Origin of the sequence: Geodermatophilus amargosae (assembly GCF_041028265.1) — a bacterium.
Taxonomy (GTDB): domain Bacteria; phylum Actinomycetota; class Actinomycetes; order Mycobacteriales; family Geodermatophilaceae; genus Geodermatophilus; species Geodermatophilus amargosae_A.
On record NZ_JABGCW010000009.1, the window covers coordinates 113,605 to 228,947 of the forward strand.

The 115,343-nt window shown below is 74.3% G+C and carries 99 protein-coding genes, 1 tRNA gene and 1 pseudogene (2 of these 101 only partly in view); 37 read left to right on the forward strand and 64 right to left on the reverse strand.

The features are described from left to right. Positions 1-212: the end of a serine acetyltransferase gene (locus HLV61_RS11965; protein WP_369255619.1), read on the forward strand. Its footprint begins 346 nt before the window's first position; 212 of the gene's 558 nt are visible here — the last part of the coding sequence; the start codon falls outside the window, past its left edge; the stop codon is at positions 210-212. Between the two features lie 11 nt (positions 213-223). Here HLV61_RS11965 and HLV61_RS11970 read toward each other — a convergent pair whose 3' ends face one another. Further along, positions 224-1,216: an endonuclease/exonuclease/phosphatase family protein gene (locus HLV61_RS11970; RefSeq protein WP_369255621.1), complete on the reverse strand. Its 993-nt coding sequence runs from the start codon at positions 1,214-1,216 to the stop codon at positions 224-226. Between the two features lie 32 nt (positions 1,217-1,248). After that, a complete protein-coding gene (locus tag HLV61_RS11975; protein ID WP_369255623.1) occupies positions 1,249-2,016 on the reverse strand; it encodes a glycoside hydrolase family 16 protein in 768 nt (255 codons plus the stop codon). A gap of 607 nt (positions 2,017-2,623) precedes the next feature. Here HLV61_RS11975 and HLV61_RS11980 point away from each other — a divergent pair. Further along, on the forward strand, positions 2,624-3,460 hold the full coding sequence (locus HLV61_RS11980) for a glycoside hydrolase family 16 protein (protein ID WP_369255625.1): 837 nt from the start codon (positions 2,624-2,626) through the stop codon (positions 3,458-3,460). A 55-nt stretch (positions 3,461-3,515) separates the two neighbouring features. Here the strand turns inward: HLV61_RS11980 and HLV61_RS11985 are convergent, their stop codons facing one another. After that, positions 3,516-4,469, reverse strand: a complete 954-nt coding sequence (locus HLV61_RS11985) for a glycosyltransferase family 2 protein (RefSeq protein WP_369255627.1) — start codon at positions 4,467-4,469, stop codon at positions 3,516-3,518. A gap of 384 nt (positions 4,470-4,853) precedes the next feature. Beyond that, the gene (locus HLV61_RS11990) at positions 4,854-7,466 is read right to left on the reverse strand and encodes an alpha/beta fold hydrolase (RefSeq protein WP_369255629.1); all 2,613 of its coding nucleotides are present in this window, start codon (positions 7,464-7,466) and stop codon (positions 4,854-4,856) included. Between the two features lie 600 nt (positions 7,467-8,066). Between HLV61_RS11990 and HLV61_RS11995 the strand changes: the two genes are divergently transcribed. Further along, on the forward strand, positions 8,067-11,033 hold the full coding sequence (locus HLV61_RS11995) for an acetoacetate--CoA ligase (RefSeq protein WP_369255631.1): 2,967 nt from the start codon (positions 8,067-8,069) through the stop codon (positions 11,031-11,033). An 82-nt stretch (positions 11,034-11,115) separates the two neighbouring features. Here HLV61_RS11995 and HLV61_RS12000 read toward each other — a convergent pair whose 3' ends face one another. The 6 genes from HLV61_RS12000 to HLV61_RS12025 form a co-directional block, all read right to left on the reverse strand. Then, on the reverse strand, positions 11,116-11,334 hold the full coding sequence (locus HLV61_RS12000; protein ID WP_369255633.1) for a hypothetical protein: 219 nt from the start codon (positions 11,332-11,334) through the stop codon (positions 11,116-11,118). A 311-nt stretch (positions 11,335-11,645) separates the two neighbouring features. Then, a complete protein-coding gene (locus HLV61_RS12005; protein WP_369255635.1) occupies positions 11,646-12,530 on the reverse strand; it encodes a glycosyltransferase family 2 protein in 885 nt (294 codons plus the stop codon). A gap of 197 nt (positions 12,531-12,727) precedes the next feature. After that, positions 12,728-14,191 (reverse strand): hypothetical protein, encoded by a 1,464-nt coding sequence (locus HLV61_RS12010; protein ID WP_369255637.1) that lies wholly within the window; start codon positions 14,189-14,191, stop codon positions 12,728-12,730. A gap of 633 nt (positions 14,192-14,824) precedes the next feature. Further along, positions 14,825-15,871 (reverse strand): alpha-hydroxy acid oxidase, encoded by a 1,047-nt coding sequence (locus HLV61_RS12015; RefSeq protein WP_369255639.1) that lies wholly within the window; start codon positions 15,869-15,871, stop codon positions 14,825-14,827. Positions 15,872-15,964: 93 nt separating this feature from the next. Further along, positions 15,965-16,831 (reverse strand): hypothetical protein, encoded by an 867-nt coding sequence (locus HLV61_RS12020; RefSeq protein WP_369255641.1) that lies wholly within the window; start codon positions 16,829-16,831, stop codon positions 15,965-15,967. A gap of 138 nt (positions 16,832-16,969) precedes the next feature. Continuing rightward, positions 16,970-18,289: a UDP-glucose dehydrogenase family protein gene (locus HLV61_RS12025; protein ID WP_369255643.1), complete on the reverse strand. Its 1,320-nt coding sequence runs from the start codon at positions 18,287-18,289 to the stop codon at positions 16,970-16,972. Between the two features lie 114 nt (positions 18,290-18,403). On the opposite strand from HLV61_RS12025, the gene cysC reads away from it, so the two are divergent. After that, on the forward strand, positions 18,404-19,438 hold the full coding sequence (cysC, locus tag HLV61_RS12030) for an adenylyl-sulfate kinase (RefSeq protein WP_369255645.1): 1,035 nt from the start codon (positions 18,404-18,406) through the stop codon (positions 19,436-19,438). Here cysC and HLV61_RS12035 read toward each other — a convergent pair. Together HLV61_RS12035 and rfbB are read right to left on the reverse strand one after the other, a co-directional pair. Further along, a complete protein-coding gene (locus tag HLV61_RS12035; protein ID WP_369255647.1) occupies positions 19,422-20,264 on the reverse strand; it encodes an SDR family oxidoreductase in 843 nt (280 codons plus the stop codon). The genes cysC and HLV61_RS12035 overlap by 17 nt on opposite strands. Further along, positions 20,261-21,268 carry a dTDP-glucose 4,6-dehydratase gene (rfbB, locus tag HLV61_RS12040; RefSeq protein ID WP_369255649.1) on the reverse strand — a complete coding sequence of 336 codons (1,008 nt, stop codon included), beginning with the start codon at positions 21,266-21,268 and terminating at the stop codon, positions 20,261-20,263. Before rfbB ends, HLV61_RS12035 begins: the two co-directional genes overlap by 4 nt. 220 nt (positions 21,269-21,488) lie before the next feature. Here rfbB and HLV61_RS12045 point away from each other — a divergent pair, with 220 nt between their 5' ends. Next, a complete protein-coding gene (locus HLV61_RS12045; protein WP_369255651.1) occupies positions 21,489-21,683 on the forward strand; it encodes a hypothetical protein in 195 nt (64 codons plus the stop codon). 199 nt (positions 21,684-21,882) lie between these two features. After that, complete coding sequence (locus HLV61_RS12050; protein ID WP_369255653.1) at positions 21,883-22,935, forward strand: LCP family protein; 1,053 nt, start codon at positions 21,883-21,885, stop codon at positions 22,933-22,935. 141 nt (positions 22,936-23,076) lie between these two features. On the opposite strand, the gene HLV61_RS12055 is transcribed toward HLV61_RS12050, so the two are convergent. Both HLV61_RS12055 and HLV61_RS12060 read right to left on the reverse strand, forming a co-directional pair. After that, positions 23,077-23,436 (reverse strand): hypothetical protein, encoded by a 360-nt coding sequence (locus HLV61_RS12055; protein ID WP_369255655.1) that lies wholly within the window; start codon positions 23,434-23,436, stop codon positions 23,077-23,079. Beyond that, positions 23,417-23,590, reverse strand: a complete 174-nt coding sequence (locus HLV61_RS12060) for a sugar transferase (protein ID WP_369255656.1) — start codon at positions 23,588-23,590, stop codon at positions 23,417-23,419. The genes HLV61_RS12055 and HLV61_RS12060 overlap by 20 nt, the downstream gene beginning before the upstream one ends. Before the next feature lie 302 nt (positions 23,591-23,892). Between HLV61_RS12060 and HLV61_RS12065 the strand changes: the two genes are divergently transcribed. Then, a complete protein-coding gene (locus HLV61_RS12065; protein ID WP_369255658.1) occupies positions 23,893-25,407 on the forward strand; it encodes a sugar transferase in 1,515 nt (504 codons plus the stop codon). A 5-nt stretch (positions 25,408-25,412) separates the two neighbouring features. On the opposite strand, the gene HLV61_RS12070 is transcribed toward HLV61_RS12065, so the two are convergent. Then, positions 25,413-26,222: an SGNH/GDSL hydrolase family protein gene (locus HLV61_RS12070; protein ID WP_369255660.1), complete on the reverse strand. Its 810-nt coding sequence runs from the start codon at positions 26,220-26,222 to the stop codon at positions 25,413-25,415. A gap of 299 nt (positions 26,223-26,521) precedes the next feature. On the opposite strand from HLV61_RS12070, the gene HLV61_RS12075 reads away from it, so the two are divergent. Continuing rightward, positions 26,522-27,127, forward strand: a complete 606-nt coding sequence (locus HLV61_RS12075) for an arsenate reductase/protein-tyrosine-phosphatase family protein (protein ID WP_369255662.1) — start codon at positions 26,522-26,524, stop codon at positions 27,125-27,127. A 13-nt stretch (positions 27,128-27,140) separates the two neighbouring features. Here HLV61_RS12075 and HLV61_RS12080 read toward each other — a convergent pair whose 3' ends face one another. From HLV61_RS12080 to HLV61_RS12110, 7 genes are all read right to left on the reverse strand, one after another. Then, on the reverse strand, positions 27,141-27,773 hold the full coding sequence (locus tag HLV61_RS12080; RefSeq protein ID WP_369255664.1) for an arsenate reductase/protein-tyrosine-phosphatase family protein: 633 nt from the start codon (positions 27,771-27,773) through the stop codon (positions 27,141-27,143). A gap of 160 nt (positions 27,774-27,933) precedes the next feature. Continuing rightward, positions 27,934-29,145 carry a glycosyltransferase family 4 protein gene (locus HLV61_RS12085; RefSeq protein ID WP_369255666.1) on the reverse strand — a complete coding sequence of 404 codons (1,212 nt, stop codon included), beginning with the start codon at positions 29,143-29,145 and terminating at the stop codon, positions 27,934-27,936. Beyond that, positions 29,142-30,512 (reverse strand): polysaccharide biosynthesis tyrosine autokinase, encoded by a 1,371-nt coding sequence (locus HLV61_RS12090; protein WP_369255668.1) that lies wholly within the window; start codon positions 30,510-30,512, stop codon positions 29,142-29,144. The genes HLV61_RS12085 and HLV61_RS12090 overlap by 4 nt, the downstream gene beginning before the upstream one ends. A gap of 116 nt (positions 30,513-30,628) precedes the next feature. Then, on the reverse strand, positions 30,629-31,063 hold the full coding sequence (locus HLV61_RS12095) for an acyltransferase (RefSeq protein ID WP_369255670.1): 435 nt from the start codon (positions 31,061-31,063) through the stop codon (positions 30,629-30,631). A 65-nt stretch (positions 31,064-31,128) separates the two neighbouring features. Next, positions 31,129-32,631, reverse strand: coding sequence for a lipopolysaccharide biosynthesis protein (locus tag HLV61_RS12100; RefSeq protein ID WP_369255672.1), 1,503 nt, complete (start codon positions 32,629-32,631; stop codon positions 31,129-31,131). After that, positions 32,628-33,494, reverse strand: coding sequence for a glycosyltransferase (locus tag HLV61_RS12105; RefSeq protein ID WP_369255674.1), 867 nt, complete (start codon positions 33,492-33,494; stop codon positions 32,628-32,630). The genes HLV61_RS12100 and HLV61_RS12105 overlap by 4 nt, the downstream gene beginning before the upstream one ends. A 56-nt stretch (positions 33,495-33,550) precedes the next feature. Further along, complete coding sequence (locus HLV61_RS12110) at positions 33,551-34,537, reverse strand: glycosyltransferase (RefSeq protein ID WP_369255676.1); 987 nt, start codon at positions 34,535-34,537, stop codon at positions 33,551-33,553. Between the two features lie 20 nt (positions 34,538-34,557). Between HLV61_RS12110 and HLV61_RS12115 the strand changes: the two genes are divergently transcribed. Both HLV61_RS12115 and HLV61_RS12120 read left to right on the forward strand, forming a co-directional pair. After that, entirely contained in the window at positions 34,558-35,970 is a 1,413-nt protein-coding gene (locus HLV61_RS12115) for a glycoside hydrolase family 5 protein (protein WP_369255678.1), read from the forward strand. 126 nt (positions 35,971-36,096) lie between these two features. Then, positions 36,097-37,605 carry an O-antigen ligase family protein gene (locus tag HLV61_RS12120; RefSeq protein WP_369255680.1) on the forward strand — a complete coding sequence of 503 codons (1,509 nt, stop codon included), beginning with the start codon at positions 36,097-36,099 and terminating at the stop codon, positions 37,603-37,605. Between the two features lie 25 nt (positions 37,606-37,630). Here the strand turns inward: HLV61_RS12120 and HLV61_RS12125 are convergent, their stop codons facing one another. The 4 genes from HLV61_RS12125 to HLV61_RS12140 all read right to left on the reverse strand — a co-directional run bounded on the left by HLV61_RS12125 (position 37,631) and on the right by HLV61_RS12140 (position 42,180). Beyond that, the gene (locus tag HLV61_RS12125) at positions 37,631-38,737 is read right to left on the reverse strand and encodes a glycosyltransferase family 4 protein (RefSeq protein ID WP_369255682.1); all 1,107 of its coding nucleotides are present in this window, start codon (positions 38,735-38,737) and stop codon (positions 37,631-37,633) included. Positions 38,738-38,899: 162 nt separating this feature from the next. Further along, a complete protein-coding gene (locus tag HLV61_RS12130) occupies positions 38,900-39,958 on the reverse strand; it encodes an acyltransferase family protein (protein ID WP_369255684.1) in 1,059 nt (352 codons plus the stop codon). Between the two features lie 357 nt (positions 39,959-40,315). Next, positions 40,316-41,317: a UDP-glucose 4-epimerase GalE gene (gene galE / locus HLV61_RS12135; RefSeq protein WP_369255686.1), complete on the reverse strand. Its 1,002-nt coding sequence runs from the start codon at positions 41,315-41,317 to the stop codon at positions 40,316-40,318. 206 nt (positions 41,318-41,523) lie between these two features. Continuing rightward, positions 41,524-42,180, reverse strand: a complete 657-nt coding sequence (locus tag HLV61_RS12140) for a TVP38/TMEM64 family protein (RefSeq protein ID WP_369255687.1) — start codon at positions 42,178-42,180, stop codon at positions 41,524-41,526. A 93-nt stretch (positions 42,181-42,273) separates the two neighbouring features. Between HLV61_RS12140 and HLV61_RS12145 the strand changes: the two genes are divergently transcribed. From HLV61_RS12145 to HLV61_RS12160, 4 genes are all read left to right on the forward strand, one after another. Further along, the gene (locus HLV61_RS12145) at positions 42,274-43,488 is read left to right on the forward strand and encodes a glycoside hydrolase family 3 N-terminal domain-containing protein (RefSeq protein WP_369255689.1); all 1,215 of its coding nucleotides are present in this window, start codon (positions 42,274-42,276) and stop codon (positions 43,486-43,488) included. Positions 43,489-43,655: 167 nt separating this feature from the next. Further along, complete coding sequence (locus HLV61_RS12150) at positions 43,656-44,468, forward strand: hypothetical protein (protein WP_369255691.1); 813 nt, start codon at positions 43,656-43,658, stop codon at positions 44,466-44,468. 440 nt (positions 44,469-44,908) lie between these two features. Beyond that, complete coding sequence (locus tag HLV61_RS12155) at positions 44,909-46,963, forward strand: SpoIIE family protein phosphatase (protein ID WP_369255693.1); 2,055 nt, start codon at positions 44,909-44,911, stop codon at positions 46,961-46,963. Positions 46,964-46,995: 32 nt separating this feature from the next. After that, positions 46,996-47,820 carry an SDR family oxidoreductase gene (locus HLV61_RS12160; protein WP_369255695.1) on the forward strand — a complete coding sequence of 275 codons (825 nt, stop codon included), beginning with the start codon at positions 46,996-46,998 and terminating at the stop codon, positions 47,818-47,820. Positions 47,821-47,859: 39 nt separating this feature from the next. Here HLV61_RS12160 and HLV61_RS12165 read toward each other — a convergent pair whose 3' ends face one another. The 7 genes from HLV61_RS12165 to HLV61_RS12195 form a co-directional block, all read right to left on the reverse strand. Further along, the gene (locus HLV61_RS12165; RefSeq protein ID WP_369255697.1) at positions 47,860-49,164 is read right to left on the reverse strand and encodes a sugar transferase; all 1,305 of its coding nucleotides are present in this window, start codon (positions 49,162-49,164) and stop codon (positions 47,860-47,862) included. An 825-nt stretch (positions 49,165-49,989) separates the two neighbouring features. Beyond that, positions 49,990-51,327 (reverse strand): DUF4910 domain-containing protein, encoded by a 1,338-nt coding sequence (locus HLV61_RS12170; protein WP_369255699.1) that lies wholly within the window; start codon positions 51,325-51,327, stop codon positions 49,990-49,992. Between the two features lie 4 nt (positions 51,328-51,331). After that, the gene (locus HLV61_RS12175; RefSeq protein WP_369255701.1) at positions 51,332-52,342 is read right to left on the reverse strand and encodes an NAD-dependent epimerase/dehydratase family protein; all 1,011 of its coding nucleotides are present in this window, start codon (positions 52,340-52,342) and stop codon (positions 51,332-51,334) included. 56 nt (positions 52,343-52,398) lie between these two features. Further along, positions 52,399-53,766, reverse strand: a complete 1,368-nt coding sequence (locus HLV61_RS12180; protein WP_369255703.1) for a glutamate-1-semialdehyde 2,1-aminomutase — start codon at positions 53,764-53,766, stop codon at positions 52,399-52,401. Further along, positions 53,763-54,413 carry a PIG-L deacetylase family protein gene (locus HLV61_RS12185; protein ID WP_369255705.1) on the reverse strand — a complete coding sequence of 217 codons (651 nt, stop codon included), beginning with the start codon at positions 54,411-54,413 and terminating at the stop codon, positions 53,763-53,765. The genes HLV61_RS12180 and HLV61_RS12185 overlap by 4 nt, the downstream gene beginning before the upstream one ends. A 15-nt stretch (positions 54,414-54,428) precedes the next feature. Next, positions 54,429-55,274 carry a sugar phosphate nucleotidyltransferase gene (locus tag HLV61_RS12190; RefSeq protein ID WP_369255707.1) on the reverse strand — a complete coding sequence of 282 codons (846 nt, stop codon included), beginning with the start codon at positions 55,272-55,274 and terminating at the stop codon, positions 54,429-54,431. Positions 55,275-55,294: 20 nt separating this feature from the next. Further along, positions 55,295-56,524 (reverse strand): class I SAM-dependent methyltransferase, encoded by a 1,230-nt coding sequence (locus HLV61_RS12195; protein ID WP_369255709.1) that lies wholly within the window; start codon positions 56,522-56,524, stop codon positions 55,295-55,297. Between the two features lie 122 nt (positions 56,525-56,646). Here HLV61_RS12195 and HLV61_RS12200 point away from each other — a divergent pair, with 122 nt between their 5' ends. Continuing rightward, positions 56,647-57,234: a dTDP-4-dehydrorhamnose 3,5-epimerase family protein gene (locus HLV61_RS12200; RefSeq protein WP_369255711.1), complete on the forward strand. Its 588-nt coding sequence runs from the start codon at positions 56,647-56,649 to the stop codon at positions 57,232-57,234. Here HLV61_RS12200 and HLV61_RS12205 read toward each other — a convergent pair. Further along, the gene (locus tag HLV61_RS12205; RefSeq protein WP_369255713.1) at positions 57,184-58,254 is read right to left on the reverse strand and encodes a glycosyltransferase family 2 protein; all 1,071 of its coding nucleotides are present in this window, start codon (positions 58,252-58,254) and stop codon (positions 57,184-57,186) included. The genes HLV61_RS12200 and HLV61_RS12205 overlap by 51 nt on opposite strands. Before the next feature lie 752 nt (positions 58,255-59,006). Here HLV61_RS12205 and HLV61_RS12210 point away from each other — a divergent pair. Both HLV61_RS12210 and HLV61_RS12215 read left to right on the forward strand, forming a co-directional pair. Continuing rightward, positions 59,007-60,299 (forward strand): polysaccharide pyruvyl transferase family protein, encoded by a 1,293-nt coding sequence (locus HLV61_RS12210; protein WP_369255715.1) that lies wholly within the window; start codon positions 59,007-59,009, stop codon positions 60,297-60,299. After that, positions 60,296-61,402 carry a glycosyltransferase gene (locus tag HLV61_RS12215; protein ID WP_369255717.1) on the forward strand — a complete coding sequence of 369 codons (1,107 nt, stop codon included), beginning with the start codon at positions 60,296-60,298 and terminating at the stop codon, positions 61,400-61,402. Before HLV61_RS12210 ends, HLV61_RS12215 begins: the two co-directional genes overlap by 4 nt. Positions 61,403-61,417: 15 nt before the next feature. On the opposite strand, the gene HLV61_RS12220 is transcribed toward HLV61_RS12215, so the two are convergent. From HLV61_RS12220 to HLV61_RS12280, 13 genes and pseudogenes are all read right to left on the reverse strand, one after another. Next, a complete protein-coding gene (locus HLV61_RS12220; RefSeq protein ID WP_369255719.1) occupies positions 61,418-62,773 on the reverse strand; it encodes a glycosyl hydrolase family 28-related protein in 1,356 nt (451 codons plus the stop codon). A gap of 58 nt (positions 62,774-62,831) precedes the next feature. Further along, entirely contained in the window at positions 62,832-64,154 is a 1,323-nt protein-coding gene (locus HLV61_RS12225) for a Wzz/FepE/Etk N-terminal domain-containing protein (protein ID WP_369255721.1), read from the reverse strand. Then, positions 64,151-65,635, reverse strand: a complete 1,485-nt coding sequence (locus HLV61_RS12230; protein ID WP_369255723.1) for a hypothetical protein — start codon at positions 65,633-65,635, stop codon at positions 64,151-64,153. The genes HLV61_RS12225 and HLV61_RS12230 overlap by 4 nt, the downstream gene beginning before the upstream one ends. 51 nt (positions 65,636-65,686) lie before the next feature. Further along, entirely contained in the window at positions 65,687-66,691 is a 1,005-nt protein-coding gene (locus HLV61_RS12235; protein WP_369255724.1) for a CgeB family protein, read from the reverse strand. Continuing rightward, entirely contained in the window at positions 66,688-67,974 is a 1,287-nt protein-coding gene (locus HLV61_RS12240) for a lipopolysaccharide biosynthesis protein (protein ID WP_369255725.1), read from the reverse strand. Before HLV61_RS12240 ends, HLV61_RS12235 begins: the two co-directional genes overlap by 4 nt. Continuing rightward, positions 67,964-69,142 carry a glycosyltransferase gene (locus HLV61_RS12245; RefSeq protein ID WP_369255727.1) on the reverse strand — a complete coding sequence of 393 codons (1,179 nt, stop codon included), beginning with the start codon at positions 69,140-69,142 and terminating at the stop codon, positions 67,964-67,966. The genes HLV61_RS12240 and HLV61_RS12245 overlap by 11 nt, the downstream gene beginning before the upstream one ends. Continuing rightward, the gene (locus HLV61_RS12250; protein ID WP_369255729.1) at positions 69,139-70,191 is read right to left on the reverse strand and encodes a glycosyltransferase family 4 protein; all 1,053 of its coding nucleotides are present in this window, start codon (positions 70,189-70,191) and stop codon (positions 69,139-69,141) included. The genes HLV61_RS12245 and HLV61_RS12250 overlap by 4 nt, the downstream gene beginning before the upstream one ends. Before the next feature lie 158 nt (positions 70,192-70,349). Further along, positions 70,350-71,186 (reverse strand): glycosyltransferase family 2 protein, encoded by an 837-nt coding sequence (locus HLV61_RS12255; RefSeq protein WP_369255731.1) that lies wholly within the window; start codon positions 71,184-71,186, stop codon positions 70,350-70,352. 464 nt (positions 71,187-71,650) lie between these two features. Next, positions 71,651-72,706, reverse strand: a complete 1,056-nt coding sequence (nrfD, locus tag HLV61_RS12260) for an NrfD/PsrC family molybdoenzyme membrane anchor subunit (RefSeq protein ID WP_369255733.1) — start codon at positions 72,704-72,706, stop codon at positions 71,651-71,653. A 46-nt stretch (positions 72,707-72,752) separates the two neighbouring features. Beyond that, on the reverse strand, positions 72,753-73,820 hold the full coding sequence (locus HLV61_RS12265) for a 4Fe-4S dicluster domain-containing protein (protein ID WP_369255735.1): 1,068 nt from the start codon (positions 73,818-73,820) through the stop codon (positions 72,753-72,755). Between the two features lie 25 nt (positions 73,821-73,845). Continuing rightward, positions 73,846-77,136 (reverse strand): annotated as a pseudogene (gene fdh, locus HLV61_RS12270) (formate dehydrogenase). Between the two features lie 73 nt (positions 77,137-77,209). Then, positions 77,210-77,611 carry an MmcQ/YjbR family DNA-binding protein gene (locus tag HLV61_RS12275; protein ID WP_369255737.1) on the reverse strand — a complete coding sequence of 134 codons (402 nt, stop codon included), beginning with the start codon at positions 77,609-77,611 and terminating at the stop codon, positions 77,210-77,212. A 25-nt stretch (positions 77,612-77,636) separates the two neighbouring features. Then, the gene (locus HLV61_RS12280; RefSeq protein WP_369255739.1) at positions 77,637-77,900 is read right to left on the reverse strand and encodes a hypothetical protein; all 264 of its coding nucleotides are present in this window, start codon (positions 77,898-77,900) and stop codon (positions 77,637-77,639) included. A 116-nt stretch (positions 77,901-78,016) separates the two neighbouring features. On the opposite strand from HLV61_RS12280, the gene HLV61_RS12285 reads away from it, so the two are divergent. From HLV61_RS12285 to HLV61_RS12305, 5 genes are all read left to right on the forward strand, one after another. Further along, a complete protein-coding gene (locus HLV61_RS12285) occupies positions 78,017-78,826 on the forward strand; it encodes an MBL fold metallo-hydrolase (RefSeq protein ID WP_369255741.1) in 810 nt (269 codons plus the stop codon). Then, positions 78,823-79,473 carry a DedA family protein gene (locus tag HLV61_RS12290; protein ID WP_369255743.1) on the forward strand — a complete coding sequence of 217 codons (651 nt, stop codon included), beginning with the start codon at positions 78,823-78,825 and terminating at the stop codon, positions 79,471-79,473. Before HLV61_RS12285 ends, HLV61_RS12290 begins: the two co-directional genes overlap by 4 nt. After that, positions 79,470-81,635, forward strand: a complete 2,166-nt coding sequence (locus HLV61_RS12295) for a phage holin family protein (RefSeq protein WP_369255745.1) — start codon at positions 79,470-79,472, stop codon at positions 81,633-81,635. Before HLV61_RS12290 ends, HLV61_RS12295 begins: the two co-directional genes overlap by 4 nt. Before the next feature lie 246 nt (positions 81,636-81,881). After that, a complete protein-coding gene (locus HLV61_RS12300; protein WP_369255747.1) occupies positions 81,882-82,835 on the forward strand; it encodes a glucosyl-3-phosphoglycerate synthase in 954 nt (317 codons plus the stop codon). Then, positions 82,835-84,022: a glycosyltransferase gene (locus HLV61_RS12305; protein ID WP_369255749.1), complete on the forward strand. Its 1,188-nt coding sequence runs from the start codon at positions 82,835-82,837 to the stop codon at positions 84,020-84,022. The genes HLV61_RS12300 and HLV61_RS12305 overlap by 1 nt, the downstream gene beginning before the upstream one ends. 13 nt (positions 84,023-84,035) lie before the next feature. On the opposite strand, the gene HLV61_RS12310 is transcribed toward HLV61_RS12305, so the two are convergent. Genes HLV61_RS12310 through HLV61_RS12320 form a run of 3 tightly spaced genes read right to left on the reverse strand, consistent with a single transcriptional unit; the run spans position 84,036 to position 86,799 of the window. Further along, a complete protein-coding gene (locus HLV61_RS12310; protein WP_369255751.1) occupies positions 84,036-84,986 on the reverse strand; it encodes a Gfo/Idh/MocA family protein in 951 nt (316 codons plus the stop codon). Then, entirely contained in the window at positions 84,983-85,648 is a 666-nt protein-coding gene (locus tag HLV61_RS12315) for an HAD family hydrolase (RefSeq protein WP_369255753.1), read from the reverse strand. The genes HLV61_RS12310 and HLV61_RS12315 overlap by 4 nt, the downstream gene beginning before the upstream one ends. A gap of 38 nt (positions 85,649-85,686) precedes the next feature. Next, positions 85,687-86,799 (reverse strand): NDMA-dependent alcohol dehydrogenase, encoded by a 1,113-nt coding sequence (locus HLV61_RS12320; protein ID WP_369255755.1) that lies wholly within the window; start codon positions 86,797-86,799, stop codon positions 85,687-85,689. 184 nt (positions 86,800-86,983) lie between these two features. On the opposite strand from HLV61_RS12320, the gene HLV61_RS12325 reads away from it, so the two are divergent. Beyond that, positions 86,984-87,670 (forward strand): TetR/AcrR family transcriptional regulator, encoded by a 687-nt coding sequence (locus HLV61_RS12325; protein ID WP_369255757.1) that lies wholly within the window; start codon positions 86,984-86,986, stop codon positions 87,668-87,670. Positions 87,671-87,685: 15 nt separating this feature from the next. On the opposite strand, the gene HLV61_RS12330 is transcribed toward HLV61_RS12325, so the two are convergent. The 3 genes from HLV61_RS12330 to HLV61_RS12340 form a co-directional block, all read right to left on the reverse strand. Then, a complete protein-coding gene (locus tag HLV61_RS12330) occupies positions 87,686-88,282 on the reverse strand; it encodes a TetR-like C-terminal domain-containing protein (protein ID WP_369255759.1) in 597 nt (198 codons plus the stop codon). Between the two features lie 142 nt (positions 88,283-88,424). Then, positions 88,425-88,757, reverse strand: a complete 333-nt coding sequence (locus tag HLV61_RS12335) for a hypothetical protein (protein WP_369255761.1) — start codon at positions 88,755-88,757, stop codon at positions 88,425-88,427. Between the two features lie 81 nt (positions 88,758-88,838). Continuing rightward, the gene (locus HLV61_RS12340; RefSeq protein ID WP_369255763.1) at positions 88,839-89,726 is read right to left on the reverse strand and encodes a 1,4-dihydroxy-2-naphthoyl-CoA synthase; all 888 of its coding nucleotides are present in this window, start codon (positions 89,724-89,726) and stop codon (positions 88,839-88,841) included. A 108-nt stretch (positions 89,727-89,834) separates the two neighbouring features. Between HLV61_RS12340 and HLV61_RS12345 the strand changes: the two genes are divergently transcribed. Continuing rightward, positions 89,835-90,650, forward strand: a complete 816-nt coding sequence (locus tag HLV61_RS12345) for an endonuclease/exonuclease/phosphatase family protein (RefSeq protein ID WP_369255765.1) — start codon at positions 89,835-89,837, stop codon at positions 90,648-90,650. On the opposite strand, the gene HLV61_RS12350 is transcribed toward HLV61_RS12345, so the two are convergent. After that, positions 90,647-91,135, reverse strand: a complete 489-nt coding sequence (locus HLV61_RS12350; protein ID WP_369255767.1) for an NUDIX domain-containing protein — start codon at positions 91,133-91,135, stop codon at positions 90,647-90,649. The two genes, HLV61_RS12345 and HLV61_RS12350, sit on opposite strands and share 4 nt — an antisense overlap. 62 nt (positions 91,136-91,197) lie before the next feature. On the opposite strand from HLV61_RS12350, the gene HLV61_RS12355 reads away from it, so the two are divergent. Both HLV61_RS12355 and HLV61_RS12360 read left to right on the forward strand, forming a co-directional pair. Then, on the forward strand, positions 91,198-91,656 hold the full coding sequence (locus HLV61_RS12355; protein WP_369255769.1) for a MaoC family dehydratase: 459 nt from the start codon (positions 91,198-91,200) through the stop codon (positions 91,654-91,656). Positions 91,657-91,663: 7 nt separating this feature from the next. Then, the gene (locus HLV61_RS12360) at positions 91,664-92,242 is read left to right on the forward strand and encodes a TIGR00730 family Rossman fold protein (RefSeq protein WP_369255771.1); all 579 of its coding nucleotides are present in this window, start codon (positions 91,664-91,666) and stop codon (positions 92,240-92,242) included. Here HLV61_RS12360 and HLV61_RS12365 read toward each other — a convergent pair. Continuing rightward, complete coding sequence (locus HLV61_RS12365; RefSeq protein WP_369255773.1) at positions 92,239-92,787, reverse strand: mycothiol transferase; 549 nt, start codon at positions 92,785-92,787, stop codon at positions 92,239-92,241. The two genes, HLV61_RS12360 and HLV61_RS12365, sit on opposite strands and share 4 nt — an antisense overlap. Positions 92,788-92,882: 95 nt before the next feature. On the opposite strand from HLV61_RS12365, the gene HLV61_RS12370 reads away from it, so the two are divergent. Beyond that, a complete protein-coding gene (locus tag HLV61_RS12370; RefSeq protein ID WP_369256029.1) occupies positions 92,883-94,025 on the forward strand; it encodes an NAD(P)/FAD-dependent oxidoreductase in 1,143 nt (380 codons plus the stop codon). A 27-nt stretch (positions 94,026-94,052) separates the two neighbouring features. Here HLV61_RS12370 and HLV61_RS12375 read toward each other — a convergent pair whose 3' ends face one another. The 3 genes from HLV61_RS12375 to HLV61_RS12385 form a co-directional block, all read right to left on the reverse strand. Beyond that, positions 94,053-95,030, reverse strand: a complete 978-nt coding sequence (locus HLV61_RS12375) for a GGDEF domain-containing protein (RefSeq protein WP_369255775.1) — start codon at positions 95,028-95,030, stop codon at positions 94,053-94,055. Between the two features lie 257 nt (positions 95,031-95,287). Further along, the gene (locus HLV61_RS12380; RefSeq protein ID WP_369255777.1) at positions 95,288-95,725 is read right to left on the reverse strand and encodes a heavy metal-responsive transcriptional regulator; all 438 of its coding nucleotides are present in this window, start codon (positions 95,723-95,725) and stop codon (positions 95,288-95,290) included. Between the two features lie 34 nt (positions 95,726-95,759). Then, positions 95,760-96,137, reverse strand: a complete 378-nt coding sequence (locus HLV61_RS12385; RefSeq protein WP_369255779.1) for an ArsR/SmtB family transcription factor — start codon at positions 96,135-96,137, stop codon at positions 95,760-95,762. A 95-nt stretch (positions 96,138-96,232) separates the two neighbouring features. Here HLV61_RS12385 and HLV61_RS12390 point away from each other — a divergent pair, with 95 nt between their 5' ends. Continuing rightward, positions 96,233-97,627, forward strand: coding sequence for an FAD-dependent oxidoreductase (locus HLV61_RS12390; protein WP_369255781.1), 1,395 nt, complete (start codon positions 96,233-96,235; stop codon positions 97,625-97,627). After that, positions 97,617-98,837 carry an MFS transporter gene (locus tag HLV61_RS12395; protein WP_369255783.1) on the forward strand — a complete coding sequence of 407 codons (1,221 nt, stop codon included), beginning with the start codon at positions 97,617-97,619 and terminating at the stop codon, positions 98,835-98,837. The genes HLV61_RS12390 and HLV61_RS12395 overlap by 11 nt, the downstream gene beginning before the upstream one ends. Here the strand turns inward: HLV61_RS12395 and HLV61_RS12400 are convergent. Continuing rightward, positions 98,834-99,256 (reverse strand): arsenate reductase ArsC, encoded by a 423-nt coding sequence (locus tag HLV61_RS12400; protein ID WP_369255785.1) that lies wholly within the window; start codon positions 99,254-99,256, stop codon positions 98,834-98,836. The genes HLV61_RS12395 and HLV61_RS12400 overlap by 4 nt on opposite strands. Positions 99,257-99,372: 116 nt before the next feature. Between HLV61_RS12400 and HLV61_RS12405 the strand changes: the two genes are divergently transcribed. From HLV61_RS12405 to HLV61_RS12415, 3 genes are all read left to right on the forward strand, one after another. Further along, positions 99,373-99,729, forward strand: a complete 357-nt coding sequence (locus tag HLV61_RS12405; protein ID WP_369255787.1) for an ArsR/SmtB family transcription factor — start codon at positions 99,373-99,375, stop codon at positions 99,727-99,729. Between the two features lie 156 nt (positions 99,730-99,885). Next, complete coding sequence (locus tag HLV61_RS12410; RefSeq protein WP_369255790.1) at positions 99,886-100,869, forward strand: ATP-binding cassette domain-containing protein; 984 nt, start codon at positions 99,886-99,888, stop codon at positions 100,867-100,869. Further along, entirely contained in the window at positions 100,866-101,708 is an 843-nt protein-coding gene (locus HLV61_RS12415; RefSeq protein WP_369255792.1) for an ABC transporter permease, read from the forward strand. The genes HLV61_RS12410 and HLV61_RS12415 overlap by 4 nt, the downstream gene beginning before the upstream one ends. Positions 101,709-103,071: 1,363 nt before the next feature. Here HLV61_RS12415 and HLV61_RS12420 read toward each other — a convergent pair. Next, positions 103,072-104,295, reverse strand: a complete 1,224-nt coding sequence (locus HLV61_RS12420) for an eCIS core domain-containing protein (protein WP_369255794.1) — start codon at positions 104,293-104,295, stop codon at positions 103,072-103,074. A 1,316-nt stretch (positions 104,296-105,611) separates the two neighbouring features. Here HLV61_RS12420 and mobF point away from each other — a divergent pair. The 4 genes from mobF to HLV61_RS12440 all read left to right on the forward strand — a co-directional run bounded on the left by mobF (position 105,612) and on the right by HLV61_RS12440 (position 111,208). Next, positions 105,612-109,238: a MobF family relaxase gene (mobF, locus tag HLV61_RS12425; protein ID WP_369255796.1), complete on the forward strand. Its 3,627-nt coding sequence runs from the start codon at positions 105,612-105,614 to the stop codon at positions 109,236-109,238. A gap of 159 nt (positions 109,239-109,397) precedes the next feature. Beyond that, complete coding sequence (locus tag HLV61_RS12430) at positions 109,398-109,622, forward strand: helix-turn-helix domain-containing protein (RefSeq protein WP_369255798.1); 225 nt, start codon at positions 109,398-109,400, stop codon at positions 109,620-109,622. Between the two features lie 145 nt (positions 109,623-109,767). After that, positions 109,768-110,016 carry a helix-turn-helix domain-containing protein gene (locus tag HLV61_RS12435; RefSeq protein ID WP_369255800.1) on the forward strand — a complete coding sequence of 83 codons (249 nt, stop codon included), beginning with the start codon at positions 109,768-109,770 and terminating at the stop codon, positions 110,014-110,016. A 241-nt stretch (positions 110,017-110,257) separates the two neighbouring features. After that, positions 110,258-111,208 (forward strand): site-specific integrase, encoded by a 951-nt coding sequence (locus tag HLV61_RS12440; RefSeq protein WP_369255802.1) that lies wholly within the window; start codon positions 110,258-110,260, stop codon positions 111,206-111,208. Between the two features lie 76 nt (positions 111,209-111,284). On the opposite strand, the gene HLV61_RS12445 is transcribed toward HLV61_RS12440, so the two are convergent. Next, a tRNA-Ser gene (locus HLV61_RS12445) sits at positions 111,285-111,371 on the reverse strand. A gap of 184 nt (positions 111,372-111,555) precedes the next feature. Here HLV61_RS12445 and HLV61_RS12450 point away from each other — a divergent pair. Further along, positions 111,556-113,349 (forward strand): helicase-related protein, encoded by a 1,794-nt coding sequence (locus tag HLV61_RS12450; protein ID WP_369255804.1) that lies wholly within the window; start codon positions 111,556-111,558, stop codon positions 113,347-113,349. 11 nt (positions 113,350-113,360) lie between these two features. Here the strand turns inward: HLV61_RS12450 and HLV61_RS12455 are convergent, their stop codons facing one another. The 3 genes from HLV61_RS12455 to HLV61_RS12465 form a co-directional block, all read right to left on the reverse strand. Next, on the reverse strand, positions 113,361-114,113 hold the full coding sequence (locus HLV61_RS12455; RefSeq protein WP_369255806.1) for an MIP/aquaporin family protein: 753 nt from the start codon (positions 114,111-114,113) through the stop codon (positions 113,361-113,363). A 91-nt stretch (positions 114,114-114,204) separates the two neighbouring features. Then, complete coding sequence (locus HLV61_RS12460) at positions 114,205-115,290, reverse strand: ABC transporter ATP-binding protein (protein WP_369255808.1); 1,086 nt, start codon at positions 115,288-115,290, stop codon at positions 114,205-114,207. Then, positions 115,287-115,343 carry the 3' portion of an ABC transporter ATP-binding protein gene (locus HLV61_RS12465; protein WP_369255810.1) on the reverse strand. It continues 1,011 nt past the right edge of the window, so the window shows 57 of its 1,068 coding nt (coding positions 1,012-1,068); the start codon falls outside the window, past its right edge; it ends in the stop codon at positions 115,287-115,289. The genes HLV61_RS12460 and HLV61_RS12465 overlap by 4 nt, the downstream gene beginning before the upstream one ends.

Sequence of the window (115,343 nt, forward strand, 5' to 3'; positions counted from 1 at the left end):
AGGGCGTGGCCAGCGCCGGGGACGACGTGGAGTTCGGCGCCGGGTGCGTCGTCGTCGGCGCCGTGCACGTCGGCTCACACGCCCGGGTCGGCGCCCTGTCCCTGGTCCTGCGGGACGTCCCGGAGTGGGGCGTCGTGCTCGGTGTCCCCGCCGAGCTGGTGCGCGTGGACGACCCGGGATACCGGCGTCCCGAGGTCGCGTCGGACGTCTGACCGCACGCGGGTCACCCCGCGGGCAGGCTGACCGTGGCCAGCAGCCCCCTGTGGTCGGAACCGGGCACGGTCACCGTGCGCAGGTCCTGGACACCGGCACCGCGCGCCAGGACGTGGTCGATGCCGATGACCGGCGGGACCGCCGTCCCGGCCGGGAAGGTCGCCGTCCACGGGGCACCGAACTGCTCCGCCGCGTCGCGGTAACCGTCCTGCAGCAGCCCGCGGAACTGCGCGTTGCCCCACGTCGCGTTGAAGTCGCCGCCGACGAGGACGGCGGAGTCGTGCTCGTCGGCCTCCCGGGCCAGCCCCTGCAGCAGGGCGGGGAGCTTGGCCATGTCGCGGACCCAGTCGTCGGCCGCCTGGGGCCACGGGCCGGCCGCGTGGAGACCGAGCACGGTGGGTCCCGGCCCTCCGTCCGGCAGGGCGATCCGGGCCGACACCGCGGGGAAGGTCAGCTCGTCGTGGCGGGTCTCGTCGGTGAGCGGGTGCCGGCTCCACAGTCCGATCCCGTCCGCGCCGGGCGATGCCTCCACGAGGCTGTGCGGCAGCAGCTCGTCGAGGCCCGCCGCCTCGAGCTGCCGGCGCAGCGGCGGGGTCAGCTCCTGCAGGGACACCACGTCCGCGCCGGAGCGCTGCACGGCGTCCACCAGGCCCTCCGCGTCGGCCTCGCCGAGCCGCACGTTCGCCGTCAGCAGCGTCAACGGCTGCCCGCCGGGGAGGTCCACCGGGCCGCCCGCGTAGGTGGGCGCCAGGGTGGCGACCGCAGCGGCGGTCAGCGCGGCGGCCAGGCCGGCGCCGATCCACCGCCGGCCGACGGCCAGCAGCGCGACGGACACCGGGGCGAGGGCGAGCAGGTGGGTGGAGGCCGCGCTCACCGCGACCAGGGAGCTGCTGCCGGAGAGGTGGTGGTGTGCGACGAGACCGACGCCCGCCGCCAGCCCCGCGAGGGCTCCGGCCAGCCCCGCGGCGCGACGGGCGCGCCGCCCGTGGGGGCGCGCGGCCACGCCGGGCTCCCTCGGCGCGGCCTCCCCGGCGCTCAGCGGTACATCCGGACCCAGTCCACGTAGAGGCTCACCGTCTCCGGGGTCGTCTCGTCCGGAGCGGGGATCCACGTGCCCTGAGGTCCCACGTCGAGCTGGATGGCCAGGTGCATCGGACCGTGCGGGATGGCGGCCGGCTCGGTGGTCCGGAAGACCTGCTCACCGTCGATGTAGACGGTGATGCCGTCCGGCTGCCAGTCGACCGCGTAGTTGTGCCACTGCGTGAAGTCGCCGCTCACCGTGCTGTCGATCCGCCGGTCGTCGGCGCCGTAGTGGACGGTCGTGTGGTTGATCCCCCGGTCGCCGGCGACGATCTCCATCACGTCGATCTCGCCGTCGATCGGCCAGATGTCCGAGTCCGGCCACAGGAGGATGGCCGGGGCGTAGCCGGTGCCCTCCTCGACCCTGGCCCGGAACTCCCACCGGCCGTACGTGGTGGCCGGCTCGCCGTGCCACGCGAGGCCACCCGAGAACTGCTGCCACCCGGTGATCACCAGCGAGCCCTGGCGGAGGGAGACCGCATCCGGGCTGCGGATGCCCACGTCGTTGGCGCCCGCGCCCCCGTAGAGACGCCAGTCGGTGAGGTCCAGCTGCGCGTCGTCGAACTCGTCGCCGTCCCACTGCTCCCAGCCGAGACGTTCGGCAGCGGTCGTCGCAGAGGGGGCCACGCCGTCCTCCAGGCCGGCCGGGGGGGAGTCCGGGCCGCTCGTGGTGCAGGACGCCAGGAGGCCCAGGACGACGGGCACGGCGAGCCAGCCGCCCATCCGGCTCCGGCGGGAGCGGCGAGGCCGGGCGACGGGTGGGGGCGACCCGGCGGCTCGAGGGTGCGGCGGCATGATCATCCCAGGATACGGGGACCGGACGGGCAGGATGGCCGGATGTGGCGCAGCCCGCACCGGATCGGAGGACACCCGGGCGCGTGAGCAGGGGCGGCGCCGCTCCCCTCGGTCACCCCCTGCCTCCTCCGTTGCGCGTGTGACTCGTGGTGTGGACGGTGCCCGGGAGGGACGAACCGGTCCCCACCCGCCTGTGCACTCTTCACATCACACCGTGTCGACATGTTTACTCAGAGCCATGTCGTCACACCGCGCATCCGGCCGACCCCGTGAGGTGAGGAGGCGCCTCGCCATCCGCCTCATCGCCCTGACGGCCACCTTCACGGCCGCCAGCAGCCTCGTGGCGCTCACGCTGGATGCACCGGAGGAGGCCGCAACCGCCGCTCCGGTGGTGGAGGCCGCCTCGTGGTGGCACCGCTCGGACCCCGATGCCACGTCCGCGCAGCGTCGGCACCGGGAGGAGGCCACCGGCCACACGCGGCGGTCCGCGCCTCCGGCGACGACGCCGGCGCCGAGCACGGCTTCCGCTCCTCCGGTGACGACGCCGCCGCCGAGCACGGCCGCCGCTCCTCCGCCGCCCGCCGCACCCACGCCGTCGGCCACTCCGTCCCCGGTGCCGCAGGCCGCGCCCTCGTCGTCCACCCCACCCCCGCAGGCCGCGGCACCGGCGGCGCCGTCGACGACGACGAGCGGGGCGAGCGCGCCCGTTCCCACGGGGAACGTCGCCGGGTGGCGACAGGTCTTCTCCGACGGGTTCGACGGCTCGACGCTGGGCTCCCAGTGGCGCACCTACTCCGGCCAGCCCGGCGGCTCCCCGTACGGGACCTGGTCGCCCTCGCAGGTGCAGGTCAGCGGCGGCTTCCTCAACCTGCGCAACGAGCTGCAGAACGGCCAGTGGGTCAGCGGGGGCCTGGCCAGCCGGATCGGTCAGACCTACGGCAAGTGGGAGATGCGGTTCCGCATCGACGCCGGCGACGAGATCAAGTACGCCGCGCTGCTCTGGCCGGACGGCCCGAGCTGGCCGCCGGAGATCGACTTCGCGGAGGACGCCGGCGGGAACCGCAGCGGCACGACGGCGACGCTGCACTACGGGGGGAACAACGCGATGGTCGGTGAGCGGGTCGCCGTCGACACGACGCAGTGGCACACCATGGGCGTCGAGTGGTCCCCCGGCCGCCTCGTCTACACCCTCGACGGTCAGCCGTGGGCGACGACCGTGCACCAGGGCGTGCCGAGCGAGTCGATGCACCTGGCGATCCAGACCCAGCCCGGCGGCTGCCAGGGCGGCGGCGGAGCCTTCGGCTGCGGCGTCGGCAACCCGCGGACGACGACGATGCAGGTCGACTGGGTCACGATCTACGCGCGCGCCTGACCGGTACGGACGCCGGTGACCGCCCCCTCGGGACGGTCACCGGCGTCCGACGTCGTCAGGTGCCGGCCCGGAGCGCGCCGGTCCGGCCGGCGGCGTACCCCCAGGCGGCGGCCAGCAGGCCCACCCCGGACGTGACCGCGCGGGCCAGGCCCCATCCGTCCCCGCCGAGGAGACCGCGCAGGTCGCGCCACACGCCGCGGGGGATGGCCCCCAGCACGTGACCGCGTTCCTCCCCGAGCGCGCTCCCCTGGTCCAGGGCGGCCATCGCGGCCTTGCCCCGCCCCTCCGCATGGCACCGGCGGACGAAGTAGGCCCAGCTGGCCCGCGCGGCCGGGACGTCGTGGACGATCTCGGCCTCCGGGACGTACAGCCAGGACCGGCCGGTCACGGCGGACGCGCGGATGCAGAACTCCGTGTCCTCCGGGCTGGAGCTCGCGCCGAGCTTCCCGAAGCCGTCGCGGAAACCGCCGACCCGGGCGAAGTCCTCGCGCCAGACCGCCATGCTCTCGCTCCACACGTTGCGCACCTCGCTGCGGGCGGTCGGCATCCCCTCGTAGGACGCGCCGACGACCCAGAGGAACTCCGGCGGGAACCAGCGGGGCACGGTGCCCCCGGGCCAGTCGGCCGCGACCCGCCCCCCGACACCGACGACCCCGGGGGTCTCCTCCAGCCCGCGGAGGAGGTTGCTCAGCCAGGTGCGTGCCGCACGGGTGTCGTCGTCGAGGAAGGCGACGACGTCGCCTCGCGCGGCCCTCGCCCCCGCGTTCCGTGTCCCGGAGGCGCCGCGCGCGGTGGTGTTGGGGACGACGCGGACCCCGGGGAACGCGCGCTCGACCCGCTCCAGCAGCGCGGGGGCGTGGTCGACGGCGACGATGACCTCGAGGGGGCGCCGGTCCTGCTCCAGCGCCGACCGGACGGCCGCGGTGAGCCCCGCCCACCGCGCCTCGGTGTAGCAGGCGATGACCACCGAGACCGTCGGCTCAGGTGGGCGTCGCTCCGACAGGGGCACCGCCTCGACCACCGGTCCCCGGGCAGGTGATGTCGACAGGTTCGGCACGGGCGTCCTCCGCAGTGCTCGGGGTTCGGCGTCGGGAGGCGCAGGGCTCCTGCGACCTCCCGTGGCCGACCGGGGCCGGCGTCGCGCGCGGGACGGGGGACGTCCCGCGCGCCGTGATCGGCGACGACCGCTCTGTCGCTGCGAGGGCACTCCCCCCGCGTCCGCTCTGACCACGACGAGGACGTTGCCCAATGAAACTGTGACACACCTGGGAGACCGGGGTGTCGTGACCGGGATCATGGACCGGCCGTCCGTCACGACACGTGAACGGACGACGCCGGGCGGTGCCCGGATGGGCACCGCCCGGCGGGTCGGTCCTGGGCCTGTGGGCGGCGCTCAGTCCGCCGTGTCGGCAGCTGCGGCGAAGCCGCGCGCGATCTGCTCCACGAACGGCGGCCGCAGGAGGGAGTTGTGCTCGCCGGGCAGGGTGGTCATCCGGGTGTCCCCGACCAGGAGCTGCTGCCACACGACGAGGCTCGCCTCGTTGAGGTGGCTGACGTAGACGTCCACGCGGCCGTCCCAGGGCTGCGGTCGGTGCAGGAGCGACACCCGGACCCCCAGTTCCAGGAGCCCCTCCATCCGCGCGCCCGACGGCGGCAGCGCTCCGGCCACGAGCGCCAGGACGCGCCGACGCCACAGTTCGCGCCTCGTCGCCGGCGCGCCGTACTTGTCGTCCCCGGGCAGGGGGGCCACCGCGGGGCGTTCCCCGGCCGCCGTCGCCTCGGGCGACCAGGCCTGCTCGACCAGCCGCTGCGGCAGGACGGTGTCGATGAGGGTCACCGAGGCGACCTGCTCGCCCGCGGCGGCCAGGCGCCGGGCGATCTGCAGGGCGACCAGACCCCCCATGGAGTGCCCGACCAGCCGGTACGGCCCGTGCGGCTGGATCTCCTTGAGCCGGCGGAGGTGCCGGCGCGCCGCCATCCCGATGGAGTAGTCGGGCAGCCCCCACTCCTCGAAACCGTGCGGCTGGAAGGCGTACACGGGCTGGTCCTCGCCCAGTGCCTCCGTGAGGGGGAGGAAGGCCTGGCCTCCGGCCCCGGCGCCCGCGAAGCACACCACCGGTGGGCGCGAGCCCGTCTGCCGCAGCGCCACGACGCTGGGGTGCCGGCGCCGGGACCCGGCTCGCGCCCCACCGTCGGCACCTGCCCGGGACCGGGACACGACCGCCGCGAGCTGGCGCACCGTCGCGTTCTCGGCCACGTCCCCCGAGGTCAGCACGACACCGTGCTGCTCGCTGAGACGGGTCAGCATCTCCTCGACGCTCAGCGAGTCCCCGCCCAGGGAGGTGAAGGTCTCGTCCCGGCCGACGCCGGAGCGGAGCAGGACGGACTCGAAGAGCCCGGCCACGACCTGCTCCCAGTGCCCCTGGGGCGGCTCGGGTTCGGGCCGGGTGGGGGCGGGGAGCGCCGCACGGTCGACCTTGCCGCGTTCGTTGCGCGGCATCTCGTCCAACAGCACCAGCTCGGCGGGGACCATCCAGCTCGGCAGCAGAGCGACGAGCTCGCGACGCAACTGTGCCGGCGAGGGGGTGCGCTGGTCGCTGTTGGGCGCGACGTAGCCGACCAGGCCGGTGCTGGTCTCGTTCCGCACCGCGACGACGGCCGCGTCCGCCACCCCGGTCAGACCGCGCAGCGCCGCCTCGACCTCGGAGGGCTCGACGAGGTAGCCGTTGACCTTCACCGCGTCGTCGGTGCGACCCAGCTGGTGCAGGACGCCGTGCTCGTCGTAGCGGCCCCGGTCCCCCGTGCGGAACGTGGCCCGGCCGTCGTCGGCGCGGCCGAACGGGCCGTCCACGCCTCCACCCAGGTAGCTCCCCAGGTGGGCACCGAGGACGAGCAACGTGCCGACCTCGCCGCGCGGGAGTGCACGGCCGTCCTCGCCGAGGACCAGGATCTCCTTGTCCTCGACCACGTGCCCGGCCGGTACGGGGCCGTCGCCGACCGGGTCGGTGGGCAGGAGGGGCCCGAACGTCAGCTGACCGACCTCGGAGGAGCCGAGGTGGTTCGCGACGGTGACCGCCCCGAGGCGGTCGCGGGCCGCCAGCACGTCACGCGCCTGCAGCGCCTCACCGGCGGTGACCACGAGCCGGAGGTCGTCCAGGCCCTGTCCCGGCGACAGCGCACCGGTCAGCGCCCGCAGCAGGGACGGGGTCATCGACAGGACCGTGACCCCCTCCTGCCGGAGGAAGGCGGGGAGCCCGCGCATGCCGCGGTCCCGGGGGTCGTAGACGTGCAGGCTCGCCCCGTTGAGGAGGGCGCCGAAGACGGCGTGCTCACCGAGGGCGAAGGACGGCGGCAGGACGAGCCCGAGCCGCTCCCCCGCCGTCAGGCCCATGAGCCGGCCGGTGGTGGCGGCCTCCGCGACGACGAACGCCTGCCCGTGGACGACCCCCTTCGGCCGGCCGGTGGACCCGGAGGTGAAGACGATGGTCGCCGGGCTGTCCGGCCCCGGCTCCGCCACCTGCTCCCCGTCGGCCGCCGCGGTGTCCTCCGGGCCCGGCAGGGCGATGACGGCGTCCAGGTCCCTCAGGGCCGGGAAGGTCCCGACCTCCGCGGCGCGCGCCGCGAGCCGGCCCTCGACCACGGCGAGCGCGGCTCCCGCCATCTCCTGGATCTGCTGGAGACGGCCGGTCGGCAGCTGCGGGTCGAGGACGACGAGCGGCCTGCCGGTGAGCACCACCCCGAACATGGCGACCACCAGCTCCGGGGACGGGGTCGCGAGGACCGCCACCGGAGCATCCGGCGCGGCGCCCGACGGCAGGTGGGCGCGGATCCGGCGGGCGGCGGCCCGCGCACGCAGCCCGAGCTCCTCGAAGCTCATGCTCGAGTCCGGTCCGCACACGGCCGGCGCACTGCCCCGCTGGGCCACCACCGCCTCGAACACGGGTGCGACGCTGCTGGTGCGGCGGGCCGAGTCGGCGACGGGCGAACCGGACGCAGGGGCAGACATGTACACCGTTCCTTCTGCGTGTCTGGACCCGACGACGGTAACGGCCCACGTCCGCGAGGCGTACCTCGGTCCTCCGATCGTGTTCCGCCGTCCCCGCGCGGCCCGGGACGGCGATCCCGGCTCACCCTTCGGGGTGAGAGCGCGACCCCGTGCGGGCGCGCCGCCCCGTCGGGAGCCCATGCTCGGTGGTCAGCGGCCGGCGTGACTCCCTTGGCAGTGGTCGGGTCAGCCACTAGCTTGACGTCCCCTGACCGTGGGTCGACGACTGCGCACACGGAGTGTGATGGCCATTCGGGTGACCGGCAGGGCATCCGGCAACCGCCCGGTCGCCCCTGCGCCCGAACCCGTCGTCCCGGGCGTGACCCACCTCGCCGATCCCCGGTGGGACGTCGCGGCGCAGGTCACGGCCGAGGCGGGGGGAACCGGCACCCCACCATCGCCCGTTGACCTCGTGACGCCGGTCGCCGACGACGGGCTGGTGGGCGGCCTGCACGTCTCCAGGCCGCCGGTCCTCCGCGGGTACGTCGCCGGCCTGGCCACGACCGTCCCGCTGGACCCGGACGCGATCGGCCCTGTGACCCTGACACCAGGAGGTAGCAGATGACGGAGCTCGACACGGCTCCCGACGAGGTGCGCACGCCGGCGGGGGTGCACCAGATCGGGGACTTCCGGCTCCGCTGCGAGTCGGTGGCCGGTCGGCGGCTCCCCACCGCCACGGCGCTGCACCGGTGGTCGGTGGCCTCCTACCAGGACTTCTGGCGCACCTTCCTGGACTGGGCTGACCTCGCCTGGGAGGGATCCGCCGACACGGTGACCACGTCGGACGACGTCTGGACCGCCCGCTTCTTCCCGGACGTCCGGCTCAACTACGCCGAGAACCTGCTGCGCCCGCTCGCCGGTGTCGACGACGCGTCACCGGCGCTCACCTCCGTGCACGGGGACGGCTCGTCGGAACGGCTGTCGCGGTCCGAGCTGCGCGCGGCCGCCCGCCGGACCTCGCGCGCCCTGGCCGACGCCGGTGTGCGCGCCGGGGACACGGTGGCCGCCGTCTCGGCCAACAACGCCCGGGTCGTCGTCGCCGGTCTCGCGGTGGCGGGTCTCGGGGCAGCACTGTCGACCGCCACCCCCGACATGGGTGTCAGCAGCCTGCTCGGGCGGTTCGGCCAGGTCGGTGCCACCACCCTGCTGGTCGACCGCACGAGCCTCGGGGGCGGCGAGCGGCCCGCCGACGAGGTGCTGGCGGAGCTCGTGTCGGCGCTGCCGGCGACCCGCCGGGTGGTCCTCCTCGACGACGGGCCGCTGCCCGAGCTGCCCGGGGCCCCCGTGACCCGCATGACCGACCTCGTGTCGGCGGTCCCGGCGGACGACCCCGGCCCGGACTGGCCGCGGGTGGCCTTCGACGACCCGCTCTGGGTCCTCTTCTCCTCGGGTACCACCGGGCCGCCGAAGGCGATGGTCCACGGGGTCGGCGGCTCGCTCCTCGAACACGTCAAGGAGCACCGCCTCCACGTCGACCTCCGTCCGACCGACGTCCTGTACTTCCACACCACCACGGCCTGGATGATGTGGAACTGGCAGCTGTCGGCCCTGTCGGTGGGCGCGCACGTCGTCCTCTACGACGGCCCGGTCACCGGCCCGGAGACGCTCTGGCGTCTCGCGGCGCAGCACGGGGTGACCGTTCTCGGCACGAGCCCCGCCTACCTGCAGCTGTGCCAGGACGAGGGGTACGTCCCGGCGGCCGACGTCGACGTCAGCTCCCTCCGCGCCGTCCTGTCGACCGGCGCCGTCCTGCACGACTGGCAGTTCGCCTGGCTCGCCGAGCACGTCGGTCCCGTGCCGCTGCAGTCGATCTCGGGCGGTACGGACATCGTCGGCTGCTTCGTGCTCGGCCACCCGGAGGTCCCGGTCCGTCCGGGGCGCTGCCAGTCGATCAGCCTGGGCCTCGACGTGGCCGCGCTGGACGACCAGGAGCGCCCGGTGCTCGACGAGGTCGGCGAGCTGGTCTGCCGCAACCCCTTCCCCTCTCGGCCGGTCCGGTTCCTGCAGGACCCCGACGGGGAGCGGTTCCGGGCCGCGTACTTCGTCCAGCACCCCGGCACGTGGACCCACGGCGACCGCATCGAGATCGCCGGTGACGGCTCCTCGCGGCTCCACGGCCGGTCGGACGGCGTCCTCAACGTCAACGGGATCCGCATCGGCCCCTCGGAGGTCTACACCATCGTCCGGGCGGTGCCCGGCGTGGCCGACGCGATCGCCGTCGAGACGCAGGACCCGGCCGCACCCGGGAGCAGCCGCATGGTGCTGCTGGTCGTGCTGCAGGAGGACGTGGAGCTCGACGCGGAGCTGGGCCGCCGCATCCGGGCGAGGTTGCGTCGCGAGGGATCGCCCGCGCACGTGCCGTCGGTGATCCTGGCGGTCGACGCGATCCCGCTGACCCACAACGGCAAGCGCTCGGAGAGCGCGGCACGGGCCGTGCTCGAGGGCCGGCCCGTCCGCAACCTGTCGGCGCTCAAGAACCCCGGAGCACTGGAGTCGATCGCCGCGGCAGCCCGGCGTGCCGAGGAGACCGCGACGGCCGGAGCCGTCCTGGACGGGGACGGCGACACCCACGCCGTGGTCGCGCGGGTGTTCACCGAGGTGCTCGGCGCACCGGTGCCCGACGACGCCCACTTCTCCGACGCCGGCGGCACCTCGCGCCAGGCGATGACGCTCATGCGCCGGCTGCGGATGGAGCTCGACCGCCCGCTGCTGCTGGAGGACTTCCTGGCCGACCCGTCCGTGCGGGGTGTCACGCGCGCGGTCACCACCGGGGCTCCGGACCACTCCCGGTGCGAGGTGCTGCGCCGCGGCGACCCGGGCGTCACCCCGCTGTTCCTCGTGCACGGCTACCTCGGGGACGTCGACATCTACCGCACCCTGGTCGATGCCCTGCGGACCCCGGCCTCCGTGTACGGCCTGACGTCCGATCCCCGGATCGCGGCGACCGAGGGCATCACCATCGAGGAGATCGCCACCCCGCTGGTCGCGGTCGTCCAGGAGACCCTCCCCGAGGGGGACGTCCGGCTGGCCGGGTACTCCTTCGGGGGGCTGGTCGCCTACGAGATGGCGCGGCAGCTCACCGCAGCCGGCCGGAGGGTCACCTTCCTCGGCCTGCTCGACACCGAGCCGCCCTTCGACCACATGTCACGGTCCTCGCGTGCCCTGCGCACCGTGGCCTGGTGGATCGCACTCCTGGTGCCCGGCATGGTCGAGGACACGGTGCGCGCGGTCCTGCGCCGGCGCTTCGGCCGCTCCCTTCCCCCGGTGGACGAGGAGAAGCAGACGTTCGCGGCCGCCTACCGGGTGTTCAACGCCTACCGGCTACGGCCCTACGCAGGACCGGTCACGTACTTCCGGGCACGGTTCCGGGTGCCGGTGATCGCGAACCTGCTGTACGTGTGGCGCAGGGTCGCGCCGGACCTCAGGGTCGTCTCCATCCCCGGCTCGCACCACGTCCTGCTCAGCGGGGAGCACACGCCCGAGCTGGCGGCGCGCATGGACGGCGCCCTCCGGGAGCCGTCGCACTGACGGTGCCCGGCCTGCCGGGGCGTCCGCGGAGGACGTCGCCCACCCGGTGGGAGCGGGCAGCCCGTCGCCCCCCGGACGGTCCTCAGCGGGTGCCGAGGAGCCGGGCGAGGAGCGAGCGACGGAAGCGGTCGCAGCCGCAGAGGGCGCAGTCGGTGCCGCGACGGTAGTGCTGGTGGGCCTGTCGGCCGTGGCCGCAGTCGCTGCAGGTCGCCACACCGGCGCTCGGGGCGGGCGCCAGTCGCACCTCCGGGTGGGCGAGCGCGGTGTCCCCGCTGATCACGGCTCGGGAAGCGGGCTGCATGGCGACCTCCTGGGGCTGCGAGGCCCCCGGTGGGCCGTGCATCGACGTGAGCGTACGGCTCCGCTTCGCTATCGCCCAGTTACTCACCGTTTTGGCGGACGAGGCGCCGCAGCCGTCCCACCCGTCACGGTGGTCAGCGCGACGACGGCGTCCCCTCGGGCGGGCGGACGGCAGCTCCGCGACCTGCCCCCGGGCCGTCGACGCGGGTGCCGGCCTGACGACGAGGCCGGAGACCATGCCACCGGCAACCGGCACGCAGGGGCTGTCGACGGTGCTCCCGGGCCCGCCCCGTGAAGGGGCGGGCCGCCGGGTCACGCCGTCTGCTCGGCCTTCCGCGATCCCGCCTCGCCCGCCCCACGGCTCGCTCGCTGCGCCGGCAGGGCGATGGGCGCCACGGCGACGACCCGGCGACCCCTGCCGTTGCACCGCTCGACGACCAGCGCGCGCAGCACCCGGAAGCCGTCCCGCCAGGTGTTGAGGTTGCTGATCCCGTGCAGCCGCGGGTGCTCGAAGCTGGGCACCTCGGTGATCTGCAAGCCCGCCTTGGCCATGCGGGTGTTGATGATCGTCTCGATCTCGAAGCCGTCACCCCACCGCTTGACGTCGCCGCGCTCCGTCCCGGGGTCCAGCTCGAGGGACGGGAGGCAGTGGGTCCAGAACGCGTTGTAGCCGTAGCAGAGGTCGGTGTAGCGGGTGCCGAACAGGACGTTGGCGGCCCGGTTGAGCCACCGGTTGCCCCAGGCGCGCATCCGGGTGATGTCGGAGCTGCCACCGTCGCCGGCGAAGCGGGTGCCCTTGGCGAAGTCCGCGCCGGCGGTCAGCGCGGCGACGAAGCGCTCGATCTCCTGCCCGTCGGCCGAGCCGTCCGCGTCGAGCATGACGACGACGTCGCCCGTGACGGCCGCGAATCCGCAGGCCATCGCGTTGCCCTTGCCCCGGCGGTTCTGCCGGACGATGCGGACGTCGGGCCGCAGCGCCCGGGCCACCTCGACCGTGTCGTCGATGCTGTGCCCGTCGACGACGACCACCTCGTGCAGCCCGGCGGGGAGCCGGGAGAAGACGTGCGGCAGGTTCCGGGCCTCGTTGTAGGTCGGGATGACGACGCTCACCCGCGGCGCGGCGGTGCGGACCGGGACGTGGTGGATGCGGGCGTGCGTCGGGATGCGGGCGTCCGTCTGGCTCTGCGTCTGTGTCATGACTCAGCTCTCGTGGCTCGTGCGTTGTCTCTGGGGACTGGGGCCGTGGCCTCGTCCGAGCCGCCGGGGACCACGACGGGTCCGCGCGAGGCGGTGCGCACGGGGGCGCAGGAGGAGGCGGGCCGAGGTGTGGTGCCGGCCAGGTGCCGGGGCTCGACCACAGGAGCGGCGGGATCGGTGGACCCGCCGCGCGCACCTCAGTCGGGAGACGAGCCGGGGTCGTCGGCGCGGGGGGTGACGAAGTCGACGTCGGAGCCGTGCGCGAGGTCGGCCGCCGAGAGGGACGGCGCCGGGATCCTCCCGCCGAGGACGGCGAGGTCCTGCGCGGACCCACCGTGCTGTCCGCCGCCCGTGGCGGAGGTACCGGCGGCGCCGACGGCGCACGATCCGGTCGGCGCCGGGGGAGCCGGCGGCGGGAGCGGGGCCGGCATGGCCGGCGGGGCAGGCGGAGGAGGAGCGTCGCTCGGTGGCGCGGACGCGTGCGTGGGCGTCGCGACGAGCGCGAGCACCGGAGGACTGGCGGCGGCCTCGGTCCGGGGAGGGCTCCGCTCGCCCGCAGGCTCGCGCGCACGCTCCCCGGCTGCCACTGGATCCGACCGGCCGCCGTCCTCGCCACTGGGCGCGGCGACGACCTCAGCCGCGTGCGACGCCGGAGCACCGTCACAGTGCGGGGACCTCGCGGCGGCGTGCGTGACCGTCCCGTCCGCGGGGGTGGCCTTCTCCACGGCCTCGGGAGCGGCCTCGGGGGCGGCGGCCTCCGGGGCGGCGGTCTCGGGGCCGGCGGTCTCGGGGGCGGCGGCTCCACCGCTCACCTCGGCGGCACCAGCCGCCGCCGGGGTGCCCGTGACCGTCGTGGTCGGCGTGCTCGTGGCGAGGGTCCCGGTGGTCACGGTGCCGGTGGTCGTCGTGCCGGTGGTCGTCGTGCCGGTGGTCGTCGTGCCGGTGGTCGTCGTGCCGGTGGTCGCGGTGCCGGTGGCCGGCGCGCCCGGGGCCGGGGTGCCCGTGGTCGGCGTACCCGTGGTCGCACCCGGCGTCGCCGGGGTGGCGGTGGTGGCCGCGGTGCCGGTGCTCGGCTTGGCAGGGGTGCCCGTGGTCGGCGTACCCGTGGTCGCACCCGGTGTCACGGGGGTGCCGGTGGCCGGCACGTCCGTGGCCGGGGTGCCCGTGGCCGGGGTGCCCGGGCCGGTACCCGGCTCGGCCGGGGCGGCGGGGACCGGGGACGGCTGGGACGCCGGCGGGACCACCGGCGGCTGGGCCGGCTCGACCGGAGCAGGCGACTCCGTGGGCGGAGCCGGAGAAGCGGGCTCGGGCGTCACCACGTCGTCGGGGGTCCCGGCCTCCGGGGTCCCGGCCTCCGGGGTCCCGGCCGTGGTGACGGGGGACGTCTCGATCGGCTGCTCGGCCGGAGCACGCCCGGGGTGCCCTGCCTCGCCGTCGTGCTCCCACGAGTCGGAGTGGCCGTCGACTCCCCGGTGCGCAGGACCGGCGGGGCCTGCCTCGTCGGCACGGGCGGCGACGGACAGGACCCCCAGGACCACCCACGCCGCCACGAAGAAGACGAGGAGCACGAGGACGCGCCGGCCGGTGCGCCGGTCAGGGTCGCCGAGGGTGGACACCGCGACGGAGCCGAGCGCTCCCGCGGAGTGTCCGTTCCCCAGCACGCTGCCCTCCTCGCGGCCACGACGCGCCGGTCGCGACGTGGCGGGGGCGACGGACACCAGGCCCGCGGACACCCCCGAGCGACCCTCCCCGGAAGATCGCGCTGCGTCCATCGGATCGGGTGACGGCCTTCCGACCCACCAGGCGTTTCTCACTCTCCGTAGCGGGCTCCCGCGCCTTGAGCAGCGGGTTTCACCCGTCCGTGAGGCAGCCGGAGTCACTCCGGGGAGCGGGAGCTCAGGGTCGACCGCGGCGGAACCACCGGCGGTGGCGGTAGGAGCGGCAGTCGCAGAGCGCACAGTCCCTGCCCCGGCGATAGTGCTCGTGCGCCGTCCGCCCGTGACCGCACGTGCACGGCGGACCCGCCGGCGGGAGGGGCTGCTCCACGGCACGCAGCCGCGGCCGTGTCCCGGACTCGGGGTCGTCAGGACGCGTGGGGTGCGGACTCCGCAGTGGTTCCTCGCCCGGAGCGTGCACCGCGAGCCCCCTCATGACCCCCGCACCAGTGCGTCCTGGCGGGCCCGAATGGTACGACTGCGAACGTCCTGCGCAACCGTGCGTCGTCCTGGTGCCCGTCGCGGCCCGGCGACGACGGCGACACGGGCCGGGCGGACGCCACGCGCCCGACCGGGTCCTCAGCCGGCCCTGACCAGGCTGGGGTCCAGGTCGGCCGGCCGCGCGGCGCCCGCGACGGCCATCACGTGCCGCAGGTCGTCGGTCAGGACGTCCAGCCCCTCGCGCACCGCCTCGGCTCCACCGGCGGCCAGCGCCCACAGGACCGGCCGGCCCACGAGGACGGCGTCGGCACCCAGCGCCAGCGCCACGAGGGCGTCGGTGCCGCTGCGGATCCCGCCGTCGACCAGGACGGGTACCCGGCCGCCGACGCCCTCCAGCACGTCGGGCAGCGCGTCCGCGCTGGGCACCACCCGGTCCAGCTGCCGCCCGCCGTGGGTGGAGACGACGACGCCGGCCGCACCCGCCTCGACGCAGCGCGCCGCCTCGTCGCCGCGCAGCACGCCCTTGACCACGACCGGGAGGCCCGAGACCTCGGCCAGCCGGCCGATCGTGTCCGGCGTCATGGACGGGTCCTGCTCGGCCGACTCGCGGGCCGCCGCGCCCGGCACCAGGTGCTGCGCGAGGTTGACCAGGTACTGCTCGTCGGGTACGGCGATGCGGACGCCGGCCACCCGCCCCTTGCGCCCGACGTACGGCGTGTCGACCGTGAGCACGACCGCGCGGGCCCCGGCCGCCGCGGCGCGCCGGACCAGCGCCTCGGTCAGCCTTCGGTCGCGCATCAGGTAGGCCTGGAACCACCACGGGCCGGTGGCGGCGGCGCCGACGTCCTCCAGGGTCCGGGAGGCGCGGGTGGAGACGACGGTCAGGCACCCGGCGTCGCCGGCACCGCGCACGGTCGCGCACTCGCCGTCGGGGTGCGCGAGCGCGTGCAGCGCCATGGGAGCGACGACGAACGGCGAGGCGGTCAGCGTGCCGAGCAGCCCGGTGGTGAGGTCGACCCGCGACACGTCCCGCAGCACCCGGGGCCGTAGCCGGAAGTCCCGCCAGGCCGCCTCGGCCTCACCGAGCGTGACCTCGTCGCCGGCACCGGCCTCGTAGTAGTCCCAGACCTCGGGCGGCAGCGCGGCCCGCGCCCGCTCCCGGAACTCGGCCAGCACATGCAGCACGCCGCCTCCCCACCGTCTCCCGGCCGGGGACCGGGCCCGGCGCGGGAGCGGAGCGTAACGACGGAGCGGCCCGCGCGGACTGGCTCCCCCGGGTCAGTCCTGCGCGACGGGCAGCCGCTGCGCCGCCTCGAGCGACAGCGCGTCGTCGCGGCGGCGCAGCCAGGAGGCCGGCAGCACGAGGCGCGGCGCGACACCCACGAGCACGGCGACCAGCACGGCGACGCCGGACAGGGCCTCGCCGGACTCCTCGACGAACGTGGCCATGGCCGACCACTGCGGGCCGACCCAGCCCGACACGGCGGACAGTCCGACCGAGGCCACGGCGTACAGGCCGAAGGTGGACAGCACCCGGCGGCGGTCCCGGCGCTCGGCGCGGCTGACGACGGCGAGGACGGCCAGGACGCCGAGCGCGACCAGGGCGCTGATGACCGTGGCGCCGGCCGGCGAGGTCAGCTCCGCGAGCGCCTCCATCGCCGTGACGTGCACGGTGCCGCCCGCCTTGACCACCGCGATCCCGGCAGCCACCGCGCCCACGGTTAGCCACCAGGTCCGGCGGCCCGGGTTGCGGGCCGCGCCGGCGACAGCCGCCAGCGCGGCCGCCCCGAAGAGGGCGGCCACGTACGTCCGCGGCAGCGAGTACGGGGCGTCCATCGAGAGGACCTGGGCCACCTGTCCGGTGGTGCCGCGCAGGCGCAGCGCGTAGCCGACCGCCTCGAGCGCGACGGCGAGCCCGGCGAGGGCCACGCCCACGGGCGGCAGCGGCACGCGCCGGCGAGCCGGGCGGACGGCGGCCGGCGCGGAGTCCCGGGCGGCTCCGGGCGCCGCCGTCGTCAACGGCCGCTCGGCCCCGGTGGCCGGCGACCGGCGGTCGGCCAGCCGGATGCCCCGGCCCAGGACGACGCCGAGCGCGATCGCGACGACCACCCACACGGCGAGCCCGCCGACGATCCACGTCCACACGGGCGGAGCATCGGCAGATGGGGGCTGGAACGTGACCGGACGGTCACACCACGGGGGTGGGTGGGACGCGTGGGCCCACCCGGACGGGTGGGACGGCCACCGGTCCCGTCGCGCTCCGGAGGCGGACGGGTGGGCCGCTCAGCCGACGCGGCGGCCCAGGGCGCGATAGGTCCAGCCGGCGGCGGTCCAGGCCTCCCGGTCGAGCGCGTTGCGCCCGTCGAGGACCCGCCGTTGCCGTACGAGGGCGCCGAAGGCGACGGGGTCGAGCTCGCGGTACTGGCGCCACTCGGTGAGCACCAGGACGGCGTCGGCGTCGGCCGCAGCCTCCTCCGGCGTGGCGGCGTAGTCCAGCTGCGGCCACTCGCGGCGGCTGTTGTCGACCGCCGCGGGATCGGTCACGCAGACCACCGCGCCCTGCAGCTGCAGCTGGGCGGCGACGTTGAGCGCCGGGGAGTCGCGGATGTCGTCGCTGTCGGGCTTGAAGGCCGCGCCGAGGACCGCCACGCGTTTGCCCAGGAGCGACCCGTCGAGCACCTCGCGCGCCAGCTCGACCATGCGGATCCGGCGGCGCATGTTGATGTTGTCGACCTCGCGCAGGAACGTGAGCGCCTGGTCGGCACCGAGCTCGCCGGCGCGGGCCATGAACGCGCGGATGTCCTTGGGCAGGCACCCGCCACCGAAGCCGAGCCCGGCGTTGAGGAACTTGCGCCCGATCCGGTCGTCGTAGCCGATGGCGTCGGCCAGCTGCTTGACGTCGGCGCCGGTGGCCTCGCAGAGCTCCGCCATCGCGTTGATGAAGCTGATCTTCGTGGCGAGGAAGGAGTTGGCCGCCGTCTTGACCATCTCGGCGGTGGCGTGGTCGGTGGTGACCTTGGGGATCCCCCGGGCGACGATCGGCGCGTACACCTCGTCCAGGAGGCGCTCGGCGGTCTCCCCGTCGCCGTCGGCGGGCAGGCCGTAGACGAGCCGGTCGGGATGCAGGGTGTCGCGGACGGCGAAGCCCTCCCGGAGGAACTCCGGGTTCCAGGCCAGCAGCGCCCCCGGCACCTTCTCGCCGAACATGGCAGCGAGCCCTGCAGCGGTCCCGACCGGGACGGTCGACTTGCCCACCACCAGTTCGCCGGGCGCCAGGACCTGCAGCAGCGACTCCGCGGCGGCCTGGACGAAGCGGAGGTCGGCGGCGTACTCCCCGTGTTTCTGGGGGGTCCCGACGCACAGGAAGTGCACCTGCGCGCCCGCCGCGTCGGCGATGTCGGTGCTGAAGCGCAGCCGGCCCGACCCGAGCGCATGGCCCAGCAGTTGTTCGAAGTCGGGCTCGTAGAACGGCGCCCGCCCCGCGCACAGCGCCGAGACCTTCCGCTCGTCGACGTCGATCCCGACCACCTCGTGGCCGAGCTCGGTCATCGAGGCCGCGTGCACGGCGCCGAGGTAGCCGCAGCCGATGACCGAGATGCGCACCGCCGCCTCCTCACCCCGCAGACACTTAGCCCCCGAAGTGCATCACGTCGTCGTTGCGCGCGCCCGTCGGAGATCCCCGAACAGGCGAGCGTGGCCGAGCGGCAGGATGGGCCCATGCCCGAGACCCGCGCCCGGCTCGACGACGCCCAGGTCGCCGCGGTGGCCCGCTTCCGCTCCGGCCTCGGGCCGCTGCCCGCCCTCCCGCCCGCCGGCGAGTACGAGGACGCGCAGGGCGTGCTCGTCGCGACGGCGGCCGGCGACGACCTGACCGTCGTCGAGGTGCCGCGCTGGGAGCAGCCCGCCACGGTGGCCGAGCGGCTGCACGACCGCGGCTGGACGGAGGTCGCGGCGTGGGTGGGGCTGCCGCCCGACGACGTCGCGGACCTGCCCCAGCAGTTGCTGGTGCTGCTGCCCGCGGCCGGGCTCGCGCCGGACTCGGCGGCGCTGGCCGGTGCCGCCGCGGCCTGGGCAGCCGTGCGCGACGGCGGCCGCGACGTCGTCGTCGTGCCCGTGCCGGTCACCCCGGGTGCGCCGGAGGCCGGGCCGGAGGAGCTCGCCGCCGCGCACGGCGCGTCCCTGGCCGGCAGCCGGCCGTGGCCGGGGACGGCGCGCACCGGCGGCACCGTGGTGCTGTGCACCGGCCTGTCCGGCGCGGGGAAGTCCACGATCGCCGCGCGGCTGGTCGAGCTGCTCGTCGAGGCCGGCCGCACGGTGACGCTGCTCGACGGCGACGAGGTGCGGCACTCGCTGTCCGCGGGGCTCGGTTTCTCGAAGGCCGACCGCGACACCAACGTCCGCCGGATCGGCTGGGTCGCCGCGCGGATCGCCAAGCACGGCGGGATCGCCGTCTGCGCGCCGATCGCGCCCTACGCCGAGGTGCGCGCCGACGTGCGGCGCGAGGTGGAGGCGCAGGCGGGGCCGGGCAGCTTCCTCCTCGTGCACGTGGCCACGTCGCTGGCCGACTGCGAGGCCCGCGACCGCAAGGGCCTCTACGCCAGGGCGCGGGCCGGGGAGATCCCGGCCTTCACCGGCATCAGCGATCCCTACGAGACGCCGGCCGACGCGGAGGTCACCGTGCAGACCGCCGGGCGGACCGTGGACGACTGCGCCCGGCAGGTGCTCGGGGCGGTGCTCAGCCGGCCGTCGTGAGGTGGCTCCGGACGGCGCTGCGCCACTCGCGCGGCGCGAACCCCGTCGCCTCCAGCTTCGCCAGGTCGAGCACGCTGTTGAGCGGCCGCGGCGCCAGGCCGGGCTTGTCCGCCGTGTACTCGGCGGTGCTGACCCGCCGCACGTCGTGCGGGTCCCGGCCGCGCGCGGCGAACACGACCTCCGCGACGTCGGCCCACGACGCCGGCTCCCCGCCGCACGTGACGTTGACGGTGCCCGACGCCCCGGCGCCGGCGAGGTGGTCCACGGCGGCGGCGAGGTCGTCGGCGAGGGTGGGCCGGCCGACCTGGTCGGCGACCACCGCGGGGCTGACGCCGCGGTCGGCGAGACCGGCCATGGTCCGCACGAAGTTGCGCCCCGCCCCCACCACCCAGGTGGTGCGCAGCAGCAGGTGGCGGTCGAGCGTGGTGACCAGCGCGTCGCCGTCGGCCTTGCTCTGCCCGTAGACGCTCAGCGGGTGCACCGGGGCGTCCTCCGGGATCGGCCCGTGCGAGGCGCCGTCGAAGACGTACTCGGTGGAGAAGTGCACGAGCAGGAAGCCGTGCGCGCGGGCCGCGTCGGCCAGGGCGCCGACGCCGTCGACGTTGACCGCCCGCACGGCGGCGTGGTTGACCGGGTCCTGCGCGGCGTCGACGGCGGTCCAGGCGGCGGCGTTGACCACCAGGTCGACGCCGGACCAGTCGTACGCGGCGACGGCGGCCGGGTCGCCGACGTCGAGACCGGCCCGGGTCAGCGCCACGGCGTCGGGGAACCGGCGGGTCAGCGCCCGGCCGACCTGCCCGCCGGCGCCGAGGACGACCGCCGTCACTGGCCGCGGGCGGCGTAGGCCGCCTCCACGCGCTCCTTCTGCGGCGCCCACCACTCCTCGTTGTCGCGGTACCACTCGATGGTCGCGGCCAGGCCGTCGCGGAACTCGGTGTAGCGGGGCCGCCAGCCCAGCTCCTCGCGCAGCTTCGTGGCGTCGATGGCGTAGCGCAGGTCGTGCCCGGCCCGGTCGGTGACGGAGTCGAAGGCGTCGGCCGGCCGGCCCATCAGCTCGAGGATCGTGGCGAGGACGGTGCGGTTGTCCACCTCGCCGTCGGCACCGATCAGGTAGGTGTGCCCGGTGCGGCCGCGCTCGAGGACCTCGTGCACCGCGGCGTTGTGGTCGTCGACGTGGATCCAGTCGCGCACGTTCTGGCCGGCGCCGTAGAGCCGCGGACGCCGCCCGGCGAGCACGTTGGTGATCTGCCGCGGGATGAACTTCTCGACGTGCTGGTAGGGCCCGTAGTTGTTCGAGCAGTTGGACAGGGTCGCCTGCACGCCGTAGGACCGCACCCACGCGCGGACCAGCAGGTCGGAGGCCGCCTTGGTCGAGGAGTACGGGCTCGACGGGTTGTACGGCGTCTCGGGCGTGAACTTCCGCGGGTCGTCGAGCTCGAGGTCGCCGTAGACCTCGTCGGTGGAGACGTGGTGGAACCGGACGCCGTGCCGGCGCACCGCCTCGAGCAGCGTGTAGGTGCCGACGACGTTGGTCTGCAGGAACGGCTCGGGGTCGGCCAGCGAGTTGTCGTTGTGGCTCTCGGCCGCGAAGTGGACGACGGCGTCGCTGGCGCCGACCAGGTCGTCGACCAGCGCGGCGTCGGTGATCGACCCGTGCACGAAGGTGATCGCGTCCCGGACGCCGGCCAGCGAGGCCTCGTTGCCCGCGTAGGTCAGCGCGTCGAGCACCGTCACCCGGTACTGCGGGAAGCGCTCGACGGTCTGGTGGACGAAGTTGGCGCCGATGAAGCCGGCGCCGCCGGTCACCAGCAGACGGCGGATGTCGCTCACGGACGACAGGGTGCCAGAAGTGCCGGGCCGCCCCTGGCACCCGGCACCGGACCCCGCGGCGCTGCCGGCCGCGCGACGACGCGCCCGACGGGGCTCGTGGGGCCGGTCGGGCGGCTGGGGTCCGGAACCGCTCCCGTCGACACCGGCAGCCGACCGTTTCGGCAGCATGTGCCCGCGCGGCCGGGCCGGCCGGCCATCCGCCTCCCCGTAGGAAGGGACGGTGACCGTCGTCTTCCTCGTCGTGCTGACCTGGCTGGCCGTGGCGACCGCCGTCGCCCTCGGGCTGGGGCGGGGCATCCGGCTGGCGGACGCGCGGCAGGCAGCCGACGCCCGCGACCTCCGCCGCGAGCTGGACTCCGTCCTCGCCGGCCTGGAGGAGGACCTCCGGGCCGGCGCCGGACCGACGACGGTCTGAGCGGAGGCGGCAGCGGCGCCGGGGCGCGCCGGCGCCCGGCGCCCGGCGCAGGGCGCAGGGCGCAGGGCGCCGGGCGCCGGGCGGTCTCACTCCACAGGGGTGGGACCAGGCCGCCGATCGGCCGGTCCCCGCCTAACCTCGGGGCTTCTGCCGGTCGACGGGGGTCACTGTGAGCGACGACGAGGAGCGCGACGGGTCCGTGCTCGTTCCCGACGAGCCGTCCACCGACGAGCGGCCTCCCCGGCGCCGCCGGGGCCTGCGACGTCTGCTGATCGCGCTGGGCGTCCTCGTCACCGTCCTGGCCGTGCTGGTCGGCGGCGGCCTCTGGTACCTGACCGACCGCTACGCCGGCAACATCGACCGGGTCGCCGACGTCTTCGGCGACCTGGACGAGGACGCCCGCCCGGCGCCGGCCACGCCTGCGGCGGAGGCCGCCGCGGACCCGGTGACCTTCCTGCTCGTCGGCAGCGACAGCCGCGGCACCGCGGACGAGGGCATCGCCGCGGGCGGCCGCTCCGACGCGATCATGATCGCCCGTTTCTCCGGCGACCGGCAGCACGCCCAGCTGGTGTCCATCCCCCGCGACTCGTGGGTCGACGTCCCCGGGTACGGGACGAACAAGGTCAACGCCGCCTACGCCTTCGGCGGGCCGACGCTGCTCATCCGGACCGTCGAGCAGCTCACCGGCGTCCGCATCGACCACTACGTGACCATCGACTTCGAGGGCATCATCCAGGTGACCGACGACCTGGGCGGGGTCGACGTCGTCGTCGCCGAGACGACCAGCAACGGGCCGTACACGTTCCCCGCCGGGATCAACCACCTCGACGGCGACCAGGCCCGCTGGTACCTCGGACAGCGCTACGGCCTCGAGGGCGGTGACTTCGACCGGGTGCGCCGCCAGCAGCAGTTCGTCGAGGCGGTGTTCACGCAGCTGTTCAGCTCCGGGACGCTGACCGACCCCGGCAGGCTCGACGCCGCACTGCTCGCGGTGACCAGTGCCGTCGCGGTCGACGACACGCTGGGCAACGCCGACCTGCTGTCGCTGGCCTACTCGTTGCGCGACCTGCGGCCGGAGAACGTCGACTCGTTCACCGCGCCGGTGCTCGGCACCGGGACGGAGGGCCCGGCCAGCGTCGTCTACCTCGACCAGGTCACCGGCGACCGCATGTGGGCCTACCTGCGGAACGACTCGCTGTCGCAGAACGCCGGCGAGTTCGACACCGAGGCGCTGCCCGACGTCCCCCGCTGATCGGCGGAGCACTCGGCCGGACCGGAGACGGCTGTCAGACTGCGGTCGTGAGCAGCCGCCTCGCAGTGGCGCGTCCCGACGCGGAGCGTCGGTCGCGGGCATGGCACCTGCACCGGTTCCGGTGGGTCGCCGACGATCCGTTCAGCGGTTCGAGCCTGTACGCCTGCCGGTGCGGCGCGGTGCGCCCAGGTCTCTGACACCGCTGCCGGCTCGCCGTCCGCGGCGATGGGCCAGCACGACGCCGAGGAGCGCGAGCATCCCGGCGGCCCAGCCGGCCAGCACGAAGAGGTCGCCACGGTGCAGACCGTGGCCCGTCGCGACGACGGCGATGACCGGGCCCTCGTTGTGGTACTCCCCGGTCAGCAGCAACACGGCGAACGCCGTGAGCACACTGGCAGCGACGAGCACGAAGAACCAGCTCAGGGCACGCCAGAGCACCTCGGGGCGGGACGGGACGGCGCGCGGCCGCGCGCCGCTCCGCTCAGTGGGCGCCGGGGCCACGGAGGACGGCTCCGGCGGTCTTCCACAGGATCATCAGGTCGAGGGCCAGCGACCGGACGTCGATGCGCACCGGGTCCTCCCATGAGAGGTCGGAGCGTCCGCTGACCTGCCACGGTCCGGTCAGTCCCGGCTTCACGAGGAACCGGCGGTGCACGCCGTCACCGTACTTCTCCACCTCGCTGGCGAGCGGCGGGCCCGGCCGACCAGGGACGTGTCGCCGAGCACGTGGTCCGGGACCGGTCGGAGACCATCCGTCGCTTCCTTCATCACGGAGAGCAACCGGAAACCGGTCACAGCAGCCTGATCTGCCGCCATCGTGACGGCGTCATGGCTCGGCGTGACGTCCGTGCACTCGAAGTGGTGTCCCAGAGGACTCCGTGGCCCAATGACACGGCGCGGACGCGCAGCTTCCGACGTCCGCGTTCCACGGGGGAACGGGGAACGGGGAGTGAGGCCATGTCCGCCACCAGCGTCCACGGCTCCAGACGTCAGTCCACCGGGTCGTCACGACGGGACGGCTGGGAACTCTTCGCCGGTGCCCTTAGGGGCGAGGGGACCGCCGCCCGGCGGGCGTGGCGCCGCCGCTACGTCTGGCGCACGATGACCCTGGACGCCGTGGTCGCCCTCTTCGCCGGCCTCCTCGGCTACTGGCTCTGGTTCGAGGTCTTCGCGGCGGACGGTCCTCGTCCGCCCCTGTGGGAGGCGCTGCTCGTCCCGGTCGTGTGGGTGCCCGCGATGCTGCTGGCGCGCGCGTACGAGCAGCGGTTCCTCTGGATCGGCGTCGAGGAGTACCGCAGGGTGCTCGGCGCCGCCGTGGCGGTGCTCGCCGTCGTCGCGACCGTGTCGTGGGGCCTGCGACTCGAGGTCGCGCGCGGCCTGGTGGTCATGACGCTGCCGTTGGCCACGCTGTTCACGCTGCTCGGACGGGTCGTCCACCGCCACCGGCTGCGCCGCGAGCGGCAACGGGGGCACTACCTGCAGACGACCATCCTGGTCGGCTCCCGCGACACCGTCGCGGCGCTCGACGAGCAGCTGCAGCGCTCCCCCCACCAGGGCTACCGGGTCATCGGGTGTTGCCTGCCGACCACCGAGCAGAGCCGTTCGGCCGATGCCTTCAACGGCCTGCCCGTCCTGGGCGGGGTCCGGGACGTCGCCGAGATCGTGACCCGGTTCGAGGTGGACACGGTCGCCGTGCTCCCCGGGCCCGAGATCCACGGTCGAGTCCTCCGGCGGCTCGGCTGGGACCTCGAGGACACCGACGCCGAACTGCTCCTGGCTCCCGCTGTCACGGACGTGGTGGGCCCTCGGGTGCACATCCGCCCCGTCGCAGGACTACCGCTGCTGCACATGGAGCGCCCGGAGCTGACCGGCGTCCGCAGGTTCACGAAGGAGCTCGTCGACCGTTCGGTGGCCGCGGTCGGGCTGCTGTTCCTGGCGCCGGTGTTGCTGGCGATCGCCGCGGCGGTGCGCCTGGACAGCAGGGGACCGGTGCTCTTCCGTCAGGAGCGGGTCGGCCGGTGCGGCGAGACGTTCACCATGCTCAAGTTCCGCAGCATGGTGCAGGACGCCCCACGGCTGGTCGAACAGCTCGCGACCGTGGACCAGGGCAACGGCGTGCTCTTCAAGATGAGGGCCGACCCGCGCGTGACCCGGGTCGGCCGGACGCTGCGCCGGTACTCCCTGGACGAGTTGCCCCAGCTGGTCAACGTGCTGCGCGGGGACATGTCTCTGGTCGGCCCCCGTCCGCCGCTCGCCAGCGAGGTCGAGAAGTACGGCTACGACATGCACCGCCGGTTCCTCGTGAAGCCGGGACTGACCGGACTGTGGCAGGTCAGCGGACGCTCCGACCTCTCCTGGGACGACTCGGTGCGCATCGACGTCCGGTACGTGGAGAACTGGTCGCTGGCCCTCGACCTGATGATCCTGTGGAAGACCGCCGGAGCCGTCCTCCGTGGCTCCGGCGCCTACTGAGCGGCTCATCCACCGGAGGTGGTCGAGACCGCCTCGTCGAGCGCCTGCTCGATCACCGGCTGGACGAGGCCGGCGAGGGCCGTCTGTCCCTCGCCGGTGAGGTGGACGTCGTCCTCGTCGACCAGTCCGGTCCCGACGGCGAGCCAGCCCTCGGTCAGGGGGTCCACGAACGTCACCCCGGCTGCGTCGGCGGCAGCACGGAGGACGTCCCGGTTGTTGCGGACGCCGGCCGGTGGAGTGCCCTCGGGCCACAGCGGCCCGATGACCACGAGAGCGGTGCCCGGGGCCCGGTCCCTGACCGTGGCGACGGCCTCCTCGGCGGCCGCGGACACCCGGTCGGAGATCCCCGAAGCGTCGAAGCGACTGCCGAACAGGACGACGAGTTCGGCGTCGGTCAGGTCGGTCCGCGAGACGAGCTCGGTCAAGGTCGGCTCCCCCGCCGTCGTGGAGACGTACCCGGAGTCGCCGGTGGTCACCGCCTCGATCTGGATGTCGGAGAGGCCGTCCTCCACCAACGCAGGCCACGCGACCACTCCTCGGCCGGTACCGCGCGTGTCGCTGTCGCCGATGACGACGACACCCGAGACGTCTTCCGCCTCGGCGGATGACGTCTCGTCGGACGGCTCGACAGGCGCGGACGGCGCGGTGATCGATCCGGACCGCTCGGTGCCGGCCGTTTCCCCGCTGCCACCGGAGGCCGGGGCTGTGCGGTCCAGGGCGACGGGCAGCATGGCCACGATCGCGGCCAGGCTGGCGGCCATCGTGATCCAGGCCCACGTCGGTGGCTCGTTCCACCAGCGGTCCCCCCGTGCCATGGCCGGAAGGTACCGAGCCCACCGGCCGACTGCCCGTGGACGTGGCTCGCCGACCCGGCGGCGCCGTACGACGACGGGTTTCGTCGCACCGACCCAGGGGCTGCCCTGACGGTCACGGGTCGCAGACGCCGGACCGCGCGCAGGCGCAGGTGCAGGTGCAGGTGCGGGTGCGGGTGCGGGTGCGGGTGCGGGTGCGGCGACACGATGAGCTCGAGAGGGTCGCGCAGGCGTCACTCGCAGGGGTCACCACGCCGCCTCGACCAGTGCCGGGAGTGGGTGGACCTCCTTAGGTTTCGGACGTGAGAATCCTGTTCGTCTGCACGGGGAACCTCTGCCGGTCTCCGGTCGCGGAACGGCTGGCCGTGGCGTGGGCGCAGGGCTCCCTCGCCGGCAGCCCCGAGTTGGTGGCCGTCGAGGTGTCGAGCGCAGGGACCGAGGCCGCCAACGGGCGGACCATGGCCCCCGAGAGTGCGCAGGCCCTGGAGGCGCTCGGCGGCGCGGCCGAGGGTTTCCGCAGCCGCGCACTGACGCCGGAGGAGATCGGGAACGCCGACCTGGTGATCACGATGACCCGGCACCACCGCCGTGAGGTCCTCCGGATCGCACCACGGAGCCTGCGCCGGACGTTCACACTGACCGAGGCCGCCGACCTGCTGACGCTGGCGGACCTCCGGGGACTGCGGACGATGCCCCTCACCGCGCGAGCCCGGGCACTCGGCCAGCGTCTCGATGCAGCGCGCGCGCATCGCATGACCACCGATGCCGACGACGTCGTCGACCCGATGGGTCGCCGGGCTGCTGTCCACGGGGAGACCGCGAGGACGATAGCCGCGGCCTTGCGGCCGTTGTCGGACCTGCTCTTCGCGAGCGTCCGCACGGAGCCCGTCATCGAGCTGTCGGCCTGAGCTCTCCTCCGCGTCAGGGACGCCGGACGTCGTCCGAGGTGCAGGCGAGGCCCACGATCCGCTCGAGCAACGGCAGCAGAGCCGCGGCGACCGCCTCACCGGTCTCCTGGTGCACCTCCGGAGGCAGGCCGATGGGATCGCGGACGTCGTCCCCTGGGCCGCCCTGGCGGCGCGAGCGCGCTGCGTGCAGTCGTCGGACCAACATCCGGGCCTGATCGGCCAAGCCGTCACCAGCCGACCGGTCGACGTCGTCGTCGATGCTCCGCACGAGGTCGGCAGCCTCACGCAGCGTGAACGTGCGTGACAGCACCCGGGGCGCCAGCTCGAGGACCTCGCGACGCTGCGCCCGGGTCATGGTGAGAGTGAGGTCGGCGTCGACGACCATGTGATCGAGGAGTTGCCGGGCACGGAACCCCTGCGGATCCCCGCCGAGGCCCTGAAGGACCAGCGCACTGTCCGGGTGCAACCCCGAGCCCACCACCGCCCGTACGCCCGCACTGACGAGCCGGACCTCATCGGCCCGCTCACCCAACGCCTCGTGCAGGTAGGCCCGTCCGAGGCGCTCGGCGAGCGGCGAGCGGCAGACGTTGCCGGTGCACACGAAGAGGACCGAGAAGACCGGCTCGGGCGACCGGTGGCGGGCCACTCGGCCATCCTCGGAGATCACGGCGTCCCGGACCTGCGGTGGACCGTGTTCACGGGCATCCCCCGGGGGACGACGATCGGAGCCAGCGCCCGGTACCGCCGGGCTCGGACGGCCGGCAGGCGCACGTCCTCGCTCCGCCCCGACTCCGCAGGGCGGTAGGTCAACGAGCGCTCAACTCCCTGAGGAACCCGTCCAGGCGGTCGGCGTTCACCTCGGCATCGAACTGTTCGAGCACCCGTTCTCGACAGCGGTCACTGAGAGCGGTCCGGCCGGCCTCGTCCAGATCGAGGTAGCTCTGCACGGCTGAACGCCAGGCCGACACCTCGCCCAACGGCAGGATCCAGCCGCACTCGCCGATGACCTCACGGTTCCCTCCGACGTCGGAAGCCAGGACCGGGGTCCCCACCCGGAGCGCCTCGAGGATCACCCACGGCACGCCCTCTCCGATGCTCGCCAGGAGGAGCAGTCCTGCCCGGGCGAAGAGGTCGTCCAGCTCGGGCCCCGGGCCGAGCCTCCGCACCGTCACGTTCGGCAGGTCCGTGGTGACCTCGTCCTGCGTGACGACGTCCAGCTGGACCTGTCCGGCGCGCAGCAGGGGCGTCAGGACGTCCAGGAGGAAGTACCCGCCCTTGGCCTCGAAGCGTCCGCCGACGAAGAGCAGCCTCCGCCGCTCCCCTGGGCCGGCCGGGGACCTCGCGGCCGTGATCCCGGGGTGCCACACGTGGGTGTTGCGCTGCGTCGGCAGTCCCTGCTGCGTCCAGCGTGTCCACGCCAACGTGGCCTGATGGCGCTCGATCGCCCACTTCTCGAGGAGGTCCGTGACCCACTGGGAGACATCCGTGGCCCTCGTCCACCGCCGCCACAGCTCGTACCGGCGCAACGCACGTGTCCCCACGTCGACGCTGAGGACGACGGGGACGTTCGATCGGTGGGGCAGGAGGAAGGCCACGCTGTGCGTGTGCACGAAGACGACGTCGACACCCGGGGCCGCGGCGAGCCTCTGCAGGATCCGCCGCCTGACCGACCAGCCGTAGGTCAGGTGCCACCGCACCTGTGAGAGATCGGCATCCCACCGCCGGAGGACCGGCCATCCCCGCTTGGCCATGCGCCCGAGTCGCCCGGGCTCCGGAAGGGGCAGGACCTCGACCGTCCACCCGCGCTCCGGCATGACCTCGAGCATGACGTCGCTGACCCGCCCGTGACCGAGGTGCCCGACGCCCATGGTCGCCTCGTTCACCAGCAACAAGCGCGGCATCCCCGGAGTATGGGAGACGGGAACGTCACCCAGCACATCGTGTCGGCCCTCCCTGCGAGGCCGGCGGCGCCCGGTCCCGCGTCGCACGCCACCGCGCCCACCCGCGCTCCCGGTCACGGTTCCGGGGACTCCGGGCCGTAGGACGCGCTGTACTCGTACCCGTAGGCCGAGGCGACGGTGGACCGGGGTGGGACGAGGTTGAGGACCACGCCCAGGGTCCTCGCCCCGACACCCCGCAGGGTCATCGCTGCCTGGTGCACCTGGTCCCGGGTGGTGACGCCGTAGCGCACGGACAGCACGGTGCCGTCCACGAGGGCGCCCAGCCCCGACGCGTCCGCGACCGGCAGCACCGGCGGCGCATCCACCAGGACGATGTCGTTCTTGGCTCGGAGATCGTCCAGGAAGGAGGACATCAGACTCGACGAGAGGAGCTCACCGGGGTTCGGTGGCGTGGGACCGGCCCCGATGACGGCGAGGTGATCCCCGTACCTCTGGACCACCTCGTCGATCGTCGCCGTGCCGGCGAGGATGTTCGTGAGCCCCACACCGCCGACCAGGCCGAGGTAGCGGGTGACCCGCGGTCGCCGGAGGTCCGCCTCCACGAGGATCACCTGCGTGCCGGCCTCCGCCAGCACGACAGCGAGGTTGACGGCGAGGGTCGTCTTCCCCTCCCCCGGCACCGCACTGGTGACCATGATCACGCGAGGCGGCTCGTCCGGGCTGATGAACTGCAGGTTCGTGCGCAGCTGCCGGAACGCCTCGGCGCCGCCGGTGGTGTTCTGCCGGTCGATGAGGTGGGACTTCTCGAGCTCCAGGTCGCGGGGGACGACACCGAGCACCGGCGCACCGGTGAGCGCGGTGACCTGGTCGCGGTCGCGCACGGACCGGTCGAGCCGGACGCGGACGAGGGCGGCCGCGGCGCCCAGGAGCAACCCGGCGAGGACCCCGATGACGGTGGACCGCGCGGTCTGCGGCGACGTCGGGGACGTCGGGAGGTCCGGCGGCTCGACGACGAGGACTCGCACCGGTGAGCTGCTCGTACCGGGCGGGGTCTCCAGCTCCGAGACCAGGTCACGGAACTCCGAACCCACGGCCGCGGCGATGTCCTGCGCCTGCTGCGGATCCGGGTCCGTCACCGACACGTCGATCAGGACGGTGTCGGGCACCGGGGTCGCGACGACCTCCTCCCGCAGCGACGCGGGGCTCGTGTCCAGGCCCAGCTCGTCGATCACCCGACGGGCCAGTTCCTCTCCGGTGAGCAGGCGGGCATAGGAGGCGACGCGCTCCTCGGAGAACTGGCTGCCCTGGAAGGCGTCAGAGGTCGTCCCGGCGTTGGTCGTCGAGACGAACAGCTGCGTCGAGGCGGTGTAGACCGGCGTCTGGAGGAGACTGACCGCCAGGGCGACCGCGCCGCCGACCAGCGCGCCGAGCACGGGGAGCCACCACGCCCTCCGAAGCGCCGCCCACACTCCTCGGGAGTCCATGCCCATCCCCTCGTCGAGCGGTTCCTCCCGCAGTCGGTTCAGCGGGTGCGACCCTAGGTCAACCCCGGCGCCGGCACCGGACGACACAGTCGGTGAGACCCGTCGTCCTCCATGGCTCACGGACGGTCCCGTGGCGCCGCTGCCGAGCCCTCGTCCTTCGGTGGCCGGGAAAGCCGCTTCGCCGGCACCCCACCCCAGACCTCGAAGGGCGGTACGGCCTCGCGGACGACTGCTCCTGCCGCGACGACGGCTCCCTCACCGACCGTCACACCGGGCAGCAGGCAGGCACCGGCACCGATCCACGCTCCCCGGCCGACGGACACGGAGCGGGCACCCACCGCCGGCACGACCCCGCGTCCATCCCTGTCGTGTTCCGACGTCAGGAACATGACACGGGGACCCACGTGGGCCCCCTCGCCGATCCGGATCGGGGCGTTCACGTCGAAGTAGCACTGCCTGTTGACGAACGCCCCGGCGCCGATCTCGATGTCCGGTCCGCCGAAGAAGCACCCCGTGTGGATGTTCTTGGTCCGTGTCCGCACCCCGGCCACGCGGAGGACCACCGCCCGGACCAGCCGAGGGAGCGGGAGGGACGCCATGAACAACAGGAGGCGTCTCACGTGCGGTTCCCCGACGTCCTGAGCAGCGGACCTCTGACGGCGGCCGCACCGAGGCACAGCACTGCGAGGTAGACGGTCCCGCCGAGGAGGACCGACCACAGGTCGGTCAGCGAGCCGGCCACGAGGAACGCGGTTCCCGCCGCCAGTCCACAGAGGGTGGTGAGGATGCACGAGGTGGAGACGATCTGGCGTACGACCGACGCCCCGAAGCGACGGCGGGTGACGAGCATGTAGTAGACCTCCGAGAGGACGGCAGCGACGAGGACCGCGACTGCGGCTCCGGGGAGCCCCGCCGCGTACAGGCCGAGGGTGACGCCCAGCAGATGGGCTGCACACGCCACCAGGGTCGGCCCCACGTACGTCCAGGGTTCCCCACGGGCATTGCCCACCACCTGGGGAGCCGTGTGGGCACTGCCGATGGCAGTGGCCAGGGCCAGGGCCACCACCAGGGGGACCGTGCCGTCGAGACCAGCGCCCAGCCACAGTGACACCAGCGGTGGAGCGAATGCCGTCAGGAAGGCGCCGGCCACGATGGTGAGCGCGAGCAGTGCCAGTGATGCCCGACTCATCGCCTGCCGGACACGCGCTGGCGTGGCGGCCGCGATGTTGGGGAGCAACGGCTCGGTCAACCAGCTCTGGGCCTGACGGAGTGCTCCCTGCACCCGGACGGCTGCGGAGAAGGCGGTCGCTGCCGTGTTGCCGGCGATCGCACCGGCGATGACGACCGGCAGCTGCACGGTGGCGGTCAACAGCAGTCCCAGGGAGAAGGCCCGCAGCCCGAAGTGCAACAGCGACGCGAGAGCGCGTCCGGACGCGCGTCCGCCGCTGGTCCGTGCCACACCGGTGTACCGCCCGCCGAGCACGGCGGCGAGCACTCCCGGCAGGCCGAAGGTGACCGCCTCCACGACCGCGACCGCGACGATCCCACCGTCCACCGCGAGGACGACCGCGAGCCCGCCCAGCCGCAGCACCAGCGCGAGGACCTGGAAGGCCCGGTCGGGGCCGAAGAGCTGGGCCGCGTACAGCCGCGCCTGTCCCCAGCGGCCCAGCAGCGCCGGGACCAGACCCCCGAGGACGGCCACGAGGACGAGATCGGTCCCACGCGGTCCGAAGGCCCCGCTGGCGGCCATCGGCAAGCCGAGGCCCAGGGCCACGACGGCGAGGACCGACGACCAGCACCCGAAGGCGAGCAGCGCGGTCCGGCTGAGATCGGCGTGGGACGTCCCGTCCGGCTCGGCCGCCAGTCGCTGGACCAAGGCCGGCCCCAGACCGAGGTCCGCCACGAGGACCACCTGGAGCAGGGCCATCCACACGGCCCAGTCGCCGTAGCCCTCCGCTCCCACCGCCGCGAGCGCGAGGGGGAGCGCCACGATCTGACCGGCGATGTTGGCCAGGCCCCCGGCCGCGTTGAACAGGACGTTGCGCCCGAGCAGTCCGCGACCCGGTCCGGTCGCGGGGACACCGGCCGGCTCCTCGCTGACGGGGACCGCGCCGCTCATGCGCGGGGGATGGACGACCCCAGGTGGTCCCGGAGCTCTCGAAGGGCCTCCTCCTGCTCACCCATCCGCGTGGCGAGGACACGATCAGCCCGTTGGACGAGCAGACGCTCGTCCCGCAGACACTCGCGGACAGCAGCCGCGATGGCAGCAGCGGTGAGGTCGGTGTAGACCGCGCTGTCCTCGTGGAACTCCCTCAGGACGGGCTCGTCCGAGGTGACCAGCGGGCGGAGTCTCATGAGGGCCTCGTACCCGGCGCGCTGCATGGTGTGCGGCCGCGTCGTCAGGGCGAGGACCACGTTCGCCCGACCCATGAGCCGCCAGAACTCCTCGTCGGACACGTACCCCGTCAACCGGACGTTGGGGGGCAGCTCCAGATCGGCCGGCGCGCGACCGGTCACCCACCACCGTGTGTCGGGCAGCGCTCGGGCGGCATCGATGATCGCGTCGACGGGCTCGTCGGACGCGAAGCTGAGCGGACACATCACGTTGCGCTCGCCCGGTGACCCGGGGCCCGGGTCGCGCGACAACACGTCGTGTACCTGGAAGGCGCGAACCCCCCGGCGGCGACTCTCGTCGGCCAGGTGGCCGTTGGTGACGATGACGGCGTGGCGGCGGGCCAGCCGGAGAGTGAGCCGGAGGGCCCAGGACCATCTCGGGTCGTTGAAGACACCCGTGTGGAGATCGGCGACGACGCGCGATCCCCGTCGACGCCCCAGGAGCGTCGTGATCAGCGCCGGCAGCGGCGGCAGCATCACGACGACGGACTGCGGGCGCTCGTGCCGGAGGACCGAGATCGTCCGGACGGCCTGGTCGACGTACCGCCGGGGTGCGGAGCGCTCCCGGTTCCCGGCCACGACGTCCACCGTCCGCAACCCGAGTGCAGGGGCCAGCCCGTGGCTCCTGCCGTGCTCGACCCAGCTCAGGAAGACCACGGGGACATCCCATCGGTCGAGGTGATCATCGTGCCGGAAGCCTCTCTCATCGTCTGGCTGTCGAGCTCGTCCGCCTCCCGGACGTGCGCGAGGCCGCGTCGCTCGAGGAGTTGCGCCAGCTCCGCCTGGTGGTCGTCGACGTGCTCCCCGCGCGCACGGCGCCGCGGTACGACGACCGGGGAGATCCCGATCCGCAGCAGGTCGAGGACCGTCCCGGCCCCGGCGTGCGTCACGACGACGTCGGATGCCCGGGCGTGCTCCATGAGCTCGGCCGGCGCGAGCTCCTCGACGACCTGACCCGGCAGACCACGTCGCGTCGTGGAGCCGAGCTGCCAGGTCGTCCGCTCGTCGGCCAGTCCCGTCTCCAGTACCGAATCGATGAGCGCGTCGAAGCGGTAGGGCCGGATGGTGCCGACCGTGACCAGGAGACGCGGCCTCGGCGAAGGCGGTCGGCGTCCGACGATGAACTGGTCGAGCAGCCCGCCCTCGTACCGCCACGGTCGGCGTGCCGCTTCCGGGTAGGGAGCCCGCAGGTCGGCGAGTCCCGACCACTGGACGAGGCGACCGGTGAGGGAAGGCCGGGTCACCCGCGCGATGCTCTCGATGTACAGCCTGGCCACGCGGACGCGCCGAGCGGCGACGAAGGCGGGGACGGCGATGCCGGCGCCGGTGCTCACCACGCCCGTCAACCAGGGGCGGTCGCGGAGCACCGCGCCGAGCCGCGATCGGGCTCGGATGGCGCCCTCGAGGTCCCGGGGACCCACGTACGGCAGGAACTCGATGTCCGCTCCGTCCAGCAGGGCACGGCTCTGGGGCGTGTCGAACGTGACCCAGGTGTTCGAGCCGGACAGGCGCAGGCGGTCCACCCATGCGCGCAACTCGGTGAGGTGTCCTCCCGTGGACGCCACCAGCAGGAGCGGATCGGACGACTGCAGGCCCGCCTCCGGCCAGAGCCGCGACAGTGGTGACGTCACCAGGGCCCACCGTCGGGCACGTGCGGGTCGTCCGGGCCCGGGCGTCGGCATCCGCTGTCGTCCTGCGCCGCGAACGAGAGGATGACCTGCGACGGCGCCCGCACGGAGCGGAGACTAACCCGGTGCCGATTCGTCGAACCGTGGGAACGGAGACGGGTCACCTGTCGGGGTCAGACAGATGGGGGACCGAGGACGTCCACGGCGGCAGGGCCCCCGGCCCGTCGTCGCCCGCTGTCGAGTCGACCGGATCCAGGGCGGCGGGTCCGCTCGTGACCCGACGTCGACTGCTCTCCGGCGGCACCGTGATCGCCGTCGGGCTCGGACTGGCGGCGGCCTCGGCTCCGCGGACGGTCCTGGGACGCCAGGTCTGTGCGGCCGGCGAGGCACGGGGATGGTTCCGCGGGGTCTGCTCGGCCGGCGGCGAGTGGGGCTCGCTCCCGACTCAGATGGCGACGACCGAGTACGGGAGGGACTGGCGGTACGACTCCCAGGAGACCTTCGACTTCCTGGCCTCACGCGGCCACCGCGTGATCAGGCTCGTCTTCCTGTGGGAGCGGGTGCAGCCTCGACTCGGGGTCGACCTCGACCCCGCGCTGTTGGCGCACCTGTCGGCCGCGGTCGACCGGATACGGGCCGCCGGGATGACGGCGATCCTCGACATGCACAACTACGGCCGGTACCGCCTGCCCCCGACCCACGTGGAGCACGTCCTCGGGCAGGGCGTCGTGACGGCGGACCACCTCGCCGACGTGTGGGGCCGACTCGCGGAGGTCTTCTCCTCGAACCCGGGCGTCCACGGCTATGGGTTGATGAACGAGCCCTGGGACCTGGCATCCGGGACGCCGCCGGAGCGGGACGCCTCCTGGTGGCACGCTTCTCAGCAGACCGTCGACGCCATCCGCGCGACCGGTGATCGAACGCTCGTCTGCGTGGCCGGACACACCGTCTCGAGCGCTCGCAGACCATGGGACCGGAGGCACCCTGGCCCCTGGATCCGGGACTCGGCTGACAACCAGGTCTACGAGGAGCACCTGTACGCGGATGCCGACGGCTCGGGCACCTACCAGCGCAGCCTCGCGGAGGAGACCGCTCTGGCGGTCAGGGAGGGGTACGACGACGTGACCGGCCGCACCCTCGCTGCGGTCCGACCCTTCATCGACTGGTGCCACCGTCACCGGGTCCGTGGCTACATCGGCGAGTTCGGGGTGCCGACCACGGGACCGGACGCCCGTGGATGGGCGGAGGTCGCCGAGGCGGTGCTGGACCTGGCGGACCGGACCCACACCCACCTCACCTGGTGGGCGACCGGGGAGTTGTTCGGAGATTACCGTCTGGCGCCGTACGTCCCCTCCCGCAGCGGATCACCCGTCGACGTCGTCCGCTCCCCGGTGGCCTCGGTCCTCGAGGCCCACCCGAGCCGTGGTTGCAGGTGACCGAGCGGCCCGGCGTCCGCGCAGGTGCCGCATCGGTCGGCCGACGGCGCGCGTGCCGCCGCGGAAGGCGTGTCCCGCCGAACTGACCGTACGATCCCGAGCAGGCGCGAAGGAGGACCGACGAGCGTGAGCCGAGGATCCGCGTTCGTCACCGTCGCCTCGACGCTGGCCGCCGCGACCACCGGACTGTCCCTCGCCATGGGATGGACGCAACTGGTCCTGGCGCTGTTGCTCGTCGCCAGCCTCCCCTTCCTGTACGAGGGACTCGTCCGGGCTCGACTGACGATCGAGCAAGGGCTCCTCCTGACCCTCGTCGTCGTGGCGTTCGCGCCGCTACCCGTATCGGTGCCCGGAGGGGTCTCCTTCGCCGGCAACACGTTGGACTGGGCCAGTCTCGTGTGCCTCGTCGCGGTCGGCCTCTGGCTGCTCCGGGCGCAGGCCGGGTCCCGGGGCCTGCTGTGGTCGGTGGCCGCAGTCTTCTCGGTCGCCGCGTTCTCGGCAGTGGGGTTCGTCAACGGCGCCGATGTGGCCTACTGGTGGCGCGACGTCCGCGGGCTCCTCCACCTGGCCGTGGCAGCCGTGCTCGTGTACCGGACCCGAGGGCCGCGGCAGCTCCGCCTGCTCCTCCACACGTCCGGCGTCATCGTCTCGGTCACCGCGGTCGGTGTGGTCCTCGCCGCGCTCGGGGTGCAGGTCTTCGCGTTCCGCGCCGAGTCAGCGGCGCTCTACGTCGGCCAGGCCAGCGAGGTGTACTCCTCCACCCGCGTGATCGCACCGGCCGGGGTCATGGCCGGGGCACTCGGCGGTGTGCTCATCGCCTGCCTGCTCATGGGCTGGGCCCGCACCCTCGGTCGGCCGCCCTGCCGGGTACGACTGTGGACGGGCGTCGGCTACCTCGTGGCCAGCCTGGTCGTCGTGGCGCTCAGCTTCACCCGCGGCTACTTCGTCGTCCTCGTCGTCATCTCCCTCGCCAGCCTGGCACCCGCAGCATCTCGTGGCTGGGTCGCCGTCCGGGCGGTCGCGGTGTGCACGGGCGTGGGAGTCGTCGGTGTGGCCGTGACCAGTCTCAGGGGCTGGTTCCCCGGCCCGCTCGTGGCCTTCGTCGACGGAGCCGTCGAGGCCTTCAGCGGCCGGGTACTCGCCGGGCTGCAACCCGGGACGATCAGTGCGGACACGAGTACGACATGGCGTTTCCGGGAGACGAGCGAAGCGCTCGATGCCTTCTCCGAGAACTGGCTCGTCGGCGTCGGGTTCGGGGCTCCGTACCGGCAGATCCTGCCCGGTGAGGTCTTCGAGGGGCGGGAGGGCCTCACCTACATCCACAGCAGCTACATCTGGATCCTCACCAAGGTCGGCCTCCTCGGTTCCCTCCTGGTCCTGTGGCTCCTGGTGCTGTGGATGCGCGCCTTGACGCGGCAGTCCGGCCGCCCACCCGCGGCGACCGGACTGCTCGGCTTCGCGATGCTGGCGCTCGCGGCGCAGATGCTCACGTCCCCGACCCCGTTCGAGATCGAGAACTCCGTCCTCGTCGGTGTCCTGGTCGGCCTCACGATGGCGACGTCACGTCCGGCACGGTCGACCGTCGGCGCCGGCATCGACACGCACACTCCTGTCACGTCGGCTGTCCGCGGCTGAGCGGCTCCGCCACCGGAGCCGCGGATCACGGTGTCCGTCGCCGGCCTCGACCCCGTCGGGCGGTCAGACGCTCACGGTAGAAGTGCTCGAAGCGGCGGCACACCGCAGCCGTCGTGTACTCCGTCATGACCAGATGCCGACCCCGCTCACCGACGTCCTCGCGGAGGTCGCGGTCGGAGAGGACGAGACACAGCGCACCGGCCAGTGCCCTCGGGTCCTCCACCGGGACCAGCAGCCGTTCATCGAGCCGGCCGAGCACCTCCTCGGCGGAGCCGACCCGCGTGGACACGACGGGCAGTCCGGCCGCCAGTGCCTCGAGCAGGACCAACTGGGCTGCCTCGGCCCGTGAGGCGACGGCCACCACGTCCGCGTCGGCCAGGACGTCGTGGATGCGATCACTCCAGGGCAGCACCCGCACGCGGTCTCCCACCCCCAACTCGTCGGCCAGCCCCTCCAGCCAGTCGCTGTCCTCCGGGGATCGAGCCCCCACCACGTGCGCGACGGCGTCCGGAACGAGCCTCAGGGCCTGCAGCAGTACGTCGAAGCCCTTCTGCGCGGTGAAACGCCCGACGCTGACCACGACCGGAGGCCCCTTACGGGCGCGCCCCGTCAGGCTCGCGCGGGGTACGTCCACACCGTTCGGCACCACGGTCAGGTGTTCCCGATCGAGTCCGGTCTCCCTCGCCAGGAGGTCGGCCGCGGCCGCGCTCACGACCACGTGGCCATCCGCCCGTCGGGAGAGGACGCGCTTGACGACCCGGTAGACGCGGCGGCGGAAGGGGGTCGGCAGGTGTTCGTGCAGGACCACGACAGGCCGCCGGTACGTCAGCAGTGCCAGCTGGGCGTGCCAGGAGGCCAACGGCCAGGTCAGGTTGACGTGGACGACGTCGGGAGAGCTCCGGGCGATCGCACGGCGCAGGCGGATGACGGAGCCGAGGTCCCACCGCGGCCCCGACGGGACCGCCAGCCAGGGGACGTCCGGGCGGGCGGACGCGACGTGGGCGCAGACCTCCTCCGAGACGCCGATCACGACGACCTCCCACTCGGTGGACAAGCCGCCGAGCAGGGTCCGCAGGACCTGCTCCGCGCCTCCTGAGCCGACCGCGTCTGAGTACACCAGCAGTCGAGGCATGAGCTCCTCACGGGACGGTTCCGGCACGCGTGGCCGGCCGACCCTCGGCGAGGTCACCGGTCGACCAGCATTCTGTCCGCCCCCCGTCGCCGATCACGACCTGACGGGCCACGCCCCGCTCACTCGGTACATCGACGAGGACATCGCCGACGCCGCGGGTGACTACTCCTTCTCCCGGAGGGACTCCGGTGGGGCCTCGTCGTCGGCACGCAGGACAAGGTGGGGGTCGGCGAGTGCGACTGATCCTCCGCTCCCACGGAGCAACTGGTTCGCTGGTCGCTCCACCAGCAGGTGGAGCGCCACCGCAGCCACCCCACTCACCAGGAGGACCACCGCGGCCTCGCCCCAGGGGGGCAGGTCGAGCCGGGGAGGCAGGTTGAGGATGACCGTCTCGTGCACGAGGTACAGAGCGAACGACACCTCTCCGGCGAAGACCATCGGCACGCTCCGGAGCCAGCCACCCACGGGCCTGGTGTCCCGTTCGACGGCGCACAGGAGCACGAGGAGGAAGGGGCCGGCCAGTACGACGTTGGGCAACGGGAACGGGACGACGGTGGCCAGGAGTGCCCCCGCACCGAGCGTGACGCAGGCGACGCTCACGGGGACGCGGGGACGCCACCCTCCACGGAGCGCGAGGCCTGCGACGAGCCCGAGCAGGAACTCGCCGTAGCGGGCGAGGGGGAGGTGGTAAGCGAGGAGCGGAGCCATCAGCCCCACGAGCGCGCTTCCCGCCAGGAGGAGACACGCCAGTGCCCACTGCCATCGCCTGTCGAGTCGATCCATCCAGACGACGACGACCGGGAACGTCGCGTAGAAGAACGCCTCACAGGCCAGCGACCACGAGACCCCGTTGAACGCGAACGCGGTGGAGGTGTCCAGCCACCACGCCTGCACGAGGAGGAGGTTGGGGACGACCTCCTCCCACGCCCTCGTCACGGCGACCACCGGGACGATCGAGACGACGGCGAGCATCACGACGTGGCTCGGCCAGACCCGGGCGAAGCGTCGCCGGTAGAAGGTCCGGGCCGGCAGTCCCGGTGACGTACCCCAGGCCAGGACGAGACCCGACAGGATGAAGAAGAAGCCGACCCCGACGTAGCCGATCGAGGCGAGGCCGGGGAGGAAGAGCACGTCCCGCACACTGAGGTGGAACCCCAGGACGACCAGGGCCGCGAATATCCGCAAGGAGGTCAAGCGCGGCAGGGCGGTCGGCCTAGGCACGACGGCCGACGCTACGTGACACCGAACCGTCCGGAACCCCGCTGGTCGCGGGACTCGTGCGGCAGCACGTCTCCGCAGTCGTGGGACGGCGGAGCGGGAGGAGGACCGTCAGCCGCATGGCGCTCCCGTGACCGGCACGTCCTCGGCGAAGGTCCCCGCCTCCGCTGCTCGACGGCCCCGCTCCGTGCGCGGCTGCGAACCGCCGCCGCACGTCCGAGGCAGCACGGCCACGGCTGGGTGACGCACGACGTCCACCCGGGGCCGCCTCGACATCGGTCGACCACCACTCGGTGGCGCGGTCGACCGTCCACCGGCCGGTCGAGACGGATGCCGCGTCCCGGGCACGGGTCGGACGGCCTACCCACGGCCGGCGGTCTCGACGCCTGCCGCAGCCGCCACCCAGCCCTCCCACGCCGACTGCACCATGGCCTGGACGCCCGAACGCGCCCGCCAACCGATCGCGTCGTGGATCCGGTCCGCCGACGCGACGACGCGGGGCGGGTCGCCCGCGCGGCGCGGCTCCACCACGGGCTGCGCCCAGTCCTCGGTCGCGGTCCCCGTGACGTCCCTGATGACGGAGACCATCTCCTGTACCGAGACCCCCTCACCACGACCGATGTTCGCGGTGAGTCCGCCGACCTGCCCCAGGCCGAGCGCCCGAGCAGCGGCCACGTGAGCGGACGCGACGTCGGCCACGTGGATGAAGTCACGCACGCACGTGCCGTCCGGGGTGTCGTAGTCGTCACCGAAGATCCGCGGCGGTTGCCGCGCTGCGAGTCGCCGGAAGACCATCGGGACGAGGTTCGACACCCCACGGTCGGCCAGCACGGGTTCGGCCGCACCGGCGACGTTGAAGTAGCGCAGGTTCGCGTAGCGCAGGCCGGTGGCAGCCGCCACCTCCTCGATCATCCGCTCACCGACCCACTTGGTCTGGCCGTACGGGTTGACCGGCCGGCAGTCCATGTCCTCCTCGACCAGGTCGACGTCCAGGGCCCCGTAGACCGCGGCACTGGAGGAGAAGACGAACGAGGTCACGCCGGCATCTGAGACCGCCTCGAGCAACACCCGCAGGCCTTCGACGTTCTGCCGGTAGTAGTACAACGGCCGCCGCACCGACTCCTCGACCTGCTTCTTGGCCGCGATGTGCACGACGCCGTCCACGCCGTGCTCACGGATGGCCCGCCGGACGGCTCCGGCATCGAGGAGGTCTCCGGTGATCACCGGGACTCCCTCGGGCACCCGTCTGGGATCACCGCTCGAGAAGTCGTCCAGGACGACGACCGACTCCCCGTCTTCTCGCATCGAGGTGACCACGTGTCCCCCGATGTATCCAGCGCCCCCGGTGACGAGCCACGTCATGCCCGCACCATAGGGCGATTGCGCAGGTTCGACCCGTCATGTGACAGCGAGCGGATGGCCACGACGCACCGGCTCAGTCGTGCGGCGGCTCGAGCCCACGGGCGACGCAGGCGTCCACCAGCGCATCGCTGCTGGATCGCGGGAACACTCCCGCGCACCAGGACCAGACGTCGTCGCGTCGCTGGAGCCGGCGTCCACGGGACCGGTCAGCCCGCCACCGTCCGCGCGCGGCACCGCCACACCAGACCCGTCACCGCGCCCACGGCCACGGACAGCACGGCCAGCACCACCGGTGACCCGGCGCGCGCGGCCCACGCCGTCAGCCCCGGCACCGAGGCGCCGACGCCCACCTGCAGCACCGTCGCGGGCAGCAGACCGAGCGCGGTAGCTGCGGCATAGCTGCCGAAGGGCACGGCCGACAGCCCCGCCGCGTGACTCAGCACGCTGAACGGCACCACCGGCAGCAGGCGCCCGGCGAGGACGGCGAGGAACCCGCGGCCGGCCACCGCCCGGTCGACCGCCGCCAGCCGCGGGCCGGCCAGCCGGACGGCGGTCTCGCGGCCGAGGGACCGGGACAGACCGAAGGCCGCCAGCGCGCCGAGCATGCCGCCGGCCAGGGACACCGCGAGCCCCGTCCAGAACCCCAGGACGACGCCGAGCAGCACGCACAGCGCCGTCCGCGGCACCGGCCCGACCAGCAGGGCGCCCTTGGCGAGGGCCAGCAGCACCAGCCCCGCCGCCCCGGCACCGGCCACCCAGCGACGCACCGCGGCGACGTCCGGGAGCTCGACGGTCAGGGCGACTACGGTCCCGACGGCGAGGACGGCGAGCAGCACGCCCGCCCTCAGCCACGCCGTCCGCACCGGCCCATGGTGCCGTGCGGAGGAACCTCGCCCGGGTCGGCCCACCGGGGCCACCGCCGCCGACGCCGCCTCCCCGCGGCACCGAGGAGCTCCATGCGCCCGTCCGTCCGGTCCCGCCCGGCCGCCCTGCTCGCGCTGCTCTGCCTGCTGTCCGGCTGCTCCGATGCGGCGGCGGCCGCGTCCCCCCGCACGCAGGCAGGCACCTCCCCGGCGGCGCCGGCCACGACGAGCCCGTCCGCGTCGCCACCCGCCCCGGTCGAGCAGCAGGTGGACGCGGCCCTCGCCGGCATGGACCGCCGGGCGGAGGTCGCCCAGCTGTTCGTCGTCGGCGTGACCCTCGACGACCTCTCCCCCGGCGACGACCTGGTCGACGGCGGCGTCGGCGGCGTCTTCCTCGCCGGCCGATCACGGGACCCCGCCCCGGCCCTCGCCGACGTCACCTCCCGCTGGGCCGACGCCGCACCGGGTCCGCGGCCCTGGGTCGCCGCCGACCAGGAGGGCGGCCAGGTGCAGGCGCTGCAGGGCCCCGGCTTCGACCGGCTGCCGGCCGCGGACGAGCAGGGGCAGCTCGCGCCCGACCGGCTCGCCACGCTCGCCGGCACCCTCGGCGCCCAGCTCGCCTCGGCCGGGGTGACCCTCGACCTCGCGCCGGTCGCCGACGTCGTCCCGGCCGGCACCGAGGCGGCCAACGACCCGATCGGCGCCTTCGGCCGCCAGTACGGCGGCACCGCGGCCGACGTCGTGCCCGACGTGCGCGCGGTGGTCGACGGGCTGGCCGCCCACGGCGTCACCGCGACGCTCAAGCACTTCCCCGGCCTGGGTCTGGTCGACGCCAACACCGACGAGGTCGCCGGCGTCACCGACCCGGTCACCACCGCCGTCAGCGAGCAGGTGACCGCCTTCGGCGAGCTGGCCCGCTCCGACGCCGATCCGTTCGTGATGGTCTCCTCGGCCACCTATCCGCGCCTGGACCCCGCGGCGCCGGCCACCTTCTCCCGGCGGGTGATCACCACGCTGCTGCGCGGTTTCCTCCGCTTCGACGGCGTCGTCGTCACCGACGACGTCGGCGCCGCCGCGACCTTCGCCGACGTCCCGCCCGGCGAGCGGGCGGTCCGCTTCCTCGAGGCCGGCGGCACGCTCGTGCTGACGCTGGACGCCGACGTGTACCCGGAGATGGTCGACGCCGTCCTCGCCCGCGCCGAGGCCGACCCGGGGTTCTCCGCCACCGTCGACGCCGCCGTCCGCACCGCCCTGACCGCCAAGGCCCGGAGCAGCCTGCTGGGGGGAGACCCGCGCGTGGTGCGTTGACCGCCCATCCGGCGGCACCGATGCTGGTCGGCCGGACGACGGGACGCCTCCGTCACGCGAGGACGGGGACCCGCACCACGAGCGACCAGTTCGGCCCGCAAGCGGCCCCGTGGCCGGCACCGCCCCCGCCGACGGCCGTCCGCCCCGGCACCACGACGGCCGCCGCGGTGCTCGCGTTCGTCGAGGCCGGGCTGCTGCTGCTCCTCGTCCTGATGGTCACGATCGCCTCGGTGGCCGACGACGTCCCCGGCGACGACGTCGGCATCGCCGTCCTGGTCACGCTGGCGGCCTGCTCGCTGGCCGGTCTGGACCTGCTCGGCGGCATCTCCCTGCTGCGCGGGACCGGCCGCACGGTGCTGGTGGTCACCTCGTGCGTCGAGGCCGGGCTGCTCGGCCTGCTGTTCCTGGTGGCGCTGGTCGACGTCAGCACCGGCGTCCCCGTCGACCCCGGTGGTGACGCCGTGGGCCTCGTGGTCGTGCTGCTCCTGCTCACCGTGCCGGTGGTGCGGCTGGTGCTGGTCCTCCAGCCGGCGGTGGCCGCCTGGGTCGCCGGCCGGCAGCGGGCGCGCACCGGCCCGCCGGTCTGGGCGCCACACCTCGGCCAGTGGGTCGCCGGGCCCCCTCCCACCTCGACCGCCGCCGCGGTGGCCACCCTCGTGCCCGTGGGCGTCCTCGCCGTGGTGGCCACGGTGGCGCTCGCGGTCGGCGGCTCCTCCACCGTGGTCGTCGACGACTTCGGCACCGGTCACACCGGCTCGGGGGTCCCCTCGGACCCGCCGTCTCCGGCCGATGCCGACTTCGACGTCCGGTTCGACGGCGACGCCCGGGACTGCCACGACGGCGACATGTCCGCCTGCGACGACCTCTACGCCGAGACGCCGGTGGGCGACCCGTACGAGGAGTACGGCTCCACCTGCGGCGGCCGGCTCGACGACGAGACCGACGGCGACTGCGTACGGATCCTCGGTCCGACCGACTGACCGGCCCGTCTCACGAAGCCCGGCGGCCAGCGGGCGACGCCACGTCCTCGCCGTCCTCGCGAGCCGGTAGCTGGCCCCGGAGCTCACGCCGGTCGGCCGCCTGGATCACCTTGCCCACGCTCACCGCCAGGAGGGTCCCGAGGACTCCCCACAGCACCAGCACCCACACCCACCACGGCACGTGTCCCCCAGCCGACGGACGGCCCCCGTGGTCTGGAGAGGGGATACCCGTAGAGCGGACGGCGAGACGTCGGGGAGGCATGTGATCTCCACTGGGTGCGTTGCACACAACAGACCAGCCGGGTAGACAGGGACGACCGCGTCTCCAGCCACCGGGACGGGATCAGCCGCGCGGGAGCGCGACCGGGAAGGGCACAGTGGGCGACGCACGACCGACCGGGCCGCTGGGCAGCGCCCCGGCCCGACACCCAGTCGACGAGATGGCCGCGTCGCTGCGCGGTGAGCTGGCGATGCAGGCCGCCGGGATCGGCACCTTCGACTGGGACCTCGTCACCGGCGAGCTCGACTGGGACGAGCGCCTCGTGGCACTGTTCGGCTACGACCACGCGTCCTTCGAGCGGACCATCGAGGGCTTCACCGCCCGGCTGCACCCCGACGACCGTGCCGAGGTCACCGCCGCACTGCAGACGGCCGTCGACGAGTGCGGCGACTTCAGTGCGCTCTACCGCATCTGTCTGCCCGGCGGCGCCCTCCGCTGGATCTCGGCCCAGGGCCGGGCACTGTGCGACCAGGACGGGGTGGCCGCCCGGGTCCTCGGCGCGGCCTACGACGTCACCGACCAGCGCGGCGAGGCCCTCGGCGTCGCCGAGGTCCTCGAGGCGATGCCGGCCGGTTTCTACTCGCTGAGCCCCGACTGGCGCTTCACGCACGTCAACGCCGAGGCCGAGCGGCTCCTGGGCGTCCGCCGCGAGGACGTGCTGGGCGAGGTCATCTGGGACGCCTTCCCCGCCGCCGTCAGCTCCCTGTTCGAGGAGGGGTACCGCCGCGCGGTGCTCACCCGCGAGCCGGTGTCCTTCGAGGCCCACTACCCCGCGCCGCTGGACGGCTGGTACGAGCTGCGCGCCTGGCCGACGGCCGACGGGCTGTCGGTCTACTTCATCGAGGTCACCGACCGGGTCCGCGCCCAGGAGGAGCTGCGCCGCGCCGCCGAGCGGACGCTCACCGTGGCGCGCATCAGCACCGAGCTGGCCGGGTCCATGGACGCCGACGTCGCCACCGGCCAGGTGCCGCGGATGGTGGTGCCCGCGCTCGCCGACGGCTGCATCGTCAGCGTCCTCGACGAGCACGGCCACACCCGCACCGTGAGCAGCTGGCACGCCGAGGAGGACTCCCGCGACCTCATGCAGCGCTACGCCCGGTCGCGCGCCGCCGCGCTCGCCGGCATCCCCGCGGTGAGCCGCGCACTGTCCAGCGGAGAGCCGCTGCAGCTGACCGGCGAGCAGGCCCTGTCCACCACCCCGGCCGGGGAGCCGCGCGAGCTGCTGTCCCGGCTGGCCCCCAGCGCGGCGCTGGCCCTCCCCCTGCGCGGGCGCAGCCACACCCTTGGCCTGGTGTCGCTGTTCTACACCGGCGGCCGGCTGCCGACCGCGGACGAGGTCGCCACCCTCCGCGACGTCGCCGAGCGCCTCGGCATGGCGCTGGACAACGCCCGCCTCTACGGCGCCCAGCGCCAGCTGGCCCTGCAGCTGCAGCACTCCATGCTCACCGCGCCGCCGGAGCCCGACCACGCCGAGATCGTCGTCCGCTACTTCCCCGCCGCGGAGGCGGCCGCCGTCGGTGGCGACTGGTACGACGCGTTCCTGCAGGCCGACGGCGCCACCACGCTGGTCATCGGCGACGTCGCCGGTCACGACTCCGCCGCCGCGGCGACCATGGGCCAGCTGCGCAGCCTCGTCCGCGGCATCGCGCTGAGCACCGGCGCGGGACCCGCCGCGGTGCTGAAGGACCTCGACCGCGCGATGGAGCTGCTGCGCTTCCGCACCCTCGCCACCGCCGCGGTCACCCGCTTCGAGCAGACGCCCGACGAGATCGCCGGCGGCACCACCCGGATGCGCTGGTCCAACGCCGGGCACACGCCGCCGATCCTGCTCACGCCCGGCGGCGACGTCCGGGTCCTCGCCACCGAGCGCGCCGACATGCTGCTCGGCGTCGACCCGGAGGCACCCCGGCGCGAGTCGGTGATCGAGCTCGAGCGGGGCTCGACCGTGCTGCTCTACACCGACGGCCTGGTGGAGCGCCGCGACTCCGACCTCGACGCCGGGACCGCCCGGCTCACCGAGGCACTGGCCGACCTCGGCGACCGGCCGCTGCAGGAGCTGTGCGACCTGCTCGTCCAGCACATGGTCGACGGCCGTCCCGACGACGACGTCGCGCTGGTCGCCGTCCGCCTGCACCCGCAGGACCGGCCCCGGCCGGCGGCCGCCGGACCGACGGTCGTGCCCGCCTCGGTGCCCGCGGACCCCGCCGGCGCCTGAGCGCGGCCCGTCCCGCACCTAGGGTCGGGCGGGTGATCGTCGTGACCGCCGCGGGCGGACCCACCGGCACCGCGGTCGTCCGGGCGCTGCGGGCGCGCGGCGAGCAGGTGCGCGCCGTCGTCGCCACCCCCGGTCCGCGGCCGGGGCTCGAGTCGCTGGGCGCCGAGGTCGTCGCCGCCGACCTCACCGGGGACCTCTCCCCCGTGCTGGCCGGCGCCGGCGCGCTGTACCTCGTCTGGCCGAACTTCGACCCGCGCGAGGAGGCCGGCGCGCCCGCCGTGCTGCGGGCCGCCGCGCGGGCCGGTGTGGCGCGGCTGGTCTACCACTCGGTGCTGCGGCCGCAGCTGCGGGCGATGCCGCACCACGCCGCCAAGGACCGCGTCGAGGAGGCGCTCGACGACGTCGTCGCCGGGACCGCCGCCCGCTGGCGGGTGCTGCAGCCGTGCGCCTACGCCGACAACCTCGACGACGCCGTCGCGGCCGCCCGGGAGTCCGGCGTGCTGCGCAGCGCGTGGGGCCTGGAGCGGGCGCAGTCCCTCGTCGACCTGCGCGACGTCGCCGAGGCCGCGGCCGTGCTGCTCACCGAGGACGGCCTGGACAGCGGCACCTTCGAGGCCGCCGGGCCGCAGGAGCTCACCGCTCCCGACGTCGCCGCGCTGCTCACCACCCACCTCGGTCGCGAGGTGACCGCCGTCGACGCCCCGGCGTCCCCCGACGAGGGCACCTACGCCGGCCGCTGCCTGGCGATGATGTTCGCGGAGTACCGGGCGCACGGGTTCACCGGCAGCCCGCGGGTGCTCACCGCGCTCCTCGGCCGCCCGCCACGCGCCTTCGCCGACCACCTCGCCGAGCGTTGACGACCTCCCCCGTACGGTCGCACCCGGCCTCGAGGAGGCTCAGCGACCGTGGGCGAGGAAGACCTCGGCGACGGTCCGGACCAGGATCTTGACGTCCAGCCACAGTGACCAGTTCTCGATGTAGTAGTTGTCGTGGCGCGCCCGGTCGGCGATCGAGGTGTCACCGCGCAGGCCGCTGACCTGGGCGAAGCCCGTGAGTCCGGCCCGGACGCGGTGCCGTTGCGCGTAGCGGTCGTAGGTGGCGGAGAACTGCTCGACGAAGTACGGGCGTTCCGGGCGGGGTCCCACCAGCGTCATGTCACCGCGCAGGATGTTCCACAGCTGCGGCAGCTCGTCCAGGGAGGTCCGGCGCAGCAGACGCCCCACCGGCCCGACCCGGTCGTCCGCCGCGATCGACCACGTGGTGCAGGACTCCCGGTCGTCGGCCGACCGCATGGTGCGCAACTTCAGGCACTCGAACAGCTCACCGTTCCCGCCCACCCGTGTCTGCCGGAACAGGACCCCGGGCCCACCCTCGATCCGCACCGCCAGCGCACAGAGGCCGATCACCGGAGCGAGCAGCACGAGCAGGACGCCCGAGACCACGACGTCGAAGGCCCGCTTGATCGCCCATGCCGGCCCGGTGAGGTTGGGAGTGCGGATCCGCATGACCGGTATCGAGCCGATCTGGTCGGACTGCCCGAGCTGGGTGTGGAAGTAGTGCATCCGAGGGACGACGAGCAGGTCGCAGTCGATGCAGGCCGGCGTGCGCACCGCGTCGAGCAGATCACGCTCGGAGAAGTCCCCGTCGCTGACCAGGAGGACGTCCGCCCGCGCCTCGGACACGACACGGTCCAGGTCGGCGATGCCGCCCAGTCGCGGGACGACGCTCTGCGCGTCGCAGTCGGCGGCGTCGTCGACGAAGCCGACCACCTGCAACCCGTACCGGGGGTGACGCTCCAGGACCTGTGCGAGCTCGGCGGAGAGCTCACCGCCGCCGATGAGGACGGTCTCGTGGACCGTGATGCGGCGCCGACGACTCCAGAGGATCACCTGGCTCGTGACGATCCGTCCCGCCACCACGAGACCGATGGCGGCCGCCGTGTGCGCGAGGAAGACCGTCACCGCCTCCGCCTGGTGCCGCAGGGCGATCACCGTCGCCACCGCAGCGGTGGCGGTCAGCAGCCGGCCGAGCAGGTCGGGGAGGTCGTCCAGGACGCTGAGGTGCAGACGCGCCCTGTAGCGGGTGAACCGGCACAACATCAGCAGGGAGAGTCCGGTCATCGTCAGGGTGGCCCGCACGTGCTGCGTCGTCCACAGGATCGGCGCCAGGAGGAAGAGGGCGTCGACGGGCAGCACGAGCATCCACGCCCGGATGCTGCGGAGCCGCGCCCGCAGCGTGCCGGCCCGAGGCCGGCCGGCGGCGTGCTGCCGGCGCGCCGGTGCGTGCGGTCCCTCCGGACGGACGAGCGGCGGCTCCGGGTCAGCAGGGCCGCGCGGGACGGGGACCCTGGATCTCGGTCGCTCCAGCGACACGGACCGCGTCGACGTGGAATCGGCTCGCTCGGTCATGAGACCCATCCGGCACCCCCGTGTGCTCAGGGCACGGCTGCGGTCCCTGCCGCCGGAGCGACACGGGCCGACGGCGTCGCCCCATCCCATCGGGTCTTCGCAGCGATGAAATGGTGACCCGATGGCGCGCCAACAGTGCAGGAAAGGAGTCGGTGACGCAATGGCAGCGATTACGCCGGGGAAACAATCACCAGTTGCTACGCTGCCCGCGCGGATAGTGAGCCCGACAGGACGGAAATGGACATCGCCGAGTGCACAGGGCGACGACAGGACGCCGCGACACCCGGGGCCGCGCTCTTCGCCGCACCCTGCGTGCCCGTGACGGCTGGTGGGGTGCCCGGTCCGGTGCCGTCAGGGCCCCGGGAGTCCAGGGTCACCGACCGTGGGAGTCGGGCGACCACGACGTGGAGAATTGGACACCTGAAGTGTCGAGACTCGCTTGACCCGCAATTGTTCCGCACATTCCGTAGTGCTCTCCTCACCTCTCGGGGAGGTCGTCAGGAGAACGGTGCGATGTCGCACTGCCGGTAGGGGAGCGGTCACGGAGCAGAGAGCCGACCGCCCTGGGTCCGGTGTCGTCGGTCGGGCGGTGATGACGCCGGGGCGTCCCGGGACGGGTCATCCAGTCCCGGTCTGGCGCGCGGCGGTCAGCAACCCGGCAGCCTCGAGCCGCGCGGCGGCACGACGCAGGTCCGCGAAGTCCACGCCGGCCACCGCTGCGGTGTCGAGCAGCGACGTGCTCCCGTCGGAGTAGCCCAGCACCCAGAGCATCGCCATGACCGCGTCGGTGGCCTGCCGGCCCCCCGTCGTCGGGTAGAGACCCCGCTTGCCCAACTGGGGCTCACCGTGCGGGCTCAGGTTCCGGTAGCGCTCGTCGTTCTCCAGGACGTCGAGGATCTCGAGCACGGCGAGGTACGCCTCCGCCAGCTCGGCGGGCTTCACGAACGACAGGTCGTCCGCGGAGGTGTGGTACTCGGGGTACTCCCCGTGCGGCGTGCGTGACAGCCGCCCGACCGGCAGGTCGAAGCCGACGGCGTTGAACTGCCGCTCGTCGTAGCCGTAGGGCGAGTAGTCGCGGACCTCGCCACCTCGCCGTGCGACGACGTGGGCGGCCGCGCCGTCGACGTCCCGCGTCCCACGGCGTGTGCGCTTGTAGACGAGGGGGCCGGGCCCGCCCAGGCCCGTGACGACGAGCCCGTGCCGGATGCGGGGCAGGACGCGGGGGTTGCGGCTGAGCCAGGTGATCGAGCCGATCGTCCCCGGCGCGAAGAGGAAGCGGTAGGTGTACCGCCGGGACGGCAGTGCCGCCAACGTCCGGGCCACCTCCACCGCGACGGCGATCCCGGCGAGGTTGTCGTTCGCCAGGGAGGGATGGCACAGGTGGGCGCTGATCATGACCTCGTCGGGGTTGTCGCCCGGCACCACCAGCTCGCCGTAGGTCAGCTCCCCCGGCTCGATGGTCGTGTCGACGACGACGTCGTACGGTCCCTCGTCCATCGAGCGCAGCCGGCTCTCCGGGAGGCAGAACCCCCAGTCCCGGCTGTAGTACGTCGTCCGGTAGGGGATCCAGTCCGGCTGGTCCGGCAGCGTGTGGAGATGGGGGAGGAGCTCGCTCAACGTCATCGTGGCGTGCACCGGGACGCTGTAGCTGACGAGGTGCAGGTTGTGCCGGCGGAAGTCGACCACACGACGACCGCGTCGGTCGGCGATGTACGCGTCGCGCACGTTCCACTCGTCCGGGACCGTCCAGTCGAATGCCTGCGTACCCGACGGGACTCCGTGGCGCTCGACGTCGAGGGACTCCGCGAGGACGTCCAGCGTCGCCCGCACGCCGTCCCCCGTGATGCTGCGGCAGATGGGGTAGAGCCGGTCCATCGCCGCGTGCATCGTCTCACCCACCGCGAGGAGGTCCTGCTCCCCCGAGCGGAGCGCGTCCACCTGACGGGCGAGGCTCATCGGGTCACGTCCTCGAGCGGAGCAGGTCGTCGAGCACTCCGGCGGCCCGGAGCCGGTTCACGCGGTGCAGGCGTACGTAACGCTCGCCCTCGAAGTCCTCGGCCGTCAGGCCGATGCGCTCCATGTCCCCCGCGAGTTGCTCGATGCCGTCCCGCACCGTCCACCCGGGGCGGAAGGCGGGCAGCTGCCGGTTGATCTTCGTGAAGTCCACCCGGTAGTCCCGCCTGTCGGCACCTGCGCCCTCGGCGAAGGTCACGGGCGCGTCGAAGACGTCGGCCACGGCCGTGGCGACGTCCCGGATCTGGACGACGTCCTCGTCCCTGCCGACGTTGAACGCCTGGTCGTGGACGAGCTCGCGGGGGGCGTCCAGCACTGCCAGGAAGGCCCGAGAGATGTCCTGGACGTGCACGAGGGGCCGCCACGGGCTGCCGTCGCTCTGCAGCCGGACCTCCCCCCTGGTGAACGCGGTGCCGGTCAGGTTGTTCACGACGATGTCGGCACGCAGCCGGGGCGAGGACCCGTAGGCGGTCGCGTTCCGGAGGTAGGTCGGGCTGAAGTCGTCGTCGGCGAGGAGTCCGATGTCCCGCTCGGCCCGGACCTTGCTCTCGCCGTAGGGCGTCACCGGGTTGAAGGGGCTGTCCTCGGAGACCGCGCCGTCACCGGCCGCCCCGTAGAGCGAGCAGGAGGAGGAGAACAGGAACCGCTGCACCCCCGCCGCCTTGGCCTGGCGGGCCACGTGGGCGGCGCCCGCCGCGTTGACGGAGTAGGTGGCCTCCGGGTTCAGGTGCCCCACCGGGTCGTTGGAGACGGCGGCGAGGTGGACCACCGCGTCGAAGCCCGCCAGGTCGTCGGGAGCGAGGTCCCGGACGTCGCCGGTGCGGGAGGTGTAGTCCTGCGGCGGCTCCCCGAAGTCACAGCCGTCGTACCACCCGGCGTCGAGCCCTCCGACCTCGTGCCCGGCCTGCATCAGCAGGGGCACGAGGACCGCCCCGATGTAGCCACGGTCGCCGGTCACCAGAACACGCATCGAACACCCCGTTCTCGAGTCGTCCACGACGGATGGTCGGACCGTCAGCCCGTCACCGGCCCCGGGATCCGCCGGGGCTCCGCGAACCGCCGCAGGGCCGGTGCAACCGGGCGGCCGTGGAGCAGCGCGTCGCAGGAGCCGGCGTCCAGCGCCTTCGCGTACGCCGTGAGCGCCCCGCCCACGGCCTCGACCGTCCGGTCGACGTCTTCGTCGGTGTGTGCCGCCGAGACGACGAACGACTGCCCGAGGACGCCGCGGTGCAGCATCTCCTGGAGGAACAGCGTCCGGAACTCCTGCGAGGGTCGCCCCAGGTGGTCGCGCGTCACGAACACCTGGCACGACGGCCGGCCGACGACGGCGAAGGCGTCGGCGATCCCCAGCGAGGCCGCCACTGCGTTCGCGCCCTCGGCGAGCCGGCGGCCCCGCTCCTCCATGACGCCGACGACGTCGACCTGCCGGTAGGCCTCGGCCACCGCCAGGTAGGCAGCGAGCCCGGTCGTCTCGGGCCCGTGGGTGGTGGACAGGAGGAAGGTCCTGGGGCCGGCCGTCCGCAGGCCGCCGAGCTCCATCAGCTCGCGCCGGCCCGCGAGAGCCGAGACGGCGAACCCGTTGCCGAGCGCCTTGCCCCACGTGGACAGGTCGGGGGTCGTGCCGTAGACCGCCTGGGCGCCCCGCCGGGACCAGCGCATGCCCGTGATGATCTCGTCGAACACCAGGACGAACCCGTCACGGTCGGCCAGGGCCCGCAGCCCCTCGAGGAACCCCGGCTCCGGCTCGGCCGTGCCCGTCGCGGCCTCCAGGAGCACGCACGCGATCCGTCCGGGGTGCCGCTCCAGCAGCCTCTCGACCGAGCCCAGGTCGTTGTAGTCGAACCCGACGGTGAGGTCGCGCTGGGAGTCCGGGATCCCGGCGTCCATCTCGGTGGTGCCGATGAACCAGTCGTCGGTGGAGAAGAACGGCTGCGACCGGCAGAGGGCCACCAGGTCACGGCCCGTCGCCGCACGGGCCAGCCTGACCGCGGCGGTCGTCGCGTCTGAGCCGTTCTTGGCGAACTTGACCATCTCCGCCCCGGGCACCTGCTCGAGGAACGCCTCGGCCGCCCGCAGCTCGTACACGGACGGCCGGCTGAAGCTGACCCCCGTCCGCGCTGCCTCGACCACCGCCTCGACGACGGGTGCGTAGGCGTGGCCGAGTGTCACCGACCGGAGCCCCATGCCGTACTCGACGTACCAGTTCCCGTCCACGTCCTGCACGTGCGCGCCGAGGCCGCGGGCGATGACCGGCGCCATGCCCTCGGGGTACTGGTCGGCCCCCCGGGCGTAGGTGTGCGCGCCGCCGGGCACCAGTTCGTGGAGCCGCTGCTGCGCGGCGTTCGACGCCGTGAACGTCCGGTCACCCCCCCAGGAGGTCATCCGGTACCGCCTGCACCGAGGTCCAGGAGCAGCTTGCGGCACAGGAACCCCTCCGCGTAACGCGCCCTGCTCTCGACGCCCCGCAGGCGCATGACCCCGGAGAAGAACTCGTCGTCCCACCAGTCCCGCTCCGCTTGCGAGGGGAAGCAGCGGGAGAGCAGCTCCACCTTGCGCCGCGCGTGGTCCTCGGTCAGGGGGACGTAGACGTCCGGCGAGCGGGAGTCCCCGTCCCACTTGGGTATCTCGTAGTGGAGGATCAGCGCGTCCCGCCAGACGGTGCTGACGAGCTGCCCCAGCAGGCGGTGGTCCTGGTGGGCGTCGTCGGCCCGCGGTGCCATGACGACGGCCGGCTGGTGCTCCGCCGCCGCCTCCTCGAGGGCCTCCTTGACGGCGCCCCAGTGCGCGGGCAGCCGCCCGTCGGGGAGGTCGAGTGCCCGGACCGCGGCGCCGGGGAAGAACTCCGGGAGCGCCGCCTCGGCCTCCTTCCTCCGCTCCGGGCTGCCCGTCAGGACCAGCCCGGCGACGGTCGTCGCGGGCCGGTCCCCGAGACGCAGGAGGGTGCCGCCGCAGCCGATCTCGATGTCGTCCGGGTGGGCACCGACGCACAGGACGTCGAGCCGGCCCCCGGGAGGCGCCAGGCCGATCACGACGTGCTCGTGGGGCTACTTGGCAGCGAGGCCACTGGGCTCCTCCACCATGACGGGGAAGACCGGGCGGCCGGGCTCCACGGGCCGGTCACGCCAGACCGCCCACGGGCTGACCCCGGTCCGGTACTGCTCCTCGAGGGCCGTCCGCTCCTTCAGCGTGTCCATGGGCGCCCAGAAGCCGTCGTAGGCGGTGGCGTACAGCTTGCCGTCCGCGGCGGCCCGCACGAAGCCGTCCATGACCAGGTCGTCGCCCTCGTCGAGGTAGTCGAAGATGCCCTGCCGCAGCACGAAGTAGCCGCCGTTGATCCGCATGGACATGTCCGCGACCGGCACGAGTCCGGTCACCCGGTTCCCGCCGCAGATCTCCACGACGTGGAAGGAGTCCTGGGGCTTGACCGCCAGCAGGTTCGCCACCGCGTCCCTGGTCTCGAACTCGGCGATCAGGTCGTTCATCGGGGCGTCGGTGAGCACGTCGCCGTAGTTGGCGAGGAACACCTCGTCGTCCTCGAGGTACGGCCGCACCCGGCGCAGCCGCTCCCCGATCGCCGTGGAGACGCCCGTGTCGATGAAGGTGATGGTCCAGTCGCTGATGTCGGTGGCCAGCATCTCCACGTGACTGCCGCCCTTGGTGAGCACGAAGTCGTTGGAGCTGGTCTCCCGGTAGTCGAGGAAGTAGTCCTTGACCGCGGACGCGCCGTAACCCAGGCACAGGATGAACTCCGTGTGCCCGAAGTGCGCGTAGTAGCGCATCACGTGCCACAGCACCGGCCGGCTGCCGATGGGCATCATCGGCTTCGGCAGGGACTCCGGTCCGGTCCGGATCCGCATGCCCAGCCCGCCACAGAAGATGACGACCTTCATGATGACTCCCCTCCGATGACCTAGAAGACCTCGAGGCGGGGCAGCGCCACGACGAGCCGGCCGCCCCACGAGCGGACCGGGTGGAGCTGCGCGGAGATCTCGTCCCTGAGGTTCCAGGGCATGATCAGGACGTAGTCCGGTCGCGCGTCCGCCAGACGCTCCGGCGGGAGGACCGGGATGTGCGTGCCGGGGAGGAACCTGCCCTGCTTGAACGGGTTCCGGTCGACGGCGAACGCGACCTGGTCGGCGCGGACACCGCAGTGGTTGAGCAGCGTGTTGCCCTTTCCAGGGGCGCCGTAGGCGACGACCGTCTCGCCGCGCCGGGAGCACCCGACGAGGAACTCCACGAGGTCGTCGCGCACCCGCGCGACCGCGTCGGCGAAGCCGGCGTGGCCCTCCAGGGAGTGCAGTCCCGCCGCCGCCTCCGCGTCGAGCACGGCCGCCACGGCGTCACTCGGTGGCCGGGCCCGGTCGGCCGGCACGGACCAGGTGCGCAGGGACCCGCCGTGGGTCGGGAGCTCCTCGACGTCGACGACGACCAGGCCTGCCTCGGCCAGGACCCGCTGCGTCGTCAGGAGGGACAGGTACGAGTAGTGCTCGTGGTAGATCGTGTCGTACTCGTTGCCCTCGATGAGCCGCATGAGGTGCGGGATCTCGATGGTGACCGTCCCGTCGCCGGCCACCAGCCGCCTCAGGCCCCGCGCGAAGTCGACGATGTCGGGCACGTGGGCGAAGACGTTGTTCGCCACGACGAGGTCGGCGGCCCCGTGCCGGGCGGCGGCGTCGCGACCGGTCGCCTCACCGAGGAAGGCCACCTCGGTCGGGATGCCCTTCGCCACCGCGGCCTCGGCCACGTTCGCCGCGGGCTCGATGCCCAGCGCGCGGATCCCCCGCTCGACGACGTGCTGGAGCAGGTACCCGTCGTTGCTCGCCACCTCGACGATGAAGGAGTCCTCCCCCAGCGACAGGCGGTCGACGGCGTCCTCGACGAAGGTCTTGGCGTGCGCGACCCACGAGTCGCTGTAGGAGGAGAAGTAGGCGTAGTGGCTGAAGATCTCCCCGGCGTCGATGTAGGCGGGGAGCTGGACGAGCAGGCACCGGTCGCAGATCCGCACGTGCAGGGGGTAGAAGACCTCGGCGCTGTCGAGCTGGTCGGCGGTCAGGTAGCTCTCACAGGGCGGTGACATCCCCAGGTCGACGAAGGTGTGGGCCAGCTCCGCGCCACAGAGCCGGCAGTTCGGTGCGCTCATGGTCGTGACCTCGACGTCGGAGGGACCGGATGGGATGCTCGCCGCAGCCGACCCGGCTGGGCGTCGCGGGCAGGGCCCGCCTGGCTGTGGCTCGCGGCAGCACACCCTCGGGAGGGCGGGCCATGCGCTGGAGCTCCACTCGCATCTCCGGCGTCGTGGAGTTCACGCCCACGCCGCACGTCGACGAGCGGGGGTTCTTCAGCCGGACCTTCGACGCCGACGTCGCGCGTGAGGCGGGGATCGATCCTGACGGCTTCGTGCAGGACAGCATGTCCCGCTCGCGTCGCGGGGTGGTCCGGGGCCTGCACGTCCGGGTGGGCGAGGGCGAGGGCAAGCTGGTGCGCTGCTCCTCCGGCCGGGTCTTCGACGTCGTCGTGGACCTCCGCCCGGACTCCCCCACCCGCGGGCAGTGGCTCTCGCTCGTCCTCGACGGGGAGAAGCAGAACTCGGTCTTCATCCCCGCCGGATGCGCCCACGGCTTCCAGGCGCTCACCGAGCCGGCGGACACGGCGTACCGGATCGACCGCCGCCACGACCCGCGGGAGGACCTCACGATCGCTCACGACGACCCCTCCCTGGACATCCCCTGGCCCCTGCCCGTCAGTGCGATGTCACGGTCGGACGCCGGTGCGCCGCCCCTGGCGCAGCTGTCGGCGGCCCTAGGCACGATCACGGCCCGAGCCGGGACGAGCGGGCAGCCAGAGAGGTGAGCCCCAGCCGAGGATGCGCTGCCGCGCGCGGTGTCCGCCCTCGGCGAGCCGCTGCTGGAGCGGGTGCAGGCGGGTGAGCAGGCCCGACGGCAGGTGCAGCAGCAGCAGGACGGCCCCGGCCCGCAGGGTGGCCCGCTGCGCGTGCGCGTACCGGACGAGGCGCCGGGCGGCGTCGACGTCCCCGTCGACGAAGGACCACCGCGCTCGGCGCAGTGCCCGGTGGTACCGCAGCCGGCGCACCGGGGTCTGGGCGATCGAGCGGTGCTGTGGGTCACCGGACTGCTCGGCGAAGACCTCGAACGTCCGGATCAGGGAGCGCTCGAACTCCTCCAGCTTGCCGGGGTCCCGCGACAGCGAACCATCGCGCACCCGGTAGCGGGCGATCCGGTCCGGCAGCAGGTGGACCTCGAAGTCGCGGGCGAGCCGGAGCCAGATCAGGACGGATTCGTCGACGTCCTCGACACCGGGCTCGTAGCCGCCGACCGCCTCCCAGGCGTCCCTGCGGATGGCGCCCGTGTAGTACGGGACCCGACCCCCGAGGACGTCCTCCACGGTGAGGACGTCCCCACCGTCGGCAGGCGGACGGGAACCCAGCGACTCGAGGTAGCTCCGCAGGGCGGGCCGCTCGTCCCCGTCCAGCACGAGCTGGGCGTCGCAGCCCACGGCGGCCACGGACGGATGGGCGTCGAGGTGGTCGAGCACGGTCGCCGTGAACTCGGGCATGACCTCGTCGTCGCTGTCCAGGACGCAGAGGTGGTCACCGCACGCGACCGCCGCCGCCGCCATCACACCGCCTCGGTAGCCGCGGTTCTCCTGACGCACCAGCCGCACCCGCTCGTCCCGTGAGGACCTGCGGACGATAGACGCGATGGTGTCCGAGTTGCCGTTGTCCACGACGACGAGCTCCCACGCGGGATGGGTCTGTGCCAGGACCGACGCGATGGTGCCGGCGAGGTAGTCCTCGGTCCGGTAGGCGGTGGTCAGGAAACTCAGCCGCGGCCGTCCTCCGGCCGGGCTCATCGGTCACCGGCCCGCGGCACGCCCGACACGCGGGTGGCGTACCCGGCCCCGCAGACGCCGCTCCTCGGAACTCCCCCGTGCGATCCCACTCGATCCCCCGCCTGGCGTGTGGCACCCGGACACCGGCGCACGTTAGGGACGAGCCGGGTGCGGTTAGGCCGGCCGGTCCGCGGCGATCGGCCGCCCGGGCGCGCCCCCACCGGCTGTGCCGACGCGGTGACGGCGGTCACTCTGGTCCGGAGCCCCGGCGTGACCGGACGGCGACCCTCGGTCGCCGCCGCGGTCGACCGCCGGTCCCGGCGCCGCTCGGGTGACGACCGCGCGGACCCCGCGCGACGGGAGTCCTCCCCACGCGGTGTGCGGACCAGTACCTTCCGACCGTCAACGCGGGGGAACACGGTCGCCGACGGTCTGCTCGGCCGTGACGGGTGGTCCCCTGCCGCCGCCACCGCTGCGGTGGCGACGACTCGTCGAGGCGGGGGCTCACCAGATGAAGGCCGACCACGCCCGGGGGCACCACCGTGTGCCCGTCACCGCGGGCTCTCCCGCCCGCCCGTCGCACGCCCCGCCGCGTTCCGCCGACCGGGGACGGCCCGGGTGACCGTGCACGGCCGCGCGGTCCCCGTCCGGGATGCGGACCGCGACGGGTACGTGCTCCCGCCCACGGGTGGCGGGGCGGCCGTCCGATGACCAGCACCCGGGGGCGGCCGACCGGGTCGGGGGACCGCCGCAGCGAGCGGAGGACCCGGCCCGTGCGGGTGCTCGTGGAGAACGGGGAGTACTGGGTCAACAACAAGGGCGACCAGGCCATCCTCGACGTGTCGGTCCGGCGGTTCGTCGAACGGTGGCCCGCAGGGCGCATCGGCGTCCTGACGTCGGCCCCCCGGCTGCTCCAGGCCTACGAGCCCACGGTGGAACCGGTCCGGTACGAGCGCGGCGGCGCCTGGACCGGCCGGGGACCGGTCGGGATCCCGGGTGTCGCAGGCCTGCTGGAACGGCTGGGTCCGTCGAGGACGGGCCCGCTGCTCAACGGCTGGGACGCCGTCGTCGCCCGGGCCACCCGCATCCGCCGCCGCCCGTCGCCGCCACCGGGTGGGCCGCCCGCGCTGCACCGCGACGGCGGGACGCTGCCCGATGCACTGGCCGACGCGTCCGGGGTCCTCGCCATCGGCGGCGGATACCTCACGGACGTCGACCGCTTCCAGGCCGGCCGGACCCTCGACCTCCTCGAGTACGCGACCACGCGGGGCATCCCGACGGCGATGCTCGGCCAGGGGATCGGGCCGCTGGAGGACGCCGCGCTCCGGGAGCAGGCGGCCCGCGTCCTGCCCGCCGTCGGCCTGATCGCCCTGCGTGAGGGGCTGCGGGGTCCCGGCCTGCTCCACGGGCTCGGCGTGCCCGACGACCGGATCGTGGTCACCGGGGACGACGCCGTCGAACTGGGTCACGGGCTGCGCCGGGACCGACCGGGCGCGGCGATCGGGATCTGCCTCCGCGTCGCCGACTACTCACCCGTCGGCACGGCCACGCGCGCGGCGGTCCGCCGCGGACTGCAGGCGGCCGCGCTCGAGCACCGGGCTCCGCTCGCCCCCGTGAGCATCTCCGAGCACGGTGCCGAGGACCGGCGGGCGACGCTCCCCCTCGTCGAGGGTGCCGCCGGGGTCCTGGCGGTCCCCGGCCGCTTCGCGTCCCCGCGCGAGCTGGTCGTCCGCGTGGGGGCATGCCGGGTGATGGTGACCGGCGCGTACCACGCCGCGGTCTTCGCGATGTCCCAGGGGATCCCGGTCGTCGCCCTCTCGAGTTCGCAGTACTACGACGACAAGTTCGAGGGACTCGCCGACGTGTTCGGCTGCGGGCTCGAGCTCGTCCGCCTCGGGGCCGACGGCGGCGGTGCGGAGGAGCGGCTGGTCGCCGCGCTCTCGCGGCTGTGGCGGGAGGCACCGGAGCTGCGGGGCGCACTCCTGGAGAGCGCATCGCACCAGATCGGGCTCAGCCGCGCGGCGTTCGAGCGGGCGGCCGCACTCGTCGAGTCCGGTGGACCGTGACGCCGCGGATCGCACTGGTGCACGAGCGGTTCACCGAGGTCGCGGGGTCCGAGCACGTCGTCGAGCAGCTGTCCGCGCAGTGGCCCGCCGCGACGGTCCACGTGCCCTTCACACGACCGTCCGGCGTCCCCTCCGGCATCGGCCCGCTGCGGACCACCCGGCTGGACCAGCTCTACCGGCTCATCGGGCGCAGGACGTACGCACCGCTGACCCCGCTCATCCCGGGCGCGTTCCGCCGGATGGGGCTCGACGGGGCGGACGTCGTCGTCATCAGCCACCACGCCTTCGCCACGCAGGCGGCCCTCGCCACCTCGGCGCCCACGGTCGCCTACGTGCACACCCCGGCGCGGTGGGCGTGGGACACCTCGATGCGGTCCGGAGAGGCCGGCGGGCGGCTCGGCGCCTGTGCCCTGCGAGCGCTCGCCGCCACCACACGCCGCGGCGAGCTCGCCGCGGTCCCCCGGCTCACCGCGATCGTGGCGAACTCGACCGCGGTCGCCGACCGCGTCCGGCGGTGGTGGTGGCGGGAGTCCGTCGTCGTCCACCCGCCGGTGGACACGGAGGCGTTCACCCCCGATCCGGACGTGCCGCGGGAGGACTTCTTCCTGCTCGCGGGCCGGCTCGTGCCCTACAAGCGACCGGAGGTGGCGATCGCGGCGGCGAACCGCGCCGGCGTGCCGCTGGTGGTGGTCGGGGACGGGCGCAGCGCCGAGCAGTGCCGGAGGCTGGCCGGCCCCACGGTCCGCTTCGCCGGGCGGGTGCCGCACGACACCCTGCTGGACCTCCAGCGGAGGGCGCGAGCCCTGCTCATGCCCGGCGTCGAGGACTTCGGCATCGTCCCCGTCGAGGCGATGGCGTGCGGTACGCCGGTGATCGCGCTCGGCGCCGGCGGCGTGCTGGACAGCGTCCTCCCCGGCGTCACCGGGCAGCTCGTGCCGGCGTCCGCCTCCGACGAGCGGGTGGTCGGGGACTTCGCGGCCGCGCTCGCCGGCTTCGACGGAGAGGACTACGACCCGGTCCGCATCCGCCGGCACGCCGAGACCTTCTCCCGCTCGACCTTCCGGCGGCGCATGCAGGACGTCGTCGACGGTGTGCTCGGCTGACGCCCACCCGGAGCCTCAGGTGCGAGGTCGGTCGTCGCCCAGGGACGTGGTGCGCAGCGCACCGTCGGAGCCGACCGACACGCGCCAGTAGCCGCCCTCCTCGTCCTTGAGGACCAGCCCGCCCTCGGGCCGGTCGGAGAGGAACGCCCCGGTCGGCAGGACCGCCGCGACCACCGAGCCCGTCGCGTCCCGGGCCTCCATCAGGTCGCCGCCGCGCGGCCCCGGCCGCAGCGACAGCGGCCCGGCGAACTGCGCCCCCGTGACCACGCCGCGGGCGGTCACGCTCCAGCCCGAGGGGAACGCCGCGAGGTCGACGTCGTCGGCGAAGCCGGAGATCAGGTTGACCGCGGTCCCCTCGGGGCAGTGCCGCGGATCGATCCGCAGGGGGGTCGGCGGTGACTCGACGTCGGGGTCGAAGAGGACGTTGGCGAGGTAGGGCTGGCGGCAGTACACGAGCTCGAGGCACGTGGTGCGCGCCGCCACCTTGCAGTTGACCAGACCGAACTGGGCAGGACCCCCGCGGTCGGCGTCCCCGACCGAGAGCGCCACGTCGGAGCCCTCGAACCACACGTTCGTGATCCACCAGTCGTTGGCCGCCCCGTCGATGCGGACGTGCGTGCTCGTCGTGTTCGGGTCGTTGTCCGACACGAACTCGGAGTTCACGATCGACAGCCCGGCGTTGTGGTCGTTCCCCGTCCCCAGGACACCCACGTGGTTGTTCGTGAACTTGGAGGCGGTCACGTAGTTCTGGATGCAGGACGTGACCAGGCCCGTGCCGAAGTTGTTGATGTCGCAGTTGACGAAGGTGGTGCCGCCGGTGTCGTCCGAGAGGACCACACCCCGCTGGCCGGTGTACCGCGGGAAGTTCTCGTCCAGGTGGTTGCCGCGGAGCACCACCGAGTCGAACGAACAACGGAAGCAGGCCGAGAGCGAGACGGCGGAGGCATCCGGCTGGGTGACCCAGACGCCGAACCGCTGGAACCCCACCCGCTGCCTGTCCCTGAGCGCGAAGAGGGTGCCCGTGCCCTGGTGGACGATGGTGGTCGCGTCCCCGCCGTCGCCGATGACGACCGAGTGGTCGGGCAGGTCCGGCCACTCCGAGACCAGGTACTCCCCGGCCGGGAGGTAGAGGACCACGGGCCCCTCTGCGCCCGCGTAGGCCTCCGCGATGGCCGCGGTGTCGTCCGCGACGCCGTCGCCGACGGCACCGAGGTCCCGGACGTTCCGCGCCGGCAGCGGCACGCCGCGCGCCGTCGCCGTGGGCCCGGTCGGCCCCGGATCGGACGAGGTGCAGGCCGCAGCCAGCGGGAGGGACACGGCGGCGCCCAGGGTCACGCCGAGCCATCGGCGCCGGGACACGCTCTCGGACATGCTCTCCCTGCTCACTCGGAGGACCTCGGACGAGGCGGCCCTGGGTCCTGCGGTCGGCTCAGGACGCATACGCCGCCCGACTGTGCCGGGGGACGGTCCCGTGGCCGGCACGGACGCCGGACCGCGGGGCCGGGGCGAGCGCGACCGCGGCCACCAGGGGGACGCCGGCGGCCGAGAACGCCTCCGCCGCCTTCCGCGCCGCGGGCAGGGTCGTCTCGCCGAGCCCACCCGCGACCACGGCGCCCGCGCACCGCCAGGACGCACCGAGTGCTGCGGCATCGGCCGGGGCCGGGGCCGTGGCGACGACGACGTGGTCGTACTTCTGGCTCAGCTCCGCCAGGAGAGCCGCGAACCGTTCGGAGTCCAGCAACTCGACCGTCCGCGCATCGGCGGCACCCAGCGGCACGATCGCGTGGCCGTCGTCCGTCTGACGCAGGACGGCGTCGAGCCGGGTCGTCCGCCCGTCCAGCCAGTCCGCGACACCGGGCTCGGCGAGCAGACCCAGGGTCGCGGACGGCCCCTCGGCGGACGTGTCGGTGTCCACGAGCACGGCCTTCATGCCGGCCGCGTCCAGCGACCTCGCCAGCCGCAGGCCCACCTCCGGCTGGGAGCGCCCGGAGACGCTCGTGACCAGCAGCGTCGACGGACTGGACAGGCCGGGTCGACCGGTCACGGTCCGGCGCAGGCGCGCGTAGGCCGGACTGACCTCCGGCTCGCCGGCGCCGACGGCCACCACCGGCGCGGCGAGCGCGTCGCCGAACTGCTCCGGCGTGCGCACCCGCCGGTCCAACCGGTCCCGGACGAAGGCGGCCAGCACGCCCAGCGCGAGTCCCGCGACGACCCCCAGACCCACGATCTGCGTCGCCGGCCGGCCCACCGGCGACGTCGGCAGCGCGGCCGCCTCGATGACGGTCGCCTCCGCGGCCGGCGCCGCGCCGACGACGGTCGTCTCCATCTGGGCGACCACGTCCTGGAACTGGGTCGCGAAGGCCTCGGCGAGGGTCTGCGCGCCCTCGGGCGTCGGGTCGGTGGCGGTGATCTCGAGCAGCGACGTCGCCGGCGGGAACGTCACCGAGACCTGGGACCGCAACGCCTCCGGGGTGGTGTCGAGCCCCAGGTCGGCGACCACCCGCTCCGCCACGGCCGTCCCGCCGGCGACGCGGGCGTAGGTCGTCACCCGCTGCTGGGCGGCCAGGCCGCCCTGGTAGGCGTCGTTGACCGAGGTCCCCGTGGCCATCGAGACGTACATCGTGGTCGTGGCGGCGTACGCCGTGGGCGCGGTGACCGCGTAGGCCACCGCGCCCGCCACGCAGACCACCAGGACCGCCACGGCGACCCGCCAGCGGCGTCCCAGCAGGTGGATGAAGTCGGTCACTGTCATCGCCTCGATCCCAGCGTCGTCTCGGGTTGACCGACGCCGGGGTCACGGGCGTCGGCGGGGTCGGTGGGGAGGGCCGCGTCACGGGTTCCGTCACGGGTCGCGGCAGGGGTCGTGACAGGGGTCGTCACGTCGGTCGTCACGTCGGGGGTCGCGGCGGGGGTCACGGTGGGAGTCGTGGCCGGTGACCGCCGGAGGAGCCGGAGCGCCAGGTCGACGGCCCAGACGGCCACGGCGAGCTGGAGGCCCTTGCCGACGACCTCCATGCTGCCGAGGAACCCGCGCTCACCGAGCACCGGCGAGGTGGCCACGAGGACACCGAGCACGATCACCAGGACGTACCGGGAGTGCAGCGCACGTGCGGAGAGCACCAGCAGGGCGAAGGTGAACAGCGCGACCAGGACGATGCCGACGTGGCCGCCGAGCACGAGGCCCTCGCTGATGCCGCCCTCGGCGAGCGAGACCGACACGTTCGTCATGTCGACGGAGCTCCCACGGACCTGGCTCGCCCAGGCGGTGCCGGAGTGCAACTTCTCGCCGCTGAGCAGGGTGGCGGGCACCAGGCTCTCCCACGCCGCGGTGAGGACCTGGTCGACGGTCAGCCACGGCCTGCCGCCCATGAAGTAGGCGTCGGTGGCGGCCTGCAGCAGGTCGAACCGGCGGAGGATGCTGAGGAAGGGCTGCACGAGCGGCGGGTACTGCACGTCGAGCGCCGCCGCCGCCGCCTCGGCCTCGTCCGTCAGCTTGAAGGACTGGAGCCACCCGAAGCCGGCCAGCCCGACGACCGCCAGGCCGACCGCGGCGAGCGTCCGCCGCCGCGTCCAGCCGAGCAGCGCGAAGCGGATCGCGACGGCCAGGGCGGCGGCCATGACCGGGCTCTTGGACTGGATCGAGATCGCCCACACGAGCTCGACGACCAACAGGCCGCCCAGCACGAGGGCGGTCGTCCGGGCATGCCGGAGGCGCAGGAACAGGATCAGGCCCAGGCTGCCGAGTCCGCCCAGCCCGGCCACCAGGTCGAGCACGGGGTTCGCGCTCTGGACCTCGCCCGCGGACGCCGCCTGCCCGGTGAGCAGCGCCGCGGCACGGCCGAGGTTGCCGATCAGGTAGACCGCCAGCAGCGTCCTCACGAGGTCGGGATCGGTCCGCACCGGCGGCGGGGACGGCCTGCGCCGGGCCCACAGGGCGTACGCGACGACGACGGCGGCGTACACCCACAGTCCGAAGACCACCGGCCGCAGTGCCTCGCTGATCCCGTGGGGGAAGCCGATCAGGGCGAGCCGCTGGTCTGCGAGGTCGTCCCCGTAGCGCGGCTGCGGCTGCACCCACAGCAGCACGAGCGGCCGGGCGGCATAGGACAGCGCCCAGTAGGCGACCTGGCCCAGGAGCAGCACCCGGGCGACCCCTCGCACGGTGAACGCGGCGACGGAGATGGTGACCAGGGCCGCGACGACCCCGCCGATCATGCTCAGTGCCGCGAACATCAGCGATGTCCTCCCGGAGCCGGAACGGGCGGAGGGTAGCCCTCCGCGGCGTCAGCCGAGGGCCGCGACGATCTCACGGGCCCGATCCACGTAGGCGTGGCCGCTGCCGGTGATCCGGCGGTGACCGCGTGCAGCGACCAGGCGCGCCTCGCCGGGGTCCGCCTCGCACCGGCGCAGGACCTCGTGCAACTCCTCGACTCCGGAGAACAGGAAGCACTCCGTCCCGTCCTGGAGGAGTTCTGCGTGCTCGTCGGTGCGCTCGCCGACGAACAGGCCCCCGGCGGCGGGCACCTCGAAGGTCCGGCAGGTGTGCGTGTCCCGGTTCTCCGAGTTCAGCAGGACGAGGTTCGCGGTCACCTGCGCCACCACGGCCGAGAAGTGCTCGCCGTAGACCGGTCCACCCACCGTGGCGCCCGTCCGGTGCAGCCCGGGACTCCTCCGCCATCCCGGGCCGCGCACGAGCATCCTCGCGCCGTAACGCCGGGCGAGCGCCGTCGTCGACGCCCGTCGGTCGGGCCGGCACGCGCCGATGAAGCCGACGAGGTACTCGCGGGGCTCCCGGCGGGCCACGGGCCGGTGCCACGCGGGGTCGTAGGCGCTGAGCACGAACGTCACCGCCCGGGCCCCCCGCCGCACCAGTTCCGGGACGTTGTGCCGCTTCGTCGTCACGATCATGTCCCAGGCGCGCTCGTGCTCGAGGTAGTCGGGCGAGGTGTTGCCCGGGTTCGAGACGTCGTCGGGGCTGTAGTGCACGTGCAGCCGGGACGGTGTCGTGAGCAGGCGCGGCTGGTCGAGGTGCACGGCGTTGAAGGCGAGGAGCAGGTCCGGCCGGAGGGCGGCGGCGGCCCGTTCGATGCGTCGGTGCACCGCGTCGACGTCCCAGGGGGCGCGCCGCCCCGTGGCCTTCGCGTACGCCCACGGAGGGGAGAGCCTGGTCGGCAGGGTGACCGGGGTGGAGTCGACGACGACGACGTCGTGCCCCGCCGCGCGGAAGCCGTCCGCCAGGGACCGCGCGTTGCTGCCGATCCAGTCGTCGCCCACGAAGAGGACCTTCACGGCGCGCTCCTCCCCTCGGCGGGGGCCCCGGCGAGCACGGGCACCGGCATGGCCGCCCGCCGGTCGCGCACGACGAGGCGGCGCATCCGGTACGCGTACCAGAGCGCGACGGCGACCTCGCTGCAGACGGTGCCCCACACCAGCGTCCAGACCGAGTGCGTCATCGTCGCGGCCAGCAGCCAGGCACCCGCGACGGCGGTGCCGATGATCCCTCCCATGAGCACGCCGGTCGTGTCCCGGCGGACGGTCAGGACGGCCGTGACGACGAACGAGGTCAGCGCCGCCGCGGGCAGGATCAGCGCCTCGACGCGCAGCAGGGCCACCGAGTCCGTGAACTCGTCGCCGAAGACGAGCCCGATCAGGAGGGGCGCCGAGACCCACAGCGCCGCCGAGACCGCGGTCGCGAGGCCGACGGTGCAGAGGAGCGCGAGCGTCGCACGGCGCCAGAACCGGTCGTCGTCGGCGACCCGGGCCATCCGGGGCAGCAGCGCGAAGCCGATCGGGTCGAGCATCGACTGCAGGGCGCGGACGATCCGGTCTCCGGCGGAGAACAGCCCGAGCGACGCGGCGTCCAGCACCGATCCGTAGACGGTTCCCGAGCCCTGCCCGTAGCTGGCGATCAGCAGGCGCGAGGTGAGCAGCGGTGCCCCCATGCGCAGCGTCGGCAGCAGGTCGTGCGGCCGCTTCGGCCGCCCGAAGTGGCGGGTGGTGTCCCTCCAGGTCAGGGCGATCATCGGCAGCGCCGACACGAGCAGGCAGAGGAGCGCGACGACCGCGTTCGGGTGGCGGGGGAGCAGGAGGACCAGCAACCCGAGGTAGACCACCCGGCCGACCGCCTGGTAACCCATCGAGGCGGCGAACCGGCCCTGCCCGATGAGCACCCAGTCCTCGGTCATCGAGTTGAGGCCGCCGGCCACCAGCCCCAGCAGGATCATCGTGACGACCGCGCCGGCCTGGAGGACCAGCCCCACGGCCAGGGCGCCGGTCAGCAGGGCGAGGATGCCCGCCCGGATGGCCAGGTAATTGCCCCTCAACTGGTTCGCGTCCGCCTTCGGCAGCATCGCGGACAGGAACTGGGCGATGCCGAGGTCGACCAGCAGCGAGCCGATGAAGTACGCCGACATGCCGATCGACAGCAGCCCCAGGCCCTCGGTCCCCAGCAGGCGCGCCGACAGCGGCACCGTCACGGCCGTGACCAGGTACTGCCCGTACTTGCCGAAGCTGACGAACCCGATGTCCCGGACGACGCCGAGCAGCCGGAACGACGCCGCGTCACCCGACACGGCGCGCCCGCTCCCGCACCGCGGGGGTGCCGACGACCTGGTGCAGGAAGGCGGCCACGTCGCGGGCGGCATCCGCGACCGTGAACCGCCGGGCCCGCACCGTCCCGGCGTGCGCCAGCCGCTCGCGCAGTTCCCGGTCCCCGAGGAGCTGCTCGAGCGCGGCGGTGAGCTGCTGACGGTCCCCGCCGTCGACCAGCAGGCCGCTGACGCCCGGCTCGACGATCTCCGCCGGCCCTCCCGGCCCCGTCGCGATGACCGCGCACCCGGCGGCCATGCCCTCCACCACGACCTGCCCGAAGGGCTCCGCGAGCACCGAGCAGTGCACCAGGACGTCGGCCCGCCGCATCTGCTCCGCCGGGTCCTCGACGTGCCCCGTGAAGGTCACCGGGAGGTCCAGCCGCTCGGCGAGCCGCTCGAGCTCCGCCCGGTACGGCTCCTCGTCGAAGAAGGTCCCGCCGACGAGCAGGATGCGGGCGGGCCGGACCCGCAGCCCGGCCGCCGCCTGCAGGAACAGGTCCTGCCCCTTCCAGGGCGTCAGACGGCCGACGACGGCGACCACCGTCCGATCCGGCGGACGCTGGGGCTCCCTCGGCCGGGGCTCGATGCCCTCGACGCCGGGATGGGCGACCAGGGCCGGGCGCCGCCAGGTGACCAGCTGGTCGAGGGTGGCGCGGCTGTTGGCGACGTAGCCCGCGGCGCTCAACCAGCCCAGGGCACGGACGGCGGTCGCCAGCAGCCACCCGAAGTACTCCCGCGAGACCCTGTCGTGCACGTGCCAGACCAGCGGGACACGCGCACGCCGGCTCGCGACCGCAGCCATCAGCAGCGCCTTCGTGCTCTCCGCGACCAGCACCGAGGCGCCCGTGCGCCGGGCGAGCGCCCCCAGGTGCCAGCCCAGTCGCACGAGGTGGACCAGACCGGTGGCGAACCGCAGGACGTTGCGGGTCCGGATGGTCATCGCGCGGCTGCGGAACCGGCCGACGAGGAGCTCGGCCCGGATGCCGGCCTCCCGGGTCCGGGCCAGGACGGGCCCGTCCTCGGAGAAGGCGGCCTCCACCTGGATCGTCCCCTGCGCGGCCAGGGCGCGCATCAACCGGAGCGCGGCGAGCTCGGCCCCCGACGGGGCGGCGGTGTGGAGCACGAAGAGAGCTCGGACGGGCGCGGTCACAGCAGTTCTCGATAGAGCTCGGCGTGCTCGTGCGCGGCGGCGCGCCAGGAGAAGGTCTCCGCGTGCGCGCGGCACCGCTGCGGGTCCGGGACGTCACCGCGCAGGGCACGGTCGATGCGGGCAGCGAGGGCCGGCCCGTCGCCGGGTCGCACGACCAGGGAGGGATCCAGCCCCCGGACCGCATCGGGCAGCCCGCCGCAGTCGGTCACGACCGCGGCACGTCCGGCGGCCAGCGACTCCAGGGCGATCAGCCCGAACCCCTCGAGCGCGACCGAGGGGACGACGGTGACGACGGCCCCGGTGTAGAGGCGACCGAGCGTCTCGTCGTCGACGGCGCCGGTCAGGCGCGCCGTCCCCGCGATGTCGGGCCGGGCAGCCCTCTCCCGCAGCGATGCCTCCTCGCTCCCGGTGCCCACGACCACGAGGCGCGCCTCGGGGTGCGCTGCCCGCACGGCGGGCCACGCGTCGAGCAGGACGTCGATGCCCATCCGGCGCTCGAGGCGTCGCACGCAGAGCACGGTCGGGGGCCCCTCGGGCGCCGGGACCACCCCGAACCGCCGGAGGTCCACGCCCGGTGGGATGACCCGGACCCGGTGCTCGGGCACCCGGTAGGTGTCGACGAGGAGGTCACCGAAGTGGCGGGAGAGCACCACGTACCGGTCCGCACGGGCGTAGCGGAGCCGCTCGAGGCCGTACTTCACCGCCGCCCCGCGGGAGCCGGCCATGCGGCTCTCCGCCGCCCACGGTCCGTGGAAGTGGACGACCAGCGGGTTCGCCCTCCGCGCACCGGCTGCTGGTCGGCCGTAGAGGCAGAAGTGCCGGTCGAGCACGTGCGGCTCACGGGCGGGTCGCCGCTCGGTGGACGCGGCCAGCGCGCGGCGCCACGTCGGGCCTCCGACGGGCCCCCACGACGTGCCGCCCGGTGGCGGGGCACCGAAGGCCGACGCGGACACCGTGACGCCCGGCAGGTCCCGCAGCGCTCCGAACAGGTCGGTGAAGTACCGGTTCAGGCCACCGGGGGTCGTCGAGAACCACTCCGAGCCGGTCATGTGGACGCGGACGTCAGGAACAGCCGGGTCGGCGCTCCCCGATCCCCGGACGGGGTGGACCGGTCGAGCGGCACGGGGTGCCACGACGTCACCTCCCCGTGCCTGCGCTGCGCGCGCGGGCCCGGCGACGCTGCCGGACCCCCGGGGGCGGGTCGTCCTCACACCCGCTCGACACGCCTCGCGAGCAGGGAGCCCGCGCGGACCCTGACGCGCTCGAGGCCCGCCCCGACGAGCCGGGCGTCACCGGCGGCGACGTCGCCCCAGGTCACGTACCGGGGGTGGTCGGACCGGAGCCGGTGGTGGAAGCGCAGCATCTCGGTCAACTTGCTGAGTGACGAGCTCGTCGCGCACAGGTTGAAGGAGGAGGAGCGCCACGCAGCCGTGCGCTCGCGCATCCCGTGGAAGCATCCCGAGGTGGCGACGCGGGCGAACAGGTCGACGTCCATGGGGAACACGAGGTCCCCGCGGATGCCGCCCACCCGGTCGAAGTCCGCGCGCCGGAACATCGCGGCGGCGGTCGGCCCGAACTCCGCCGGCCCTCGCCGCACGATGACGCGCATGAGCTCGCGCGGCCCGACCCGCCCGTCGAGCCCGGGCAGGCCGAGGTCCTTCTCCAGGACCGCCCCGTCCTCGCCGATGACGTCGAACCTGGAGGACACGATCGCGACCGAGGAGTCGGCCAGGATCTCCGCCTGGGCCGCGACCGCCCCTGGGGCGACGAGGTCGTCCGCGCAGACGATCTTCACCAGCTCGCCGGTCGACAGGCTCACGAGGCGGTTCCAGTTGTCCCCGATCGGCAGGACGGACTCGTTGCGGTGCACCGTGATGCGGGGATCGGCGAAGGACCGCACGATGTCCCCGGTGCCGTCCCCACTCGCGTTGTCGAGGACGACGACCTCGAGGTCGAGGTCCTGCGCCAGCACCGACCCGAGGGTCTCGGCGACCGTCCGCGCCGCGTTGTAGGCGGGGATGCAGACGGAGACGGAGCGGGTCATCGCTGTCCCCGCCCCGTCCGGGTCCGCCGGTCGGACCTCGGCGCGCGCGGGCCGAGAGGACCCCCGTCCCGGCTCGGGCCGCCGCTCGCGCCCCGGTCCCGTCCCGACTGCCCCGTGCGCTCGCCGTCGACGTCGGCCGCATGGCGCTCGACTCCGCTGGACACCCCGACCCCCCGGTCCTCGGCGTGCTCACCGAACCGACCGGTGGAGCCCCCGACTACGCCGTTTCCTCCTGGGTTCCTGGACCTTGGGGGCACGGCGACCGGGGGTCAAGGGGGACTGCTTAGGCTCGTAACTCACTCGTCCCCCAGTGGTCCGGAGTGCGTTCCTCCCCGACCCGGGAGGACGAGGGCCTCCGGGTTCCCGGCCCCGGGCGGACGAGGGGACGGCAGCCCCGTCAGTCGTGTCCCGTGCGCAGTGGTGCTCTGCCCCCGTGGTGGGGGCAGAGCACGACTGCCCGCGGATCAGCGGGTGACGGTCGGGGCGTGCCCGTTCTGCCGTGCGGCCTCCTTGGCGGCCAGCCGCTCGCGCTGCGGGACGACGGTGTACTTCGGGTCGCGGGCGGAGACCATGCCGGCCTCGAAGACGCCGAAGCGGGTGAGCAGCGACCCGGCCGCCAGCAGCGCCCCGGCCACCACAGCGCCGGCCCGGTTCCGGCCGGCGGCGACGGTCAACACCGCGCCCGCCGCGGTGCAGCCCCTGGCGATCCGCAGCAGCGTCCCGGGCCGGCCCTCGTGGTAGGGCTCGCTGACGATGCCGTGCCCGCTCTCCACGCGGTGCATGACGGCGAGCTCGATCGCCGCGCCGGCCACCGCGGCCCGCCGCGAGGGCCCCGCCTCGGCCACCGGCGTGAACGCCATCGTCACGCCGCCGCCGGCCGCCAGCGCCGACCCGCCGAAGACGAACGGCAACTGGTCGTGCGCGGCGTGCCACGAGGGCACCGCGGTGTTGGCCAGCAGGACGGCGGTGTACGTGGCCAGCGGCCCGCCGAACAGCGCCGAGACGATCCCGCCGAAACGCTTGAGCCGCGGGAACCAGCCGAGCATCTCCACCGCGGCCGTCGCCCCGGCGGCCGCGCCGAACGGCGCCAGGATGTACGAGCCGACCGACAGCGGCGAGGTCGGCTTGAACACCCGCAGCATGTGCAGGAAGCGCTCGGGCCGGCCGAGGTCGTGGATGAGGAAGACCACCGAGGCGACCGCCCCGCCGCCGGCGGTGTAGCGGGCGGTGCGGGTCAGCGAGGGCCGGCCCGTGACGTCGGCGACCGCGGCGAGGATCGACGACGACCCCGCCATCCCGCCGAGGAACAGGTACAGCGGTACGTCGGGGGACTTCCACACCGGCGGCTTGATGATCGGGCGGCCGTAGTAGGAGGTGAACTCGGCGTCCTCGACCATGGGGACCTCGCCCCCGCGGCCACCGCGCCGTCCCCCCTTCCGGCGCCGCTTCGCCCGGTTCTCCGCCGGCGGGCCGTCGGCCCGCCGCCAGCCCGCCCCGGGCGTGGCCAGTCCCTCGGTCACCGCTCCCCCTCCGACAGGAACGGCCGTTCCCGTCGCTCCGAGCCGGTCATCTCGGCCGCCGTCCCACGAACGCCGACAGCACGACGCCGGCGATCATCACGGCACCGGCCGCGGCCGAGCGCCACATCGAGGGCAGGTCGCGGGTGGTCACCACCGGGTCCGGCGGCAGGCCGTAGACCTCCGGCTCGTCGAGCAGCAGGAAGAACGCGCCGGCCCCGCCGACGCCGTCGTCCTCGTCGCGGCCGTAGAGCCGCGCGGTCTCCACGCCCTGGCCCTGCAGGGTCGCCAGCCGCGCGTCGGCGCGGGCCTGCAGCTCCTCGAGGTTGCCGAACTGGATCGACTGCGTGGGACAGGCGGTCGCGCAGGCCGGCTGCAGCCCGTCGGTGAGCCGGTCGTAGCACATCGTGCACTTGAAGACCCGGCCGTCGTCCTTGCGCTGGTCGATGACGCCGTACGGGCAGGACGGCACGCAGTAGCCGCAGCCGTTGCAGATGTCGCCCTGCACCACGACGGTGCCGAACTCGGTGCGGAACAGCGCACCCGTCGGGCAGACGTCGAGGCACCCGGCGTGCGTGCAGTGCTTGCACACGTCGGAGCTCATCAGCCAGCGGATCTGCTTGTCCGAGCCGGTCTGCCCGGTCTGCGGGTCGAACTCGCTCAGCGCCTCGGCGTTCAGGACGCCGGACTGCTGCGCCGTCAGCAGGCTGTCGTCGTTCCGGCCCTCGGCGACCGACGGGCCCGAGCCCTGGCGGTCGTCACCGGGCCGCCCGAAGGTCGGCATCGGCAGGTCCACGGTGCGGGTCTGCTCGATGAAGGCCACGTGCCGCCACGAGTTGGCGCCGAGCTGGCCGGTGTTGTCGTAGGACATCCCGGACAGCCCGATGACGTCGCGCACGCCGTGCGAGTCGTCCATCGGCAGGGTGTTCCACTCCTTGCACGCCACCTCGCAGGCCTTGCAGCCGATGCACACCGAGGTGTCGGTGAAGAAGCCCACCCGCGCCGGGTGGTCGGTGTCGTAGCCGGCCTCGGCCTGGACGTCGGGCAGCGGCCCGAACAGCCGGTTGTCCGGGTCGCGGCCGGTGAAGGCCGGGCTCGCCGAGCTGATCGAGGTCATGCCGGCCTCCTCCCTGCTCCCGTGGTCACAGCCGGGACCCCTCGCCGGCCTCGGCGGCGACCGGGTCGCGGCCGTTGACCCCGACCCGTCCGGACTCGACGCCGGCCTGCCTGCGGTAGGACTCCACGAAGTCGATCAGCGCCGGGCCGCGCGGGCGCCGTCCCGGCCGGATGTCGGCGGTGCTGACCTTGTCCTCCTGGATGTGGGTGTTCGGGTCGAGCACGATCCCGAGCAGGTCGTTGGCCGAGTCGCCGGTCGAGATGCCGCTGTAGGACCAGTGGTAGGGCATCCCGATCTGGTGCACCACCTGGCCGCTGCGCAGCCGGATCGGCCGCATCCGCTCGGTGACCAGCACCTTCGCCTCGATCGCGGTCCGCGTGCTGACCAGCGTGGCGTACTCCCCGTTGGTCAGGCCGCGCAGCGCGGCGAGTTCCGGGCTCACCTCGACGAAGAACTCCGGCTGGAGCTCGGACAGGTAGGGCAGCGTGCGGCTCATGCCGCCGGCGGTGTGGTGCTCGGTCAGCCGGTAGGTGGTGACCTGGAACGGGAAGACCGGGCTCAGCGAGGGGTTCTCGCGGTTCCACGGCCCCTCGATGTGCTCGATCGTCGGGTTCGCCTGCTGCTTGTAGAGCGCGTTCTCGACGACGGACTCCGCCGGCTCGTAGTGCGTCGGCAGCGGGCCGTCGACGACCCCGGCGGGCGCGTACAGCCAGGCCTTCCCGTCCCCCTGCATGATGAACGGGTCGCTGCCACCGATCGCGTCCTGCGCCCGGGCGCCGTCCGGCGGCACGTAGTCCGGCCGCTTGGTCGCCTCGAAGTCCGGGTTGTCGGCGCCGGTCCAGCGGCCGGCCTCCTCGTCCCAGTACACGTACTTCTTGCGCTCGCTCCACGGCTTGCCGTCGGGGTCGGCCGAGGCGCGGTTGTAGAGGATGCGCCGGTTGTACGGCCAGGCCCAGCCCCACTCGGAGGCGACCTGACCCTGCTCGCGGCCGGGCTTGCGGCGGGCGGCCTGGTTGACCTCGTCGGCGTAGACGCCGGAGTAGATCCAGCAGCCGCACGCCGTCGAGCCGTCGTCCTTCAGCTCCATGTAGCCCGACACCGCGTGCCCGTCGGGACCGACGCCGTTGATCTCGCGCAGGACGGCCTCGGCGCTGGGCTCCTGGTCCGGCCCGTGGGTCGGGTAGTCCCAGGTCAGGTCCAGCAGAGGGCGGTCCCGCGGGTCGGTCGAGTCCGCCAGCCGCTCCCGCAGCATGCGACCGAGGTGGTAGTAGAACCACAGGTCGCTCTTCGCGTCGCCCGGCGGCTCGACGGCCTTGTGGCGCCACTGCAGCAGCCGCTGGGTCTGGGTGAAGGTCCCCTCCTTCTCCGCGTGCGACGCCGCGGGCACGAAGAAGACCTCGGTGGCGATCGTCTCGGGCGCCAGCTCCCCGGTCTCGATCTCCGGCGACTCCTTCCAGAAGGTCGCCGACTCGATCATCTGCAGGTCGCGGACCACCAGCCAGTCCAGGTTGGCCAGGCCGAACCGGTTCATCCGGCCGTTGGGGTGCCCGACCGTCGGGTTCTCACCGACGAGGAAGTAGCCGGCGATCTTGCCCTCGATCATGTCGGCGATCTGGCGGTAGGAGCTGTGGTCGCCGTCGATCTTCGGCATGTAGTCGAAGCAGAAGTCGTTCTCCGCGGTCGCGGCGTCGCCCCACCAGGCCTTGAGCAGGCTGACCGCGTAGGCCCGCTTGTTGCCCCAGAACCCGGCCTTGCCGGCCGCGTCCGCGCAGTACTCGTCGAGCGTCCCGTGCTGCATCGCGTGCGGCATCGGCAGGTAGCCCGGCAGCAGGTTGTACAGCGTCGGGACGTCGGTCGAGCCCTGGATGCTGGCGTGCCCGCGCAGCGCCAGGATGCCGCCGCCGGGACGGCCGATGTTGCCCAGCAGCGTCTGCAGGATCGAGCAGGTGCGGATGTACTGCGCGCCGACGCTGTGCTGCGTCCAGCCCACCGAGTAGACCCACGCCGTCGTCCGGTCCCGCTTGCTGTTCTCGGTCACCCAGCGGGCGACCTGCAGGAACACCTCCGGCTCGATGCCGCAGACCTCGGCGACCATCTCCGGGGTGTAGCGGGCGAAGTGGCGCTTGAGGACCTGGAAGACGGTGCGCGGGTGCTGCAGCGTCTCGTCCCGCTTCGGCTTGGCCGGGATCGGCGGGCCGCCGCTGCCGGCCGCCTGGGCCTTGTCGCTCTTCTTGATCTCCGGGTCCTGCTCCTTGCGGTCCTGCTCCGCGGCTCCCGCCGGGTCGTCCGAGCCCGAGTGCGGCGCCTCCTCCGGCTCGTACTGCCAGCTGGCCTCGTCGTACTGGTTGTGCTCCGGGTCGAAGCCGGAGAACAGGCCACCGAGGTCCTCGGCGTCGACGAAGTCCTCGCCCACCAGCGCCGCGGCGTTGGTGTAGGCGACCACGTACTCCTTGAAGTACAGCTCGTTGTCGAGCACGTACCGGATCAGGCCGCCGAGGAAGGCGATGTCGGTGCCCATGCGCAGCGGCACGTGCAGGTCGGCGATCGCGCTGGTGCGGGTGAACCGCGGGTCGATGTGGATCACCTTGGCGCCGCGCGCCTTCGCCTCCGCCACCCACTGGAAACCCACCGGGTGGCACTCGGCCATGTTCGAACCCTCGATGACGATGCAGTCGGAGTTCGCGAGGTCTTCCTGGGAGTTCGTGGCGCCGCCACGACCGAACGAGGCACCCAGACCGGGCACCGTGGCGGAGTGCTATATGCGCGCCTGGTTCTCGATCTGTATGGCGCCCATGGCGCTGTAGAGCTTCTTCATGAGGTAGTTCTCCTCGTTGTCGAGGGTCGCCCCTCCGAGGCTCGCCAACCCCATCGTGCGGTTCACGCGCTTGCCGTCGTTCTCGTCCTGCCAGCCCTTGCGCCGGGCCTCCAGGACGCGGTCGGCGATCATCTCCATCGCCGTGTCGAGCTCGAGGTCCTCCCACTCCGTCCCGTACGGACGGCGGTACTTGACCGTCGTGACGCGGGTCGGGCTGGTGACCAGCGACTTGCTGGCGCTGCCCTTGGGGCACAGCCGGCCGCGGCTGATCGGCGAGTCCGGGTCGCCCTCGATCTGGACGATCTTCTCGTCCTTGACGAAGATGCGCTGCCCGCACCCCACCGCGCAGTAGGGGCACACGCTCTGCACGACGCGGTCGGCGGTGGCCGTGCGGCTCACCACGCCCTCCGTCGCCTTGCTGCGCGCCGCCGCGCCGCGTCCGAGCGGGTCGGGGCCGGTCAGCTGCCGGAACACCGGCCAGGCGTCGAGCCAGGTCTTCACCGGGTGGACTCTGCCACTCCTCGGCGCATCCGGCCTCCGGAACCTGCCGGGGCCGCATCCGCGCCGGAGGCGGTCAGGACGGGTCGGTCCGCCCGGTGGCCAGGTGCTCGCGCGCCAGCCGCTTCGGCGCCTTCGCCAGCCACGCCTCGGTGAGCAGTTCGGCGAGCTCGCCGACGTCGACGGCGTCCAGGCGCACGAGCACGACGGCGTACCCGTCGAAGTGCGGCGTCGTCAGGTGGACCGCGGGGTCGTCGGCGACCAGCGCGTGCTTGACGCCCTCGTCGGCGACGGCGACGGCGAGGACCGGGCCGTCGGGAGCGGCGTCGCCGAGGTGCTCGACGTCGGCCCGGCGCAGCGGGCGCTCCCAGGCGAAGGTCCGGTCGCGCACCTTCCACGCCTGCCCGCCGTAGGAGGTGCCCTCCGTCGTCCCGGGCAGGGCGAGGGCCAGGCGCCGCACGTCCGCCCAGGTGGCCACGGGGGCGACGGTAGCGCCGTCCGGGTCAGACCGGGGTCACGCCCGGCACCCGCTGCCCGCGCGGCAGGGCCAGTCCGCACGCGGCCAGTCGGTCCCGCAGCCGGGCCGCCTCCTGGCGCCGCTGCTCGGCGCGCCGGCGCAGGACCGTCACCTGCAGCGGGTCGGCCGTGCGCTGCGCGCGCAGCTCCAGCACGGCCGCCGTCTCCAGGTGCAGCGCCATGCGCCGCAGCTCGCCGGACAGCTCCGCCGTCCGCAGACCCGACCCCGGGTCCCCCTCCGCTGAGGTCATGGGAGGCATGGTGGAACGCATCCGTCCCCGCCGCACCCGGAGCGACGCGCCGGGGTGATCACCCCCGGCGGAAAAGCGGTCCCGGACCCGTCGGTGCCCGGGTCGATACTGGCCGGGTGGATGGTCCCGGCCTGCACTGGATCGGCCACTCGACCGTCCGCGTCGAGCTGGCCGGCTCCACCGTGCTGACCGATCCGGTGCTCACCCGCGTCGTCGGGCCGCTGCGGCGGGTCGCCCCCCTCCCGCCCGCGGCCACCTGGTCCGGCGTCGACCTCGTGCTGGTCAGCCACCTGCACGAGGACCACCTGCACCTGCCCAGCCTGCGGCTGCTCGACGACGACGTCCGCGTGGTCGTGCCCCGCGGCGCCGGCGCGTGGCTGCGCGCGCACGGCGTGCCGTGGGTCGACGAGCTGGCACCCGGGGAGTCGCTGGCGCACCGCGACCTGCGGGTCACCGCTGTCCCCGCGGTCCACAGCGGCCACCGCTGGGGCCCGCGGCTGACGCACGGCCCGGTCAGCGCCGCCGTCGGTCACCTGGTCGAGGGCGCCGGCGCCACCGTGTACGCCTGCGGGGACACCGACCTGTTCGACGGGATGGCCCGCATCGGCGACCGCGGGATCGACGTCGCGCTGGTGCCGGTGTGGGGCTGGGGCCCGACGCTCGGCCCCGGCCACCTCGACCCCGGGCGGGCCGTCGAGGCGGTGGCGCGGCTGCGGCCGCGGGTCGCCGTCCCGGTGCACTGGGGCACCCTCACCCTCGCCGGCGGCACCGTCGTCCCCGGCCTCGCCCGGCGCTACCGGCGGGTGCTGACCGACCCGCCGTGCGTCTTCGCCGAGGCGGTCGCCGCGCGTGGGCTGCCCACCACCGTGGTCGTCCCCGAGCCCGGCGGCGCGGTCGAGCTCCCCACCGCGGCGGGTGCGCCGTGAGCGCCGTGCTCGCCTCCGGCTGGACCGACGGGTCCTCGATCGGCTACCCCGTGCTCTTCGGCGGGGTGCTGCTCGGCTCGATCGTGCCGGTGGTGCCCACCGGCGCGGTGGTCGGCGCCGCGGCCGCGTTCGCGATCACCGCGCACGAGCTGAACCTGGTCGCGGTCCTCGTGGTGGCCACCCTCGCCGCCTGGCTCGGCGACGTCGTCACCTTCGCCGTCTGCCGCTTCGGCGGACCCGCCGCGGTGCGCTGGGTGGCCCGGGGGCAGCACGCCGACCGCATCGAGGAGGTCCGCGAGCAGTTCCGTCTGCACGGCTGGCAGATCGTCGTCGCCGGGCGGCTGCTGCCCGCGGGCCGCATCCCCGTGCTGCTGGCCGCCGGCGCGCTGGCCTATCCGTGGCGGCGGCTGCTGCCCGCCTCGCTGCTGGCCGCCGGGCTGTGGGCGGTCGCGTACGCGCTGCTCGGCGTGGCCAGCGGCGGGATCTTCGACAGCCCGCTCGTCGCGACGCTGGTGGCCACGCTGCTGGTCCTCGTCGTCGGCGCGGTGCTCAACCTGGCCGGGTCGCGCCGCAGGCGGCACGCCGAGCCGGAACCGGAGCCGGACCCGGACGACGAGAGCAGCCCGGCCCCGTGCCGGCCGGCGTGACGCGGTCCGGTCCGTGGCGGTCGGACGCCGCGCGTGGCCGGGTGCTCGGCCGCGGCCGGGCGCCGGCACGGGTGCTGCTCACCTGGGTGCTGGCCACGCTGGCCCTCGTCGGCCTCGACCGGTGGCTCGGCGGCTTCGCGATGTCCGCCTGGTGGCAGCCGCCGCTGGCCGCCCTCCTGCTGGGCCTGCTCGCCGGCGTGGTCTGGCCGCTGGTGATGCGGGTGGCGCTGCCGCTGGCGCTGTTCACGCTGGGCGTGGGCAGCTTCCTGCTGCTCGGCGCGGGAGTGCTGGCGATCTCCTTCGCGATCCCGGGCGTGGTGGTGGCCGACCTCGGCACCGCGGTGCTGGTCGTCGTGGCGATGGCGGCGGTGACGGCGGTGGTGAGCAGCGCACTGGCCGTCGACGAGGACGAGGTGTTCTTCCGCCGCGCCCGCCGCCGCGCCGTGCGCGCCGCGAGTCCCGGTCCCTGCCCGGCGGGGGTGCTGTTCCTGCAGATCGACGGGCTCGGTGCCGACACCGCCCGGCGCGCCGTCCGCGACGGGTCGATGCCCACGCTGGCGGCGTGGCTGCGGTCGGGCAGCCACACGCTCACCGCGTGGCACACCGACTGGAGCTCGCAGACCGGCGCCTCGGTCTGCGGCATCCTGCACGGCTCCAACCACGACGTCCTGGGGTTCCGCTACTACGAGAAGGACCGCGACCACGTCGTCGCGGTGTCGCACCCCGCCGACGCCGCCGAGGTGGAGCGGCGGCACTCCGACGGCCGCGGGCTGCTGGCCGTCGACGGCGCCAGCCGCGGCAACCTGTTCAGCGGCGACGCCCCGCACGTGAGCCTCACGATGAGCGCGCTGCCGCTGGTGACGGCGCGGCGCAGCCTCCGGCGCCGCGAGCGGGTCGGCGCCGGCTACTACGCCTACTTCGCCAACCCGGTGAACGCGGTGCGCACGCTGGGCGTCTCGCTGGCCGACGTCTACCGCGAGCTGGTCGCCGCCGCCCGGCAGCGCCGCGCCGACGTGCGCCCGCGGGTCAGCCGCGGCGGCATCTACCCGCTGGCCCGGCCGGGGACGACGGTCATCGCCCGCGACGTCGTCGTCGCGGCGATCCTCGAGGACATGCTCGCCGCCCGGCCGGTGGTCTACGCCGACTTCCTCGGCTACGACGAGGTGGCCCACCACAGCGGCGTCGAGCGCTTCGACACCCTGGAGGTGCTGCGCAGCATCGACCAGCAGGTCGGCCGGCTGGCCCGCGCCGCCGGACTGGCGCCGCGGGACTACCACCTGGTCCTGCTCTCCGACCACGGCCAGACCCAGGGCGAGGCCTTCGCGCAGCGCTTCGGGGAGACCATCGGGTCCTTCGTGGGCCGGCACTGCGGGGGCTCGCCGGCGCCCGGGCAGCGCGGTCCCGAGCCCCGCGACAGCCGCCGCCCCGCCGAGGGCTGGCAGGTCGCCTCCGCCCTCGCCGAGGCGGCGTCGGGACCGGGCCCGATCGCCCGCCGGTTGCGCGAGCGGGTCGAGTCCGCCGGCGCCGACGAGCACACGCACCGCACGCCGTCCGGGGAGCCGGGCCGGGTCGCGCGGGTGGCACCCGGCGTCGTGGTCGTCGTGTCCGGGCACACCGCCGGGATCTCCTTCGCCGACCTGCCCGGCCGGGTGCCGCTGGAGGAGATCGAGCGCCACTGGCCCGACCTGCTGCCCGCGCTCGTCGACCACGACGGCGTGGGGTTCGCGGTGGTGCACTCCGAGGAGCACGGGCCGGTCGTGCTCGGCCGCGACGGCCTGCACCGGCTGGCCTCCGGCGAGGTGCTCGGTGAGGACCCCCTGGCGCCCTACGGCGAGCACGCGCCGGCGCTGGTCGCCCGGGTGTCGTCGTTCCCGCACTGCCCCGACGTGATGGTCAACAGCCGCTACGACCCCGACACCGACGAGGCCTCGCCCTTCGAGCCGCACGTCGGGTCGCACGGCGGCCTCGGCGGCCCGCAGCAGCGCGGCTTCCTCGCCTACCCGCGCCTGCTCCGCCCGCCCGGGGAGATCGTCGGCGCCGAGCAGTTGCACCGGGTGCTGCGCGGCTGGCTGACCGAGCTCGGGCACCCCGAGCCGGACGGGCGGGGCGCGCGGGTCGGGCCGGACAGCCCGGCCGCGCTGCGCGACCGCAGCCGCGTCTGACCGGCGGGCGACGGCTGCGTGAACAGCGGGCGGGCACCGTGGCGCCGGCACCGGCCCGTCCACGACGGTGGCCCGATGCGCACCGACGCCCCCACCCGGTCCCCCGGCCACACGAGCGACCGCCGGATCACTGCAGGTCACGACGTCGCGGCGGGCGTGGCGGAGCCCGGTGTGCTGCATAGTGGCGCGACGGGGGTCCCGTGCCCGGCAGAGGGAGCCGGCACCCGACCAGGGGGAGCAGAGTCCATGCGCCCTGACGTCCACCGCTGGCTCCGCCGGCGCACCTACACCGCCACGTCCTGGACCGCCGCCGACCTGGCAGCGGCCAAGCGCGCGCAGGGCAGCACCGTCAGCGTCGTGCTCCCCGCGCTGGACGAGGAGGCCACCGTCGGCGCGATCGTCCGCGCCATCCGCGCCGAGCTCGTCGACCGCGCCCCCCTGGTCGACGAGGTGGTCGTCGTCGACAGCGGCTCCGCCGACCGCACGGCCGCCGTCGCCGCGGCCGCCGGGGCGCGCGTCGTCGACACCGGCAGCGTGCTGCCCGCCCACGGCCGCGTGCCGGGCAAGGGGGAGGCGCTGTGGAAGGCGCTGCACGCCACCAGCGGCGACCTCGTCGTCTTCGTCGACGCCGACCTCGTCGGCTTCGACCCGATGTACGTCGTCGGCCTGCTCGGCCCGCTGCTCACCGACCCGGCCATCGGCTACGTCAAGGCGCTCTACGACCGGCCGCTCACCACGACCGAGGGCATCGTCCCCTCCGGCGGCGGGCGGGTCACCGAGCTGCTGGCCCGGCCGCTGCTCAACGCGTTCTGGCCGGAGCTGTCCGGCTTCGTGCAGCCACTGTCGGGCGAGTACGCCGGCCGCCGCGAGCTGCTCGAGCGGGTCCCGTTCGTCTCCGGCTACGGCGTCGAGTTCGGGCTGCTGGTCGACCTGGCGGGGCTGGCCGGCGTCGACGCGCTCGCCCAGGTCGACCTCGGTACCCGCCAGCACGCCCACCAGTCCGACGCCGCGCTCGGCCGCATGGCCGGGCAGATCCTGCAGACGGCGATGGCCCGCCGTCCGGGAGCCGGGAGCTCCTCCTCGCAGCTGCTGCAGTTCCTGCGCACCGGCGACGGCGTCGAGGCGGTGAGCTGGGACGTGGCGGTGACCGAGCGACCGCCGATGTCCACGGTCCGGGCGGCGGCGCCCGGGAGCCGCTGATGCGGGTCCTCATGGACTCCGGCCCCTGGCTGCCGGTGCCGCCCGGGGGCTACGGCGGGCTGGAGAACGTCGTCGCCACGCTGACCACCGAACTGCGCGCACGCGGCCACACCGTCGTCCTCGCCGCCTCCGGCGACTCCCCGCTGCCCGTCGACGGGCTGGTCAGCGCCTTCCCCACCGGCCGCTTCGACCGCCTCGGGGCGCCGTACGCGCAGGTCGTCGGCATCGCGCACGCCCACGCGCAGGCCGTCGCGGAGGCCGCCACCACCGGGGCCTTCGACCTGGTGCACACCCACCTGGAGGTGGTCGGCCCGGCGGTGCTCGGGGCGCTCGGCCGCGCGGCGCCCCCGGTGCTCGCCACGCTGCACTGGGACCTGCACCGCAACGCCGACTTCTACGAGCGCTTCGACGGCGCCGGCCGGGTGTTCTTCGCCGGGGTGTCCGACAGCCAGGTGGCCCGCGGGCCCGAGCGGCTGCAGCGGCAGACGCTGGGCGCCGTCCCGCTGGCGGTGCCGGTCGACGGCCCCCCGCCCGTGCCGCGGGAGGACCGCGACGACGCCGTCCTCGTGCTCGCCCGGCTGTGCGAGCTCAAGGGCACCGACACCGCCGTCCGGGCCTGCCGGGCCGCCGGCGTGCCGGTGGTGCTCGCCGGCCCGGTCGGCCCGCTGCCCGACCGGGCCGCGCTGGACGCCGCCCTGGCCACTCCGGGGCACCCCGCGCTGTCCCATCCCGACGTCACGTGGTTCCTCGCCTGCGTCGAGCCCCTGCTCGACGGCGACCGGGCGCGCTGGGTGGGCACCGTGAGCGGCGCGGAGAAGGCCGGCCTCCTGCGCCGGGCGCGGGCGCTGCTCACGCCGGTCCGCTGGCAGGAACCCGGCGGCACGGCGGTCTGCGAGGCCCTCGCCGCCGGCACGCCCGTGGTCGCCCTGGCCCGCGGCTGCCTGCCCTCGCTGGTCGACGACGGCCGCACCGGCCTCCTCGCCGACGACGAGACGCAGCTGACCGCGGCGCTGGCGCGGATCGGGGAGATCGACCCGGAGGAGTGCGCGGCCGAGGCGCGGCGGCGGTTCGCGCCCCCGGTCATGGCCGCGGCCTACGAGCGGCTCTACGCCGAGGTGGTCCGCCGCGCCCGGGTGTGCACGACGGCCGGCCCGCGCGTCGTGGCGCCCCGATCCCCCACGCCCTAGCGCGCTCGTCGCGCTAGCGGCCGCGGACGGCGGCGCCGGTGCGGGCGGACTCGGCGACCGCCACCGCCAGCCGGTGGGTCCGCAGCGCCTCGGCGTAGTCGACCAGCCCCTCGGCGCGGGTGCCGGTGGTCAGCAGCTCCACGAAGGCCCGGTCGACGGCGGTGCGCGCGTCGACGGCCGGCTCGGTGTGCGTGGTGCCCCCCGCGGTCGTCACCGCCAGCGCGGTCTCGGTGAGCTCGAGCGCGGCGCCGGCGCAGGAGACCTCCAGGCCGGCGCGGGTCTTGGCCGGCTGCGCGCAGGCCGCGCTGAGCGTGCCGACCGCGCCGGAGTCGAAGCGCAGCAGCGCCACCGTGGCGTCGTCGACGTCGCGCCCCTCCCCCGACGACGGCGCGGCCAGCGCCTGCACCTCGGCCACCTCACCGGCGAGCACCCGGGCCACGTCGAGGACGTGCGTGGCCTGCTCGACCACCTGCCCGCCCGAGCGGTCCGCGCGCGACCACCACGCCGGCGGCGGCACCTTGTCCAGCCAGGTGGCCGCGACCAGCCGCGGCGGAGCGGCCGCGCACACCGCGCGGGCCGCGGCCACGGTGTCCAGGTGCCGCCAGTGGTACCCGGTCGCCGTGGGCACCCCGGCCGCGGCGACGGCGGCGGCGACCTCCTCGGCGACGGCGAGGTCGGTGCCCAGCGGCTTCTCCACGAACAGCGGCAGGCCGGCCCGGACCACCGTCAGCTCCAGCTCGCCGTGCGCGAACGGCGGCACACACAGCCAGACCGCGTCGAGCCGGGACCGCAGCAGCGCGTCGACGTCGAGGGCCGGCACGCCCAGCTCGCCGGCGAGGGCCGCGGCGGCCGCGGGGACCGTGTCGGCCACGCCGACCAGCTCGACGCCGCCGAGCGCGGTCAGCGTGCGGCCGTGCCGGGCACCGACGCCGCCGGCCCCGACCAGGCCCACCCGCAGGGTCACGCGAGCGGGGTGTCGTCGATCCCGGCGAGCAGGTCGCCGGGGGTGTCGAACACCGCGACCGCGCCGGCTCCGCGCAGCTCGTCGTCGCCGAAGCCGCCCGAACGCACCGACACCGCGGGCATCCCCGCCCTCTTCGCCGCCTCGACGTCCCACACCGAGTCGCCGACCACCACGCTCGCCGCGTCCTCGGGCTCCCCGAGCGTGCGCAGCGCCACCCGCAGCAGGTCCGGCGCGGGCTTGGTCGACTCGACGTCCTCGCTGGTGGTCCAGGCCTCGGCGACGTCGCGGGCGTCGAGCAGGTCGAGGTAGCGGTCCACGTGGTGCGGCTTGCCCGAGCTGGCCAGCACGACGCGGTGACCGCGCTGGCGCAGCCCCACCAGCAGGTCACGGGCACCGGGCAGCGGCGCGACCTCCGTCAGCAGCGGGTCGGTCTCCCGCACCCAGCGCTCGCGCGCCTCGTCGCCGATCCGCTGCTCGAGCTCGTCGCCGCCGATCGCCGCGACCAGCTGGTCTCCACCCATCCCGATCAGCCGGTGGATCCGCCACACCGGGAACGTCTCGCCCAGCGACCGGAACGCCCGGTACCAGGCCAGCGCGTGCTGGTAGTTCGTGTCGACCAGCGTGCCGTCGACGTCGAGGACCGCGACCAGGGGGGAGCTCACGCAGGCGGCACTGCCCCGGTCCCGGCGCGGGCAACCGCTCAGCCGTGGACGAGCAGGCCCCGGACCGTCTCGCCGGCCGTCTGGTCGCGGTAGCCCTGGCCCAGCTCGTCGAGGGAGTACCGGCGGGTGACCAGCCGGTCGAGCTCCAGGCGCCCCTCTTCGGCCATCCGCGCCAGCATCGGGATGTCGCGGAAGGGGTTGCACGAGCCGAACAGCGAGCCCTGCACGCGGTGCTCGAACACCGTCGTCATCTGCCCGTTGAGGTCCACGTGGCCCTCGCGCGGGTGGTCGGCCAGCGCGGTGAGCACCAGCGTGCCGCCCTTGCCCACGCACGCCGCGGCGCCGGCCATGACGTCGGCCGACATCTTGCCGACCGTCACGACCACCACGTCGGCGCCCGTGCCCCGCGACAGCTCCCGCGCCAGCTGCGCGGCCTCGGAGGCGTCGGCGACGGTGTGCGTGGCACCCAGCGACGCGGCGAACTCCCGCTTCATGGCCACCGGGTCGACGCCGATGACGTGCAGTGCGCCGGCGTGGACCGCGCCCTGGACGGCGTTGACGCCGACCCCGCCCAGCCCCACCACGACGACGACGTCGCCCGGTCGGGTGCCGCCGGAGTAGACGGCCGACCCCCATCCGGTGGGGACGCTGCAGGCCAGCAGTGCCGCGGTGTCCAGCGGCAGGTGCGCGTCGATCCGCACGCAGGAGAACTCGCTGAGCACGGTGTGGCGGGCGAAGGCGCCGACGATGCAGAACCCGCCGAGCGGCTGGCCGTCGAGCCGGAAGGGATACGTGCCGGTGGGCAGTTGCCCGGTGGCGATCGTGGCGCCCTTGTCGCAGATGTTGGACCGGCCGCTCGCGCAGTACCGGCAGTGCCCGCACGCGGGCAGGAAGCTGGTGACGACGTGGTCGCCGGGCGCGACGGACGTGACGCCGGGGCCGACCCCCAGGACGACGGCCGAGCCCTCGTGGCCGCCGACGATCGGGTAGCGCCCGCCGGGATTGGAGTGCCGCAGGTGCTCGTCGGAGTGGCACAGGCCCGCGTAGGCCATCTCCACGAGGACCTCACCCGGCCCGGGGTCCACGACCTCCAGGTCGACGATCTCGTACTCGGTGCCCGCCCCGCGCAGCACCGCTCCCCTGGTCTCCACGGTTGCAGCCAACCGCACGCCCGGGCGGCGTCCGGCGCCGGGGTGGCACCCGGTGCCACACACGCCCGCGGTGGGGTGACGGTGCTGGTCGGGCCGGGGGAGGATGGCCGGCGGCGTTCCCCGACCGGCTGACGTCGTTCCGGAAGCGCACCTGGGACAACGCAGCGTTGCTATCCTCCGTACCGTGAGTGATCAGTCCCGCCGGGCCGTCAAGAAGGCCCAGACCCGCGCGCACGTGCGGGACACGGCTCAGCGGCTGTTCTCCGAGCGCGGCTTCGACGCCGTGACCATCGCCGACGTCGCGGCGGCCGCGGGTGTCGCGGTGCAGACGGTGTTCAACCACTTCGCGACCAAGGAGGAGCTCTACTGGGCCGACCGGACGCCGTGGGTGGACGGCCCGGCGGCCGCCGTGCGCGAGCGTCCGGCCGGCGTGCCGGCGCTGACCGCACTGCGCGAGCACCTGGTCGCGTCCGTGGGGCACTTCGTCGAGCGACTGGCCGACCCGACCGGCCGCTGCACGATCGCCGCCCTGGAGCGCTCCCCGGCGCTGCAGGCCGCGGAGCGGGAACTGCACCACACCGCGGAGGCCCGGCTGCGGTGCGCGCTGGTCGAGGCCTGGACAGGTCCCGGCGCCGAGGAGCGGGTGCCCGCCGACCCGCGGACGGCGGCCGCGGTCGTGGCCGCCACCTGGCTCGCGGTCACCCGCATCCTGGTGACCCAGCCCCGCGACCCGTTGCCCGCGCCGGAGGACGCGGCCGGGGTCGCCGCCGCGACACGCGCCCTCGCCGAGCGGCTGCTCAGCCGCTACGAGGCCGAACTCGTCGTCCCGGTCCTGGCCGACGGCACCGTCCCGGCCCTGCGCGCCGTCTGACGGCCGGGGACCGGCTCAGCGCCGGGCGGGCTCCGCGGCCGGCGCCACGAGCGGCAGCAGCACGTCGTCGACCACCTGCTCGACGTGCTCGGCGACCATGCCACCGTCGCCGGCGGCGGTGAGCCGCTGCCACCAGAACGCCTCGAGCACCGAGCGCAGCAGTGCCAGCCGCTCGGCCGGCACGTCGTCGCCGCGACCGGCCCAGCGCCGGCCCAGCTCGTCGACGCTCTCCGTCAGCGGGTGCACCAGCGCGGCGTCGAGCCCGGCGCGCAGGTCCTCGTCGTGGCGGGCGGCACCGACGAGGCTGGCCACCGCTCGCTCCTCGCGGGACAGCGGCCGGCGCCACGAGCTCACCAGCGCGACCAGGTCGGCGCGGACCGAGCCCTCGTCCTCCGGCGCGCGGACGAGCGTGAAGCGGCTGACCGCCGAGCGCGCCAGCGCGGCCATCGACGGCCACCGCCGGTAGATGCCGGCCTTGCCCGCGCGCGCCCGTGCGGCGACCCGGTCGCTGTTGAGCCGACCCCAGCCCTCCTCGGCGAGGATGTCGACGGCGACGGCCACCAGTTGCTCGGACAGCTCCGCGCTCAGCGGCCGGCCGGGGGTGCCGCTCACGGGCGAACTCGTTCGTACGACATCAGGTTGCGCACCGCCACATACTGGCCCGTCGATGGAGTGACCACAACGACAGGGGCGGACCGGTCACCCGACCGGTCGGCTGCGGCGCCGTCGTGGGTGCCCGTCGCGGTGCCCGTCGTCAGGCCCCGGCCGCGCCCTCGACGTGGACCTGCAGGGTCGCGCCGTCCTCGCTGACCCAGCCGCGGCTGCGGGCCTCCTCCACCATGCGGTCCCAGCGCTCGCCCCAGTCGGCGACGTCGGCACCGGGCTCGGCGGCCGCCCGCAGCGCCGCGGTGTCGAGCACGCCGGTGCCGTCGTCCTGCAGCCGGCCGAGACCCGCCTCGCGCAGGACCTCGTCGGCCTCCTCGTCGGTCACCTGGCCCAGGGCCAGGTGCAGCCGGGACAGGTCGTCGGTGTCGACGACCCGCACCTCGGGACGCTCCTCGGCGCCCCCCACCACCTCGACGATCACGGTTCCTCCAGGGGACTCTCGGGTGTGGCCCCGTCCCGGGTCCCGCCCCGAGCCTGCGAGGGGCGGGGAGGACGGGGTCCTTCACACGTGCCAAGGGAAGCGGGAGAAGTCGGGGTCCCGCTTCCCCAGGAAGGCGTCACGGCCCTCCACGGCCTCCTCGGCCATGTAGGCCAGCCGGGTCGTCTCCCCGGCGAAGAGCTGCTGACCGACGAGGCCGTCGTCGATCAGGTTGAACGAGTACTTGAGCATCCGCTGGGCGGTGGGGCTCTTGGCGACGATCCGCCGTCCCCAGTCCAGCGCGGTGCGCTCGAGCTCGGCGTGCGGGACGGCGCGGTTGACCATGCCCATGCGGGCGGCGTCCTCGGCGGAGTACTCGTCGCCGAGGAAGAAGATCTCGCGGGCGTACTTCTGCCCCACCTGGCGGGCGAGGTAGGCCGAGCCGAAGCCGCCGTCGAAGCTGCCGACGTCGGCGTCGGTCTGCTTGAACCGCGCGTGCTCGGCGCTGGCGAGGGTGAGGTCGGAGACCACGTGCAGGCTGTGCCCGCCGCCGGCCGCCCACCCCGGGACGACGCAGACGACGACCTTCGGCATGAACCGGATCAGCCGCTGCGCCTCCAGCACGTGCAGCCGGCCGCTGCTGCCCTGCGCGTGCTCGTAGCCGTACCTCCCGCGCACCCGCTGGTCACCGCCGGAGCAGAACGCCCAGCCACCGTCCTTCGGGCTGGGGCCGTTGCCGGTGAGGAGGACGCAGCCGACGTCGGTGGACAGCCGGGCGTGCTCGAGGGCGGCGATGAGCTCGTCGACCGTCTGCGGGCGGAAGGCGTTGCGCACCTCGGGCCGGTCGAAGGCGATCCGGACGACGCCGGCGTCGACGGCGCGGTGGTAGGTGAGGTCGCCGAAGTCGAATCCGTCGACGGGCCGCCACGCCGCGCTGTCGAAGATCTCCGAGACGTCGTCGCGGGCGCTCATGCCCCGAACCTATCCGTGCTCCCGCGACCGGGCAGCGGCTGGCGGCCCCCGGCCCAGCGCGTCCGGGCGGCCAGGCGGGGACCTCCGCGCGCGGCTAGCGTCGGCCGGGTGCCCTCCGCCGCCGCCCTGCGCGTGGGCACCCTGAACCTGGCCTCCGGCCGCGGCCCCGACGGCCGGGTCCTGGCACCGGCCGCGCTGGCGGCGGCGGTGGCGGGGTTCGACGTCGACGTGCTCGCCGTCCAGGAGGTGGACGCCGGGCAGGGCCGCTCCGGCGGCACCGACCAGGCCGCGGTGCTCGCCGGCGCGCTGGGTGCCGCGGACTGGCGGCACGCGGCCACGCTCGACGGCACGCCCAGCCCGTTCCGCGGCACCTGGACGGCGGCCGAGCCGGCGCTGCGGGGACCGGACCGGGCCGTGCCCGGTCCCGCCTACGGCGTCGCGCTGCTGTGCTGCCGCCCCGTGCGGGCGTGGTCGGTGCTCGGGCTGGGCTCGGGCCGTGCCCGGCTGCCGGTGCGGGCGCCGGATCCCGCCACCGGCCGGCCGCGGGTGTGGTGGGTGCCCGACGAGCCGCGGGTCGCCGTCGCCGCCTGCCTGGACGGGTGGACCGTGGTGGCCACCCACCTGTCGTTCTCCCCGCCGACGGCGGTGCGCCAGCTGCGGCGGCTGCGCCGGTGGGCGGCGTCGCTGCCCGGGCCGGTGGTGGTCGCCGGCGACCTCAACCTGCCGGGGGGCGTGCCGGCGCGGCTGCTGGGCGCCACCCCGCTGGTCCGGGCGGCGAGCTTCCCGGCGTCGGGACCCCGCCTGCAGCTCGACCACCTGCTGGCGCTCGGACCGGTGACGGCCCGGGACGCCGGCGCCCGCACGCTCCCGGTGGGCGACCACCGGGCGCTGGCCGTGACGGTCGTCCCGGCGGGATGCGGCTAGGCCGCGGCGGACCCCAGCAGCGGACGCAGCCGGTCCAGCGAGCCGGCCAGCCCCGGGTGCAGCGTCACCTGGTGCAGCCCGGCCAGCGGCACCCACGCCACGCCGGTGCTCTCGCCGTCGAGCCGCAGCCGGGCCGGGTCGAGGTCGCCGACCGGGCGGGCCAGCACGGTCGTGTAGGCCCAGCCGCCGTGGTCGTCGACCGAGCGGGCGCCGAGCGCCAGGTCGCGGGCGGGCAGCCCGAGCTCCTCCTCGACCTCGCGCAGCGCGCCCTGCTCCGGCGTCTCGTCCAGGTGCAGCGCGCCGCCGGGCGTCCCCCACGTGCCGCCGTGGTGCGACCAGAGCGCGCGGTGCTGCAGCAGCAGCTCCGGTCCGTCGTCGCCGTCGCGGTGGACCAGCAGGCCGGCGGCGCCGGCCCTCCCCCAGTGCCGGTGGCCGAGGGAGCAGGTGGTCCAGCCGTCGGTCACGCTCAGCCCGATGGTCGCCACGGCTCCAGTACACCGCACTGGCAGGATCCGGCGGGACCGACGACCGAGGACGAGGAGTCTCCGTGACGACCACGACGACGATGGCCGAACTGCCCGGACTGGCCGGCCGCGAGCTGGGCAGCAGCGAGTGGTTCGAGGTGACGCAGCAGCACGTCGACACGTTCGCCGACGCCACCGGCGACCACCAGTGGATCCACGTGGACGTCGAGCGGGCCCGGGCCGAGAGCCCGTTCGGCGGGCCGATCGCGCACGGCTACCTGACCCTGTCGCTGCTGGCCTCGCTGTCCGGCCAGGTGCTGGCGGTGACCGACACCGCGATGGGCGTGAACTACGGCCTGAACAAGGTCCGGTTCCCCTCGCCGGTGCCGGTCGGCTCCCGCGTCCGGCTGACCGCCACGCTCAAGGACGTCGAGCAGGTCGCCGGCGGGCTGCAGCTGACCCTCTCCGCGGTCGTCGAGCGCGAGGGCGGCGACAAGCCCGTGTGCATCGCCGAGCCGGTCTTCCGCTACTACGGCGGCTAGGCCGAGGGTGCGCGTCGCGGTCTTCACCGGCAGCCGGCCGGGGCCGGAGTCGCACCGCCGGGCGGCGGCGGACCTGGCCACCGGGCTGGCGGAGGCCGGCGTCGGGGTCGTCTACGGCGGCGGGCACGTCGGGCTGATGGGCGTCGTCGCCGACGCCGCCCTGGCCGCCGGCGGCGAGGTGGTGGGGGTGATCCCGCAGCACCTCGTCGACGACGAGCTCGCCCATCCCCGGCTGCCGCGGCTCGACGTCGTCGGCTCGATGCACGAGCGCAAGGCGCGGATGGCCGAGCTGGCCGACGCCTTCGTCGCGCTGCCGGGCGCCGCCGGGACCCTCGAGGAGCTCTTCGAGGCCTGGACCTGGGGGATGCTCGGCCTGCACGCGAAGCCGGTGGTGCTGCTCGACGTCGACGGGTTCTGGGAACCGCTGCTGGCCCAGCTGCAGCGCATGGCCGACGACGGCTACCTCGAGCAGCGCCGGCTCGACGCGCTCGGCGTGGTCGCCGACGCGGCCGGTCTGCTGGCCTTCGTCGAGGCCTACGAGCACCCGCCGCGCAAGTGGGCCGAGGGCCGCCCGCCCCGGCCCTAGGTCCAGGTCGGGGCGGCGATGCCCTGCGCCTCGGCCTCCAGCTGCCAGGCGCCCTTGCCGTCGATCGACTCGCGGATGACGTCGGCGTGGCCGGCGTGCCGGGCCTGCTCCTGGAGCTGGTGCAGCAGCAGCCACCGCACGGTGACGACGGTGCCCGGCGGCAGCCAGCGCGCCACACCGTCGGGGACGTCGACCACGCGGTCGAGGTCGCGCTCGGCGCGCACGACCTCCTCGGTCTCCCGGGCCACCTCCGCCTGCCGGTCGAGCAGCACCTCGACGGTCTCGCCGGCCGCGACGGTGAAGCCGGCCATCCACCCGGTCTGCGGATCGGACTCCATCGCGTGCGGACGGCGGCCGATCCGCCCGGCGACGTCGGCCCGCTCGCCCTGGGTCACGTGCTTGAGCAGCGCCGACAGCGACAGCTCGCTCGCACTGGGCGTGGCCCGCGCCTGTTCCTCGGTCAGGCCGAGCAGGGCGTTGCGCAGCGCGGTGCGCTGGTCGGTGAGCAGGCGCAGCAGCAGGTCGCGCTCGTCGGGTACGGACACGGGGGCCATCCTGCGCCCGTCCACCGGGACGGGACAGGGCCGCACCGGCATCCGCCCCGGCCGGCAGGCGCCCCGGCTGGCCGCCGACGGCGGCGCTGCCTAGCGTCGCTGCCGTGGAGCGCTGGGACGTCGTCGTGGTCGGGGGCGGCCCGGCGGGCGCGGCGGCGGCGCTGGCCGCGCGGCGCACCGGCGCCTCGGTGCTCGTCCTCGACCGCGCGGACTTCCCGCGCGACAAGGTCTGCGGCGACGGCATCGCCCCCGAGGCGCTCGACGTCCTGGCCGGGCTCGGTGTCGACGCCGCCGCCTTGACCGCCGGGTACGCCCCCGCCCCGCGGCTGTCGCTGCGCTCGCCCGGCGGCGCCACGGTGGAGCGGGCCACGCACCGGCCGTCGGCGGTGGTGCCCCGCGAGGTGTTCGACGCCCGCGTGCTGGCCGCCGCGCGCGACGCCGGGGCGGGGTTCCGCCGGCACGCCGTCCGCTCCGTGACGCCCGGTCCCGACGGGGTCGACGTCGACGGGGTCGTGCGGGCCGGCGTGCTCGTCGGCGCCGACGGCGCGGAGTCCGTCGTCCGGCGGGCCCTGGGTCTGGCGCGCAACCCCGACGACCGGATGGCGGTGGCGCTGCGCGGCTACGCCCCCGAGCTGCCCGGGCAGGCCGGCACCCAGGTCCTGGTCACCACCGAGCAGCGCTGGCCGGCCTACGCGTGGTCCTTCCCGCTCGGCGACGGGCGGGCCAACGTGGGCTACGGCGAGCTGGTCTCGGGCGGGGCGAACCGGGCCGCGCTGGTCGAGGGTCTGCACCGGCTGCTCCCGGGCGTCGAGCCGCAGGGGCTGAAGGCGCACCGGCTGCCGCTGTCGACCGGCCGGCCGCGTCAGCCCGACGGCCGGGTGCTGCTCGCCGGCGACGCCGCATCGCTGGTCAACCCGATGACCGGCGAGGGGATCTTCTACGCGGTGCTGTCCGGGGCGCTGGCCGGGCACGCGGCGGCGGCGGGCGCGGGTGCGGGCGCGGTGCACCGCCGGGCGCTGCGGCGGCGGCTGGGGGGGCACCACCGGTCGGCGTCGGCGGCGTCGTGGATCAGTCGCTGGCCGGCGGTCATGGACGCGGCCTTCCGCGCGGCGGCGGCCGACCAGCGGGTGTTCGACGACGTCGTGGCCCTGGGCCTGGCCGACGGCCGGCTCACCGCCCGCTCGCTGGTGGCCGCGGCCCGCAACCTGCGCCCGGGAGGGCCCGTGTAGCGCTGATGGCTCCTCGCGCGGCGCTGCTCAGGCGGGGGCGATCTCGACGCGGCCGCGTCCGGCGCGCTTGGCGCGGTAGAGGGCGCGGTCGGCCGCCGCGTAGAACTCGCGCATCCCGAGCGCACCGGCGGTGCGGTGGGCCACGCCGACGCTCACCGACATCGCCAGCAGGCTGCCGTCGGGGAGGGTCAGCGGCGTCGACAGCACCGTCTCGAGCACCGACTCGGCGCGGGCGACGGCGACGTCGGCGGTGCAGCCGGGCAGCAGCACGGCGAGCTCGTCCCCGCCGAGCCGGGACAGGACGGCGTCACCGGCGCGGATCTGCCGCCGGATGATGCCGGCGAGGTGGACCAGGGCGTCGTCGCCCACCGGGTGGCCGTGCCGGTCGTTGATCTGCTTGAACGAGTCGACGTCGAGCAGCAGCAGGGCGGTGCCGTCCTCGGCGGCCGGGCCGGTGAGGGCGACGGCCAGCGCGTCGTCGAAGACGCGGCGGTTGACCAGCCCGGTGAGGGTGTCCACGGTGGCCTGCTGCTCGAGCGCCTCGACCAGCCGCTCCTGCACGCTCATGGCGCGCTCGAGCATCGCGGCCACGACGGTGAGCACGACGCCGGTCAGGAGGATGTCGCTGACCCCGACCTCGAGCGGCACCAGCATCGGCACGACGATCGCGTTGGCCACCACCGCGGCGCCGGTGACGACGGCGACCGCGGTGCGGCGCAGGTGCGAGGCCGCCCACAGGACGGGGAAGGCGAGGAACGCCTGGGCGCCGGCCGACGAGTCCTGGGTGACCAGGTTGAGCCCGCAGGCCAGCAGGGCCCCGAGCACCCCCACCACGACGTAGACGCCGGCCCGGTCGAGCCGGTCGGGGTCGGCGACGCGGATGACCAGCGCGAGACCGACCAGGAAGGCGACGACGATCCAGGTCGCCGCCACGGTGACCGTGGTGGCGGCGTTGGCGCCGAAGAAGCTCACGCCGGACAGGACCGCGGCGGAGACGCCGATCATCAGCACGAGGGACCGCGCCGCGGCAGACGGCTGCCGGGCTCTCAGTCCCCGGGGGATGGCCACACCTCATCTTCGGCGGTCAGCGGCCTCCGGATGAGGGGACCCACCCGTCGGGGTGAGGCGGTCCGCGTGTCGGCGGGGACGCGCGGGGCGCGCGGGCCGACGTCCCCGGTCCCGGGCCCGGGGCGTCGGGTCAGCGGTGCGCCGCGGTCAGCAGCAGCCGCAGTCGCACGTCTCGTCGCACTCGCAGTCGCAGGTCAGCTCGCGCACGTCGGATCACCTCCTCTCGCCGGTGGGCACCAGGTGCCGGGGCTCGGGGGCGGGCAGGCCGCCGCGGGCAGCGCGTCGGCCATGGCCGCCATCTCGGCGCGCAGTGCCACGAGCCGGGCGATCTCGGCGTCGACCTCGGACAGCCGCCGTCGCAGCAGCTGCTCGGCCGGCTCGCACGGGCAGGTCCCGGTGTCGCGGACGGAGAGCAGGACGCGGATGTCGGCGAGCCGCAGCCCCAGCCGCTGGGCGCCCTGGATGAACCGCATGCGGTCGACCGCTGCGGCGTCGTAGCTCCGGTAGCCCCCGGGGGTGCGGGCGGGCGGCGGGAGCAGGCCGGCGCGCTCGTAGTACCGGACGGTGTCCGACGGCACGCCGACGGCGGCCGCCAGCTCGGCCACGCGCAGTCCGCGTTCCGTCGTCGTCATGCCGTGACCCTGGACCCTGGACCGGGGTCCGGGGTCAAGACCCGATCGGCCGGTCCGAGCAGCAGGCGTCGGCGCCCTCCGGGGTGAGCGACGCGAGGGTGGCCAGCAGCCGCACCGGACCGGCGAGGGCCTCGCAGCACAGCGCGTGCACGTTGCTGCGCCCCCGGGGCGTGACCGTCACCAGCCCCTGCTCGCGCAGCGGCCCGAGGTGGTGGCTGACGAGCGTCTGGCTCATGCCGCTGAGCTCGGTCAGCTCCCGGACGGAGCGCGGACCGTCGGCGAGGAGCAGCAGCAGGTGGAGCCGGTTGGGATCGGCCAGCGCCTTGAGCTGCGGTGCGAGCAGCTGCGCCCGGTCAGCCGCCGATGCGAGATGGTCGGGGTCGAGCAGCCGCACGCCGAGGTCCTGGCTCACGCCCCCCACTATGACAGACACCCGTTGCCATCAACAGTGCTCACTGTTACGTTTGCGCCATCGATGTCCGTCGATGGGACGAGGAGCTGATCGGGATGGACGCACCGACGTCGCAGCTGCCGGTGGTGGTGGTCGGGGCGGGGCCGGTCGGCCTGGCCGCCGCTGCCCACCTGCTCGAGCGGGACCTCGAGCCGCTGGTGCTGGAGGCCGGCGAGGAGGTCGGCGCCGCGGTCCGCGCGTGGGGACACGTCCGGCTGTTCTCCCCGTGGGAGTACGACGTCGACGCCGCCGCGCTGCGCCTGCTGGAGGCGCAGGGCTGGGAGTCCCCCGACCGCGACGCGCTGCCCACCGGCGCCGACCTGGTCGACGTCTACCTCGCCCCCCTGGCGGCGACGCCGCAGCTGGCCGGACGCATCCGTACGGGCACGCGCGTGACGGCGGTCAGCCGGCAGGGCGTCGACAAGACCCGCACCGCCGGCCGGGAGGGACGTCCCTACCTCGTGCGGACCGTCCGCGAGGGGCGGGTCGAGGACGTCCTCGCCCGCGCGGTGCTCGACGCCTCGGGCACCTGGGGGCGGCCCAACCCGCTCGGCGCGGCGGGACTCCCGGCGGTCGGCGAGGAGCAGGCCCGGGCGTGGCTGACGGGGCCGCTGCCCGACGTCCTGGGCGGCGACCGCGCGCGCTTCGCCGGGCGGCACACGCTGGTCGTCGGCATGGGCCACTCGGCGGCCACCACGCTGCTCGCGCTCGTCCGGCTGCGCGAGGAGGAGCCGGGTACCCAGGTCACCTGGGCGATCCGCGGTCGCTCGCCCGCCCGCCTCTACGGCGGCGGGGACGCCGACGGCCTGCCGGCGCGCGGGCTGCTCGGCTCGTCGTTGAGGGCGGCGGTGGCCGACGGCGCGGTCACCCTGCTCCGCGAGGTCACGATCAGCGCGCTCACCCCGGCACCCGGGGGCCGGCTCGCGGTGGCCGGCACCGGCCGCGACGGCGCCGCCGTGGACCTCCTGGTCGACTCCGTCGTCGCTGCCACCGGCTTCCGCCCCGACCTGGACGTGCTGCGCGAGGTCCGCCTCGGCCTCGACCCGGGCCTCGAGGCCCCGGCCGCGCTGGCGCCGCTGATCGACCCCGACCTCCACTCCTGCGGCACGGTCCCCCCGCACGGCGCCGAGGTGCTGGCGCACCCCGACCGGGGCTTCTACGTCGTCGGCACGAAGTCCTACGGCCGCGCCCCGACCTTCCTGCTGGCCACCGGCTACGAGCAGGTCCGCTCCGTCGCCGCCGCGCTCGCCGGCGATCCCGAGGCCGCGGCCCGCGTGGAGCTGGCCCTGCCCGCGACCGGGGTCTGCTCCACCGACCTCGGCGACCGCGAGGCCGCCGAGCTGGGGAGCCGTGGCACCGGCGTGGGCTTCGCGACCGGCTCGCAGCACGGCCGGTCGGCAGAGGAGCCCGCACCGGTCCCGGTCGCGGTGTCCTCGTCCCTTGGCGGCTGAGGAGGAGGCGACGACCGCTGCGTCCGCCGCGGACGCCGGGCCCTCCCGGCACTCGCCGCGGCGGGCGCTGGTCGGCCTCTGCGTCACCCAGGTCACCAGCTGGGGCGTCCTGTACTACGCCTTCCCCGTGGCCCTGGCGGCCATCACCGCCGACACGGGCTGGTCGGCCCCCGCGGCCACGGCGGCGTTCTCCGCGGGCCTGGTCGTCTCGGCCCTGGCCGGGATCCCGGTCGGGCGCTGGCTGGACCGCCACGGCCCGCGCCGGGTCATGACGGCCGGTTCCGCGCTCGCCGTCCCGGCCACCGTCGGCATCGCGCTGGCGCCCGGCTACGCCTGGTTCCTCGTGGCCTGGCTGGTCGCGGGCGCCGCCATGTCCGCCGTCTTCTACCAGGCCGCCTTCGCGGCCCTCACCCGCTGGTACGGCGCCCGCCGGGTCCGCGCCATGACCACCCTGACCCTCGTGGCCGGGCTGGCCAGCACGCTGTTCGCGCCCCTGACCAGCGCCCTCGTGGCCGGGTTCGGCTGGCGCGGCGCGTACCTCGTGCTCGCCGGGGTGCTGGCGGTGGTGACCGTCCCGCTGCACGCGCTCACGCTCACCGCCCCCTGGCCGCGGACCGGCCGGCACGAGGTCCACCGCGGACGGATGCCGCCCGAGGTGCGCAGCCGGGAGTTCCTGGCCCTGTCCGCGGCGCTCACCCTGACCGCGCTCGGCCTCTACGCCACGAGCCTGACGCTGATCCCGCTGCTCACCGGCCGCGGCTTCTCCCCCGCCCTCGCGGCGACCACCTTCGGTCTGCTCGGCGCCGGCCAGCTGCTCGGCCGGGTCGTCTACGGCCCGCTCAGCGCACGCACCAGCCCGACCGGCCGGACCGTCGCGCTCATCGGCGCCTCGGCGCTGGCGATGGGCGTCCTCGCCGTCCTGACCGGGCCACCCGCGGCGCTCGTCGCGGCCGCCGTCGTCCTGGGCGCCGTCCGCGGGGCGTGCACCCTGCTGCAGGCGATCGCGGTCGCCGACCGGTGGGGCACGGCCCGCTACGGCACCCTCTCCGGCCTCTTCGCCGCACCGATCACGGCGGCGACCGCGCTCGCCCCCTGGGCCGGCACGGCACTGGCCGAGACGCTCGGCAGCTACCCGGCCGCCTCGGCGGTGCTCGCCGCGCTGGTCCTCACCGCCGTGGGTCTCGCGTGGTCGGCACGCGGCGACGGCTAGGGACGGGCGAGGGGGTCGACCTGCAGCTCGGCCAGCAGCCCGCGGACCCGGCGCTCGATCTCGTCGCGGATCGGCCGGACGGACTCGACGCCCTTGCCGGCCGGGTCCTCGAGCGCCCAGTCCAGGTACCGCTTGCCGGGGAAGACGGGACACGCGTCACCGCAGCCCATCGTGATGACGACGTCGGAGGCCTCGACCGCCTCGGTCGTCAGCACCTTCGGCCGCTGGTCGGTGATGTCGATCCCCGCCTCGGCCATCGCCTCGACGGCGGCCGGGTTGACCCGGTCGCCCGGCAGGGAGCCGGCCGAGCGGACCTCGACGGCGTCACCGGCGAGGGAACGCAGCCAGCCGGCGGCCATCTGGGAGCGGCCGGCGTTGTGCACGCAGACGAACAGGACGCTGGGGGTTCCGGTGCTCATCGGTGCTCCCGCTCGTCGTGAGGCAGTCCTCGCGGTCAGGGGTCGCATCGACCCACGTCGATGCCAGGCTGCCCGGATCATCGACGCCGGTCAATCCCTGCGGCATGCTGGCACCCGTGAGCGTCGACGCCGCGTCCTGCGCACCGCTGGTCCGGGAGGCGCTGACCGCCGGGCAGGCCGCCGACCTCGCCCGCGTCCTCAAGGCGGTCGCCGACCCGGCCCGCCTGCGCCTGCTGTCCCTGGTCGCCGCGCACGAGGGCGGGGAGGCGTGCGTCTGCGACCTCACCGAGCCCCTCGGTCTGTCCCAGCCGACGGTGTCGCACCACCTCAAGGTGCTCGTCGACGCCGGCCTGCTGACCCGCGACAAGCGGGGCGTCTGGGCCTGGTTCCGGCTCGTCCCCGGCGCGCTCGACGCGCTGGCGGCCGTGCTGAGCACCGCCGGCTCCGGGACCGCCGCAGCAGCGTCGCGCTGACCGCTCCGCGGAGGGCGTGGGATCCGACCCGCGACGGGCGACCCCGACGGGGAAATGCGCTTGCCTTCAACCGGGCTGGAGGTCCCATGCTGGCCGCATGGCTCCGCGGAGGACCACCGTCCTGGAAGTGTCGGTACCGAGGAACAGGATCGCGACATGAGCGCCGCACCTGCGGTCGAGGCGATCGACCTGGTCAAGCACTTCGGCGAGACCCAAGCCGTCGACGGGGTGAGCTTCGTCGTCCCGGAGGCCTCGGTCCTGGGTCTGCTCGGGCCCAACGGGGCGGGCAAGACCACGCTGGTGCGGATGCTGACCACGTTGAGCGTCCCCACGAGCGGGACGGGCCGGGTGGCCGGTTTCGACATCCTGAGGCAGCCGACCGAGGTGCGCCGCAGCATGGGTCTCACCGGTCAGGCGGCCACCGTCGACGAGATCCTCACCGGCCGGGAGAACCTCACGCTGATCGGCAGTCTCTACGGGCTGCCCAGGAAGTACGTCCGGGAGGCGACCGAGCGGCTGTTCGACCGCTTCGACCTCGTCGACGCGGCCGACCGGATGGCGAAGACGTACTCGGGCGGGATGCGTCGCCGTCTCGACCTGGCGGTCAGCCTGCTGGCGGCACCGCCGATCCTCTTCCTGGACGAGCCGACGACGGGCCTGGACCCGCAGAGCCGGTCGGGGCTGTGGGCGGTCCTCCGGGAGCTCGTGAGCGAGGGCACCACCCTCGTCCTGACGACCCAGTACCTGGAGGAGGCCGACCACCTGGCCGACGAGATCGTCGTGGTGGACAAGGGCAGGGTCATCGCCGCCGGCACGCCGACCCAGCTCAAGGACCAGGCGGGCCGGGCCAGCGTCGTCGTCACCCTGACCCACGCCGCGGACCTCGACCGGGCGGCGGAGCTCATGACCTCCTGCTGCCAGGAGGTGCACGTCGAGCGGGGCAGTCGGCGGCTGACCGCCCAGGCCGGCGGGCTCGGCGACATGACCCGCGTCGCGGCGGTCTTCGAGAGCAGCGGCATCGAACTGGACGACCTGGGCCTGGCCCGGCCGAGCCTGGACGACGTCTTCCTGCACCTCACCGGGCACCGGGCCGAGGCCGACGACGCCTCGGACCTGACGGACCAGGGAGTCACGCCATGACCGCTGTCCAGACCACCCGGGCGCCGGCCGCCCGACCGCCCATCTCACCGCCGTCCCTGCTGCGGGCGTCGTCGACCATCGTCTGGCGCAACCTGCTGCACATCCGGCGGATGCCCGAGATGCTGCTCGACGTCACCGTGCAGTCGGTGATGTTCGTGCTGCTGTTCGCCTACGTCTTCGGCGGGGCGATCGCGGTGCGGGGCGCCGACTACAAGGAGTTCCTGCTCCCCGGGATCATGGTCCAGACCATGGTGTTCTCCTCCGCCATCGTGGCCATGGGCCTGACGAGTGACCTGCAGAAGGGGATCGTCGACCGGTTCAAGTCGCTGCCCATCGCGCGGTCGGCCGTCCTGGTCGGCCGGAGCATCTCGAGTCTGATCCACTCCAGCATCGGCGTCGCCGTGATGGCCCTGACCGGCCTGTTGATCGGCTGGCGGATCCGCAACGGGCTCGTGGACGGAGTGCTCGCCTTCCTGCTCCTGCTGCTGTTCGGCTTCGCGCTGATCTGGCTGGGCATCTGGGTCGGGTCCATGATGCGGACCGTCGAGGCCGTGCAGGGCTTCATGTTCACGGTGATGTTCCCGCTGACCTTCGTCGCGAACACCTTCGCGCCGCCGGAGAGCATGCCCGCATGGCTGCGGGCCATCGCCGAGTGGAACCCCGTCTCCGCGGTCACCCAGGCCTGCCGGGAGCTGTGGGGCAACGGCCCGCCCGCGGCGCCGGATGCTGCGTGGCCGCTGCAGAACCCGGTCGCGGTGTCGATCGGCTGGTCGATCGTCCTCACGGCGATCTTCGCGCCACTCGCCGTCTCGGCGTTCCGTCGCCGTTCCCGCGACTGACCGGGGCCGGTGCGGAGCAGCGGTGCGGTGGCCGACCGGAGCTCTCCGGGCGACGCGGGACCGCTGGTCGGAGCGGAGGGCGTGGGATTCGAACCCACGATGGGTGTGACCCCATACCGGTTTTCAAGCCAGATATAGGGGCTCCCCGAACTAACGCCGATCAATAGTTTCCGCAGGTCAAGGCCGGAGTCGTTCAAACCGCTGGCTACCCCCAATAGCCGCTGCGTGCCCGTACTACGGGCACGCAGCGGGCACGGGCGTTGGTCTCCGGACGCCAGGAGACTGCTCGCGTCTAATCGAGGCTGGCGAGCCGCTCGGGCGCTCCTGCGACGGGCCGACCAGCAAGGTGTACTTAGCTGTCGACGGCCGCGGACTACCGCTGGCCGTCCGGCTGACCCCGGTCAGGTCGGGTGGATCTAGTGCGTTCATCCAGCGCTCCCCGTTGCTGCGACCGCTTCATGTCCAATCAGGACACGCACCATCTCAGCACCGCGCTCTGACGGAGAAAGCGGTGTACGTCCAGGAGGACTGCTGATGGGTCGAGTCCCCGAGGGTGGTCATCTTCTGCGTGGCACCTGATCCGGCCACCGCCGGTCGATCGTGCGCGAGCACCCTCGATCGGGGGTCGGCTCGAAGGCGTCCGGACGAGAAGGGTTGCGCGCTGGCGGCTTCGAACCCAACGCCCTGAGCGGCCCAGTCAGGGGCACCTGAGGCGTGTCCCCGTTTGCTTCTCAACAGTTGTGGCTGCAGAGGCGGATGGCGGTCGTAGGTGCGAGCGGGATGGATCGCCCACCCACTTTTCGCGCCAGAGACATTCGCAGTCGGCTTCACGCGGCCTGTCTACGGTAAGGGGCGCACGCGCCGACGCGAGGTCTCGTGAGCTACAGATCCGCTTCCCGCTGGCATAGTTGGATTCGCCTCTGCGGCGAGGCCTTCAGCAGATCATCGGTGCGGGCATACAGTGCGGTCGCGAGGGCGTCCAGGTCGGCGTCCACGAGGGCCTCCGGCTCGACGTTATGTTAGCAACGCCCAGCCTGAACACCCTCGCCCGTGATCACACCGGCCGCAGCCGGGACCCCTTGGAATCAGTCATCTAGTACCGCGGCGGGCGGTGCCCTTCTGGTGCCCCGCCGCACTGACCAGCTCCTCCCGGGCTTCCGTGAACCCGTGATCGAGGCTTCTGGTGGCGCGAGCACAGCGGGCGTACCGGATGAAATAGGCCAATTACTTCCCGACGGCAGAATTGCCGAGGGTTTGGGGTTCAACTCCCCAAGGCGGCTAAGCAAAGCGGCAGTCGAGGGCGGGCGAGGAACGCTGCGACCCGGTCGTCGACGGGGTGCCGCGGATGGGTGCGGTCGCGGTCCTACCGCCGAGCCGCGCCGGTCGAGACCGATGTAGGCACGCCGAAGATGTGTGGCTCGGCGGCCGGGATGTGTTGGATTCCCCTTGGCTGGCGGGCCGTGCCCCGGGCGATGGCGGCGTCCGCCAGGCCGGCGTCGACGAACGAGACGAAGAACAGCTGGCCGTTCCTGACCCTGGCCAGGGCCAGGACCTCCTCCGACTCGAACTGCAGCCACACGACGCCCGTCATGATCGACACTTGCCGGTCGTACGGATCGGTGCGGTTGACGACCGAACGAGAACCGATCGGCGCGACCTGTGCCTCGTACCGCTGCCGGTAGGTGTCCACGTCGCCGACCCGGGCGGGGTCGGGTGGTGCGAATGCGGCGTAGTTGCCGCCGCCGACCTCGTGCGGGACGACATCCGCGAAGAAGTGTCCGACTTTGCCGAGCAGACCCTCGGGGTGCACGAAGTTGTAGGTGCCCAGGAGGGGGCCGGTCGTGACGTAGGTCCCGTCGGGCTGCCTGATGGCCTCGGACGAGCCCCCGCTCGCGTCCTTATGGAGGAGCTTCTTGTTGGGGTACGGGTTCGAGGTCTCCCTGTGTCCGGGCGGCTGGTGGTACACCGACTCCCAGTCGGGCACGAGATCCCAGCGCCGGCCCGCCTCGTCGGTGTAGCTGTTGCTGTGCCCTTCGCGGTACTGGAACTCCGGAGACGCGTCGCCCACGGGCGCGAGGACGCCCTTTGGAACGATGTTGAAGCGGTTCCGCTCGAGATGGGTGTTGTCCGGCTTCTCCTCGCGGTGGAGGACGTCGGCCGGTGCTGAGGCGCCGATCCGCCTCGGCGAACGATCGGCCCCGGGGGCGAAGCTGTTGGCCGTCGCGGCGGCCTCCCGCTCTGCATCGTCGCCGGGGCGGCTGACGCGTGACGGCGGATCATGCATCCCGCCGCGCTGGATCACGTGGGTGAGCTCGTGGGCGAGCAGCCGCGACCCGACGCTCGTGCCCGGCGCCCACTGCCTATGACCGAACACCACGTCGTGACCGACCGTAAACGCCCGCGCGTTCACGGCCTCGGCGCTCCTCGCCGCCTCCTCGTCCGTGTGCACGCGGACCGTGCTGAAGTCGTGGTCGAAGTAGAGTTCCATGGCCGCGCGCACCGGGCCGTCCAGCGGCCGTCCCGTCCGACGCGGTGCTGCGGCCGCATTGGACACCGCCCGGTCCGGGCGCCGCTCGTAAGCATGCATCGTCTATCGGCCCCTTCCTCGGCCACCACGGCGAAGCATGTCGGACGACCGTCACCACCACGTCACAACCGCGGGGGAGCAGACCAGCTCGGTGTCGGCGCGGTGAGGAGCACCCTCTGTAACTCAAATGGAGCCCCCGGCCGGACGGGATTCGTATGTGTCGCGGTGTCCCTCGAGCCGCCCACACCTGCGGGTCTTTACCGCGGAGCATGCGCTGGCCGGTGTCGCCGGAGGTCCAACAGCGTGCGACCGTCACCGCGTCGATGGGTCCGAGTTGGTTGCCGTGCCGAACGGTGCGCGCGGCGGCGGCCAGCACCGCGAACGCCTCGACATAGAGCCGGCAGGCAACCGTCATCTCGCTCATCCTGACCCGCGCGAGGCTAGGGAGCGGGCCGGCGGTCCTAGTCTGACTTCAGTAGCCGGCCGCGCCGCGACCGCACCAATGCCGCAGCGGTCGACCGCCCATTCGGGTCTTTCGCGCCAGTGAGGAAGGGCGACGTGCGGGCTCCATCGGGTCGGCGCCACGCGGCCGTCACTGAGGCCGTGCAGTGGTCCGGGGCGACGTCGAGGGCAATTGCGACGCCCGTTGCTTGCTCGGCGTCCGGGTCGGCCGTCGCTGCCCAAAGCGGTGGGATCGATCGCGGCGTTGATGGTGGTCACTCACTGGGCCCATGCCCTCGGTGCGGGACACCTGTCCCACTTGGTCGGTGCAGGGATGGACCTATGTAGTCCACCTGACTCCGGAAGCTTGAACACCTGCTCGCGAGTAATCGCGGGCTCCCGCGCCGGGATCACCGCCGTGAGGCAGTTCGGGAGCCTCGTCGCCCTACTCCGCGTCCCACCGCTGACCCGCGACGGCTGACAGGTGTCCCATAGGCCGCCTTCTGGGACACCGCTGGCCACCGGCGCGAGGCCTCGCCTGTCGATCGCCTTCGCTGACCGCAGCACGTCGCTGGTGCCGGCGCGCTTGAGCCGGAGGAGCGCGTGACTGCGGTCTTGCCTCCAGAGGCCTGGCGGCAAGCTTGAGCCTTCGCGCGCTCCGGCGTCCGTGGGCCTGCCAAGGCGCCATCTTCGTGCCCTTGCACCGACTGAGCCCTTCTACAGTCATAGATGTTCATCGCTTATCAACCTTCGCGACCGCTTCAGCCAAAAATCTGACACCTATCAACATTGGTAATCAGCACCCAAGCATTTACTGAAGAACGGCACACATGCTACCTTCGCAGGTAAGTCGGGCCTCGCTTCGCGGGGCCCTTCGCCGTTTCTGGGGGTGACGTGTTGGTCAGTATCGGGTGGTGTTGAAAATGCATGGAGGGATGAAGATCTACGCCGGCGCGCCGGCGGCTGCTCGGCACAACGTGGAGGCCGACCGGGGCCGGGCGGATGACTACTACCTCACCGAGGGCGCCAGGATCGCCCGCCGCTACACCACCGGCCCCGACGGCCGGGTGACGGAGCTGGCGCCGCTGGCGGGGGACGGCTATCAGGCTTGGGTTGCCGGCCTGGACCCCGACACTGAGCAACCGCGGGGCTTGCTGCGCACCGACGACCGTGCGGTGCGATCCGTCGAGGTCGTGGTCAACGGGCCGAAGTCCTGGTCGCTGGCCGCCGCCCTGCACCCCGATGTCGCCACCGCCTACGACGCCGCGCAGGACCGCGCCGCCGGCCAGATCATCCGCTGGCTCGGCGAGCATGCCACCACTCGCGTCGGCCCGCGGGGCGGGCAGGTGCAGGTGCCGGTGGAGGTGCTGGAGGCGGTGACGGTGCGGCACTACACCTCTCGCGCCGGCGATCCGCACCGCCATCTCCACCTGCAGGTCAACGCGCGGGTGTACGCCGGCGGGAAATGGCGGGGGCTGCACACCGTCGGCATGCGTGACTTCCTCGCCGCGATCAATGGCATTGGGCACGCAGCGGTCGCTTGCGACCCGCAATTTCGGGCCGCGCTGGCCGCGCACGGGTACACGTTGGACGCCGACAGAGAGATACGGCAGCTTTCGGATGTCGTCGGGGCGTTCAGCGCGCGTGCGGCGCAAATCAGCCGGAATGTGGACCGCTACGAGCGGGAATGGACGGCGGCGCACTCCGGCGAAACGCCGGGGCCGGCGCTGCGCCGCGCCTGGGACGCCCGCGCCTGGGCCGAGGATCGCCCCGACAAGGTCACCCCCCAAGCCGGGGAGGACCTCACCGCCCGGTGGGTAGGCGAACTCGCCGCCCTCGGCTACCGCCACCCCGACCGGCCGAGGCACCTGATACCAACGCCGGTCGGGGCGCTGGACCGCGACGGGGCGGTCGGCCGGGTGCTGGCGGGGCTGGCCGCCGGCCGCTCGGCGTGGAACGCCGCCGATGTCCGGGGCGAGGTGGAGCAGCTGATCGCCGCCGCAGGCGTCGTCGTCGACGCCGGCATACGGATGGAGCTTGCCGAGGACCTCACCGCCCGCACCATGGCCCGGTGTGTGCCGCTGCTGGACCGAGCAGGGGTGCCTGAGCATGTCCGGGCGTGGACCTCCCAGCCGGTGCTCGACGTCGAGGACGACCTCACGGCCCGGTTCGCCGCCCGTAGCGCTCCGTCTGAGACCAGTCCGTCCCGAGAGTGGGAGCCGGCGGTGCCGTCGTCCGTTCTCGAGCGGCTGGACGCCGGACAGGCTGCCGCGGCCGCGTCGCTGGCCGGGGAGCTGCCGCTGGTGGTGATCGAGGGCGCGGCCGGCGCGGGCAAGACCACCATGCTGGCCGCCACCCGCAGCCTGCTCGAGGCGCAAGGTCGCCAGTTGACGGTGGTGACGCCGACGTTGAAGGCGGCCCAGGTCGCCGCCGCCGAGGTCGGCACGGCCGCCGGATCCGCGGCGTGGCTGGCCTACCAGCACGGGTGGCGGTGGGACAAGGATGGTGCCTGGACCCAGCTGGCCGCCGGTGACCCCGACCCGCTCACCGGGGCTCTCCATGCCGGGCCGGCGCAGGCAGCCCGGCTGCGCACCGGGGATCTGCTGGTCGTCGACGAGGCCGGCATGCTCGACCAGGACACCGCCCGCGCGCTGCTCACCGTCGCTGACGAGGCCGGAGTCCGGCTGGCGCTGCTGGGTGACCGCCACCAGCTGGCCGCCGTCGGCCGCGGCGGCATGCTGGACCTGGCCGTGCGCCAGGTCGACCCGGCCGGCCACCTGACCCTGGATGCGGTGCACCGCTTCGTCCGCACCGACCAGACCGGGCGGACCGCACCGGACAGCGAGTACGCCGCGTTGACCCTGGCCATGCGCACCGGCGCCGACCCTGCGGGGGTGTTCGACGCGCTTGTGACCGGCAGCCAGGTCCGTCTCCACCCCGATTCGCTGGCGCTACAGGAGTCGCTTGCCGCGACCGCGGCCAGGTCCTACGGCTCAGGGCAAGAGGTAGCGGTGGTGGTCGACACCCGCGAGCAGGCCGCCGACCTGAGCGCCGCGATCCGGCAGCGGCTGGTCGCCGACGGACACGTCGACGACACCCGGGTGGCGGTCACCCGCAGCGGGCAGCGCATCGGCGTCGGCGACCGGATCGCCACCCGCCGCAACGACCGCCACCTCGCCGTCGCCAACCGCGACACCTGGACGGTTACCGCCGTCGACCGCGACGGCCGGGTCGCCGTCACCCCCGCCGCCCCAAACGGCACCCCGGCCGGTGTCACCTCGTCCATGCGGAAGCGGGTGCTGCCTGCCGACTACGTCACCGCCCACGTCGAGCTGGCTTACGCCAGCACCGCGCATGGCGTGCAAGGCAACACCGTCACCACCGCGCACCTCGTGATCGGCGAGCACACCGGCGCCGCAACCGCCTACGTCGGGATGACCCGCGGCCGCACCGCCAACACCGCCCACCTCATCGCCCCGGACCTGGCCACAGCACGCGAAGAATGGGTCGCCGTGTTCGGCCGCGATCGGGCCGATCTAGGCCCCGGCCACGCCGCGCAGTTGGCCGCCGCCGAGGCCGCCCGCTACGCCGCACCCCGCCCACTAGAGGAGGTCCTGGCCGACCTGCACGAGGCGTGGACGGCGCAGCGGCGCTGCCTGGATCGGCTCACCTTGCTGCAGCCGCTGCGCGACCGGCTGGCCGAGGTCGTCACGATCCACACCGGCCACGCCGATCGGATCGCAACCCTGAAGACCAGGTGTCAGATGTCGGCCGCCGCCGCGCACCGAGCCACGCGCCAGGTGGAGGTCAGTGGACGGGCGGTCACCGCGCACGCGGAGCGGATCCGCGCGGACCTGCTCGGTCTCTGGGACAGCGACCGGGACGCGGCCCGCGCCGCCGCCCGGGTGGTGTTGGATGGCCCGGGCCGGCTCCGGCTGCGCCGGGCCGCGGTCACCCACGCCACAGGGCAGCTTGCCGACTGGGCCGACCGGTGGCGCCCGTACCTACCGCAGCTGCCCGCCGACCCCGGCCGGCTCGCCCAGTACGCCGACCGGTCCGACGACCGGCCTGCACTGGCCACCGCGTTCGGCGCTGCCGCACGCCGCGCGGCCGAAGACGCCCACCCCGACCACGCTGTCCTGCGGGCGGCCGCTGACGCCGCCCGCCACGAGCACGAGCAGTCGCGACAAGCGCTGGCCGAGGCCGGCCGGCGGCGCGAGGACGAGCTGGGCTGGTTCGGTGCGATCGGGCGTGCTCAGGACCCGGCGGGCAAGCTGGCCGACCTCGACCGGGACATCGCCGCCCACCGGCACGGGCTGGCCGTGGCACGGGCGCGTATCGACCTGCTGCAGGCCGAACCGACCCTGGCCGCCCAGTCGGCCGACCGGCTCGCCGCGGAGCGCGACGCCTGGCGTGCGGCACGAGACGCCACACGCCACCAGATCCGGTCGAGCTCCCCGCGCCCGGCCGCCTCCGCGGTGCACATCGGCGGCCCTCAGCTGTCGCACCACCCCGGGCCGCCCGCCGAAGATCGAGGTGCCGGCCCGTCCCTCGGGCGCTGACCGCGCGGACCTCCGGTGAACGGCCGCCGACGCGACGAGAGGAGTACCGGAGGAGAACCGGAGACCGCCGCAGAAACCTGGCGGTGAGCTGTCACCAAACGGCCCGACACGGCGCCTTCTCCAGGCGTGAGGTCACCAGCGTCAGATCCGGAGTCCGCCATGACCCAGCCCGCCACCGACCGCGAGCCCGACCTGCTCACCATCACCGAGGCCGCCGACCTCCTGCGCGCCCCCGTCGCCACCCTGCGCTACTGGCGACACCTGGGCACCGGCCTGCGCAGCTTCCGCCTCGGCCGCCGCGTCCTCTACCGCCGCGACGACCTGCACACCTGGATCGACGCCCAGCACAGCCAGCCCACCACCGACCCGGAGAACCGTAGGTGAACCCGCGCCACCACCGGCACACCCGCCGAGAAACCGGAGGAACCATCTCTCCGGCGAACGCGCCCCTGAGCGGCACGTTCGGACCCCGCCGCAGGGCCCGGCCAGGCAGCGCCCGCGCCACCCTCACGGCGGGCGGGCGCTGACCATGGCCCGGCCAACCTCACCGAGGAGCGCGACACCACAGGCATCCGCCCACGGACACCCGTCCCACGGCGCCCCTGCTCAGCTGCTCACCATCGGCCAAGCCAGCGAGTACCTGGGCACCGGGCAACGCTTCGTCCGCCGCCTCATCAGCGAGCGGCGGATCGCCTACGTCAAGCTCGGCAAGCACGTACGCCTCGAGCGTTGCGCGCTGGACGCCTTCGTAGCGGCCGGCCGGGTGCCCTGCCGGTAGGGCGTCGACCGGCGTCCACAGACGAGTTCCCAGCGCAGCCCCAGATCGGCCAAGGTCGGAGCATGCCAGCAAGCCGCAGCAGGAGGCGTTTCGGTCGCGTGCGCAGGTTGCCCTCCGGCCGGTGGCAGGCCCGCTACCCGGGCCCGGACGGCCGGGACCGGGCAGCACCGAACACATTCGCCAGCAAGACCGACGCGGCACGTTTCCTGGCCGCGGTGGAGGTCGATATGGGCCGCGGAGTATGGCTCGACCCGTTGCGCAGCGGCGTCAGCTCCGCGAGTACAGCCAGGCGTGGCTGGCGGAGCGGACCGTTCGGGGTCGTCCCCTCGCCGTGCGAACTCGCGAGACTTACCAGAACTCTCTTGACCGCTGGGTGCACCCCTCCCTCGGAGGCCTGCCGCTGGACCGCATCACCCCGGCCGCCGTGCGGCGGTGGCACGCCGAGACGAGCGCAGCCACCGGCCCGACGGCGACCAGGCAGGCCTATGCCCTCCTCCATGCCATCCTGGCCACGGCCGTGGCCGACGACGCGCTCCCCCGGAATCCCTGCCGGATCAAGGGTGCGGGCCAGGCCCGCAGTGACGAGCGACCGCTGCTAGACATCGACCAGGTGCAGCGCCTCTCCGCGCACATGCCGGAGAACCTCCGGGGCCTCGTCGACCTGGCCTTCTGGGCTCACCTGCGTCTCGGCGAGCTACTGGCCCTCCGCATCGGCGACATCGATCTGGATGCCGGCACCGTGGCCGTGCAGCGGCAGGTCGTGGAAACGGACACGGGCCCCCTGGAGGGCCCCCCGAAGGCGGGCAGCCAGCGCGTCGTCCACCTCCCCCCGCAAGGTGTTTCAGCGCTGGTCGAGCACCTCAACACCCGCTCCCCGGCGCTTCCCACCGCTCGGCTGTTCGTGCGCAGGGATGGGAGAACCCTCCGTGCCCATCACGTCCACGCCGCCTGGAGCACGGCCCGGCGAGTAGCCGGCCTACGTGACGTCCATCTGCACGACCTACGGCATGCGGGGCTCACCCTGGCGGCGCAGAGCGGGGCGACCCTGGCCGAGGTGATGCGACGTGCCGGCCACTCGTCGTCCCGCGCGGCGATGATCTACCAGCACGCGGCCGAGCGGCGCGACGCCGAGGTCGCGGCCCGCCTGGGGCGCCTCGCAGCGGGCACGACCCCGAACCGTACGGGCACGTAGCGGGCACGCGAGTGACCTGCAGCTCCAGGCGCCCCTGCCGGAGGCCCTCGAGCGGCACAAAACCGCTGCTCAGAAGCGGAGGGCGTGGGATTCGAACCCACGATGGGTGTGACCCCATAGCGGTTTTCAAGACCGCCGCCATCGGCCTCTAGGCGAGCCCTCCTGGCCGGTCGAGGCTAACCCCGCCGGACGGGGTGCACCCCTCGACCGGCCCGGCGGGCATGATCCGGGGGTCCCCGGTGTTGCTCCGGGGTCAGGCCGCGCCCCCGCGCGCCGGCTCCCGTCCGCCGATCCGAGGACCCCTCCTGCCCGAGACCGCTCCCCAGCCCTCCGCCTCCCGCCGCCGCGTGCGCCCGCCCGCCGGGCAGCGCCCACCGCTGCGGACGACGGCCGACACCACCGATCCCCGGGACACCCCCCGCGACGCCGCCCGTGACGAGGCCCGCGAGGCCGCCCGGACGGCCGCCCGTGAGGAGCGCCGCGCCCAGCAGGCCTGGGTCGAGGGTGCCGCGCCGGAGCTGCCCGTCCGCACCGCGCCGCCGCAGCACGTCGTCTTCCACCTCGGCCCCACCAACTCCGGCAAGACCCACGAGTCGCTGCAGGCCCTGGCCGCCAGCGGCGCCGGCGTCTACGCCGCGCCGCTGCGCCAGCTGGCCCAGGAGGCCTACCTCAAGCTGGCCGCCCAGCTGCCGCCCGGCGCCGTCGGCCTGTCCACCGGTGAGGAGGAGGTCGACCCCTTCGCGCCGATCGTCTGCTGCACGGTGGAGAAGGCCCCGATGCGCGGCGAGCTGCTCGTCCTCGACGAGTCGCACTGGGTCGCCGACCCCGACCGCGGCCACCACTGGGCCAAGCTGCTGCTCACCGGCGAGTACCGCGAGATGCACGTCATCTCGGCCGCCGAGGCGCACCCGACGCTGTCCCCGCTGGTCGCCGACGCCGGGCAGGTGGACGTCGTCCACCACCGGCGGCTGTCCCGGCTCGACGTGCTGGCCGCGCCCGTCCGCGCCCGCAGCGTCCGCCCGCAGACGCTGGTCGTCGCGTTCTCCCGCAAGGCGGTCTACGCCGTCGCCGCCGAGCTCGACAGGCACCGGCCCGGGAAGGTCGGCGTCCTCTACGGCGCGCTGCCCCCGGCCACCCGGCGCGAGGTCATCGACCGGTTCACCACCGGAGAGCTCGACGTCCTGGTCACCACCGACGTCATCGGCCACGGCATCAACGTCCCGGCCACGACCGTGCTGTTCGCCGAGACCATGAAGTACGACGGCACCCGGATGCGGCCGCTGCGCAGCTGGGAGGCCGCCCAGATCGCCGGGCGGGCCGGCCGTTACGGCCTGACCGGGCACGGGACGGCCGGCGTCCTCGCCGGTGTCGCGGGCCTGTCGCCGTCGCTCGCGCTGGTGTCCGTCGGCGCCGAGGTGGCCCGCGGCGACCGTCCCAGCGACCTGCCCGACCGCCTGCCGCGGCTGCGCCCGGAGCTGGAGGACCTCGGTGCCCTCGAGGCCGCCGAGCTGCCCGAGGCGCTGGTGCGCTGGCAGGCGTGGGCCCGTACGGCCACCCGCGGGCAGGCGGTGACCCCGGACGACGTCGGCGAGCTGGTGCTGCGGGTGCAGGCGCTGCTGCCGCTGCTGCGCGGGCCGCTGGGCGCCGTCGGCGACCTGCAGACCGTCTGGCGGCTGGTCAGCCTGCCGATCGACTACGACCCGCCCCGGCGCACCCGCTGGCTGGTGCTGGCCCGCGCGGCGCTGCGGCACGCCGCCGGCCTGCCGGTGCCCCCCGAGCTGGTGCTGCCCGACGTCCCGGTCGACGGCGGCGTCGAGGACTTCGAGCAGGCGGCCGCGGCCGCGCGCGACGCCCAGGCGCTGCTGCGGCAGTTCCCCGGCGTCGCGGACCTCGACGGCGACGACGCGGCCTGGGTCGAGGAGGAGTGCGCCGAGGCGATCAGCGAGCTGCTCCCCGACGCCATCGCGCTCAGCGGATCGGGATCGTGCTCCTCCTGTGGCACCGCCGTGGCGCCCTGGGTCAGCACCTGCCGCCCGTGCAGCGCGCCCCGCGGCCGCGGTCCCGGGAGGGACGGCGGCCACCGGGGCGCGCGCCCGGGCTCACGGCAGGGCCGGCGCCCGAGCCGCAGCGGCCGGGGCTGACCCCGGGGCGGTCACGCCTCCGGGGGCTCGCCGGCGGAGAGCAGCCGGTCGTAGACGAGCGCCGCGAGGACGCCGCCGACGACCGGGGCCAGCAGGTAGATCCACAGCGACGACAGCTGCCCCGCCAGCAGGTTCGGGCCGAAGGCGCGCGCCGGGTTGACCGCGCCGCCGGTCAGCGGGCCCGCGGCGAAGACGGCCGCGGCCAGGGCGAAGCCCACGGCGACCGGCGCGATCGCCGACTCGGCGCGGGCGTCGGTGGCGACGGACACCACGACCAGGACCAGGATGAACGTGACCAGCGCCTCGACGAAGAACGCCTGGCCCACGGAGACGCCCTCCTGCGGCGTGGTGGCGCCGAGCACCGCCTCGTCCCGGGCGCCCGAGCCGTAGGCCGCCCACGTCGCGGCGGCGCCCGCGACCCCGCCGAGGAGCTGGGCCGCGACGTAGGCGCCGGCGGCCGGCCACGGGAAGCGCCGCGTCACGGCGAGTCCCAGCGTGACCGCGGGGTTGAGGTGGCACCCCGACACGTGGCCGAGGGCGGCGGCGAGCGCCACCAGCGTCAGCCCGAAGGCCAGCACCACGCCCAGCAGCTCGTAGAGGGTCTTGCCGGTGGCCGGCCCGGCCACCACGGTGCTGGTGCCGACGAAGACCAGGATCGCCGTCCCGACGAACTCGGTGAGCGCCGCACGCCCGGCGTTGGGCCCGATCCTGCTGCCGTACAGGCCGGTGGTCGGCGCCGCCCGGCTGGTCCTGCTCGTTGCCATCAGAGGTCCCCGTTCCGGCGGCGCACCCTGCGCCGGCCAGGGTGGCGGTGCCCTCCGCCGACGGGGGCAAACGGCCGGTCGGGTACCGGGATCAGCCCGTTCCGCGGACCTCGGCCGCCGTCGCGCCCGTGCCGCCGGCCTCCCGGGCGCCGTCGACCGGTGTCCCGACGACGCCGTGCAGGTGGCAGGCGGCGACGTGCCCGGGCGCCGAGCCGACCGGCTGCAGCGCCGGGTCGACGTCGGGACAGGGCTCGAAGGCGTCGGGACAGCGGGTGCGGAACCGGCAGCCGCTGGGGACCCGCGACGGGGAGGGGACGTCGCCGCGCAGGACGATCCGCTGCCGGGACCGCTCGAGCTGCGGGTGGGGCAGCGGCACCGCCGACAGCAGCGCCCGCGTGTAGGGCATCTGCGGCCCGGCGGCGACGGCGGCCGCGGGCCCGACCTCGACCACCCGGCCCAGGTACATGACCGCGATCCGGTCCGAGACGTGCCGCACCGCGGACAGGTCGTGGGAGATGAACAGCAGCGTGAGCCCCAGCTGCCGCTGCAGCCGGCGCAGCAGGTTGAGCACCTGGGCCTGCACGCTGACGTCGAGGGAGGCGATCGCCTCGTCGCAGACGAGGAAGTCCGGCTCGCCGGCGAGCGCACGGGCGATGCCCACCCGCTGCCGCTGACCGCCGGAGAACTCGTGCGGATAGCGGGCGGCGACGGCCGGGTCGAGGCCGACCAGCTCCAGCAGCTCGCGCACGCGGGCCGCGCGCGCCTGCCGGCCGGGGTGCAGGCCGTGCACCTCCAGCGGCTCGGACACCGTCTGCGCGACGGTGCGCCGCGGGTCGAGCGAGGCGAACGGGTCCTGGAACACCATCCCGGCCCGCCGGCGCAGGTCCCGCAGCTGCCGGCGTCCCATCGCGGTGACGTCGAGGCCGTCGAAGGTCACCGTGCCACCGGTCGGCGGGACCAGCCGCAGCAGCGCGTTGCCCAGCGTGGACTTGCCGCAGCCGGACTCCCCCACCAGACCCAGCGTCTCGCCGCGGTACACGTCGAGGTCCACGCCGTCGACGGCGCGCAGCGCACCGGTCGTGCGGCGCAGCGGCCCGCCCGAGCGGACCGGGAAGTGCACCTCCAACCCGCGCGCGGAGACGAGGACGTCCGGCGTCCCCTCGGCCGGCGACGTCACGACGCCTCCCCCTCCGCGCACCAGGTCGCCGCCCGGTGCGGCAGCCCCAGGGG

Excerpts from the sequence above, each read along its gene's own strand:
- HLV61_RS12400 (WP_369255785.1), bottom strand. The coding sequence starts at position 99,256 with ATGAGCACCGGAACCCCCAGCGTCCTGTTCGTCTGCGTGCACAACGCC.
- HLV61_RS12300 (WP_369255747.1), top strand. The coding sequence starts at position 81,882 with ATGCGCCCTGACGTCCACCGCTGGCTCCGCCGGCGCACCTACACCGCC.
- galE (WP_369255686.1), bottom strand. The coding sequence starts at position 41,317 with ATGACGTGGCTCGTCACCGGGGGCGCTGGATACATCGGGGGACACGTG.
- HLV61_RS12250 (WP_369255729.1), bottom strand. The coding sequence starts at position 70,191 with ATGACCGGCTCGGAGTGGTTCTCGACGACCCCCGGTGGCCTGAACCGG.
- HLV61_RS12420 (WP_369255794.1), bottom strand. The coding sequence starts at position 104,295 with ATGCATGCTTACGAGCGGCGCCCGGACCGGGCGGTGTCCAATGCGGCC.
- HLV61_RS12340 (WP_369255763.1), bottom strand. The coding sequence starts at position 89,726 with ATGAGCGCCCGCGACGACGTCTCGGAGATCTTCGACAGCGCGGCGTGG.
- HLV61_RS12375 (WP_369255775.1), bottom strand. The coding sequence starts at position 95,030 with ATGATCGGCGTCTCCGCCGCGGTCCTGTCCGGCGTGAGCTTCTTCGGC.
- HLV61_RS12200 (WP_369255711.1), top strand. The coding sequence starts at position 56,647 with ATGCGCTGGAGCTCCACTCGCATCTCCGGCGTCGTGGAGTTCACGCCC.
- HLV61_RS12180 (WP_369255703.1), bottom strand. The coding sequence starts at position 53,766 with ATGACCTCCTGGGGGGGTGACCGGACGTTCACGGCGTCGAACGCCGCG.
- mobF (WP_369255796.1), top strand. The coding sequence starts at position 105,612 with ATGAAGATCTACGCCGGCGCGCCGGCGGCTGCTCGGCACAACGTGGAG.
- HLV61_RS12155 (WP_369255693.1), top strand. The coding sequence starts at position 44,909 with ATGGCCGCGTCGCTGCGCGGTGAGCTGGCGATGCAGGCCGCCGGGATC.
- HLV61_RS12280 (WP_369255739.1), bottom strand. The coding sequence starts at position 77,900 with ATGACCTCAGCGGAGGGGGACCCGGGGTCGGGTCTGCGGACGGCGGAG.
- HLV61_RS12410 (WP_369255790.1), top strand. The coding sequence starts at position 99,886 with ATGAGCGCCGCACCTGCGGTCGAGGCGATCGACCTGGTCAAGCACTTC.
- HLV61_RS12090 (WP_369255668.1), bottom strand. The coding sequence starts at position 30,512 with ATGGACTCCCGAGGAGTGTGGGCGGCGCTTCGGAGGGCGTGGTGGCTC.
- HLV61_RS12125 (WP_369255682.1), bottom strand. The coding sequence starts at position 38,737 with ATGCCTCGACTGCTGGTGTACTCAGACGCGGTCGGCTCAGGAGGCGCG.
- cysC (WP_369255645.1), top strand. The coding sequence starts at position 18,404 with ATGCCCGAGACCCGCGCCCGGCTCGACGACGCCCAGGTCGCCGCGGTG.
- HLV61_RS12305 (WP_369255749.1), top strand. The coding sequence starts at position 82,835 with ATGCGGGTCCTCATGGACTCCGGCCCCTGGCTGCCGGTGCCGCCCGGG.
- HLV61_RS12225 (WP_369255721.1), bottom strand. The coding sequence starts at position 64,154 with ATGACAGTGACCGACTTCATCCACCTGCTGGGACGCCGCTGGCGGGTC.
- HLV61_RS12000 (WP_369255633.1), bottom strand. The coding sequence starts at position 11,334 with ATGCAGCCCGCTTCCCGAGCCGTGATCAGCGGGGACACCGCGCTCGCC.
- HLV61_RS12455 (WP_369255806.1), bottom strand. The coding sequence starts at position 114,113 with ATGGCAACGAGCAGGACCAGCCGGGCGGCGCCGACCACCGGCCTGTAC.
- HLV61_RS12195 (WP_369255709.1), bottom strand. The coding sequence starts at position 56,524 with ATGAGCGCACCGAACTGCCGGCTCTGTGGCGCGGAGCTGGCCCACACC.
- HLV61_RS12265 (WP_369255735.1), bottom strand. The coding sequence starts at position 73,820 with ATGACCTCGATCAGCTCGGCGAGCCCGGCCTTCACCGGCCGCGACCCG.
- HLV61_RS12430 (WP_369255798.1), top strand. The coding sequence starts at position 109,398 with ATGACCCAGCCCGCCACCGACCGCGAGCCCGACCTGCTCACCATCACC.
- HLV61_RS12065 (WP_369255658.1), top strand. The coding sequence starts at position 23,893 with ATGTCCGCCACCAGCGTCCACGGCTCCAGACGTCAGTCCACCGGGTCG.
- HLV61_RS11975 (WP_369255623.1), bottom strand. The coding sequence starts at position 2,016 with ATGGGCGGCTGGCTCGCCGTGCCCGTCGTCCTGGGCCTCCTGGCGTCC.
- HLV61_RS12220 (WP_369255719.1), bottom strand. The coding sequence starts at position 62,773 with ATGTCCGAGAGCGTGTCCCGGCGCCGATGGCTCGGCGTGACCCTGGGC.
- HLV61_RS12255 (WP_369255731.1), bottom strand. The coding sequence starts at position 71,186 with ATGACCCGCTCCGTCTCCGTCTGCATCCCCGCCTACAACGCGGCGCGG.
- HLV61_RS12380 (WP_369255777.1), bottom strand. The coding sequence starts at position 95,725 with ATGACGACGACGGAACGCGGACTGCGCGTGGCCGAGCTGGCGGCCGCC.
- HLV61_RS12230 (WP_369255723.1), bottom strand. The coding sequence starts at position 65,635 with ATGTTCGCGGCACTGAGCATGATCGGCGGGGTCGTCGCGGCCCTGGTC.
- HLV61_RS12415 (WP_369255792.1), top strand. The coding sequence starts at position 100,866 with ATGACCGCTGTCCAGACCACCCGGGCGCCGGCCGCCCGACCGCCCATC.
- HLV61_RS12100 (WP_369255672.1), bottom strand. The coding sequence starts at position 32,631 with ATGAGCGGCGCGGTCCCCGTCAGCGAGGAGCCGGCCGGTGTCCCCGCG.
- HLV61_RS12190 (WP_369255707.1), bottom strand. The coding sequence starts at position 55,274 with ATGAAGGTCGTCATCTTCTGTGGCGGGCTGGGCATGCGGATCCGGACC.
- HLV61_RS12005 (WP_369255635.1), bottom strand. The coding sequence starts at position 12,530 with ATGACACAGACGCAGAGCCAGACGGACGCCCGCATCCCGACGCACGCC.
- HLV61_RS12145 (WP_369255689.1), top strand. The coding sequence starts at position 42,274 with ATGCGCCCGTCCGTCCGGTCCCGCCCGGCCGCCCTGCTCGCGCTGCTC.
- HLV61_RS12170 (WP_369255699.1), bottom strand. The coding sequence starts at position 51,327 with ATGAGCCTCGCCCGTCAGGTGGACGCGCTCCGCTCGGGGGAGCAGGAC.
- HLV61_RS11995 (WP_369255631.1), top strand. The coding sequence starts at position 8,067 with ATGACGGAGCTCGACACGGCTCCCGACGAGGTGCGCACGCCGGCGGGG.
- HLV61_RS11990 (WP_369255629.1), bottom strand. The coding sequence starts at position 7,466 with ATGTCTGCCCCTGCGTCCGGTTCGCCCGTCGCCGACTCGGCCCGCCGC.
- HLV61_RS12390 (WP_369255781.1), top strand. The coding sequence starts at position 96,233 with ATGGACGCACCGACGTCGCAGCTGCCGGTGGTGGTGGTCGGGGCGGGG.
- HLV61_RS12440 (WP_369255802.1), top strand. The coding sequence starts at position 110,258 with ATGGCTCGACCCGTTGCGCAGCGGCGTCAGCTCCGCGAGTACAGCCAG.
- HLV61_RS12205 (WP_369255713.1), bottom strand. The coding sequence starts at position 58,254 with ATGAGCCCGGCCGGAGGACGGCCGCGGCTGAGTTTCCTGACCACCGCC.
- HLV61_RS12435 (WP_369255800.1), top strand. The coding sequence starts at position 109,768 with ATGGCCCGGCCAACCTCACCGAGGAGCGCGACACCACAGGCATCCGCC.
- HLV61_RS12165 (WP_369255697.1), bottom strand. The coding sequence starts at position 49,164 with ATGCTCGTGCTGCCCGTCGACGCCCTCTTCCTCCTGGCGCCGATCCTG.
- HLV61_RS12070 (WP_369255660.1), bottom strand. The coding sequence starts at position 26,222 with ATGGCACGGGGGGACCGCTGGTGGAACGAGCCACCGACGTGGGCCTGG.